General features: G+C 59.9%; 102 protein-coding genes, 3 tRNA genes, 1 pseudogene and 1 riboswitch (1 of these 107 running past the window's edge). Of the genes and pseudogenes, 57 read left to right on the forward strand and 49 right to left on the reverse strand.

The window, feature by feature from the left end; all coding sequences use genetic code 11:
* The first annotated feature begins 151 nt into the window (after positions 1 to 151).
* From infB to pnp, 5 genes are all read left to right on the forward strand, one after another.
* Complete coding sequence (gene infB / locus AC33YF_RS00005) at positions 152 to 2,665, forward strand: translation initiation factor IF-2 (RefSeq protein WP_491775135.1); 2,514 nt, start codon at positions 152 to 154, stop codon at positions 2,663 to 2,665.
* Positions 2,666 to 2,728: 63 nt separating this feature from the next.
* Positions 2,729 to 3,121, forward strand: coding sequence for a 30S ribosome-binding factor RbfA (gene rbfA, locus AC33YF_RS00010; protein ID WP_491775136.1), 393 nt, complete (start codon positions 2,729 to 2,731; stop codon positions 3,119 to 3,121).
* A gap of 24 nt (positions 3,122 to 3,145) precedes the next feature.
* The gene (truB, locus tag AC33YF_RS00015; protein WP_491775137.1) at positions 3,146 to 4,066 is read left to right on the forward strand and encodes a tRNA pseudouridine(55) synthase TruB; all 921 of its coding nucleotides are present in this window, start codon (positions 3,146 to 3,148) and stop codon (positions 4,064 to 4,066) included.
* A 160-nt stretch (positions 4,067 to 4,226) separates the two neighbouring features.
* Complete coding sequence (gene rpsO, locus AC33YF_RS00020) at positions 4,227 to 4,496, forward strand: 30S ribosomal protein S15 (RefSeq protein WP_045364565.1); 270 nt, start codon at positions 4,227 to 4,229, stop codon at positions 4,494 to 4,496.
* Between the two features lie 103 nt (positions 4,497 to 4,599).
* Positions 4,600 to 6,720: a polyribonucleotide nucleotidyltransferase gene (gene pnp, locus AC33YF_RS00025; RefSeq protein WP_491775138.1), complete on the forward strand. Its 2,121-nt coding sequence runs from the start codon at positions 4,600 to 4,602 to the stop codon at positions 6,718 to 6,720.
* Between the two features lie 103 nt (positions 6,721 to 6,823).
* Here the strand turns inward: pnp and AC33YF_RS00030 are convergent, their stop codons facing one another.
* The 4 genes from AC33YF_RS00030 to fabA are packed head-to-tail and all read right to left on the reverse strand — an operon-like array spanning position 6,824 to position 9,804.
* Positions 6,824 to 7,036, reverse strand: a complete 213-nt coding sequence (locus tag AC33YF_RS00030) for a hypothetical protein (protein ID WP_491775139.1) — start codon at positions 7,034 to 7,036, stop codon at positions 6,824 to 6,826.
* Between the two features lie 46 nt (positions 7,037 to 7,082).
* Complete coding sequence (gene fabI / locus AC33YF_RS00035) at positions 7,083 to 7,967, reverse strand: enoyl-ACP reductase FabI (protein ID WP_491775140.1); 885 nt, start codon at positions 7,965 to 7,967, stop codon at positions 7,083 to 7,085.
* Between the two features lie 46 nt (positions 7,968 to 8,013).
* Positions 8,014 to 9,234, reverse strand: a complete 1,221-nt coding sequence (fabB, locus tag AC33YF_RS00040; protein WP_491775141.1) for a beta-ketoacyl-ACP synthase I — start codon at positions 9,232 to 9,234, stop codon at positions 8,014 to 8,016.
* 39 nt (positions 9,235 to 9,273) lie between these two features.
* On the reverse strand, positions 9,274 to 9,804 hold the full coding sequence (gene fabA / locus AC33YF_RS00045) for a 3-hydroxyacyl-[acyl-carrier-protein] dehydratase FabA (protein ID WP_491775270.1): 531 nt from the start codon (positions 9,802 to 9,804) through the stop codon (positions 9,274 to 9,276).
* 269 nt (positions 9,805 to 10,073) lie between these two features.
* Here fabA and irrA point away from each other — a divergent pair, with 269 nt between their 5' ends.
* Positions 10,074 to 10,487 (forward strand): iron response transcriptional regulator IrrA, encoded by a 414-nt coding sequence (irrA, locus tag AC33YF_RS00050; protein ID WP_491775271.1) that lies wholly within the window; start codon positions 10,074 to 10,076, stop codon positions 10,485 to 10,487.
* A gap of 49 nt (positions 10,488 to 10,536) precedes the next feature.
* Here the strand turns inward: irrA and AC33YF_RS00055 are convergent, their stop codons facing one another.
* Positions 10,537 to 11,124: an SH3 domain-containing protein gene (locus AC33YF_RS00055; RefSeq protein WP_491775142.1), complete on the reverse strand. Its 588-nt coding sequence runs from the start codon at positions 11,122 to 11,124 to the stop codon at positions 10,537 to 10,539.
* A gap of 218 nt (positions 11,125 to 11,342) precedes the next feature.
* Here AC33YF_RS00055 and AC33YF_RS00060 point away from each other — a divergent pair, with 218 nt between their 5' ends.
* Positions 11,343 to 12,335 (forward strand): 2-hydroxyacid dehydrogenase, encoded by a 993-nt coding sequence (locus AC33YF_RS00060; RefSeq protein WP_491775143.1) that lies wholly within the window; start codon positions 11,343 to 11,345, stop codon positions 12,333 to 12,335.
* A 17-nt stretch (positions 12,336 to 12,352) separates the two neighbouring features.
* On the opposite strand, the gene AC33YF_RS00065 is transcribed toward AC33YF_RS00060, so the two are convergent.
* From AC33YF_RS00065 to ubiE, 6 genes are all read right to left on the reverse strand, one after another.
* Entirely contained in the window at positions 12,353 to 13,645 is a 1,293-nt protein-coding gene (locus tag AC33YF_RS00065) for an FAD-dependent oxidoreductase (protein WP_491775144.1), read from the reverse strand.
* 103 nt (positions 13,646 to 13,748) lie between these two features.
* A complete protein-coding gene (locus AC33YF_RS00070) occupies positions 13,749 to 14,594 on the reverse strand; it encodes a HesA/MoeB/ThiF family protein (protein ID WP_491775145.1) in 846 nt (281 codons plus the stop codon).
* A gap of 18 nt (positions 14,595 to 14,612) precedes the next feature.
* The gene (gene dut, locus AC33YF_RS00075; RefSeq protein ID WP_491775146.1) at positions 14,613 to 15,062 is read right to left on the reverse strand and encodes a dUTP diphosphatase; all 450 of its coding nucleotides are present in this window, start codon (positions 15,060 to 15,062) and stop codon (positions 14,613 to 14,615) included.
* 8 nt (positions 15,063 to 15,070) lie between these two features.
* Complete coding sequence (gene coaBC / locus AC33YF_RS00080) at positions 15,071 to 16,297, reverse strand: bifunctional phosphopantothenoylcysteine decarboxylase/phosphopantothenate--cysteine ligase CoaBC (protein WP_491775147.1); 1,227 nt, start codon at positions 16,295 to 16,297, stop codon at positions 15,071 to 15,073.
* A 61-nt stretch (positions 16,298 to 16,358) separates the two neighbouring features.
* Positions 16,359 to 17,915, reverse strand: coding sequence for a 2-polyprenylphenol 6-hydroxylase (gene ubiB / locus AC33YF_RS00085; RefSeq protein WP_491775148.1), 1,557 nt, complete (start codon positions 17,913 to 17,915; stop codon positions 16,359 to 16,361).
* A gap of 32 nt (positions 17,916 to 17,947) precedes the next feature.
* A complete protein-coding gene (ubiE, locus tag AC33YF_RS00090) occupies positions 17,948 to 18,721 on the reverse strand; it encodes a bifunctional demethylmenaquinone methyltransferase/2-methoxy-6-polyprenyl-1,4-benzoquinol methylase UbiE (protein WP_491775149.1) in 774 nt (257 codons plus the stop codon).
* A gap of 127 nt (positions 18,722 to 18,848) precedes the next feature.
* Between ubiE and mutM the strand changes: the two genes are divergently transcribed.
* From mutM to AC33YF_RS00140, 10 genes are all read left to right on the forward strand, one after another.
* The gene (mutM, locus tag AC33YF_RS00095) at positions 18,849 to 19,748 is read left to right on the forward strand and encodes a bifunctional DNA-formamidopyrimidine glycosylase/DNA-(apurinic or apyrimidinic site) lyase (protein WP_491775150.1); all 900 of its coding nucleotides are present in this window, start codon (positions 18,849 to 18,851) and stop codon (positions 19,746 to 19,748) included.
* A gap of 20 nt (positions 19,749 to 19,768) precedes the next feature.
* Positions 19,769 to 20,578 carry an enoyl-CoA hydratase gene (locus tag AC33YF_RS00100; protein WP_491775151.1) on the forward strand — a complete coding sequence of 270 codons (810 nt, stop codon included), beginning with the start codon at positions 19,769 to 19,771 and terminating at the stop codon, positions 20,576 to 20,578.
* A 101-nt stretch (positions 20,579 to 20,679) separates the two neighbouring features.
* Positions 20,680 to 20,979 carry a putative quinol monooxygenase gene (locus AC33YF_RS00105; protein ID WP_491775152.1) on the forward strand — a complete coding sequence of 100 codons (300 nt, stop codon included), beginning with the start codon at positions 20,680 to 20,682 and terminating at the stop codon, positions 20,977 to 20,979.
* Between the two features lie 138 nt (positions 20,980 to 21,117).
* On the forward strand, positions 21,118 to 21,384 hold the full coding sequence (rpsT, locus tag AC33YF_RS00110) for a 30S ribosomal protein S20 (protein ID WP_491775153.1): 267 nt from the start codon (positions 21,118 to 21,120) through the stop codon (positions 21,382 to 21,384).
* Between the two features lie 821 nt (positions 21,385 to 22,205).
* Complete coding sequence (locus AC33YF_RS00115) at positions 22,206 to 22,652, forward strand: rhodanese-like domain-containing protein (protein ID WP_491775154.1); 447 nt, start codon at positions 22,206 to 22,208, stop codon at positions 22,650 to 22,652.
* Between the two features lie 172 nt (positions 22,653 to 22,824).
* On the forward strand, positions 22,825 to 24,228 hold the full coding sequence (dnaA, locus tag AC33YF_RS00120; protein WP_491775272.1) for a chromosomal replication initiator protein DnaA: 1,404 nt from the start codon (positions 22,825 to 22,827) through the stop codon (positions 24,226 to 24,228).
* Between the two features lie 281 nt (positions 24,229 to 24,509).
* Entirely contained in the window at positions 24,510 to 25,625 is a 1,116-nt protein-coding gene (dnaN, locus tag AC33YF_RS00125; protein WP_491775155.1) for a DNA polymerase III subunit beta, read from the forward strand.
* Between the two features lie 56 nt (positions 25,626 to 25,681).
* Positions 25,682 to 26,821 carry a DNA replication/repair protein RecF gene (gene recF, locus AC33YF_RS00130; protein WP_491775273.1) on the forward strand — a complete coding sequence of 380 codons (1,140 nt, stop codon included), beginning with the start codon at positions 25,682 to 25,684 and terminating at the stop codon, positions 26,819 to 26,821.
* 76 nt (positions 26,822 to 26,897) lie between these two features.
* Complete coding sequence (gene gyrB, locus AC33YF_RS00135) at positions 26,898 to 29,330, forward strand: DNA topoisomerase (ATP-hydrolyzing) subunit B (RefSeq protein ID WP_491775156.1); 2,433 nt, start codon at positions 26,898 to 26,900, stop codon at positions 29,328 to 29,330.
* Between the two features lie 437 nt (positions 29,331 to 29,767).
* Complete coding sequence (locus AC33YF_RS00140; RefSeq protein ID WP_491775157.1) at positions 29,768 to 31,612, forward strand: transglycosylase domain-containing protein; 1,845 nt, start codon at positions 29,768 to 29,770, stop codon at positions 31,610 to 31,612.
* Here AC33YF_RS00140 and AC33YF_RS00145 read toward each other — a convergent pair.
* The 5 genes from AC33YF_RS00145 to AC33YF_RS00165 all read right to left on the reverse strand — a co-directional run bounded on the left by AC33YF_RS00145 (position 31,609) and on the right by AC33YF_RS00165 (position 36,146).
* Complete coding sequence (locus AC33YF_RS00145) at positions 31,609 to 32,460, reverse strand: M48 family metallopeptidase (RefSeq protein ID WP_491775158.1); 852 nt, start codon at positions 32,458 to 32,460, stop codon at positions 31,609 to 31,611. The genes AC33YF_RS00140 and AC33YF_RS00145 overlap by 4 nt on opposite strands.
* 85 nt (positions 32,461 to 32,545) lie before the next feature.
* Positions 32,546 to 33,817 (reverse strand): polyhydroxyalkanoate depolymerase, encoded by a 1,272-nt coding sequence (locus tag AC33YF_RS00150; RefSeq protein WP_491775159.1) that lies wholly within the window; start codon positions 33,815 to 33,817, stop codon positions 32,546 to 32,548.
* Between the two features lie 103 nt (positions 33,818 to 33,920).
* A complete protein-coding gene (locus tag AC33YF_RS00155; protein WP_491775160.1) occupies positions 33,921 to 34,526 on the reverse strand; it encodes an SCO family protein in 606 nt (201 codons plus the stop codon).
* Positions 34,527 to 34,530: 4 nt separating this feature from the next.
* Positions 34,531 to 35,385, reverse strand: coding sequence for an ABC transporter permease (locus AC33YF_RS00160; RefSeq protein WP_491775161.1), 855 nt, complete (start codon positions 35,383 to 35,385; stop codon positions 34,531 to 34,533).
* Positions 35,382 to 36,146, reverse strand: coding sequence for an ABC transporter ATP-binding protein (locus tag AC33YF_RS00165; RefSeq protein ID WP_491775274.1), 765 nt, complete (start codon positions 36,144 to 36,146; stop codon positions 35,382 to 35,384). The genes AC33YF_RS00160 and AC33YF_RS00165 overlap by 4 nt, the downstream gene beginning before the upstream one ends.
* 166 nt (positions 36,147 to 36,312) lie before the next feature.
* Between AC33YF_RS00165 and AC33YF_RS00170 the strand changes: the two genes are divergently transcribed.
* On the forward strand, positions 36,313 to 37,758 hold the full coding sequence (locus AC33YF_RS00170; RefSeq protein WP_491775162.1) for an ActS/PrrB/RegB family redox-sensitive histidine kinase: 1,446 nt from the start codon (positions 36,313 to 36,315) through the stop codon (positions 37,756 to 37,758).
* Positions 37,759 to 38,033: 275 nt separating this feature from the next.
* Positions 38,034 to 38,585, forward strand: coding sequence for an ActR/PrrA/RegA family redox response regulator transcription factor (locus AC33YF_RS00175; RefSeq protein ID WP_491775163.1), 552 nt, complete (start codon positions 38,034 to 38,036; stop codon positions 38,583 to 38,585).
* Between the two features lie 13 nt (positions 38,586 to 38,598).
* On the opposite strand, the gene AC33YF_RS00180 is transcribed toward AC33YF_RS00175, so the two are convergent.
* Positions 38,599 to 39,078, reverse strand: coding sequence for an MmcB family DNA repair protein (locus AC33YF_RS00180; RefSeq protein ID WP_491775164.1), 480 nt, complete (start codon positions 39,076 to 39,078; stop codon positions 38,599 to 38,601).
* A 67-nt stretch (positions 39,079 to 39,145) separates the two neighbouring features.
* On the opposite strand from AC33YF_RS00180, the gene AC33YF_RS00185 reads away from it, so the two are divergent.
* The 4 genes from AC33YF_RS00185 (at position 39,146) to AC33YF_RS00200 (ending at position 42,961) form a co-directional block, all read left to right on the forward strand.
* Entirely contained in the window at positions 39,146 to 39,295 is a 150-nt protein-coding gene (locus AC33YF_RS00185) for a hypothetical protein (RefSeq protein ID WP_491775165.1), read from the forward strand.
* Entirely contained in the window at positions 39,292 to 40,581 is a 1,290-nt protein-coding gene (gene egtB / locus AC33YF_RS00190; protein WP_491775166.1) for an ergothioneine biosynthesis protein EgtB, read from the forward strand. Before AC33YF_RS00185 ends, egtB begins: the two co-directional genes overlap by 4 nt.
* Positions 40,581 to 41,585, forward strand: a complete 1,005-nt coding sequence (egtD, locus tag AC33YF_RS00195) for an L-histidine N(alpha)-methyltransferase (protein WP_491775167.1) — start codon at positions 40,581 to 40,583, stop codon at positions 41,583 to 41,585. Before egtB ends, egtD begins: the two co-directional genes overlap by 1 nt.
* Positions 41,586 to 41,710: 125 nt before the next feature.
* Positions 41,711 to 42,961: a diphosphate--fructose-6-phosphate 1-phosphotransferase gene (locus AC33YF_RS00200; protein WP_491775168.1), complete on the forward strand. Its 1,251-nt coding sequence runs from the start codon at positions 41,711 to 41,713 to the stop codon at positions 42,959 to 42,961.
* Positions 42,962 to 42,968: 7 nt separating this feature from the next.
* On the opposite strand, the gene speE is transcribed toward AC33YF_RS00200, so the two are convergent.
* Together speE and speD are read right to left on the reverse strand one after the other, a co-directional pair.
* Entirely contained in the window at positions 42,969 to 43,823 is an 855-nt protein-coding gene (gene speE, locus AC33YF_RS00205) for a polyamine aminopropyltransferase (RefSeq protein ID WP_491775169.1), read from the reverse strand.
* A complete protein-coding gene (gene speD / locus AC33YF_RS00210) occupies positions 43,772 to 44,308 on the reverse strand; it encodes an adenosylmethionine decarboxylase (RefSeq protein ID WP_491775170.1) in 537 nt (178 codons plus the stop codon). Before speD ends, speE begins: the two co-directional genes overlap by 52 nt.
* Positions 44,309 to 44,518: 210 nt before the next feature.
* Here speD and AC33YF_RS00215 point away from each other — a divergent pair, with 210 nt between their 5' ends.
* Both AC33YF_RS00215 and AC33YF_RS00220 read left to right on the forward strand, forming a co-directional pair.
* Positions 44,519 to 45,610: an extracellular catalytic domain type 2 short-chain-length polyhydroxyalkanoate depolymerase gene (locus AC33YF_RS00215; RefSeq protein ID WP_491775171.1), complete on the forward strand. Its 1,092-nt coding sequence runs from the start codon at positions 44,519 to 44,521 to the stop codon at positions 45,608 to 45,610.
* A 5-nt stretch (positions 45,611 to 45,615) separates the two neighbouring features.
* Positions 45,616 to 46,065 (forward strand): GNAT family N-acetyltransferase, encoded by a 450-nt coding sequence (locus AC33YF_RS00220; protein ID WP_491775172.1) that lies wholly within the window; start codon positions 45,616 to 45,618, stop codon positions 46,063 to 46,065.
* Between the two features lie 9 nt (positions 46,066 to 46,074).
* Here AC33YF_RS00220 and AC33YF_RS00225 read toward each other — a convergent pair whose 3' ends face one another.
* On the reverse strand, positions 46,075 to 47,019 hold the full coding sequence (locus AC33YF_RS00225; RefSeq protein ID WP_491775173.1) for a DUF5996 family protein: 945 nt from the start codon (positions 47,017 to 47,019) through the stop codon (positions 46,075 to 46,077).
* A 56-nt stretch (positions 47,020 to 47,075) separates the two neighbouring features.
* On the opposite strand from AC33YF_RS00225, the gene bcp reads away from it, so the two are divergent.
* A complete protein-coding gene (gene bcp, locus AC33YF_RS00230; RefSeq protein ID WP_491775174.1) occupies positions 47,076 to 47,540 on the forward strand; it encodes a thioredoxin-dependent thiol peroxidase in 465 nt (154 codons plus the stop codon).
* Between the two features lie 16 nt (positions 47,541 to 47,556).
* On the forward strand, positions 47,557 to 49,041 hold the full coding sequence (locus tag AC33YF_RS00235; protein ID WP_491775175.1) for a serine hydrolase domain-containing protein: 1,485 nt from the start codon (positions 47,557 to 47,559) through the stop codon (positions 49,039 to 49,041).
* Positions 49,042 to 49,102: 61 nt separating this feature from the next.
* Here the strand turns inward: AC33YF_RS00235 and AC33YF_RS00240 are convergent, their stop codons facing one another.
* Positions 49,103 to 50,356, reverse strand: a complete 1,254-nt coding sequence (locus AC33YF_RS00240; protein WP_491775176.1) for a NupC/NupG family nucleoside CNT transporter — start codon at positions 50,354 to 50,356, stop codon at positions 49,103 to 49,105.
* Positions 50,357 to 50,759: 403 nt separating this feature from the next.
* Here AC33YF_RS00240 and AC33YF_RS00245 point away from each other — a divergent pair.
* Positions 50,760 to 52,037, forward strand: a pseudogene (locus AC33YF_RS00245) (carbohydrate porin).
* A gap of 113 nt (positions 52,038 to 52,150) precedes the next feature.
* Entirely contained in the window at positions 52,151 to 52,645 is a 495-nt protein-coding gene (locus tag AC33YF_RS00250) for a macro domain-containing protein (RefSeq protein ID WP_491775177.1), read from the forward strand.
* Positions 52,646 to 52,700: 55 nt separating this feature from the next.
* On the opposite strand, the gene AC33YF_RS00255 is transcribed toward AC33YF_RS00250, so the two are convergent.
* Positions 52,701 to 52,777 (reverse strand) — tRNA-Arg (locus AC33YF_RS00255).
* A 219-nt stretch (positions 52,778 to 52,996) separates the two neighbouring features.
* Here AC33YF_RS00255 and AC33YF_RS00260 point away from each other — a divergent pair.
* Both AC33YF_RS00260 and polA read left to right on the forward strand, forming a co-directional pair.
* A complete protein-coding gene (locus AC33YF_RS00260; RefSeq protein WP_491775178.1) occupies positions 52,997 to 54,667 on the forward strand; it encodes an FAD-dependent oxidoreductase in 1,671 nt (556 codons plus the stop codon).
* A gap of 74 nt (positions 54,668 to 54,741) precedes the next feature.
* Positions 54,742 to 57,711 carry a DNA polymerase I gene (gene polA, locus AC33YF_RS00265; RefSeq protein ID WP_491775179.1) on the forward strand — a complete coding sequence of 990 codons (2,970 nt, stop codon included), beginning with the start codon at positions 54,742 to 54,744 and terminating at the stop codon, positions 57,709 to 57,711.
* Between the two features lie 16 nt (positions 57,712 to 57,727).
* Here polA and AC33YF_RS00270 read toward each other — a convergent pair whose 3' ends face one another.
* The 3 genes from AC33YF_RS00270 to AC33YF_RS00280 form a co-directional block, all read right to left on the reverse strand.
* Positions 57,728 to 58,420, reverse strand: a complete 693-nt coding sequence (locus AC33YF_RS00270) for a glutamine amidotransferase (RefSeq protein ID WP_491775180.1) — start codon at positions 58,418 to 58,420, stop codon at positions 57,728 to 57,730.
* A 99-nt stretch (positions 58,421 to 58,519) separates the two neighbouring features.
* A complete protein-coding gene (locus AC33YF_RS00275; protein WP_491775181.1) occupies positions 58,520 to 60,043 on the reverse strand; it encodes a gamma-glutamyltransferase family protein in 1,524 nt (507 codons plus the stop codon).
* A 126-nt stretch (positions 60,044 to 60,169) separates the two neighbouring features.
* Positions 60,170 to 61,975 carry a phosphoenolpyruvate carboxykinase (GTP) gene (locus AC33YF_RS00280; protein ID WP_491775182.1) on the reverse strand — a complete coding sequence of 602 codons (1,806 nt, stop codon included), beginning with the start codon at positions 61,973 to 61,975 and terminating at the stop codon, positions 60,170 to 60,172.
* Positions 61,976 to 62,417: 442 nt separating this feature from the next.
* Here AC33YF_RS00280 and AC33YF_RS00285 point away from each other — a divergent pair, with 442 nt between their 5' ends.
* The 11 genes from AC33YF_RS00285 (at position 62,418) to AC33YF_RS00335 (ending at position 73,244) form a co-directional block, all read left to right on the forward strand.
* Positions 62,418 to 63,113: a response regulator transcription factor gene (locus AC33YF_RS00285; protein WP_491775183.1), complete on the forward strand. Its 696-nt coding sequence runs from the start codon at positions 62,418 to 62,420 to the stop codon at positions 63,111 to 63,113.
* Between the two features lie 12 nt (positions 63,114 to 63,125).
* Complete coding sequence (locus AC33YF_RS00290) at positions 63,126 to 64,946, forward strand: stimulus-sensing domain-containing protein (protein ID WP_491775184.1); 1,821 nt, start codon at positions 63,126 to 63,128, stop codon at positions 64,944 to 64,946.
* A 16-nt stretch (positions 64,947 to 64,962) separates the two neighbouring features.
* Positions 64,963 to 65,460, forward strand: coding sequence for an HPr kinase/phosphorylase (locus tag AC33YF_RS00295; RefSeq protein WP_491775185.1), 498 nt, complete (start codon positions 64,963 to 64,965; stop codon positions 65,458 to 65,460).
* An 85-nt stretch (positions 65,461 to 65,545) separates the two neighbouring features.
* Positions 65,546 to 65,947, forward strand: coding sequence for a PTS sugar transporter subunit IIA (locus tag AC33YF_RS00300; protein WP_491775186.1), 402 nt, complete (start codon positions 65,546 to 65,548; stop codon positions 65,945 to 65,947).
* Positions 65,948 to 66,265: an HPr family phosphocarrier protein gene (locus AC33YF_RS00305; RefSeq protein ID WP_491775187.1), complete on the forward strand. Its 318-nt coding sequence runs from the start codon at positions 65,948 to 65,950 to the stop codon at positions 66,263 to 66,265.
* Positions 66,266 to 66,378: 113 nt separating this feature from the next.
* Entirely contained in the window at positions 66,379 to 67,767 is a 1,389-nt protein-coding gene (gene ahcY, locus AC33YF_RS00310; RefSeq protein WP_491775188.1) for an adenosylhomocysteinase, read from the forward strand.
* A gap of 136 nt (positions 67,768 to 67,903) precedes the next feature.
* A riboswitch (cobalamin riboswitch) is annotated at positions 67,904 to 68,113 on the forward strand.
* A 161-nt stretch (positions 68,114 to 68,274) separates the two neighbouring features.
* Positions 68,275 to 69,075: a cobalamin-binding protein gene (locus AC33YF_RS00315; RefSeq protein WP_491775189.1), complete on the forward strand. Its 801-nt coding sequence runs from the start codon at positions 68,275 to 68,277 to the stop codon at positions 69,073 to 69,075.
* The gene (locus AC33YF_RS00320; RefSeq protein WP_491775190.1) at positions 69,072 to 69,953 is read left to right on the forward strand and encodes a DUF1289 domain-containing protein; all 882 of its coding nucleotides are present in this window, start codon (positions 69,072 to 69,074) and stop codon (positions 69,951 to 69,953) included. Before AC33YF_RS00315 ends, AC33YF_RS00320 begins: the two co-directional genes overlap by 4 nt.
* Positions 69,954 to 70,086: 133 nt before the next feature.
* Positions 70,087 to 71,145 (forward strand): linear amide C-N hydrolase, encoded by a 1,059-nt coding sequence (locus AC33YF_RS00325; protein ID WP_491775191.1) that lies wholly within the window; start codon positions 70,087 to 70,089, stop codon positions 71,143 to 71,145.
* 83 nt (positions 71,146 to 71,228) lie between these two features.
* Positions 71,229 to 72,848: an adenylate/guanylate cyclase domain-containing protein gene (locus AC33YF_RS00330; protein WP_491775192.1), complete on the forward strand. Its 1,620-nt coding sequence runs from the start codon at positions 71,229 to 71,231 to the stop codon at positions 72,846 to 72,848.
* Positions 72,849 to 72,998: 150 nt separating this feature from the next.
* A complete protein-coding gene (locus tag AC33YF_RS00335) occupies positions 72,999 to 73,244 on the forward strand; it encodes a hypothetical protein (protein WP_491775193.1) in 246 nt (81 codons plus the stop codon).
* 98 nt (positions 73,245 to 73,342) lie between these two features.
* Here AC33YF_RS00335 and AC33YF_RS00340 read toward each other — a convergent pair whose 3' ends face one another.
* Positions 73,343 to 75,124, reverse strand: a complete 1,782-nt coding sequence (locus AC33YF_RS00340) for a sulfatase-like hydrolase/transferase (protein ID WP_491775194.1) — start codon at positions 75,122 to 75,124, stop codon at positions 73,343 to 73,345.
* 338 nt (positions 75,125 to 75,462) lie between these two features.
* Between AC33YF_RS00340 and AC33YF_RS00345 the strand changes: the two genes are divergently transcribed.
* The 7 genes from AC33YF_RS00345 (at position 75,463) to trxA (ending at position 88,918) form a co-directional block, all read left to right on the forward strand.
* Positions 75,463 to 77,142 (forward strand): sulfatase-like hydrolase/transferase, encoded by a 1,680-nt coding sequence (locus AC33YF_RS00345; protein ID WP_491775195.1) that lies wholly within the window; start codon positions 75,463 to 75,465, stop codon positions 77,140 to 77,142.
* A gap of 271 nt (positions 77,143 to 77,413) precedes the next feature.
* A complete protein-coding gene (locus AC33YF_RS00350; RefSeq protein ID WP_491775196.1) occupies positions 77,414 to 79,654 on the forward strand; it encodes a sensor histidine kinase in 2,241 nt (746 codons plus the stop codon).
* On the forward strand, positions 79,651 to 81,177 hold the full coding sequence (gene tsaE / locus AC33YF_RS00355; protein WP_491775197.1) for a tRNA (adenosine(37)-N6)-threonylcarbamoyltransferase complex ATPase subunit type 1 TsaE: 1,527 nt from the start codon (positions 79,651 to 79,653) through the stop codon (positions 81,175 to 81,177). Before AC33YF_RS00350 ends, tsaE begins: the two co-directional genes overlap by 4 nt.
* A gap of 12 nt (positions 81,178 to 81,189) precedes the next feature.
* Entirely contained in the window at positions 81,190 to 81,915 is a 726-nt protein-coding gene (locus AC33YF_RS00360) for a nucleotidyltransferase family protein (protein ID WP_491775198.1), read from the forward strand.
* A 9-nt stretch (positions 81,916 to 81,924) separates the two neighbouring features.
* Positions 81,925 to 84,996, forward strand: coding sequence for a double-strand break repair protein AddB (gene addB, locus AC33YF_RS00365; protein ID WP_491775199.1), 3,072 nt, complete (start codon positions 81,925 to 81,927; stop codon positions 84,994 to 84,996).
* Positions 84,993 to 88,502 (forward strand): double-strand break repair helicase AddA, encoded by a 3,510-nt coding sequence (gene addA / locus AC33YF_RS00370; RefSeq protein WP_491775200.1) that lies wholly within the window; start codon positions 84,993 to 84,995, stop codon positions 88,500 to 88,502. The genes addB and addA overlap by 4 nt, the downstream gene beginning before the upstream one ends.
* Before the next feature lie 83 nt (positions 88,503 to 88,585).
* The gene (trxA, locus tag AC33YF_RS00375) at positions 88,586 to 88,918 is read left to right on the forward strand and encodes a thioredoxin (RefSeq protein WP_491775201.1); all 333 of its coding nucleotides are present in this window, start codon (positions 88,586 to 88,588) and stop codon (positions 88,916 to 88,918) included.
* Positions 88,919 to 88,935: 17 nt separating this feature from the next.
* Here the strand turns inward: trxA and AC33YF_RS00380 are convergent, their stop codons facing one another.
* The 12 genes from AC33YF_RS00380 to aroA all read right to left on the reverse strand — a co-directional run bounded on the left by AC33YF_RS00380 (position 88,936) and on the right by aroA (position 100,370).
* Entirely contained in the window at positions 88,936 to 90,291 is a 1,356-nt protein-coding gene (locus tag AC33YF_RS00380) for a bifunctional folylpolyglutamate synthase/dihydrofolate synthase (RefSeq protein ID WP_491775202.1), read from the reverse strand.
* An 83-nt stretch (positions 90,292 to 90,374) separates the two neighbouring features.
* Complete coding sequence (accD, locus tag AC33YF_RS00385; RefSeq protein ID WP_491775203.1) at positions 90,375 to 91,442, reverse strand: acetyl-CoA carboxylase, carboxyltransferase subunit beta; 1,068 nt, start codon at positions 91,440 to 91,442, stop codon at positions 90,375 to 90,377.
* Positions 91,443 to 91,470: 28 nt separating this feature from the next.
* The gene (gene trpA, locus AC33YF_RS00390; RefSeq protein WP_491775204.1) at positions 91,471 to 92,307 is read right to left on the reverse strand and encodes a tryptophan synthase subunit alpha; all 837 of its coding nucleotides are present in this window, start codon (positions 92,305 to 92,307) and stop codon (positions 91,471 to 91,473) included.
* A 2-nt stretch (positions 92,308 to 92,309) separates the two neighbouring features.
* Entirely contained in the window at positions 92,310 to 93,536 is a 1,227-nt protein-coding gene (trpB, locus tag AC33YF_RS00395) for a tryptophan synthase subunit beta (RefSeq protein ID WP_491775205.1), read from the reverse strand.
* Positions 93,533 to 94,192 carry a phosphoribosylanthranilate isomerase gene (locus tag AC33YF_RS00400; RefSeq protein ID WP_491775206.1) on the reverse strand — a complete coding sequence of 220 codons (660 nt, stop codon included), beginning with the start codon at positions 94,190 to 94,192 and terminating at the stop codon, positions 93,533 to 93,535. Before AC33YF_RS00400 ends, trpB begins: the two co-directional genes overlap by 4 nt.
* Before the next feature lie 111 nt (positions 94,193 to 94,303).
* Entirely contained in the window at positions 94,304 to 94,522 is a 219-nt protein-coding gene (locus tag AC33YF_RS00405; protein WP_491775207.1) for a hypothetical protein, read from the reverse strand.
* A gap of 10 nt (positions 94,523 to 94,532) precedes the next feature.
* Complete coding sequence (locus AC33YF_RS00410; protein WP_491775208.1) at positions 94,533 to 94,877, reverse strand: LapA family protein; 345 nt, start codon at positions 94,875 to 94,877, stop codon at positions 94,533 to 94,535.
* Between the two features lie 45 nt (positions 94,878 to 94,922).
* Positions 94,923 to 95,222: an integration host factor subunit beta gene (ihfB, locus tag AC33YF_RS00415; RefSeq protein ID WP_491775209.1), complete on the reverse strand. Its 300-nt coding sequence runs from the start codon at positions 95,220 to 95,222 to the stop codon at positions 94,923 to 94,925.
* Between the two features lie 51 nt (positions 95,223 to 95,273).
* Entirely contained in the window at positions 95,274 to 96,236 is a 963-nt protein-coding gene (sppA, locus tag AC33YF_RS00420; protein WP_491775210.1) for a signal peptide peptidase SppA, read from the reverse strand.
* A gap of 136 nt (positions 96,237 to 96,372) precedes the next feature.
* Complete coding sequence (gene rpsA, locus AC33YF_RS00425; protein ID WP_491775211.1) at positions 96,373 to 98,223, reverse strand: 30S ribosomal protein S1; 1,851 nt, start codon at positions 98,221 to 98,223, stop codon at positions 96,373 to 96,375.
* A gap of 195 nt (positions 98,224 to 98,418) precedes the next feature.
* A complete protein-coding gene (cmk, locus tag AC33YF_RS00430) occupies positions 98,419 to 99,060 on the reverse strand; it encodes a (d)CMP kinase (RefSeq protein ID WP_491775212.1) in 642 nt (213 codons plus the stop codon).
* Positions 99,057 to 100,370: a 3-phosphoshikimate 1-carboxyvinyltransferase gene (gene aroA / locus AC33YF_RS00435; RefSeq protein WP_491775213.1), complete on the reverse strand. Its 1,314-nt coding sequence runs from the start codon at positions 100,368 to 100,370 to the stop codon at positions 99,057 to 99,059. The genes cmk and aroA overlap by 4 nt, the downstream gene beginning before the upstream one ends.
* 99 nt (positions 100,371 to 100,469) lie before the next feature.
* On the opposite strand from aroA, the gene AC33YF_RS00440 reads away from it, so the two are divergent.
* Together AC33YF_RS00440 and AC33YF_RS00445 are read left to right on the forward strand one after the other, a co-directional pair.
* Positions 100,470 to 100,871: a TIGR02300 family protein gene (locus AC33YF_RS00440; protein WP_491775214.1), complete on the forward strand. Its 402-nt coding sequence runs from the start codon at positions 100,470 to 100,472 to the stop codon at positions 100,869 to 100,871.
* A gap of 161 nt (positions 100,872 to 101,032) precedes the next feature.
* Positions 101,033 to 101,108, forward strand: a tRNA-Ala gene (locus AC33YF_RS00445).
* A 155-nt stretch (positions 101,109 to 101,263) separates the two neighbouring features.
* Here AC33YF_RS00445 and AC33YF_RS00450 read toward each other — a convergent pair.
* The 3 genes from AC33YF_RS00450 to AC33YF_RS00460 are packed head-to-tail and all read right to left on the reverse strand — an operon-like array spanning position 101,264 to position 103,748.
* The gene (locus AC33YF_RS00450; RefSeq protein ID WP_491775215.1) at positions 101,264 to 101,842 is read right to left on the reverse strand and encodes a TetR/AcrR family transcriptional regulator; all 579 of its coding nucleotides are present in this window, start codon (positions 101,840 to 101,842) and stop codon (positions 101,264 to 101,266) included.
* Between the two features lie 33 nt (positions 101,843 to 101,875).
* Positions 101,876 to 102,703, reverse strand: coding sequence for a quinoprotein dehydrogenase-associated SoxYZ-like carrier (locus AC33YF_RS00455; protein WP_491775216.1), 828 nt, complete (start codon positions 102,701 to 102,703; stop codon positions 101,876 to 101,878).
* 34 nt (positions 102,704 to 102,737) lie between these two features.
* A complete protein-coding gene (locus AC33YF_RS00460; RefSeq protein WP_491775217.1) occupies positions 102,738 to 103,748 on the reverse strand; it encodes a quinoprotein relay system zinc metallohydrolase 2 in 1,011 nt (336 codons plus the stop codon).
* A gap of 219 nt (positions 103,749 to 103,967) precedes the next feature.
* On the opposite strand from AC33YF_RS00460, the gene AC33YF_RS00465 reads away from it, so the two are divergent.
* Both AC33YF_RS00465 and AC33YF_RS00470 read left to right on the forward strand, forming a co-directional pair.
* Complete coding sequence (locus tag AC33YF_RS00465) at positions 103,968 to 104,381, forward strand: Hsp20 family protein (RefSeq protein WP_491775218.1); 414 nt, start codon at positions 103,968 to 103,970, stop codon at positions 104,379 to 104,381.
* A 20-nt stretch (positions 104,382 to 104,401) separates the two neighbouring features.
* Positions 104,402 to 104,668: a BQ00720 family protein gene (locus tag AC33YF_RS00470; protein ID WP_491775219.1), complete on the forward strand. Its 267-nt coding sequence runs from the start codon at positions 104,402 to 104,404 to the stop codon at positions 104,666 to 104,668.
* Positions 104,669 to 104,734: 66 nt separating this feature from the next.
* Here AC33YF_RS00470 and AC33YF_RS00475 read toward each other — a convergent pair whose 3' ends face one another.
* The 7 genes from AC33YF_RS00475 to AC33YF_RS00505 all read right to left on the reverse strand — a co-directional run bounded on the left by AC33YF_RS00475 (position 104,735) and on the right by AC33YF_RS00505 (position 110,932).
* A complete protein-coding gene (locus AC33YF_RS00475) occupies positions 104,735 to 105,202 on the reverse strand; it encodes a PTS sugar transporter subunit IIA (RefSeq protein ID WP_491775220.1) in 468 nt (155 codons plus the stop codon).
* 409 nt (positions 105,203 to 105,611) lie between these two features.
* On the reverse strand, positions 105,612 to 107,153 hold the full coding sequence (rpoN, locus tag AC33YF_RS00480; protein ID WP_491775221.1) for an RNA polymerase factor sigma-54: 1,542 nt from the start codon (positions 107,151 to 107,153) through the stop codon (positions 105,612 to 105,614).
* 26 nt (positions 107,154 to 107,179) lie between these two features.
* A complete protein-coding gene (gene lptB, locus AC33YF_RS00485; protein WP_491775222.1) occupies positions 107,180 to 108,289 on the reverse strand; it encodes an LPS export ABC transporter ATP-binding protein in 1,110 nt (369 codons plus the stop codon).
* A 194-nt stretch (positions 108,290 to 108,483) separates the two neighbouring features.
* The gene (locus tag AC33YF_RS00490) at positions 108,484 to 109,245 is read right to left on the reverse strand and encodes an LptA/OstA family protein (RefSeq protein WP_491775223.1); all 762 of its coding nucleotides are present in this window, start codon (positions 109,243 to 109,245) and stop codon (positions 108,484 to 108,486) included.
* The gene (gene lptC / locus AC33YF_RS00495; protein WP_491775224.1) at positions 109,242 to 110,012 is read right to left on the reverse strand and encodes an LPS export ABC transporter periplasmic protein LptC; all 771 of its coding nucleotides are present in this window, start codon (positions 110,010 to 110,012) and stop codon (positions 109,242 to 109,244) included. Before lptC ends, AC33YF_RS00490 begins: the two co-directional genes overlap by 4 nt.
* A 131-nt stretch (positions 110,013 to 110,143) precedes the next feature.
* Complete coding sequence (locus tag AC33YF_RS00500; RefSeq protein ID WP_491775225.1) at positions 110,144 to 110,764, reverse strand: ribonuclease D; 621 nt, start codon at positions 110,762 to 110,764, stop codon at positions 110,144 to 110,146.
* Positions 110,765 to 110,845: 81 nt separating this feature from the next.
* A tRNA-Leu gene (locus tag AC33YF_RS00505) sits at positions 110,846 to 110,932 on the reverse strand.
* Between the two features lie 144 nt (positions 110,933 to 111,076).
* Between AC33YF_RS00505 and AC33YF_RS00510 the strand changes: the two genes are divergently transcribed.
* Positions 111,077 to 112,051: a complex I NDUFA9 subunit family protein gene (locus AC33YF_RS00510; RefSeq protein WP_491775226.1), complete on the forward strand. Its 975-nt coding sequence runs from the start codon at positions 111,077 to 111,079 to the stop codon at positions 112,049 to 112,051.
* A gap of 76 nt (positions 112,052 to 112,127) precedes the next feature.
* Here the strand turns inward: AC33YF_RS00510 and AC33YF_RS00515 are convergent, their stop codons facing one another.
* Positions 112,128 to 112,925, reverse strand: coding sequence for an undecaprenyl-diphosphate phosphatase (locus AC33YF_RS00515; RefSeq protein ID WP_491775227.1), 798 nt, complete (start codon positions 112,923 to 112,925; stop codon positions 112,128 to 112,130).
* Between the two features lie 136 nt (positions 112,926 to 113,061).
* On the opposite strand from AC33YF_RS00515, the gene AC33YF_RS00520 reads away from it, so the two are divergent.
* The 3 genes in view from AC33YF_RS00520 to AC33YF_RS00530 are tightly spaced (each overlapping or abutting the next) and all read left to right on the forward strand, a layout consistent with a single transcriptional unit that may run on beyond the window.
* Entirely contained in the window at positions 113,062 to 113,748 is a 687-nt protein-coding gene (locus AC33YF_RS00520) for a glutathione S-transferase family protein (RefSeq protein WP_491775228.1), read from the forward strand.
* On the forward strand, positions 113,729 to 114,937 hold the full coding sequence (gene queG, locus AC33YF_RS00525; RefSeq protein ID WP_491775229.1) for a tRNA epoxyqueuosine(34) reductase QueG: 1,209 nt from the start codon (positions 113,729 to 113,731) through the stop codon (positions 114,935 to 114,937). Before AC33YF_RS00520 ends, queG begins: the two co-directional genes overlap by 20 nt.
* Positions 114,934 to 115,007: the start of an SDR family oxidoreductase gene (locus tag AC33YF_RS00530; protein ID WP_491775230.1), read on the forward strand. Its footprint extends 802 nt past the window's final position; the window shows 74 of its 876 coding nt (coding positions 1-74); its start codon is at positions 114,934 to 114,936; the stop codon falls past the right edge of the window. Before queG ends, AC33YF_RS00530 begins: the two co-directional genes overlap by 4 nt.

Here is a 115,007-nt window from a genome sequence, read left to right on the forward strand (position 1 = left end):
GTTTGGCATCGGGCCGGACAAATGTGATACATGCTGCCCTCATCCAGGGCGGTGCGGCTCAAAAGTTCCTGGCGGCAGCCTCGCGTGTCGAGCGTTACCGGCAGGGCATTACTGCATTCGCAGACAGATACGGATTGGACACGGAACAAGAATGAGCGAGACCAACGAGACTGAAGGCAAGAGCGGCGGGCGCAAGATGACGCTCAATTTGCGCCGAACCGTGGAGTCGGGCCATGTGCGCCAGAGCTTCAGCCATGGGCGCTCCAAATCCGTTCTTGTCGAGAAGAAGAAGCGCCGTTCCATTGGTTCCGGCGGTGCAGCCGCGGCTGCCGAGGACGTCAAAGAAAAGCCGCGCGCTAAGGCCCCCGCCAAAGAGGAGGCGCCGAAGCCCGCAGCGAGCAAGCCGCGCCGATCTGGCGTCGTACTCAAACAGCTTTCCGAAGAGGAGAAGGGTGCGCGCGCAAAGGCGCTTGCCGATGCTCGTGTCCGCGAGGCAGAAGAACGAGAGCGCGCCAAGGAGGACGCCGCAAAGGAGGCCGCCCTTGCCGAACAGCGCGCAAAGGAGACTGCCGAGGAGGAAGCTCGGAGGCAAGAGGACGAGGCCAAGAAGGCCGCTGAGGCACAGTTAGAAGCTACTGCTAAGCCGAAGGCTAAGGCCGCGCCAAAGAGTTTAGAGTCCCCCCGCCGGCCCATGGAGCCCGAAAAGGAACAGCCGAGGCGGCAGGCGGACGCTCGTCACAAGAAAGGTACGGCCGCGCCACGCCGTGGCGAAGAGCGCCGTGTGCGCGGACGACTTACGATCACGAATGCGCTGGACGAAGAACAGCGGCAGCGGAGCCTTGCCTCGCTTAAGCGCCATCGTGAACGGCAAAAGAAGCAAGGTGCCGGACCTCAGGCGGGACAGAAGATCGCCCGGGAGGTGACCATTCCGGACGTCATCACGATTCAAGAGCTCGCGAACCGCATGGCCGAGCGCGGCGTTGACGTGATCAAGTATCTCATGAAGGACGGCGCGATGCATAAGATCACGGACGTGATCGATGCTGACACCGCCCAGATCATTGCCGAGGAATTCGGCCACACCGTACGCCGTGTGTCGGAAGCGGACGTGGAGGAAGGCTTCATCGGCGAGAAAGACAGCGACGAGGATCTAGAGCCGCGCGCGCCCGTCGTGACGATTATGGGTCATGTCGATCACGGCAAGACCTCACTTCTGGACGCGGTCCGTGCCGCCAATGTTGTCAGCCAAGAAGCCGGCGGCATCACCCAACATATCGGCGCCTACCAGGTGACCGTTCCGTCTGGTCAGAAAATCACATTCATCGATACGCCCGGCCACGCGGCATTTACTGCCATGCGCGCGCGCGGCGCCAAAGTCACGGACATTGTGATCCTTGTCGTGGCCGCCGATGACGGTGTGAAGCCACAAACGATCGAAGCGATCAACCACGCCAAGGCCGCGGACGTCCCGATCATCATCGCGATCAATAAGATCGATAAGCCGGGATCGGACCCGCAGCGGGTTCGCACAGAGCTTCTCAGCCACGAGATCGTGGTCGAGAGTATGGGCGGCGAGACGCTGGAGATCGAGGTCTCGGCAGTCAAGAGAACCAATCTTGATGCCCTGCTCGAAGCCGTCGTCCTACAGGCGGAAGTGTTGGAGCTCAAGGCCAACCCTGACCGAGCGGCAGAGGGCGTAATCGTCGAAGCCAAACTCGAGCGTGGACGCGGCCCTGTCGGCACGGCGTTGGTTCAACGCGGCACGTTGAAGCTTGGTGACATTATTGTTGCCGGTTCCGCCTGGGGTCGCGTGCGCGCTCTGATCAACGATCTTGGTGAGCATACGAAGGCCGCAGGCCCGTCCGTCCCGGTTGAGGTGCTGGGCTTCGACACGGCGCCCGAAGCCGGCGATCAGTTCGCCGTGGTCGAGAACGAAGCGCGCGCCCGCGAGATTACGGAGTACCGCGAGCGAGAGCGGCGCAAGACACTGGCGGTTGCAGGACAGCGCGGCAGCCTTGAGCAGATGATGAACCAGCTTAAGGAAGACGGGATCAAGGAATTCCCGCTGGTCGTCAAAGGCGACGTGCAAGGTTCTATTGAGGCGATTAACGCTGCTCTAGCCCAGCTAGGTTCCGACGAGGTTCGGGCCCGTTTGGTGCATGTGGGCGTCGGCGGCATCACCGAGTCTGATATCTCATTGGCCTCTACCTCCGGTGCCGTAGTGCTGGGCTTTAACGTGCGCGCCAACGCACAGGCGCGCGCGGCCGCGGAGCGGGATGGCATCGAAGTGCGGTACTACGCCGTCATATACGATCTCGTCGACGATATGCGTCAGGCCATGTCGGGACTTCTGGCGCCGACGCGACGCGAGACATTTCTTGGCAATGCGGAAATCTTGGAAGTGTTCAACATTTCCAAAGTTGGCAAGGTGGCCGGCTGCCGCGTAACCGAGGGCAAAGTCGAGCGCGGCGCACATGTCCGCTTGATCCGCGACAACGTCGTCATCCACGAAGGCGAGCTTTCAACGCTCAAGCGCTTCAAGGACGAAGTCAAAGAAGTGGTTGCCGGGCAAGAATGCGGCATGGCTTTTGAGGGCTATCAGGACATGCGCCAAGGCGATGTGATTGAGTGTTTCCAGGTGGAACATATTCAACGCTCGCTATAGTCAGAACGCTTTGCGTGCCCCTCGTTGGGGCGCGACCAAGAGACCGATCCACGAGAGCGACCAATGGTAACGCGAGACAAAGGCGCGCGGGCGCCAAGCCAACGCCAATTGAAGGTTGGCGAGTTGGTTCGCCACGCCCTCGCCGAGATCTTCTCTCGCGGAGAGGTTCTGGACGAGGTCATCGAACGCCACTCGCTGACCGTTCCGGAAGTCCGAATGTCACCCGACCTCAAGGTCGCCACATGCTACGTTATGCCCCTTGGCGGCGGGGAAGCGGTCGCTGTGGTGAAGCATCTGGAACAACACAAGAGGTTCCTGCGCGGCGAGGTCGCCAAGCGGGTCAGCCTAAGATACATGCCCGAACTCCGGTTCCGGGAGGATACCTCGTTCGAAGCCTCCTCTCGGATCGATGAACTGCTCGCCTCGCCCGAAGTGGCGCGCGATCTCGACGACTGATTGGAACGCGAAGAGGGCAATTGAATGGGACGGCAGCGGAAGGGCCAAGCAGTCAATGGCTGGCTTATTCTGGATAAGCCAGAGGGACTGACCTCTACCAAAGCAGTAGGCCGAACGCGCTGGCTCTTCGATGCCGCGAAGGCCGGGCATGCGGGCACACTCGACCCTCTCGCAACGGGCGTCCTGTCAATTGCTTTCGGGGAAGCGACAAAAACCGTTCCGTATGCGGTGGAGGGGTCGAAGGCCTACCGCTTTACGGTCCGTTTTGGAGCAGAGACCGACACCGACGACATTGAGGGCACGGCAACCGCCACCAGCCGGCTGCGCCCTGCCCGCGCCGATATCGAGGCAGCTCTGAAGCAGTTCGTTGGCGAAATAGAGCAGGTCCCGCCCCGCTTCTCTGCGCTCAAGGTCGATGGCGCGCGAGCCTATGATCTTGCGCGTGACAGGTGCGATTTCGACTTACCCGCCCGAACGGTATCGATTCAGCGGCTGACACTCATCGAGCACCCGAGTCCGGACACCTGCGTCTTTGAGACCGAATGCGGCAAGGGCACTTATGTTCGGGCGCTGGCTCGAGATCTGGGCCGTTCGCTTGGGTGCTTGGGCCACATCTCGGCCTTGCGCAGGACTCGTGTCGGCGGTTTCTCACTCGACCACGCCGTGACACTCGAAGCGGTTGAGCAGGCCGCCGAAAGCGGCCAGGAGGCGCTGCGGTCACTGCTCCAGCCCGTCCAGACAGCGCTTACGGAGCTGCCGGCGCTGTCGATTAGCCCATCTGATGCGGCCAATATCCGCCAAGGACGCGCGATTCTTCTGCGGGGGCGTGATGCTCCCATCCTGGCAGGCGCGGCGTATGCCGTCTCTCGGGGAGCGCCGGTGGCCATCGGCGAGGTCGCCCGGGGTGAATTCCACCCCTCCAGGGTCTTTATACTCCCGGATTAGCCCCCAAATAGCGCTGGTCTCGGGGACGATAATCCCTATAGTGCAGCGGTTGCCTGGGGCCCTTGCGACTTTCGCGATCCTGCCCCGCAACATATTCGACCGCGCTGGACGACATCCCGGCCCGGCCTTGTCAAACACCTCAAATCGTAAGGAGAACCCGATGTCGATTAGTGCTGAACGCAAACAAGAGCTTATCAAGGAATACGCGACCAAGGCAGACGATACCGGATCCCCGGAAGTTCAGGTCGCCATTCTCACCGAACGCATCAGCAACCTCACTGAGCACTTCAAAACGCACGGTAAGGACAATCATTCGCGTCGCGGGCTGCTGAAAATGGTCAGCCAGCGCCGCCGCCTGCTCGACTACGTGAAAGCGTCAGACGAAGAAAGGTACAAGAAGCTCATCGGCCGGCTCGGCATCCGTCGCTAGCATTTCTGGCGACGCTGGGAGCTTCCTCCACTATGCACGAACCAGTTCCATCGCCACCGGGCGGTGGGATATCCTCATCTTCCCTACCGAATGGGACACACACATGTTCGACAAACACACTGTAGAAATTGAATGGGCACGACGTCCGCTAAAGCTTGAAACGGGGCGTATTGCGCGTCAGGCAGACGGCGCAGTCCTCGCGACTTATGGCGAAACTTGCGTTCTTGCGACGGTCGTCGCCGCGAAAGAACCACGGCCTGGGATCGATTTCTTTCCCTTGACCGTCAACTACCAAGAAAAGACGTTTGCGGCCGGCAAGATTCCCGGTGGCTATTTCAAGCGCGAAGGGCGACCGACCGAGAAGGAAACGCTCACCTCGCGTCTTATTGACCGTCCGATCCGGCCGCTCTTTGCGAAGGGCTTCAAAAACGACACCCAGGTCATCACGACCGTGCTTTCCCACGACATGGAGAACGACCCCGATATCGTGGCGATGGTCGCCGCCTCAGCGGCACTGACGCTCTCCGGCGTACCGTTCCTCGGTCCTATTGGCGCTGCGCGGGTCGGCTACGTCGAAGGCAAATATATCTTGAACCCGATGGTCGACGAGATGCCGGAAACCTCGCTCGATCTCGTGGTTGCCGGAACCAAAGACGCGGTTCTCATGGTGGAATCGGAGGCCAACGAGCTTCCCGAGGCCGTGATGCTCGGCGCCGTGATGTACGGACACGAGCACTTCCAGCCCGTGATAGACGCCATCGTCAAGCTTGCGGAAGTTGCCGCCAAGGAACCGTGGGAACTGAAGACCGAAGACAATTCGGAGATGGTCGCCAAGGTTGGCGAACTCGCCGACGCTGGCTTACGCGACGCCTACGCCATCGTTTCGAAGCAGGAGCGCCGCGACAACATCGCTCAAGTTAAGGATACCGTTGTTTCCGAATTGGTCCCTGAGGACGATGATGGCTCGGTCGCCGGCAAAGTATCTCATGCATTCAAGGAAGCCGAGAAGGATGTCGTGCGCGGCAGCATTCTCGACACGCGGAAGCGCATTGATGGCCGCGACCTCGTAACCGTTCGCCCCATCGTTTGTGAGGTTGGTGTGCTGCCGCGAACACATGGCAGCGCGCTGTTCACCCGCGGCGAAACCCAAGCTCTAGTCGTGACGACACTGGGTACCGGTGACGATGAGCAGTTCGTCGATGCGCTGCAGGGCACCTACAAAGAGACGTTTCTGCTGCACTATAACTTCCCGCCCTTCTCGGTCGGCGAAACCGGACGCATGGGGTCGCCCGGACGCCGCGAAATCGGTCACGGCAAGCTTGCTTGGCGCGCGGTCCATCCGATTTTACCGGATCGCGAACAGTTCCCCTACACGCTGCGTGTCGTGTCTGAGGTTACTGAGTCCAACGGCTCTTCGTCCATGGCGACCGTCTGCGGCACTTCGCTGGCGCTGATGGATGCTGGTGTTCCGCTGAAGCGGCCAGTCGCCGGTATTGCCATGGGCCTCATCAAGGAAGGCGAAAAGTTCGCCGTCCTCTCGGACATCTTGGGCGATGAGGACCATCTCGGCGACATGGACTTTAAGGTCGCTGGCACATCCGAGGGCATCACGTCCCTGCAGATGGACATCAAGATCACCGGCATCACAGAAGAGATCATGAAGATCGCTCTGGATCAGGCTAAGGATGGGCGCTTGTACATCCTTGGTGAGATGGATAAGGCGCTCAACGAGGCGCGTCCGGAACTAGGCGAGTACGCCCCGCGCATCGAGACTATCCAAATCCCGACCGACAAGATCCGAGAAGTTATCGGCTCCGGTGGGTCTGTGATCCGCGAGATCGTCGCCGAGTCCGGCGCAAAGATCGACATCTCCGACGACGGAACGGTCAAGATCGCATCCGCAAACGCGGAGTCGATCCGTCAGGCCATCGCACGCATCAAGTCGATCGCAGCCGAGCCTGAAGTCGGTGAGATCTATCAAGGCAAGGTCGTCAAGTGCATGGAGTTTGGCGCGTTCGTGAACTTCTTCGGTCCGCGCGATGGCCTTGTGCATATCTCGCAGCTTGCGGAAGGACGTCCAAAGACTGTTGGCGATGTCGTCAAGGAAGGCGATCAGGTCTGGGTCAAGCTGCTTGGTTTCGACGAGCGCGGAAAGGTCCGCCTGTCGATGAAAGTCGTAGACCAAGAGACCGGAAAAGAAAAAGAGGTCGCGGAGGCCGGCTAGTCGAGAGACTCCTCCGAAATCCCGATGCAAGAAAGGGGCGCTGCGGCGCCCCTTTTTTTGCCCCGATCGCGGCCGGAAAGCTGTCGAGTCCCCGCCTACCCGTTCAGGTGTTCGGCGCCTTGGGAATTCGGGCGTCCTTGACGCAACGCGTTCCGATCAAGGTGAATTTGGTGTTTTCGCGCTGCCACGAATCGGCCTTACCGTGACTGTCTCGGATGCAAGCTGTGACACTCTCATACTGCTTGTCGGTTAGCTTATAGTCCCGGCAGTCCTCGCCTGTCGCGGCGAGGCAAACGGTCATGATAATCTCAAACATAAGTACTCCTGGGCTATCATTGCGCGGCTAAGAAACGCGTCGCACTCTACTGCGCGGCCTCCTGCTGTGCGGCCTTGGCCATCGCGTTGCCGAGTTCCTCGGCTCTCTCGATCTCCTTCAACGACTCCATGTCCGGCATGAATGTGGTTGCATAACCGCAATCGACGAAATGGATTTCGCCTGTAACTGCGCCAGAGAGATCCGAAAGGAGATACAGTGCGGAGCCGCCGACCTCATCGAGCGTGGGTGAGCGGCGCATAGGGGCGTGTTGCTGCTGATAGTGCAGCAGCGTCCGTGCATCGGAAATGCCGGCCCCAGCCAGCGTCCTCATGGGGCCCGCAGACAGGGCGTTCACGCGGATACCTAGCGGTCCGAGGTCCGAAGCCAGATAGCGAACCGAAGCTTCGAGGGCGGCTTTGGCAACGCCCATGACGTTGTAGCAGGGGACGACCCGTGTCGAGCCTCCATAGGTCAAGGTGAGCAGCGAACCGCCTTCGTTCATCATGTCCGAGGCGCGCTTGCATATCTCCGTAAACGAAAAACAAGAGATGACCATCGTGTGTTCGAAGTTTTTCCGTGTTGTGTCGCAGTAGCGGCCCTTCAGCTCGTTTCGGTCAGAGAACGCGAGCGCATGGACGACAAAGTCGAGCTTGCCCCACTTATCGCGAACCACGTCAAGCATGCGGTCGACGCTATCCAAATCCTCGACATCCACTTCCTCGATGATCTCTGCACCGATGGATTCGGCCAGTGGAACGGCGCGGCGGCCAAATGCGCCACCTTGATAGCTGAACGCCAGCTCCGCCCCTTGCCCGTGCAAGACGCGAGCGATTCCCCATGCTATCGACCGGTCGTTGGCGACGCCCATCACCAAGCCGCGCTTTCCCGCCATTATGGGTCCAGGTTCTGCAATATCCTTCGTCGGTGCCATCTTACGTACTCTGCTGAAAGTTGCCCTATGTCTCGCTCCGCCGGCCTCAGCCGTTCAACCGGCGGAATACGAGGGAGGCGTTTGTACCTCCGAAACCAAAACTATTTGACATTACAGTGTCCATCGTGACGCCGTCACGGCGCTCACGGACGATTGGAACGTCGGCAACATCTGGATCTAAATCCTCGATGTTCGCGGACTCACAGATGAAGCCATTCTTCATCATCAACAGGGAATAGATCGCCTCATGCACACCCGCTGCGCCAAGTGAGTGGCCGGTCAACGACTTGGTAGCGCTGATTGGAGGACAATCGCTGCCGAACACGTCGCGGACGGCTTGGATTTCTATAACGTCGCCCTGTGGCGTGGAAGTCGCATGGGGATTGATGTAGTCGATCGCGTCCTCGCCCACGCATTGCATGGCCATGCGCATGCAGCGTGCTGCGCCTTCACCGGACGGCAACACCATGTCGTAGCCGTCCGAGGTCGCGCCGTAACCGACGAGTTCGGCGTAAATCTTTGCCCCGCGAGCCCTCGCATGCTCCAACTCTTCCATCACAAGCACGCCCGCGCCGCCGGCAATCACGAAACCGTCGCGCGCGATATCATAGGCGCGGCTTGCTTTCTCAGGTTGATCGTTGAAGTCCGAGGACATCGCATTCATCGAGTCAAACAAAACCGAGAGCGTCCAGTCGAGTTCCTCCCCGCCGCCAGCGAAAACAACGTCCTGCTTGCCAAGCTGAATCAGTTCCGCGGCGTTGCCGATGCAATGGGCGCTCGTCGCGCACGCAGAGGAAATCGAATAGCTGACCCCCTTTATGTGATAGGGCGTCGAGAGCGTCGCAGAATTCGTCGAGCTCATGGACTTGGGGACTTCGAACGGCCCCACCTTCTTAGGGCCACGTTCTCGCGTCGTATCTGCCGCTCGAACAATCGCCCGGGTGGAGGGACCGCCGGAGCCCATAATCATCCCCGTCCGCTCGCCAGAGATATCGCTCTCCTCAAGACCGGAATCTTGAATAGCCTGCTCCATCGCCAGGTAGTTCCATCCAGCACCGGCCCCCATGAAGCGACGGATCTTCCTGTCCAGCACCCCCTCCCAGTCAAGGGACGGGGCACCATGAACTTGTGACCGGAAGCCCAATTCGGCGTATTTCTCGGCCTTCACGATGCCGGACTTCGCCTCTCGGAGAGAGGCCAGCACTTCTTGAGTGTTGTTTCCAATCGAGGAAACGATACCCATGCCGGTTACGACTACGCGTTTCATTCGCTTAGCGTCCTTGAAGTCTGTGCAGCAACGTCTCGCCTAGGCACTGTCGGGCTCGGCGTCACCTGCTTGGAACAGACCAACCCTGAGGTCCTTGGCCGTGTAAATGGTCTCGCCGTCGGCGTTAAGCCAGCCATCACCGCTCCCAAGCGTAAATTTACGGCTCACAACGCGGCGCACGTCGACGATATACTCAAGCCTCTTTACGGTCGGAACCACCATCCCCGAAAATTTCACCTCGCCCACGCCGAGCGCCCGGCCCCTGCCGGGGGCGCCGGTACAGCCCAAGAAGAAGCCTAGCATTTGCCACAGGGCGTCAAGCCCAAGGCAACCGGGCATGACAGGATCACCTTGGAAGTGGCAGGCGAAGAACCATAGATCGGGCTTCACATCCAACTCGGCAACGATCCGCCCCTTTCCGAACTGACCGCCGCTTGGCTCAAGAAGCGGGATCCGGTCGAACATAAGCATAGGCGGCAAAGGCAACTGAGCATTTCCTGGGCCAAATAGTTCTCCCCGGCCGCATGCGAGCAAGTCCTCATAGTCGAAGCTGGACTGCCTTTCCGCCAATGGTTCTTGCACTCTTGGTTGTCCTTTTTTGACATTATCGTCCATTTGGTGGGCAGGTTTCCTAGCACATGCCTCAGCGCACCAAAAGCCTGGCAGGGCACGTTCACGCCGCCAGATTTTCCTGGGCTCAGCAATCAAGCGGGGCTATGAGACAACTCGGGCGCCACGGCGCAGCATTGCGGTCGGCGCGGCTACGCACTATAGTCTTTGCATCAAGGACTTATTCGAATAGAGCTATGTCAGAGACAGTTTTAGAAGACGATCCAAAGATGGCACCTGCAGGCGACGCCGCGAAGCTTTTGCGCGGTGCGGGACTACGGCCCACGCGGCAACGGCTTGCGCTTGCGAGGCTTTTGTTCGCCGAAGGCGATCGGCACGTGACGGCCGAGCGGCTGCATGAAGAAGCGGTGGCATCGAAAGTCCCAGTATCGCTTGCGACCGTCTACAACACATTGCACCAGTTCTCAGAGGTGGGCCTATTGCGCGCGGTCGCGGTAGAAGGCGCCAAAACCTACTTCGACACCAATACGTCGAACCACTTCCATTTCTTCTGCGAAGAGAGCGCGAAGCTGTTGGACATCGACACAAGCGCGATCCGTATTGAGGGTTTACCTGATGCCCCAGACGGCAAGGTGATCTCGCGCGTGGACGTCCTGGTCCGTCTGGTCGACAAGGAAAGCTAAACCGCCGACCGAACGCGCTGCGGGTGCCCAAGCATCGCCGCACTGGCAGCTACTCAATCTTCTCATTTCGGTATACGCCCCACAGCTTCTCCTGCTGGACGTAGCCGGCATGATCTTGCACGTATAATTCGCACCACGAGCCGTCACAGGCCACCAAGTTGCCGAGCACACCCGGCTGAAGCTGTGCGACAACACCCGAGCTCGTCGAACGACGTCGATGGAGTGGAATCTGAACCGAGCCGCTTTGGGACTTGCTCCAAGGACTGACGAGCACGGTCCGCCGGCCGCTGAGGAGGCTATGGAAGACCCAGCCGTCAGCGCCCTCGCTGTCACGAACACGCCGCCAGTTCTCGAACTCGGCAATCACCTCAACCGGAAGACCGGCGCGGGAGAAGACCCAAAGGATCGATTGATCTGTGCTTGGCCCGCGGCGGACATTGACCTTGTCCGATTTCAAGCTCACGAAACGAGGGACAGGAAGGCCCGAGCTCTTACCTTTCTCGGGAACCTGGACAACGACCTCGGTAGCCGCAAGTAGGCTTGGAAAAGCCGCTGGAACCGATCCCAAGACCAATCCTGCGAGAAGGAGACCGAAAGTCAGCGTCCCTCTCTGCCGCTTGGTCCTGCGCTTGCCCATCGACTCACCCCCAATAAACCCCGAATCATACCTTCTGAATGGCGGAGAAAAGTGAACGGATCGTGGCTTTTGGGTCCCTCGGCGCCTCGCCAAGGGTCATAGGGCACAGTTGAGCCAAGTTGACGCTTTATCTCCCGAAGTCCCTTCTGTTAGACAGGGCGCAGAATTGAACAAAAACTTGGGCTCGGGACCGCCCAGCTCTTTGACGGGAAATAATAATGGCTTCTGACCGACCGCTCGTAATCGTCACGCGTAAGCTGCCGGACGTCGTGGAGACACGACTTAGGGAACTGTTCGATGCGCGGCTGAACCTTGAGGACAAGCCTTTCTCGCGCGACGAACTCATCGCTGCGATGAAAGAGGCTACCGTACTCGTGCCGACCGTCACCGACCGGATCGACCGGGCGGTGCTGAGCCAAGCTGGACCCGACTTGAAGCTCATTGCGCAGTTTGGCACCGGCGTCGACAATATCGACCTCGATACGGCGCGCAATCGAGCGATCTTGGTCACGAATACGCCAGGGGTGCTGACCGAGGATACGGCCGACATGACGATGGCGCTGATCCTCGCCGTGCCGCGCCGTCTAACAGAGGGCGCCGCACTGCTGAAATCAGGCAGCGACGCATGGCAGGGTTGGTCACCGACCTGGATGCTGGGTCAGCGCATATATGGCAAGCGTCTCGGTATTGTGGGCATGGGACGGATTGGACAGGCCGTGGCGCGGCGCGCCAAGGCATTTGGTCTTCAGATCCACTACCACAACCGGCGGCGGGTCCCCTCCGATGTCGAGAAGGAACTCGAAGCCACGTATTGGGATAGCCTCGATCAAATGCTGGTACGGATGGACATCATCTCCATCAACTGCCCGCACACACCCGCGACGTATCACCTGCTGTCCGCGCGCCGCCTCGCGCTCTTGAAGCCGACGGCCTATATCGTCAACACGGCGCGCGGTGAGGTAATCGACGAGAACGCGCTGGCCCGTATGATCGACAACAACGAACTCGCCGGTGCGGGGCTCGACGTTTTCGAGCACGAACCCGCCGTGAATCCGAAGCTGCTGCGGAACGACAGGGTGGTGGTGCTACCGCATATGGGTTCGGCGACGCTCGAGGGTCGTATCGACATGGGCGAGAAAGTGATCGTCAATATCAAGACGTTCCTCGATGGCCATGCACCGCCGGATCGCGTGCACCCGGCCATGTTCTAATTCGGAAACGCCGCACCTCACGCGCGCGGTACTTTCGGCAGAGCAACGTGCTCGGGCCGAAATCCGAGGCCGACGAACCGGCCAGGTATTCGCCGAAGCAGCGGAAAGTCGTTCAGGATCTTCAGAGCAAACGGGACATCCGGGATTTTGGTCGCGGATAGGATGCCGGTGATCACACGGTCTTGCAGGAACACCTGAAGGCCTTGCGTGAGTCTCACAGGCAACGTCCTGCGCTTTTGCACCCGCGCGAGATCGGCGTCGGACACATTCTTCTCGAGCAATGGCAACGCCAGAATATTGGCGGCCGCCACAGCGTCCTGAACGGCGAGATTGACGCCCACACCGCCGATCGGAGACATCGCGTGGGCCGCATCGCCGATACAGAGGAGCCCGGGTCGGTGCCATTTTTTGAGCCTATCGACGCGCACCGAAAGCAATTTGACATCGTCCCAGGTTTCGAGTTCCCGGACCCGAGCGCCTAGGGAGGGATTGAGGGCCATGATGGTCTGGCGGAAGGATTCCAGTCCGTTGCGCCGCAGCTGGTTGAAACCGCCTTTGGGTATGACGTAGGCGCATTGCCAGTAGTCGCCCCGGTTGATCATGATAAAGAACCGCCCCGGCTCAACCCGACCAAAGGTTTCCGCGCCATCTTCCGGCTTGCGTGATAGGCGCATCCAAAGCACGTCCATCGGCGCGCCTATGTCTTCGACTTCCAGCCGCGCAAGCGATCGCACCGTGGAGTGCCGGCCGTCCGTGCCGACCACGAGATCTGCATGGACCTCTAAGTCGCCATCGCGCGTTGCGGCTTTGACGCCAACGACCTTCCCATTGTCGGTCATGAGTTCGTCCACATCCGCGCCCATGCGCAAATGGAAGTTTGGGTAACGCTTGCCCTGGCCAGCCAGAAAGTCGAGAAAATCCCACTGGGGCATCATTGCGACGAATTTCGCGGCCGTCGGCAGGTGCGAAAAGTCGGCCACCTGAATCGTACGATCGCCGATCTCCACGCCGACCTGCTCCATCTTTTCGTATGGCAGCTTCAGAAACGCATCTAGGAATCCAAGCTCATGCATCACCTCAAGCGTCGAAGGGTGGATGGTGTCTCCGCGGAAATCCCGAAAAAAGTCTGCATGCTTCTCAAGTACAGCGACATTGACGCCCGCCCGGGCAAGCAAGAAGCCCAGCATCACACCCGCAGGCCCGCCGCCTGCGATAGCACAGTGGGCCGTGATCGTTTCTTGCCCGTGTTCGTCGGACATTGGCTGGTTGGTCATTGCGAAGCCTCGCTCAAGACCGCCCCGCTCGGACATCAAGCGGTCCCATGACCAACTTATAAAACCAATTCAGAGTTTCATCGCCGAAATATGCATTCAAAAGATTGAGAAACCTGGGGCCAATGGCCAGCCGTCCTCGTCAAACAAGGTGATGCGACAAATCGTGGATACTCGGGTTTTTGCCGTTTAGAGGGTTCTCTGGATCCCAGGCATAGCGGATCTGCGAGACGCGCGCCTGTAGCGCGTCGTAGATGAGGAGCCGCCCCACCAAGCCCTCGCCGATCCCAAGAAGCTCCTTGACGACTTCGACCGCTTGTAAGCATCCGAGCACCCCCACCACTGCCCCCAGAATGCCAGCCTCTGAACAGGCCGGGACGGTTCCGTCCGGCGGCGGGGTAGGAAACAAACAACGGTAGCTCGGATTGGGCTGCCCGTTTGGGTCCATCTCAAAGGCACGGATAGTCGTCAACTGGCCATCGAATGGCCCTACGGCCGCGGTCACCAAGGGCCGTCTCGCGAAGTAGCAGGCATCGTTGACCAGGTAACGCGTCGCAAAGTTATCAGAACCATCAGCGACAAGATCAAACGCACCGACAATGCTGGAGGCATTCTCTGCCACGAGCCGCGTTGTGAAGAGCTTTACGTCCACATGGGGGTTGAGGGCCTGGACGCCCTTGGCTGCGCTCTGCGTCTTTTTGTGGCCAATCGACTGGGTTCCATGCAGCACCTGGCGCTGAAGATTGTCGACGCTTACAGAATCATCGTCGATGACGCCGATTTGGCCAACGCCAGCCGCCGCCAGATAGAGTATCAACGGCGAGCCTAGTCCACCCGCACCCACCACCAGCACGCGGGCCGACTTCAAGCGCTTTTGTCCTTCGCCACCGATCTCCTTTAGGACCAGATGACGACGGTAGCGGGCGATTTCGTCGTCTGTCAGCATGGTGTTGATCGAAACGTCTCCATCCTCCGAGACTAGCGGCATCGCCCTCAGGCGGCCCGCTCAATCGGTTGAGCCGAACCCGCCCTCCCCACGGCGTGTCTCGGTTACTTCTGATACTTCGGTGATCTCAACGGCAGTTACCGGGGCGATGACGACCTGGGCGATGCGGTCGCCACGTGCGATGCGGAAGGCGTGGTCGCTGAGATTGATCAGCACAACCTTGACCTCGCCGCGGTAGTCTGCATCGACCGTTCCGGGGCTGTTGAGCACCGTCACACCGTGCTTCAGCGCAAGTCCTGAGCGCGGCCGCACCTGCGCCTCATAGCCTTGCGGTAATTCGAACACGAGTCCTGTAGGGACAGCCCCACGCGTACCGGCGCTTAGAACGACCGGTTCGCTTTCACGCACTGCCGCAACAAGATCGAACCCAGCGGCGTGCTCCGTCTGATATTCCGGCAGCGGGAGCCCCTCCCCATGCGGCAGCCGCAGGATTCGCAAACGTGGCTTCATCGACGTTCCTACTCTGCCGCAAGCTGCATGGCGTGCAGCGCCTCAGCCGCGCGAGCAAGGAGCTTCGTCGCCATCTCGTCCTTCCCCATGGCCGGCCAATCTTCGACCCCGGTGCCGGAAACGAGATGAACTTCCGTATGGCCCCCTCCCATGATGCCGGTACCAGGCGAGACGTCGTTGGCGACAATCCAGTCGGCCCCCTTGCGGCTCAGCTTTGCCTGGGCATGGGTGATGATCGTTTCGGTCTCTGCGGCGAAACCAATCACCAGTGTCGGCCGACTGGCGCTAGGGGCCGCTAGCGTCGCAAGAATATCCGGATTTCTGGAAAGGGCGAGATTGAGCGCCGTTTGGCCCTCCGCCTTTTTCAGCTTCTCCTCCGCCTGGTGAGCGACCCGCCAATCGGCGACGGCTGCTGCGCATATCGCGACATCGGCCGGGAGTGCGGCAAGCGCCGCGTCCAGCATGTCTGCCGCGGTTTCGACTTTCACTGTTGTCACACCAGGAATATCGGGCAGGTGCGTTGGACCGGAAATCAAGGTGACCCGTGCCCCCAGGTCTTTCGCAGCGAGCGCCAATGCGTGTCCCTGCTTCCCTGACGAGCGGTTGGCGATGTAGCGCACGGGATCGATCGGCTCATGGGTTGGCCCGGAGGTGATCAGGACATGGCGCCCCTTCAGCGATACGCCATGTGCGCTCGGGAGAACGCGCTCGATGGCGTCGATAATCTCAGAAGGTTCGGACATGCGCCCAGGTCCGAACTCGCCACAGGCCATATCGCCCTCTTCTGGCCCCACAAAGCGCACACCATCCGCTCGCAAGACCGCGATATTTCGCGACGTCGCAGGGTGTTCCCACATGCGCACGTTCATGGCAGGCGCGACGAGCACGCTTTTGTCCGTCGCCATTAGAACGGTCGAGGCGAGATCGTTTGCCAAACCGTTGGCCATCTTGGCGAGAAGGTTGGCCGTTGCTGGGGCCACAACAACGAGGTCGGCCTCGCGGCTGAGCTGGATATGGCCAATCTCTGCCTCGTCCTTGAGATCAAACAGGTCGGTAAACGCCTTCTCGCCCGACAGCACGGCGAACGAGAGCGGCGTTACGAAATGCGACCCCCCTTCAGTCAAGACCACTCGGACGGCAGCGCCCCGCTCGCGCAGCTGGCGAACGAGCTCCAACGCCTTGTAGGCGGCAATTCCGCCACCGACGATTAGAAGAATGCGTTTGCCATCCAGCATGAGATCTGTCCTGTGTTTCGACGGTGGTAGTCTACCACACCAACGCTATCCGCTTCGCACCTCAGAAGATCTGAGCTACTGCGATAGCAAGGAGCGCCAGCGCCCCAACCCAGATACCAAGCCGCGTCCAGCGGTCTTGCGAGCTTTGCGCGTGCGCGATCCGGGCGACGCTCTCCTCGTCCAGGCGGAGCCCATCTTCAGCCATAGCGCCAAAAGAATCTGCGGTCCGCTCGGCCTGCCGCAGCAGCTTTGGTAGATCGCCGACGAAGCGGCCAACAGATGCTGCGCCTTCCGCCGCCTGCTCGATGCGTGCGCCGGCCCCCAGTTGGGTCTCGAGCCAACTCTTCACAACAGGTTCGGACACAACCCACATGTTTAGCTCGGGATCGAGCGTCCGTCCCACGCCCTCGACAACGACCATTGTTTTTTGGAGCATGATCAATTCGGGCCGGGTCTTCATATCAAAGACCTCTGTGTACTGAAGAAGCTGCCCCAAGAGCTGAGCCATCGAGATTTCGTTGGCGGGACGATCCATGATCGGCTCGCCGATTGCGCGAAGCGCTTGAGCGAACTGCGCCACCGAATGTTTGCGAGGCACGTAGCCCGCCTCGAAATGCACTTCGGCAACGCGCCGGTAATCTCGCGTAATAAACCCATAGAGGATCTCGGCGAGAAAGCGGCGTTCCTTCATGCCGAGGCGTCCCATGATTCCAAAGTCGACCGCAACGATGCGCCCCCGATCGTCGACGAAGAGGTTTCCTTGATGCATGTCGGCATGGAAGAAGCCATCGCGCATCGCGTGGCGCAGGAAGCTCTGCATCAGTGTTGCGCCCAGAGCCTTAAGGTCGTGGCCCTTCGCCTTGAGCGCTTTAAGGTCGCCCATGGGCGTGCCATCGATCCATTCAAGCGTGAGCACGCGCCGGGCGCTGCGCTGCCAATCGACAACGGGCACCCGGAAACCTGCGTCGCCGGCAATATTGTCGCCCATCTCCGCGATGGCGGCCGCCTCCATACGCAGGTCCATCTCAATAGCTACGGACTTCGCCAGCGTGTCGACGACAGCGACAGGGCGTAGGCGTCGCGAGGGCGCGTGAAAGCGCTCAATCATCCGAGCCGCGAAGAAATAGGAATCGAGGTCTTTTTTGAAGCGATGCTCGATACCAGGCCGCAGGACCTTAACGGCGACGTCCTTCAGAGCGCCATCCTTCGTGCGGACCTTGGCCTTATGGACCTGAGCAATGGAAGCCGCGGCTACGGGCGGTCCGAAATCGGTGAAGAGTTCGGCTATAGGCGCGTCTAGCTCCGCCTCGACCAGCTTGACTGCTTCACTCTGCGAGAACGGTGGCAGACGGTCTTGCAAGGTCGAAAGGTCGCGCGCGAGTTCGCGACCGACAATGTCATCCCGCGTGGCGAGGAACTGGCCAAGCTTGATGTAGGAGGGACCGAGGGAGGTGAGTGCCGAGGACAGCCGTTCCTCGTTCTGCGATCCGTTCTTCTTGCGCAGAGGAGCGGTAACCCGCCCGAAGACGGCAAGCGGCCCGGAAACACGCGCTTCGTCGGGCAGAACACGGGCGCCCCTCCAAGCCAAGGTCGCGCCGGCCTTCGTTAACCGTGCCATGTTTGCAATGGCGTTCACTTCCAAAGCCTCGCTTAAAGGCGCCAGCCCGAATGAATGGCGGCGATGCCGCCCGTCAGATTCCGGTAGCGCACGCGTTCGAAACCGGCCTCTTGTATCATGCCGGCGAAGCGATCCTGATCGGGAAAGCGTCTTATGCTTTCCACGAGATAGCGATAGGACTCTGCGTCTCCGGCTACGAGGCGCCCCAGCGCGGGAATCGCGTTGAAAGAGTAGGCGTCGTAAAGCCGGTCGAGCACCGGCATTTCGACGTTTGAGAACTCCAAACATAAGAAGCGGCCACCCGGTTTCAGAACCCGATAGGCCTCGGCCAGAGCTGTCTCGATATGGGTCACATTGCGGATCCCAAAGGCGATCGAATAGGCGTGAAACCGGCCAGACTGAAAGGGCAGGCTTTCCGCGTTGCCCTGGACGAACGACAAACGCCCACGTCCTGCGGCGCGTTTCACGCCTTCATTCATCATCTCCTTTGAGATGTCGCAAATAACTGCCGAGCTGCCGCCGCCCGCGATATCCAAGAACCGCGTGGCGATATCGCCCGTCCCGCCCGCGACATCGATGAGGGCGAAGTCTGTGTCGGTTTTGGGCGGTGCCAGCGCCGTCACAAGATCGGTCTTCCAAAGCCGATGGAGGCCACCCGACATAAGATCGTTCATCAAATCGTACCGGCTGGCAACCCTAGAGAAGACCTCGTTGACGAGGCCCTGGCGGGCGCCCTCCGAGACGCGGGCGAAGCCAAAACTGGTCTCAACCCCGGATTTGTCGCGATTTTTGATGTCATCTGGCATGGCACCGGACAATAGCCTAAGGCCTTAGTTCAGGCTATTGTTGCAGCGCAACGATGGTAATCTTGCACTGCAATGAACCTGGATATTCCCTCTGAGCGCTGTTTCGAACGCCATTACGCCGAGGCCCATGCCTGAATTGCCTGAAGTCGAGACCGTTCGCCGCGGTTTGGAGCCCGTTCTCGTGGGCAACACCTTTGCGCGGGTAGAGCAACGTCGGCCGGATCTGCGGTTTCCGCTCCCGGGGCAATTCGCTGAACGCCTGACGGGGCGCGTCATTGAGCGGTTGGACCGCCGCGCCAAATACCTGCTGGCCCGACTGGACGACGGACAGGTACTGATCATGCATCTGGGCATGACGGGGCGGTTTGTCATCGAAAGGGCCGACGGCGACAGAACAGAGCCGGGCGACTTCGTCCACGATGCGACCGCGTCATCCCAATGCGGCTTCCCGAAACACGAACATATCGTCTTCCACTTGGAAGACGGGTCGACGATCCGCTATTCCGATGTCCGCCGTTTCGGGATCATGGACATTGCCGACCCTGGCCAACTCGAATCCCACGCCCTGTTTGCAAGCCTTGGCATCGAGCCACTCGGAGATGAGCTAGCACCGGCCTGGCTTGCCGCGCGATTGAAGGGCAAGACAACCTCAATAAAGGCCGCCCTGCTCGACCAGAGGCTGATTGCGGGGCTCGGCAATATTTATGTGTGCGAGGCACTTCATCGAGCTCAGCTCTCTCCGAAACGGCGCGCCGGTACGCTTGCCACGAAGACAGGTCGACCGACTGAGAAAACGTCTGCGCTCGTGCAAGCCATCACGTCCGTGTTGCGCGATGCCATACGCGCAGGCGGCTCCTCCTTGCGCGACTATCGCCACACCGACGGACGGCTAGGGCGATTCCAGCATCGCTTCCGCGTTTACGGCCGAGCAGGCAAGCCCTGTATGCGGCGCGGCTGCAACGGCACGATCCGCCGCATCACTCAAGGCGGCCGTTCAACCTTTTATTGTCCAATCTGCCAGAGATAGGGAAAACAACGCACATGTACATGGACCAAGCCACGATCGGCGGAGAGCCAGCCGCCAAAGAATACGCAACGCTGATTGTGACGCGAGAGGGCAAGGTTGGCGTGATCACGCTGAACCGGCCAAAGGCTCTCAATGCGCTCAATTCTCAGCTGGTCGGTGAGCTTTGCGAAGTGCTCAACGTCTTCGACAAGGACCCGGAGATCGGATGCATCGTGATTACCGGCGGTGAGAAGGCGTTTGCGGCCGGCGCCGACATTAAGGAGATGCAGAGCAAGACATCCGTCGAGGCCTACAGCACCGCTTTCTTGGCGCCGTACGATACGATTGCCGCCACACGAAAACCCATCATCGCGGCGGTTGCCGGTTATGCTCTCGGCGGCGGTTGCGAACTGGCGATGTCTTGCGACATCATTCTGGCGGCGGAAAACGCCGTGTTTGGTCAGCCAGAGATCAATCTCGGTATCATGCCCGGGGCCGGCGGCACCCAGCGCCTGACCCGCGCCGTCGGCAAAGCCAAGGCCATGGAGCTGTGCCTGACGGGCCGGCAAATGCGGGCCGACGAGGCCGAACGTTCCAACCTCGTGAGCCGCATCGTCCCAGTCGAGTCCCTGCGCGATGAAGCCTTGAAGGATGCTTCCAAGATCGCTGGCTTCCCGACTCACGTGGTCATGATGATCAAGGAGTCAATCAATCGTGGGTTTGTCACAACGCTATCGGAAGGCGTGCGCTTTGAACGCAATCAGTTTTACTCGCTCTTCGCCACTGAAGATCAAAAGGAGGGCATGGCAGCGTTCATTGAAAAGAGGAAGCCCGACTTCAAGAACCGCTAGCGTTCGCCGCTGGGCAGCGCGCCCGGCTTCTAGGGGCGCCGATCTCATCGCTTGCCAAGGCTGTGCCTGACCTCCAAGCTCTTGGGCGGGAGGATCTTCACATGCTTGGGAAAGTTACGGTGATCGCATTCCATCGCGCCCGGCCGGGGAAGGAAGACGTGCTGCGGGAAGCACTGCTCTCGCTTTGCGGCCCCACCCGCCAGGAACAGGGTTGCATCAACTACGACCTGCACATCTCGGCGGATGACCCAGGTCTGCTGGTGTTTCATGAAAACTGGAACACTAAGGCTGATCTCGACAGGCATCTTTCGTCGCCGCATATCGATGCCTTCCGCCAAACGGCGGATGAGCTCCTCGCCGAACCACCCAACATCACGCTGTGGACCGAGGCCAAGGTCTGACGGCCAGCCCTTGGGAAGTGTGGCCTGCTGGTTGACGCCTTGCGGGCCGCTCGCTATAGACCATGCAAATTCCGTATATTTCGCATTTTCGGAGAGCCGTATCACGCGGACCGTGAGCTGCGCGTAAGGATCCTAGACATGGCCAATACCAAGTCGGCGAAGAAAGCCGTTCGCCAAATCAGCCGTCGCACCGCCGTAAACAAGAACCGGCGGAGCAACATGCGTAGCTACCTGCGCAAGGTGGAAGAAGCTATCGCTTCGGGCGACAAGGACGCAGCTCAGGCGGCGCTGCGGGTCGCCGAACCGGTTGTCGCCCGTACGGCCCAGCTTGGGATCCTTCACCGCCGCGCGGCGTCTCGGAAGGTCTCGCGCCTCGCAAAGCGCGTCGGCGCCATGGGTGCCTAGCAGATCTCTCTGCAAACCCCCTCAGCAACTCAACACGGCTGACCTGCGCGCGCCGGGCGCTCGCGGCTTCGCGCTGCCTCGCTTTTGCTGTGATCGGCACGTGTCTACGGGCGCATGTCTGAGCGTTCCGTTGAGCCGTTGCGCACCGGCCTAACGTTTTCTTGTCGGGACTCGGTCTCTGGGGAGCTGAGCTGTGACAGCGACGACGCGGCCTTAGAGTCCAGGTCAGGGGCACCCGGCACCGACGCTAATGGCGTGCCGTCGACGTCCGAAGCGTCACCCCTGTGAACGATTGTCTCAATTGCTTGACACTGAGATATCAATTGCTTGACGGCGTTGTGATGTAACTGACGCCTGCTTGTTGTGTCTCTGAAGCCGCAGTTTTCCACCGAATGCCAAAAAAAGAAAAAATTTTGCCGCGGATGACCTCCAAATGCCTTTGTCCGCTCCGCTTTGCGGGGATAGCCGGCCGATTCACGCTTTTTGCACAGGGGCTTGGCAGGTCGACAAAAACGATGAGTCTACTGACGAATACTGAATCATCTACTCCTCTCGTTTGCTTGATCGCCGCCTTGAGCGTGTGTATAGTCTAATGATCCGAACGGGGACGTCCCCTCCTTACAATTGAGTATCTTGATCTTGGCCTTTGCCGGGACAGATTTTCTTTGTCTAAAGTTTGGGACACTATGTAAATCTTGTGGAATGCTTATGCGTAAGTTGTGAATATTAGGTGCGCAAGTCGCACAAGATCGACACGGATTGTGGGTGGCACGAATTCTGTTCTTGTACCGTGCTCATTAATTTGAGGAGGAGGCTCGATTTTGGGCGCGCACACGGGCGATTACACGGTCGATGAGATTGATGTGGCGTCGACCTGGAGCGCTCTCCAGGGGAATCCTCGATCGCAGTTGGTCGATGTGCGCACACGCGCGGAGTGGACTTACGTAGGGATCCCCGATTTGGGGCCCCTGGGAAAAAGAGCTGTACTTGTAGAGTGGCAGACATTTCCCGACCAGTCCGTCGATCCGCGCTTTGCCGAGCGGCTTGCAAACGAACTGCAGGCGCTCGGTGTCCAAGCCGATGATGATCTCTTCTTCATATGTCGTTCGGGTAGCCGAAGCTTGGCCGCGGCCGAGCTGATGGCGTCGGCAGGGTATCGCGCTTGCCATAACGTCTCAGAGGGGTTCGAAGGACCGCTTGACGACAAACGGCATCGAGGAACCCTATCTGGTTGGAAGGCGATCGGGCTTCCTTGGCTACAAGGCTAGGGAGCCGGTCAAGAGGACTATTAGGATGGTCTGCGTCCAAATTTGTTGGCCGCTTTAGTTGCTGCGTGCGGTGCGTGTTGGCGCGACAGGAAATGAATAAGGAAAGACAAAAATCGTGGCAGAGGCACAGGCAAGGGCTCATGACCATGGGGCCCCGAAAGAGGAGCAATGCGTGCCAAGTGAGGCTTGGACGCGAATCAAATCCCGACTGCGCGGCGAGCTCGGAGAGGATGTTTACGCAAGTTGGTTTCGCGGCGTCGAAGTCGACGATATCGCCGGAGGCGTTATCCATCTGACAGTGGCGACGCGTTTTTTGCGGAATTGGCTGAGGACTCACTACTACGACACTGTGCTGCGCCAGGTTCAGGGCGAGTGGCCAGACGCCGAGCGGCTGGAATTTTCCGTGCGGCAGCCGCACTTCACGGTGGAACCGCCCAAGGAAGTTTCGATGCCCCGTCCGGCTTCACCGCAGGTCGTGGCGAACCGTTCGGCACTGCCGATGCCGCTTCGAACAGGTTACGACGGTTTTGAGGGTTCGCCCTTGGATCCGCGCCTGAGCTTCAGCAGCTTCGTTGTCGGCAACACAAATAAGCTTGCTCATGCGGCTGCGCATCAGGTGGCGCTGTCGTCGTCGAGCCCACAATCGCCGTTCAACCCGCTGTTTCTTCATGGGAACGTAGGTCTAGGCAAGACGCACCTGCTCCACGCGATAGCTTGGGAAGTCAAGCGGCAAAAGCCTGAAGCAGAGGTTCTCTACCTTACAGCCGAGCGCTTCATGTCTGGGTTCGTCCAGGCCTTGCGGGCCCGAGACGCCCTCGCATTCAAGGAAAAGCTCCGCAATATCGACATTCTACTGATCGACGATATGGAGTTCTTGCAAGGGCCGACGATCCAGCAGGAGTTTTGTCATACGCTGAACTCGCTGATCGATGGCGGACGTCAAGTGGTCGTTGCTGCGGACCGGGCGCCAACACAACTCGATAAGCTCGATATGCGCATGCGTTCCCGGCTCGGGGGTGGGCTTGTGGCCGAGATGAAGACCATGGACTACGACCTGCGCCACAAGATTCTCGAGAAGCGGGCCTCGGAGGCTTGCACAGAGACAAACGGACTTGAGGTGTCCGAGACGGTTCTCGCCTTTCTGGCGGAGCGGCTGACCGAAAGCGGGCGAGAGCTGGAAGGTGCCGTTCACCGCTTGCGCGCGAGCTACCAGCTAACGGATGAACCGGTCACGATCGCGGTGGCTGAGCAAATCGTTCGGGACCTTATGCGTGGCGCGGAGCCTCGGCGGGTTCGTATCGACGACATTCTGCGGACGGTGTCAAAGCACTACGGGGTCAATCGCAGCGACCTTCTGTCCGGGCGCCGGAACCGCTCTATCGTGCGGCCTCGGCAGATTGGGATGTACTTGGCAAAGCTGCTGACATCTCGCTCACTGCCCGAGATCGGCCGCCGTTTCGGTAACCGCGATCACACCACGGTGCTGCACGCAATTCGCAAAATAGAGCAGTTGATGAGTGACGACACGCAGCTACGGGAAGAGATAGAACTGCTGAAGCGGCTTCTTCGCGACTAAGGTATCTCGGCTGGAGGCGCCCAGGGCTCCAAACTCTGGGCCTGCCTCCGGCGGCGAGAGCCGGCAGCCGCTACAGAGCCCATCGACCTCCGCGCTCTTGCAAATTTCGCCTCGGCGCTGCAAGTTCGTGTGGCTTTGCATAGCGGGTTTTTCGCCCGACTCGCCAAGACTTTACCCGCATCGCGGCGGTTTCGACGGAGCCCAGGGTCCGTGGAAACAAGTACCTTGGACCGAGGATCATTCAGCGAGAAAGACGCACGATTTCAGGATACGCTCCAACCATGCGCATTACGATCGAAAAGCCGAAGCTCGCCAAAGCCCTTGCGCATACCGCAAGCGTGGTCGAGCGTAGGAACACGATACCGATCTTGTCTAACGTGCTCCTGACCGCAGACGATGACGCACTCACGCTAACCGCCACCGACCTCGACATGGAAGTCGTCGAGACTGTCGACAGCACGATCTCGGCCAAGGGGGCCGTTACGGTGCCCGCACATATGTTCAACGATATCGTTCGCAAGCTGCCGGACGGCGACGTCTCCATTGAGCGCGACGCCGAGCAGGAGCGCCTAACCATTACGTCGGGGCCCTCGCAGTTCTCGCTTCAGACATTGCCTGCAGACGATTTCCCGACACTCTCGGTCGAGGACCTTGACCACACATTCGAAATCTCCGCAGCAGACCTCAAACGACTCATCGAGAAAACACGCTTTGCGATCTCTACCGAGGAGACCCGGTACTACCTCAATGGGATTTATCTCCATGCTGCGGAAAGCGATGGCAGGGAGACCTTGCGCGCCGTTGCCACCGACGGCCATCGGCTGGCGCAAGTCGAGATGCCTTTGCCGGACGGCGCGAAAGGAATGCCGGGGGTAATCGTTCCACGTAAAACCGTTTCCGATCTGCTGCGCCTCAGCGAGGCGGGTGACGACAGTATTCGTATTGAACTTTCGCCCTCTAAGATCCGTGTATCCGCAGGCCAAGTCGTTCTGACGTCGAAGCTGATCGACGGCACCTTCCCGGACTATGAGCGCGTGATACCGCAAGACAACGACAAGCGCCTCGAACTGGACAACGGGACATTCGAACAAGCTGTCGATCGCGTTTCGACACTATCGAGTGACAAGGGCCGGGCCGTGAAACTTGCTCTGTCCGGCGACACGCTGACACTGTCGGTCAACAATCCAGATTCGGGCAGCGCCACCGAAGAAATACCGGTCAGCTACGACGCCGACGCGCTTGAGATCGGTTTCAATTCGCGGTACCTGCTCGACATTGCACAGCAGCTAGAGAGCGAGACGGCCGAGTTCTTGTTCGCCGACCCGGGCTCGCCGACGATGGTGCGGGACGTCAAGGATACGTCGACGCTCTATGTGCTGATGCCGATGCGGGTATGACGGCGGACCCAACCGAGCACAACAACGAGATCGATCACGCCGCACGGGCTGCGCCAGTGGCTACGCCCCTTTCCGTCGGCACGCTAAAGCTGACGGACTTCCGAAATTACGACTCCGCGCGGTTAGATCTCGATGCCCGCTCCGTCGTCCTTGTCGGTGAGAACGGGTCTGGCAAGACCAATCTACTTGAAGCCGTATCTCTCCTCGGTCCAGGCCATGGGCTGCGCGGACGGCCTTATGCCGAGCTCGCGAAGAATGACGGACAGGGTGGCTTTGCGATCGCGGCGACCATTCGTACGCGCCATGGCGAACTCGATATCGGGACTGGCTACACGGCACGGGCTGGGGAAGAGGGTCAAGGCCGCACCATCCGCATCGCCGGGAAAGACTGCAGCGCCGCGGCCCTCGGTGAATATGTCAAACAGGTCTTCCTGATCCCGGCGATGGATGGGTTGTTTACCGGAGGCGGTTCCGACAGGCGACGTTTTCTGGATCGCCTTGTCGTCGCTATCGCACCGGGCCTTCGGACATCTCTCAGCCGCTACGAACGCGCCATGCGTCAGCGTAACCGTCTCTTTCAGATGCGGGAGCATGGGCGCAGCCTCTTTGAGGGTTTGGAGGAACAGATGGCCGAAGCCGGCGTCGCCATCGCGGCCGCGCGGCTCGATGCGGTTGAGCGGCTGTCCGCGCTCATTGACGAGCGGCGGGCAACGCAGGACCAAACGCCTTTTCCTCATGCCGTTCTGTCGTTGCATGGGACGGTCGAGGCCGACCTAGCGGAACGTTCGGCCACTGAGGCAGAGGATGCCTTTCGGATTCTTCTTGAGGAGGGCCGCGAGCGCGATCGGGCGGCTTTGCGTTGTCTCGAAGGCCCCCATCGGAGCGACCTCCTTGTGGTGCACGGGCCGAAAAATGCCCCTGCCGCCATCTGCTCTTCCGGCGAGCAAAAGGCCTTATTGCTGGGCCTTGTTCTAGCCAAGGCCGAGCTCATCAAAACCATGGAAGAGATCGCCCCGCTCGTGCTATTGGACGAGGTCGCGGCCCACCTGGATGGCGTTCGGCGGAAGGCCCTTTTTGGGGAAATCCTGCGCCTAGGGGTCCAGGCCTGGATGACCGGAACGGACAAGGAACTTTTTTCGCCTTTAGAAGAAGATGCTCAGATTCTCGAGGTGAATCGGGGTATAATACTTTTATGATTCTCGCTTTCGCCGGCTCTCAAAGCCAGGCGCCCAAGAACGCTCTAAACCGTCTCTAAAAGTACTCTCTTAGCTCATGACACCTGCTGCCAAACGCAAGGCTGAAGCCGCGGCCGATTACGGTGCCGAGTCCATCAAGGTTCTGAAAGGACTCGATGCCGTCCGCAAACGACCGGGCATGTATATCGGCGATACCGACGATGGTTCGGGCCTCCACCACATGGTGTACGAGGTGGTCGACAACGCAATCGACGAGTCGCTGGCCGGGTACTGCGACCTGATCAATGTCGTTCTGAACGCTGACGGCTCGGTCACGGTCAACGACAACGGGCGAGGCATTCCGATTGAGGTCCACCAAGGAGAAGGGGTCTCGGCGGCAGAGGTCATCATGACTCAGCTCCACGCTGGTGGAAAGTTCGACCAGAACTCCTACAAGGTGTCTGGTGGGTTGCACGGCGTGGGCGTCTCGGTTGTCAACGCGCTCTCCAGCCGACTCGATCTCACCATTTGGCGGAATGGCAAAGAACACGCGATGCGATTTGCCAATGGCGAACGCGAAGGACCTCTCGAAGTCGTCGGCGATTCCGGTGGCAAGACGGGTACCCAAATCACCTTCGTACCGTCGACTGAAACATTCACGATGACCGACTTCGATTATGCGACGCTTGAGCATCGCTTGCGCGAGTTGGCCTTCCTGAATTCCGGCGTACGCATCAACCTCACAGACCTGAGGGGCGTCGAGCCGAAGTCGGAGGAGATGCACTACGAAGGGGGACTGCGCGCCTTCGTGAAGTTCTTGGATCGGACGAAGCACGCGCTGATCTCCGAGCCTGTCGTCGTGGAGAAGACGCAGGACGGCATCACGGTGGAAGCTGCGCTGTGGTGGAACGACAGCTACCACGAGAACGTAATGTGCTTCACCAACAACATTCCTCAGCGCGACGGGGGCACACATCTGGCTGGATTCCGCGCTGCCCTCACCCGCACCGTCAACACCTATGCCGCTGAGTCCGGCATCGCTAAGAAGGAGAAGGTGTCGCTGACGGGCGATGATGCGCGCGAAGGTCTTACTTGCGTTTTGTCGGTGAAGGTGCCGGATCCAAAGTTCTCGAGCCAAACGAAAGACAAGCTTGTCTCATCAGAAGTCCGCCCGGTCGTCGAGAGCATCATGTCCGAGCGGCTCTCGCAGTGGTTCGAGGAGAACCCCAACGAAGCGCGCAACATTGTGCAGAAAATCGTGGAAGCCGCCGCCGCCCGGGAAGCGGCTCGCAAGGCTCGTGAGCTTACACGCCGCAAAGGCGCACTCGACGTTGCATCTCTGCCTGGCAAGCTTGCCGATTGCCAGGAGAGAGATCCGACGAAATCGGAGCTGTTCCTTGTCGAGGGCGACTCGGCCGGCGGCAGCGCAAAGCAGGCACGGGATCGGGCTTTTCAAGCGGTGCTCCCCTTACGCGGCAAGATCCTGAACGTGGAGCGGGCGCGCATCGATAAGATGCTTTCCAGCGCCGAGATTGGCACGCTCATCACAGCGCTCGGCACGGGGATCGGCGACGAATTCGATCTCTCGAAACTGCGCTACCACAAGATCATCATCATGACAGACGCCGATGTGGACGGTTCGCATATCCGTACGCTTCTGCTGACGTTCTTTTATCGGCAGATGCCTGAGATCATCGAGGCCGGCCACCTGTTTATCGCGCAGCCGCCGCTGTACAAGGTGAAGCGGGGCCAGCAAGAGCGCTACCTCAAGGACGAAGCGAGCCTTCAAGACTACCTAATCGATGAGGGTCTAGTAGACGCCGTGCTCATAACGGGCGACGATGCGGCCAGAGGTGGCGCCGATTTGCGCGACATCGTGGAGAAGGCCCGTAAAATCACGTCGATCCTCAGTGGGCTTCATAGCCGCTATCCGCGCTTCATCGTCGAGCAAGCAGCCATCGCCGGCGTTCTCAACCCGGAGATGCTCAGGAATGCTGCCCAAGCCCAGGAGGCTGCGAACTACATCGCGCGGCGGCTCGATGCACTTGCGGATGAGACCGAGCAGGGCTGGCACGGCGAGGCGCTTGCGGAGGGTGGACTTCGTTTTTGGCGCGAACTTCGCGGTGTTATGGAGTCCCATCTGATCGACGGACCGTTTATTGCATCCGCCGACGCTCTCAAGCTCGATCAGTTTGCAGAACATCTTCAAGAAGTCTACGCGAAGCCCGCTGTCCTCAAACGGAAAGACGCGAGTCACACTGTCCACGGCCCCTCGGACTTGCTCGGCGCGGTTATGGAGACGGGTCAGAAAGGTCTCTCGCTCCAGCGCTATAAAGGCCTCGGCGAAATGAACCCCGAGCAGCTCTGGGAAACCACGCTCGATCGGGAAACGCGCACCATCCTGCAGGTGAAGATCAAGGAAGGCGAAGACGCCGACGATATATTCTCCCGGCTGATGGGGGACGTGGTGGAGCCTCGGCGCGAGTTCATCCAAGAAAACGCGCTTCAAGTGGCCAATCTGGACGTCTGACCGCCCAGACAGACCCTATTCCTTAACGGGATGGCAACGTGGCTGCCCTAGGGTCGTCGCCATGCACGGCCCGTGCCTCTTCGTTGTGGCAGCGGCGGGTCCCAAGTCCAAAATTCGTTGGCCCCAGGTCGCATGGAGTTTAGTTGCGTATGAGCGGCGCGAAGCGCAGGCCCAAACCTAAAGGCACAGGGCAACGACGCGTGCGACCGCGCTCGTCAGCTGCGAAGGCTTCCCCGACAAAAGCTTCTAGAGCAAATACGCCTCGTTCGAAGCCCGCGCCGCGCCGACGCAGACCGCCGGCACGCCGGACACGCGGGAGACGCTCCGGCCTCTGGTCGCGCTTCGAGGGTCTCTCGCAGCGCCATCCCATTCTCTCCGGGGCAGCACGCGTCAGTCTGATAGCCTCTCTTGCCGGTTTCGTTCTTATGGCGGGTGCGGTGTTGTTCTTCATTGCGCGCGTCCCCGACCCGGTTCTCGCAACACTCGACGACCGGCCTCCCAATGTTACTGTTCTTGCCGCCGACGGCTCCATTCTTGCCGAGCGTGGTCTGCGGCGCGGCCATATTCGGGTTGACGTCCTACCCGACCATCTTATCAAGGCGGTTCTCGCAACCGAAGACCGGCGCTTCTACGATCACTGGGGCGTCGATCTTGGGGGTTTGATCCGAGCCAGCTATCGCAACTTCCGGGCCGGCAAGGTTGTGCAGGGCGGATCGACAATCACACAACAGCTCGCAAAGAACTTGTTCCTAAAGCCGGAGCGCACCCTGACCCGCAAGCTCGAGGAACTGATCTATACGGTCTGGCTGGAGAAGCGCTTCGCCAAGAACGAAATCCTCGAGCTGTACCTCAATCGTGTCTATCTCGGTGGCGGAACATATGGCGTCGAAGCGGCCGCGCGCCGCTATTTCGGCCGGTCGGCGCGCGACGTGACACTGGCTCAGTCGGCAGTGCTCGCCGGACTTCTTAAGGCCCCATCACGCTATGCACCAACGCGGAGCATTAGGGCGGCGAGTGCTCGTGCCCAAGTCGTGCTCGACAACATGGTCGATGCAGGCTTTATTTCGGCGATGGAAGCGAAGAAAGCCGGACAGCAGCCCTTACGACTCCAGGCCAAAGGCGATGCGACAGGTTATCCGTATGCTGTCGACTGGGTTGCCGCCATGCTTCCTGAATATGTCGGCCAACATGACGATGCGCTCGTGGTGCAAACGACGATCGATGCAAAGCTGCAGCGATCGTCGCAGGAACGCTTGCGCAAACTCCTTGATAGCAAGGGGCGCAAGCTCAGTGCCGGCGAGGGCGCCATCGTCGTGCTCGATCCAAAGTCCGGCGCGGTGCGTGCGCTCGTTGGCGGCCGTTCCTATAAGAACAGTCCTTACGACCGCGCGCTGCATGCGCGACGGCAGCCAGGCTCGGCCTTCAAACCTTTCGTCTATCTCGCGGCGATCGAATCGGGATACGGCCCCAGCTCGGTCGCGATCGACGGCCCGGTCAATATCCGCGGCTGGACCCCCTCCAACTACACGAAGACTTACAGGGGGCGTGTCTCGCTCCGCTCCGCCCTCGCCCATTCGATCAACACGGTGGCTGTGAAACTCACCGCCAATATTGGACCGGACCGCGTCGCTCAGACGGCACAGCGACTTGGGATTAGTTCAGAACTCAATGCACAGCCCTCGCTTGCGCTCGGCACATCCGAAGTCACGTTGATTGAGCTCACCGGCGCGTACGCTCCGTTTGCAAACGGAGGTGCACGCGTTCTTCCCCATGTCATCACCCATATCCGCACCGAGGACGGCAGAACGCTGTATGCGCGTCAGCGCTCTGCCGTGGGGCGCGTCGTTGCTCAAGGCCATGTCGCGGCGATGAACGACATGATGAGCGCGGTGGTTCGCGGCGGCACGGGACGACGAGCTGCAATTCCGCGACATCCAGCAGGCGGCAAAACGGGAACGACACAGAACTCACGTGATGCATGGTTCGTCGGGTACACAGCGCACTACGTTGCAGGCATTTGGATTGGAAACGACGACAATACGCCTATGAAGAAGGTCACGGGCGGGTCGCTACCCGCGGAGCTTTGGCACGACATCATGCTCCCGGCCCATGAAGGCAAGCGCCCCACGGCGCTGCCGAATCAACGCGGCCCCGCCGGGCCATGGCACGGCAGCGGCGCGGTCGCTTCGCGTTTCCCCTTCTTGGGTAGCGACGCCAAGAATGCAATGGCGCGGCCACGACAGCTGTTCCAACGCGTCATAGGATTCTTTGGCGGCGGCTAGTCTTGCGTCCCTACCCTTAACTCGGCGCTTTCGCGTCGATCCGACGTGGCCACTCCGTCCGCTCCAAATGCGTGCAGTTCTGACCCATAGGTATGGAGCCAATCCTGGGCCTCTGCCTGTCGTGGCATTGTGCGTGCGACCAGAGCCCAGAACGCGGGCCCATGGTTCATCTCTTCAAGGTGGGCAACTTCGTGCGCAGCGAGGTAGTCCAGCACAAAGGGTGGCGCAAGAATGAGTCGCCAGGAGAAGGACAACGTTCCCGTTGATGAACACGAACCCCACCGCGTCGTCTGGTCCCGAACGCTAATCCGCTTCGGCGCAAGACCGAGCCTGTGGGCGTGAATCTTCACACGCAGCCGCAGATCCGCCTGCGCTTGTCTCTTCAGCCAATCCAAGAGGCGGCGTGGCGCATGATGCGCTTCGCCGGCAACGTTCAATCGCGGCACGTCCTCAGACGCCCCGGCGAGCCCTTCAGGCCACACCGGAGCAAGTCGCGCGTCGTCCGTATCCTCTATCCAGACCACGCCGCGGCGGCGCACAGGCCCCACAAAACTCAGTTGGTGGGCGAGGCCACGCAACGGGATGACAGCGCCGTGCGCGAAGGGCACGGGATCGCACAAACCATCGAGGCGCTCCTTGAGCCAGTTCATGTGCCGCGCCAGGAAGTGCTCCGCATCGGCAAGCGTCGAATAAGTGGGAACTGTTAGCACCGCGCTGCGGCGCGCCTCGCTGACCTGAAGACTGTATCGCCGCGCGCGCGGGCTGCGACGCAAGACCAATGGCACGTCCAGCCCTTCCATGGGGACTTCCGTGGTCCCGGATCGTCCAAGCTTAAGGCGTTTCAGCATTAGTCTCCCAGAGATACAGCCCCGATCCGGCCCGAATCATTCGCTGGCTAGCCTAACACAGAGTCCAATGTAAGCGCCCCAAGGGCTAAGCGACCCGCTGCAGTACCCGCTCAAGAAAACTCTTCTTTCGCTGATGTGTCCGCATGAACGCACGAACCTTCGGCAGTATTTCAGTCCTAAAGCGCGATCCGTTGAACACGCCATAGTGGCCGACACCGGCCTGGAGATGATGCGCGCGCTTCGAACTAGGCAACTTCGGACATAATTGGTGTGCGGCCTCGGTCTGCCCGATACCGGTGATGTCATCCTTGTGCCCCTCCACCGTCATCAGGGGTACACGCGCAATCTCGGAGGGATCCACAGGGGTCCCGCGATGGTGCATCTCGCCTTTGGGCAGCCGGTGTTCCATGAAAACGGTTTCGATGGTTTGCAGGTAGTACTCGGCGGAAAGGTCCATGACGGCTAGAAACTCGTCGTAGAACTCCCGGTGCTTATCCGCCGAGTCGCCGTCGCCCTGTATTAGTTTGTGAAAAAGATCATGATGCGCGGTGACATGCCGCTCCAGGTTCATGCCCATGAAGCCCGAAAGCTGTAGAAATCCGGGGTAGACGAGCCGCATATGGCCAGGATAGGGCCAGGGCACCTGGGTAATCACGTTCTGGCGAAACCAGCTGATCGGCTTGCCGGTAGCATATTTGTTGACGGCCGTTGGGCTCTTGCGGGCATCGATAGGACCGGCCATCAACACCAGCGACCTTGGCACATTTCGGTCGCGCCGCGCTTCCATAAGTGAAACAGCGGCAAAGACGGGTACCGTTGGCTGGCACACAGCCATCACATGAACATCCCCGCCAAACCTCTGAATGAATTCAATGACGTAGTCGATATATGTATCGAGATCGAACGGTCCTGCCGCGCGCGGCACGAACCGCGCATCGATCCATTCTGTTACGTAGACATCGTGATCTGGCAGGAGATCTCGAACGGTCCCGCGCAAGAGTGTGGCGAAGTGCCCCGCCATTGGCGATATCAGCAGGACTTTCGGATCCTGTTTCTGGGCCTCCTCTGGAAGATTGCGCCGGAAATGCACCAAGTTGCAGAAGGGCTTGGTCAGAATCGTGACAGGTTTGACGGATGCGGTCTCGCCGTGCGCGGTGACCTCCTCAATCTCCCAATCGGGCTTGCGATACCGCCGCGTCGAGCGCTCGAATAGCTCGAGCGCGGCCGCTGCGCCCCGACCCATTACCGTGTGGGACGCCGGATTCAGCGGATTCCGCCACATCATTCGGTAGGCTTCCGCAGCAGCCCGGGCTGGGTGCAACGCAGCCTGATTCAACTCATAGAGGTGGTACAGCATGAGTCCCTCCGACTCACATCATTGTAATGCTGCATTGCACAATGGGGTGGCGCTTTTTTGCTGTCGCGCAACGACAGATAGCCGCAGGGGGACTGTCGCGTGATCAGAGATAGCGACGCAACGTTTCGGCCATTTTTTCTGGGGATGTTCCGTAGGGAAAATGCGTGACGAACTTCCCGTCAGGGCCCATGAGGTAGACAAGCGCTGAGTGATCGACGCTGTAGTTGTCGCTGGCAGTTTCATCTTCGAACTTTTGGTATGTCACGCGGTAGGCCTTGGCGGCCTTTGCAATGGCCTCTGGCGATCCCGTCAGCCCCACAAAGCTCGGACCGAAGTTCTCGACATAAGCGGTGATGAGTTCAGGCGTGTCTCGTTCCGGATCGACTGTAATGAACACCGGAACAACGCGATCGGCCTTGCTCCCTAGATCATCGAGTGCCGCGGACATGATCTGCAATTCGGCCGGACAAATATCGGGACAATGCGTGAACCCGAAGAACACAAGCATGTGGCGACCAAGAAAATCTTTGTCCGTGACTGTATCGCCGTCCTTGCCAACGAGCTCGAAGGGGCCACCAATCAAAGCCTGGCCGCTTGTGATGACACGGTTCTTGTTCGGTCCGCCTTGATCAAGGGTTAGCGCAGCGACACCGATCAAGGAGCCGAGGAGAAAGCTTCCCAAGATCACAACAAGCAACCGACGTTTCATCTTTTCACTCACCAATCTGTAACAGCGAGCCGTTGTCGCGCGCGCGGCTCAATAACCAACTGAACACGGCGTACCCAACGGCGAGGTAGAACATGTTCAATCCAAACGCCCACCAGAGATCGCCGGGATCAAAGCGATGCTCCAACAGGATCGAGCGCATGCCTTCGAACACATGGGTGGGAGGCAGCGCGAGCGCCACATATTGCAGCCAGCCGGGAAGCGCTGCCAGCGGGTAATAGACGCAGGTGAGCGGCAAAAGTAAGAAAGCCAGCGACCAGGCAAGCTCCTCGGCGCCGAGTCCGTAACGCAGCATGACGCCCGCCGCAATCAGTCCCAAGGACCAACTTGTCAGCACAAGCATGGCGAAGAAGACCGCGAGCCAAAGACCGAGATCCAGCAAGTTGAACTCGAAAATAACAAAGGCGGCCAGTGCTACGGGGATCATGCCGACCGAGAGTCGCAGGACGCTCCAGATGCATAGCGCCATGACAAGTTCATGGGGCCGCAATGGGCTGATCAGAAGATTCCCCAAATTGCGGGACCACATTTCTTCGATGAAAGTTGTGAAGAATCCGAGATTGGAGCGGAATAGGATGTCCCAAAGCAGCACTGCGCCGATGAGCACGCCAGCACCCACCGCATAGGGATTGTTCGTGCTCGCTAGGAACTTCTGCAGAAAGCCCCAAGTCAGCATTTGCAGGAATGGCCAGTAGATCAGCTCGACAATGCGCACACTTGAACTACGCAGAAGATAGACGTAGCGCCGCAGGAGCGCACCGATCCTGCGGAGCGATGCCCCCGCGCCGGTCGGCTGCAGTAGAACGGGGTTCACAATGGCGTTCGGTTCTCGCAAGCTCACGGTGCCTCGCTCAAGAGTTGGGCAGAGGCATTAGGCGCGGCACGGCCACGCACCACATCTAAAAACACATCCTCAAGCGTTTCCCGACCGTAGGCGGCGACCAGGGCAGCCGGCGTTTCGTCCTCGACGATCCGGCCAGCGTGCAACAAGATCACGCGATCGGCGAGCCGTTCCACCTCGGACATGTTGTGCGAGGCGATCAACAGGGTCGCGCCTCGAGACGATGCGTAATCCTTTATGGTTTGGCGCACCCAGTCTGCCGTATCGGGATCAAGCGAGGCAGTTGGCTCATCGAGGAGCAGAAGTTCAGGCGCGTTCAGCAGCGCCTTCGCAAGTCCGACGCGGGTTTTCTGTCCGGCAGAGAGTTTGCCCGTCGGCCTACTAAGTAGTGACTCGATCTGCAATTGAGCGGCAACGCTTGCTATCCGGTCGGACGCATTTGCGATGCCATAAAGCCCCGCATAGACCATGAGATTCTGACGGACCGTTAGCCGTTGGGGCAAGTCAACGTAAGGACTCTGGAAATTCATACGCTGCGCGACGGCATAGCGACACTCGGCAATGTCGGTTCCGAATATTCGAACAACGCCCGCGCTGGGCCGGATCAGACCAAGGAGCATTGCGATGGTTGTTGTCTTGCCGGCCCCGTTTCCTCCGAGCAGAGCCACCGTGGACCCGGCCTCAAGAGTGAAGTCGAGATGATCGACGGCCGTGACAGAACCAAAGCGCTTCGTCAAACCGCGCACGATAACAGGGGCCATGCCCTCTGCCGTGAAGGCACCTTCGTCCTGTACACTATCTCTCGCCACGCTTCGATTGTCCTTGCAGTATCCCACGCATTGAAGTGGTCTTGCCGTGCGGGGGGGCCCTGCGATACGGAACATCTTTGTCCGAATTATAGCCTTTAGCCCATGATAGGCTTGGTCAATGAGCCTGACTGAAACGAGCTCGGTGCCGGTCGAGACAGCGCCTCCCGAATGGTTACGGGCCGGCGACTCTCGCCTACGTCTACATACGATCGTTCGGCTGCGCTGGCTTGCCGTTATCGGGCAAAGCTTGACGGTGCTTGCAGTCCATTGGGTTCTCGGCATGTCAGTGCCGCTTGGCTGGTGCTTTGCCGTGATCGCCCTGTCGGCCTGGCTCAACGTCGCCTTGCGCATCCGTTTCCCAGAGAGTCAACGGCTAACGAGCCGGTCAGCCTTTCTCATGCTGGGCTTCGACATTCTTCAACTTGCTGCGCTACTATTTTTAACTGGTGGCCTAGAAAACCCCTTCGCGTTCCTCCTGGTCGCACCGGTCGCGGTATCCGCATCGGCGCTACCACTACGCACCACGATTGCGCTTGGCGCCCTTGCTGTGGCCGCGGCAAGCCTCCTTGCCTATGTCTATTACCCACTGCCATGGTGTCACCGCAACGAAGCGGTGCTGGAAGTCTTCAGCGTGCCCGTTTCCTGGTGCCGCTCCCAAGAAATAGCAATTCCGCAACTTTATCTCCTCGGCGTTTGGACCGCTGTGACGCTCGGTATAGCTTTTATTGGCTTCTACACTTGGCGCACAGCACAAGAAAATCGGCGCATGGCCGAGGCGCTCGCTGCAACCGAGCTGGTGCTTGCGCGCGAGCAGAGACTCTCAGCGCTAGATGGTATGGCCGCTGCTGCTGCGCACGGGCTAGGCACACCACTGGCGACGATCGCCGTCGCAACTAAGGAACTCTTGCGCGAGACGAAGCAAGACGACCCGATTTATGAGGACCTCTTGCTTGTTCGTCATCAGGCTGAGCGCTGCCGCGATATCCTGAAGGAGCTTAGCGCGCGGGCGGAGGAGCTCGACACAATCATGTCGCGACTCCCCGTGACTCACTTGATCGATGAGGTGGTCGATCCGTACCGCCCGCTGGCCGTGCCCATTGTGGTGACATCGGGTCCCCAGTCAGGCGTCTTTGCGAAGAGCAACGCTGCACGCGAGCCAGTAACCGACCGCAATCCCGGCGTCCTCTATGGTTTGGGTAATCTCATCGAGAATGCGCTCGACTTTGCAAAGGAAAAGGTCACCGTCCACGCGAGTTGGTCGCGCGATGAAGTCCGGATTGTCGTGACCGATGACGGAGACGGGTTTCCTCCCGACGTTCGCGATCAGCTCGGCGAACCTTTCGTGACGACGCGGCCAGCCGTAACCATCGACCACAGCGAACCCGCTTATGCTGGTATGGGGTTGGGCTTCTTTATTGCAAAGACGCTGCTGGAACGGTCCTGCGCACGTCTAGAACTTGCGAATCGACCGGAGCCCGAAACCGGCGCCGTCGTGACCGTCATCTGGCCGAGAAAGGCGTTCGAAACCCCGCAGTGCTGCGATAGCGAAGAATTGATCGCGTGAGAAAGAGCCATCATCGCGGGCGGGTCGTTACCCGCATAGATTTGCCACAACCAGCCTGTATCGTTGTCATTGTGCTCAGATCAAGCGTTTTTCTGTTGCTTAGGCGCTGGTCTTGGTGAGGTCGACGAGACTTGTTATCGCTCTTTCAAGACCTTACCTCTAGAAAAAGAAGCCAGTTAAGGCACATAGTACCATTGTCCGGGAAGACACGTCCCTTGGTTGAGTTGTACGACCGTAAAGGGATCAGACCTATGGATATGCATCCAGCAACGAGAATGTCAGAGGAATTCGGCGCGCCTGCGCAGGACAACACGCTCTTGATCGTCGACGATGACCGGGCTTTTCTGCAACGCTTGGCTCGTGCCATGGAAACGCGCGGGTTCGCCGTCGAGGCTGCTGGCTCTGTGGACGAGGGGTTGGCAAGGCTCCGACAACGCCCGCCGGCCTTTGCTGTGGTGGATATGCGCCTCGACGACGGCAACGGCATCGATGTCGTCGCGGCCTTGAAAGAGGTTCGCCCGGATTCTCGCGCCGTCATTCTTACTGGCTACGGCAACATCGCAACTGCCGTGTCGGCGGTTAAAATTGGCGCGGTGGATTACCTCGCGAAGCCCGCGGACGCCGACGACGTTTACAATGCACTGGTCGCAGCGCCCGACGACAAAGCGCGCCCTCCTGAGAACCCGATGTCCGCAGACCGCGTCCGTTGGGAGCATATTCAGCGGGTCTACGAGCTCTGCAATCGCAACGTTTCCGAAACGGCACGCCGACTGAACATGCATCGGCGCACGCTTCAGCGAATTCTAGCTAAACGCGCGCCAAAGTAGCGATGCAAACGAACTAACTGTCCAAGCCACAACCGGGATCCAAGAAATGTTGCAGCCTGAGCGCAGCCGCACGCGCGAAGCACAACATCATTGCTTTGCGCCGAGCCGCACTCAGCCGAGCGACCTCCGGCTCGCGGATGAGTTCGGCGCCGTACCGGTCAGCGAGAATAAGGCCGGCGTGCGCGGGGATAACGTCGCTTGGAAAGTCTGCAGCAACGGCAAAATAAAGCCTGTCGCAATAGTCGAGGTACTCATGCCATTTTCCGTCCGTACGGTAATCGGTGAGACTGGACTTGATCTCGACGATCATAATCTCGCCAGCGGTCGAGAGCCCCACAACGTCGGCGCGCCGACCGTTCCCAAGTGGAAGTTCAGTGATCACGGAGTTCCCATGAGCCCGCAATGTTCGGCAGACACCGCGCTGAAGAGCAGCGGCTGCCTCTGATTGACGTCCGTCAACAACAAGCAATGGGTCCTCGTCTAAATTCGGCAATGAATTATTTTCCCTTGAATGGGCGCAGCATCGTCACGCAATTGTGCATGGTGGCGCTTTTCGAGATATGGAACAAGCAGCGTCACGCTACCCTTGGGAGGCGTTCGAGATTCGCCGTGAAGTCCAGCCATATGCCGCGACCGAGAGCGTTCGATCGGATATTGTCGATACGAGTATCCGCGATCCGCTGACACACGATCGATGGGAGGAACAATGAGCCTCACCCAGCTTGACCGCGCAGCGTCAGCCCACGACGCCCCTTCTCACCATGACGACCTTCGACGCCGATTGATGGAGACGCGTGCGTTATCCAATGACCTCGCCCAGCCATTGAGCGATGAAGATCAGGTCGTTCAAGCAATGGACGATGCCAGCCCCACAAAATGGCACCTCGCGCACACGACGTGGTTTTTCGAGGCGTTTGTCCTGTCCCGGTTTCTTCCCGGCTACTCCCGCTTCGATGACAACTTCGAATATTGTTTCAACTCGTATTACGAGAGCGTTGGCCCGCGCCACCCGAGGCCGTTTCGCGGCCTACTGACTCGGCCGTCTGGCGATGCCGTACGTGACTATCGCGCCCATGTGGACGAGGCCCTTGAGACGCTCTTTACGCACGATGTCCCGCAAGAGGCTTCGACGCTGATCGAACTCGGAATCAATCACGAGCAGCAGCATCAAGAGCTACTGCTCACGGACATCTTGAGTTTGTTCGCCTCACAACCACTCAAGCCGGCTTATCGCGATGTCGTCGACGGCGAGACGCCCCGAGACGCCGACCCCACGGCATTTGTCAGCTTCGATGGCGGGGTCTTCAAAGTCGGGCATGACGGCACAGGGTTTTCGTACGACAACGAAGGACCGCGCCACGAACAGCTCATTCGCCCCTTCAAGCTCGCCAATCGCTGCGTAACCAACGCAGAGTGGATCGCCTTCATCGAGGACGGGGGATACGAGACGGCGGGACTGTGGCTGGCGGACGGCTGGACACTCATCAATGATGAGGGCTGGCGTGCACCGCTGTATCTCGAGCGGTCGGATGGCGGCTACCGTCAAATGGGCCTTCGCGGCTTTAGACCCGCGAACCCTGCTGCCCCCGTAGCGCATGTCAGCTATTTCGAGGCGGATGCCTTTGCAAGGTGGGCGGGCTACCGACTTCCGAGTGAGTTCGAATGGGAACACGCCTCGGCCAGCATCCCGCAAAAAGGGCGGACGCTTGGAAACGGCTTTCTCAGCCCGCAGCCCGCGTCTGACCAAGCGCGGCTTACGCAAATGTTCGGTGATGTCTGGGAGTGGACGGCAAGCGCCTACTTGCCCTACCCAGGCTACAAGCCCGCTCCCGGCGCGGTCGGCGAGTACAATGGGAAGTTCATGTGCAATCAATTTGTGCTCAAGGGCGGCTCATGCGTGACGCCTGAGGGCCACATCCGCCGGACATACCGGAATTTCTTTTACCCTCATCAGCGCTGGCAGTTCACGGGGCTGCGGCTTGCGGCAGACGCCTGATGACACGCTCAGCATCGATACTATTGGCGCCTGGCGAGAGCGCCGACGACGTCATTGAAGCCGCTTGTCGCGGTCTCGACGCGCAAACCACCGAGTTTGCCGAAGCCGTGTTGAGCGGTCTTGCACATACGCCGCGAAGCATCCCGTCGCGCTTCCTCTATGACGAGGCAGGATCAGCGCTTTTCGAGGAGATCACCAAACTCGACGAGTACTACCCTACCCGAACCGAGATCGCGCTCCTTCGCGCAAACGGCCACGAAATCGCTCGCTGCCTCGGCGCCACAGAGACGTTGGTCGAATTCGGATCTGGCTCTAGCCGAAAGACACGTCTGCTGATCGATGCGCTGGACAGTTTGCAAACCTATGTGCCGATCGACGTTTCTGAGACCTTCCTTGTAGAAGCAGCGAGAGGTCTGGACGCGGACTTTGACAACCTGAGAGTCCGTCCTGTTGTTGACGACTTCACAAAACTGCGCGATCTCGGCGACCCTGAAGTTAGCAGCCCCCTCGGATTCTTTTCTGGTTCGACCATCGGCAACTTGACGCATGAAGAGTCCGTGGAATTTCTGAGGAATGCCGCGCAGCTCTTGGGCCCGGGAAGCGCGTTCCTGATCGGCGTCGACCTTCAGAAGAGCCTCGACATTCTGATCCCGGCCTACGACGACGCGAGTGGCGTCACCGCGTCCTTCAGCCTCAACCTTCTGACCCGGATAAACCGGGAGCTCGAGGCCAATTTCGACGTCGCCTGCTTCGCGCACCGCGCGCTCTACAATTCCCGGCAGGGCCGCATAGAGATCTACCTTGAGAGCCTGGCCGATCAGACCGTTGACCTGCTAGGGCAGCATCTCTCGTTCTCGGCGGGCGAACGCATCCACACGGAAAACTCCCACAAATACACCGTCGAGGGCTTTCAGACCCTGGCCAAACGGGGAGGCTGGGAGCCGGTTCAGGTTTGGACCGACGCGGATGAGCTCTTCAGCCTGCATCTTCTGAAGCTTATCTAGACCCTCATCGTCAGTTCCAAGACAGCCTTTGTCCCTGTTCGGAGGGAGCCTGATTTGGCACGCCTTGCCAGTTGGCAAGCCGTTGGGCATTGTGCCGCCTCAACGAGAACTAGGAGGGGTAGCGCGTGTCCGATCTTCCAACCGGTAATGCCGCCATTGGCCAGTCCGGCGGCCCGACCGCCGTCATCAACCAGTCGCTTGCCGGGGTCGTTGAGGGCCTGCAGGGTGGTCTTGTTGCCTCGGGTACGGTGAAACAGATCTTGGGTATGCGCCACGGCGTGAGGGGCATCGCCAAGGATGGTGGCGATCTGGTCGATCTCACCGGTATGCCCGCAGCGGATCTTGACGTCATCGCGCAGACCCCATCGGCAGCCCTCGGATCTACTCGCGACAAGCCCGACGACGCTTATTGCGCGCAGATCCTAGAAGGATGCCGCCAGAATAACATTCGCTACTTCTTTTATATCGGTGGCAACGATTCCGCCGACACGTGCCGCATCGTGAACGAAAAGGCCGCCGAGGCTGGGTATGAGATGCGCTGTTTCCACGTGCCCAAGACCATCGACAACGACCTTAGAGAGAACGATCACACGCCAGGTTTTGCCTCCGCAGCCCGGTTCGTGACGCTCGCTCATATGGGCGATGCGCTCGACAATGCCAGTCTTGGCGGCATCAAGATCAACGTCGTCATGGGCCGCAATGCCGGTTTCCTCACCGCAGCGGCATCGCTAGCACGTGGAGCCCGCGAGACGGACAAGGACGCGTCAAAGCGGCCGGCGCCGCATCTCATCTATGTGCCGGAGGTTCCATTCGTCATGGACCACTTCCTGCATGACGTGGACAAGGTATATACGGCGCTCGGACGTTGCCAAGTCGCCGTGAGCGAGGGCATCCAAGATGCCGATGGCAACGAGATCGGCCCCCAGCTCATGCGCACCGGCGAAGTCGATGCGCACGGGAATGTCCAGCTTTCGGGTTCCGGGGCTCTGGGCGACGGACTTGCCGACGCCGTGAAGAAAGCACTGACGCCAGCTGGCGGGAAGCCGCCGCGCGTCCGTGCCGATACGTTTGGCTACTTGCAGCGCTGCTGGCCAGTGACCTCCCCTATCGATGCAATGGAGGCGCGCGGCGTTGGACGCCATGCAGCGACGCTTGCGGCTGAGGGTCACCAAGGAGCCTCGATCACGATCATGCGGACTTCTAACGTGCCCGGCGACTACCGAAGCGAATTCGGCCGCGCAGACCTCTCAGCCGTCGCACGTCACGCGCGTCACATGCCCGAGGACTTCTCAGACGACGGCAACAATATCGGCACTGCTTTCTATGACTATTGCTTGCCGCTCGTGGGCGAGTTGCCCGTCTTCGGTAGAATTTGACGAGGCCCTAGGGCTCCACCAAGTCTCGAACATAGTTGGGTAGCGCGAACGCCGCGACGTGAACGCAGGGGTTCCAGTACCGCGTGGAAAACGCACCTGCTTCTTCGTAGCGCCGTTCAATCGCGACTTGGGTCGAGTCCCTCAGACTCCGCTCGTTGGTCGCCCAGCCAAAGGCCATCGCGTCGCCGAAATAGCTCGGCGTGGTGGCCATGTAAGCAGACGCGTCGTTGAACAATGCGCGAAAGTGACCAACCGACTCCCTAAGCTCGGACGCCTGCAAGAATGGCAGCCCGTTCTGTGTGACGAGCACGCCACCTGGCGTGAGCGCTCGTTTGCAGTCTGTATAGAAAGCTTGGGTGAACAGCACCGCGCCGGGCCCGATGGGATCCGTCGAATCCACCAGGATTACGTCGAAGCGATCTTCCACACCGGCAACAAACTGCGTCCCGTCGGCAATCACGACCTTTGTCCGCTCATCGTCAAACGCGCCGTCTGAGATATTGGGAAAGTGCTCGCGGCAGAGGTCGATGACGCTTTGGTCGATTTCGCACAGCGTGGCGCTTTCAATTTCCGGATGCCGAAGCACCTCGCGCAGAACTCCGCCGTCACCGCCGCCGACAACGAGCACGTTCTTCGCCTTGCCATGGGCGAAGAGTGGCACATGCGCCATCATCTCGTGATAGATGAACTCGTCTTTTGTCGACACCTGCACGACGCCGTCCAGCATCATTACCCGACCAAAATCCCCATTCTCGAAGATGATTAGGTGCTGATGGTCGGTCTGGCTGTCGAATAGAACCTCGTCTGCCTTTAGGCGGACGCGGAAGCCGTCATGGAGGGTTTCTTCGACCCAGCGTTCCATTGTTCAAGTTCCCTGCCCCGAAGCTCGGTCTTCACGACCACCTTGTCTGGCGAAAATGCGTCGCGTATCACATCGATCGATGCCTCTGGATGTGTCGCACCGCACATGAAGACGTCCAACGCGGCATAGCTGTGCTCCGGCCAGCTATGGATCGATATGTGCGATTCTGCCAGCACAGCAACGCCCGAGACGCCGCCGCTGGGCTCAAAGCGGTGCACGTGAATGTGCAGCAGCGTAGCACCCGCCGCCTTCACGCAACGTCTTAGGGTGTCCTCGATATGCGCTATGTCGTAGAGCCGCTTGGCACCAATAAGGTCGATCAAAAGGTGCGTGCCGGCGTAGCGGACACCGTCTCTTTCGCAAAAGAAATCGTTGTGCTCTTCTCCCTGCTGGGGATCGATGCACGTCGACGGCGCTTCTTCCGTTTGGGTGGTTGAATCGTGATCCAAGTCGATACCCACTTGGAAGAGGACGTCACGGGTCATGGCGTCCTCCCCAACCATCAAATTCAAGCGAACAAGGGGCAGTGTCTTGCACTGGGGGAGTCCCCCTTGCAAGTGGTTTTTGGCGCCAAGGTTCGCCGTGGGACGCCGTGACACGTGTTGTAGGTGTCATGGACACGCTTTAACTTCTGCCATTGTAGCAAGGCTTTACACCTCGCCGACACCGCGTTTTTCGAAAGAGGCATAGCGACGATGACCTTCCTAGCGCGAAGCTTGGCCGCGACGACGCGCGCTGCACTGTTTTCCCTACTATGCGGCACTTTCGTCGCGCCTATCCATGCTATTGCAGAGCCGCTTCCAGCGCTGGGCGCGGCGCTCTCGCAGACATCCGTATCGGGCCTGTCGTCGGGCGCATTCATGGCGGGACAGTTGGAAGTCGCGCACGCCGAGAACATTGTTGGCGCTGGGATCGTCGCGGGCGGCCCATTCGCCTGCGCGGAGTCGCCGATGACACGGCTCTTTCCTTATTGGGCGACTGGAGTTGCGCAAAATGCACTTCAGGCAGCTCAAAGCTGCATGCAAACGACACTCGGCGAGCCCGACCCCGAAAAGTTGATCGCGCGGGCGCGTTCTCTTGCGGACGATGAGAAGATTGACCCGCTCTCCGCACTCGCCCGGCACAACATTTATCTTTACACCGGCGACAAGGATTCCACAGTCAGCCGTCCCGTGGTCGAAGCCGCCAAGCGCTTCTACGACCTCGCCGGCGTGCCCAAGACCAATATCTCCTATATCGAGGGCGACGGCGGTCATGCCTTTATCACCGAGCAGGGTGGTGCTGCCTGCGGTCTCTCGGAAACGCCTTACGTAAGCGACTGTGATTACCAACAGGCTCGCGCCATCCTGGGCTGGATCTATGGTCCCCTAGAGCCTGCAACTTCGTCGCCAACCGGCGAGTTCGTTGTATTCCAGCAGGCAGAGTTCACCGAAGACGGCGAGGGCTTTGCAGACGAGGGCGTGGTCTATATCCCCTCGTCATGTCGCAATGCGCCCGGGTGCCGCGTCCATGTCGCGTTGCACGGCTGCCAACAATCGCGGGCGCGGGTTGGCGGCGCCTTCATAAAAGAAACGGGATTTGCAGAACTTGCCGACACCAACAGGCTTATTGTCTTATTTCCACAAGTCGCTTCGAGCGCTGTGAACCCCCAAGGCTGCTGGGACTGGTGGGGCTATACCGGTCTTGATTATCTCGGGAAAGATGCACCGCAGATCAGCGCGCTTTGGGGAATGGTCGAACGGCTCGCGAAGACTCCAGCAGCGGAGGCTTCGCCCCACCAGGAGTAACCGTCATGGATCGCGGCACAACCGTCCTCGTCTTCGAAGCGCCGCTCGGCTCCTACCTCTATCGGAACGCACTTCAACTGCGAGAGCGAATCCTGCGCGAGCCGCTTGGCTTGAACGTCAGTGCCGAGGAACTAGCGGACGACACCATGCGCCAACACTTTTGTGCGGTCGACTGCGGCTCCGTGGTTGGAACCGTGTCGTTGCGTCCCCTGGACGAAACCACGCTCCACCTGAAACAGATGGCGGTTACGGCGCAACGGCGCGCCACGCGCATTGGCTCACACCTCGTCGCTCATGTGGAGCACTGGGGCGCGTCCGCTGGCTTTCGGCTGATGATTGCTAGCGCCAGGGTCGAGGCTGAGGGCTTTTACATTAAGCATGGCTACGTGCGGGAGGGCGGCACCTTTACGGAGCAGACCATCCCTCACGTGCGCCTCACCAAACGCCTGGCGTAGCGGCCCAGCTCAGATCGCGCGCGGCTTGCCCGGAATACCGATGGGACACTCGAGCGCTTCTCGGTCCCACCTCGCGCCATTGGCCGCGGCTTCATACGTGCTGGTCAAAAAGTCCAGAAGCGCCTGATCGGGATTATCGGCAGTACGCACCGCCTCATAGGGCAGCACAAACTCCTTCAGATTGTCGTCATAGTTCGCTTCCGCCGGCTTGACCGGGGCCTTCGCGTAGCCGTCGGGCTCGGGGTACGCATAGGCGTAAAACGCAGGGTACTCGACGCCAGGGCTTCCCGGCCAGAATCCCGCGCTGCTTACTTCATGGCTATAAGCCTCCTGGGCAACGCTGTCCGGGAGATTGGGGACGCCTCCTGGATGGCGCGGCGCGGTTCGTCCCGAAAATCGCGTCACGGCCATGTCGAAGCTCCCCCAAAAGAAATGCACAGGACTCGACTTGCCGAGAAATGATGTCCGGAAAAGCTTGAAAATCCGATCAATCTGAACGAGCGCGCGCCAATGGCGTTCCGCATACACAGGGTCGTAGGCCGTGTGAGTCTCGTCCTTGCTGAAGAGGACGGCATCGGGGATTTCGTTCGGCATCTCATGGATGCGGACGGGCACTCCAAGCTCCGACAGAGCGGCCATAACCGCTGCATAGAAGTCCGCAACACTGCGAGGACGCAGCTCTACCTCTCTGCTAGCACCGTTGTCCGAAGCGATAACGAGAACGTGCCGGATGAAATCAAAGGTCAGTTCAAATGTTCGATCGCCGTATGGAATCGACGAGGTCGTGAGGCCGTTCGGCGTGACATAGAGCGTGCAGTGCCATGAATGGTTGAGCCACGGCGTCTGGACCAGCCGGATTTTTCCGACAATCTGGGTCCACAAATGCAAGGTGGCTGCGGTGTCACGCCAGGCGGAGTATGGTAGGTCTGGCCAAGTTTCGTTGGCGTTCGCCATGCTAGATGCCTCTTATGCGGACTGCTATGTAGAAAGAAAATTAGAAGGAGTGGATCATGAGCTTAGAGGTCGGCGACAAGGCGCCAAGTTTCAACCTCCCGACAGACGGCGGCGATAACATCTCGTTGAAGGATCTCAAGGGCGAGACTGTGGTCCTCTATTTTTATCCCAAAGATGACACGCCGGGCTGCACGAAGGAGGCCTGTGCCTTTCGCGACGCGCTTCCGGATTTCTCCAAGGTCAAGGCCAAGGTCATTGGCGTTTCCAAGGACCCTGTCAAGAAGCACGACAAATTCAAGGAAAAATACGATCTCACTTTTCCGCTCGCCTCGGATGAGGACGGAGCAGTTTGCGAGGCCTATGGCGCTTGGGTTGAGAAGAGCATGTACGGCCGCAAATACATGGGAATCGATCGCTCGACATTTCTGATCGACGGCAAAGGCGTCATTCGCGCGATTTGGCGCAAGGTGAAGGTGCCGGGCCATGTCGACGAAGTGCTGAAGGCAGCTCAAGAACTCTAGCGCGCGGAGCACTGCTGTGCCCAACGCCGCCGAACCCAAGCCCACTTTGACTTCAGGAAAATTCTGGTTGGCAGGGCTTGCTATTGTCATTGCCGCGGTTGCGCTTTTGGCCGGACCACCACTCTACCGTGTCGCCTTGCTCGGCTCCGGCTACATGGCTCAGCAGCTCTGCGCGGGTCTGTTTGTTTCCGGCCGCACTTTCGAACACGTCATGGCCGAGGATTTGACGGGTCCAGGCTTTGGCGCCTTGAGCCTGTTCTCGCCGCGGGTGGACGAGGCAGCCAAAACGGTCAGCGCCTCAGCCTACGGCATTGCCGGGCAGACCGCGGAATTCCAGGAAGGGCTCGGCTGCACGCTCGTTCGCCATCGGTCAGCGCAGGCAGTTCACGCGAAGGCCAGGGACCTTTTTGATGCCGAACCCGCGCCATATGCGCGCGTTGAGTGGCCCAGCGGGTCGCACGTAGCAGCAGGGTCCTGGTCTGCAGATTTTAGGTGGCCTGACGAGGTCGACGGCCCGGCTGCAACCGACGCGGTGGACGCAATTTTCGCAGAACCGGTGCCGGAAAGACCCCGGCGAACACGCGCGCTCGTGGTGGTCCACAAAGGCCGTATCGTCGCCGAGCGCTATGCCCGGGGCTTCGACGCGCAGATGCCGCTTGTGGGCTGGTCCATGAGCAAGACGGGCATGAATGCTCTTATTGGCTTAAGGGTCAAAGATGGCACGCTCGCCCGTGACGAAAGGCACCTGATGCCCGAATGGCTCAGCCGGGATGACATGCGCGGCGCCATCACGCTCGATGCATTGCTGCGGATGACGTCGGGATTGGCTTTTGATGAGGACCCAGGCGACAAGCTGAGCGACGTCTCTCAAATGATGTTCGTTCAAGGCAACACGGCTGCGTACGCAGCGTCGAAGCCGCTTACCTTCGCGCCCGGGACCCATTGGTCTTACTCGACGGGAAGCACAGCGATCCTGTCCGGCGTCCTGCGGGAGTCATTCGACGATGAGCGCGAGTATCTGCGGTACCCCAGAGAACGACTCTTCGGGCCGCTCGGTATGCGGACGGCTCAGCTTGCGCCCGATGCTTCCGGCAATTTGATGGGCGGTGCGTTTCTCTACGCGTCGGCACGCGACTGGGCGAGGTTCGGACTTCTCTACTTGCGAGACGGCGTCTGGGACGGTGAGCAGATTCTCCCCCAAGGCTGGGTGAGCTACTCGACGACGCCAACGATCCAGTCGCCGCAGGACGAGTACGGGGCTCAGATTTGGCTCAAGCTGACCAAGTCCCGCAATCTCGGCGAACCGCCAATGCCCCAGGATGCTTTCTACATGCTTGGCCACAACGGCCAGGTCGTCGCTATGATTCCCTCCAAGGATCTCGTCGTCGTTCGGCTTGGCCAGACACTGAGCGGTGGAGACTGGGATACCGCGCGCGATTTGGGGCCACTTGTGAACGCCTTTCCAGACGTAGCGGCAGTTGCGGGCCAGCCAGCGCCATGAGTCGAGCTTGGACCACGGCGCGGCGCTTTACACACTTTGGAGCGCCGTTGTCAGCAGCCGCTCAGGCAAAGATTCCCGCCATAGCGCCAGTCATGAAGCATGCAATCGTGCCCGCGATAAGCGCCTTCGGTCCCGGCGCTACGATCTCTGCGCGGCGTTCCGGGACCATGGTCGCAAGCCCTCCCAACATGATGCCAAGGCTGCCAAGATTGGCGAAACCACACAGCGCATAGGTGAGGATCAAATCGCTACGCGGCGACAAGGCGCCTTCCGGAAGCTCGGCCATTGACAAGTAGGCGACCAACTCGTTGAGCACGATCTTGGTCCCCATTAACTCGCCCGCCAGCCCCGCCTCGTTCCAAGGAATACCGATGAGCCAGGCAACCGGCGCAAGTAGCCAACCAAGCATGCGCTGGAGGCTCAAAGCCGACCCATCGACATCCGGCAATATGCCTAGAAATTGGTTCACGAGATGAACGAGGGCAATTGCCACGATCAACAAGGCCGCGACGGCAACAACGAGTCGAAGACCATTGAGTGTGCCGTTGACGATCGCCTCAGCCGCGCTCGTTGCGTCTTCGTCCGGACCGCGCTGCTCAACAGCTGCACCTTTGTAGTCCCCCGGCACCATCAAAGCGGCGATCGCAACGGAGGCCGGCGCGCTTATCACCGACGCAACCATCAAAGTCCCGGCTGGATCCACCAAGACCGGCAACAAGATCGCCGCGTAAAGCACAAACATATTGCCAGCGATTGTCGCCATGCCGACCGTCATCACCAAGAATAGTGCAGCGCGGCTCATGTCGCGCAAATAGGGTCGGATAAGAAGTGGCGCTTCGATCATGCCGATAAACACATTGGCGGACGATGCGACACCCACGGCGCCCCCCAATCCCATGCTGCGCTCGAGCAGCCAGGCAAAGCCCTGGACGAGCTTCGGGAGGATTCGCCAGTAGAACAGCAGCGCGCTGATCGCGCTCACGATCAAAATGAGCGGCAACCCCTGGGTTGCGAGAATGAATACATTTTGGGGTGCGGTGGGTTCGAAGGGGATGGGACCGCCGCCGAGATAGCCAAAGACGAACGAGGTGCCGGCTAGCGTCGCCTGGCGCAGGGCCTCCACAGCCTTGTTGAGCCACGAGAGCGCGGTCGTGACGGGCGGAACGCGCAATAGCAGGATAGCGAGAGCGCCCTGGAGCGCCAAGGCGCTGGTAACTAAGCGCGCGGAAACCCCGCGCCTATTCTCGCTGACGGCCCACGCAAAGCCTAACAGCACCACCAGTCCAAGCGCCGATTGGAAAACACCCTGCCACATCCCTCCCGAACTATCCCCGCTCCCCAGTTCGATAGTCTTCGGCCTACGCGCTCGCGGTCCCTTTCGTCAAGCGCTCCGAAGGACACCATCGGAGTGCAATCCACGCATCAAAGCCTAGGCGGCCTACACATTTGAGATTGCTTGAGGCAGAATCCAAACCAAACGCGGACGCGCGCAAAGCTACGAGATGATGGGGAGAGGCTTGTCAACGCGGCCCATAGAGGTGGACGTCCTGCTGTAAGCAGAACCCCGGCGATGATTGGGAACGAACCGCATGTTTTGCCATAGGCAAGACTGTCATTCGAAATGCCGGGCGCAGCCGCATGCGGCCGTGGCTTGTCTATGGCTTTGCTTTGTTTCAATACCCGCTTACGCCGACGATAGCCATTTCTCCCCACGCAGCATGCTTGCGGGCGACGTGGATCGGGTGCGGGTGAGAGAACTCGTGCCGGGACTTGATTGGAGTTTGCTCTATGCAGGCGAGGTCTTTGAGGTCGCGTCTGGCGGCGTAGAGTCGGGAGCCGTCTATGAGGATCTCATTGACTTGGAGGTCCATGCCGACCTGGAAGAGCTCCTCGGCTGGACCGGTGGCGGCGCTCACGTCTCGCTGTATCAGATCAACAATGGCGGCCGGAATGCGGCCGACCTAGTAGCGACCCTTTCCGACCCGAGCAACATCGATGCGCGACCGACATTTCGTCTGTTTACGGCCTATATTCAACAGAAGTTCAGCGGCGGAGGCTCGCTTCGCATTGGCCAGATCGCGGCCGATGACGAGTTCTTCATAAGCACCACAGCGTCCCGACTCATCAACAGCACGTTCGGCTGGCCAGATATTGCTGAAGCCGACTTGCCAAGTGGCGGCCCGGCCTACCCGCTGGCAACTCCTGGTGTCCGGCTGAAACTCAACCCACGAGACGACGTCAGACTTCTGGGTGCAGTCTTTAGTGGCGACCCTGCAGGTGACTGTCCTGCCGAGAGAGACCCATAGGACTGTAACGACCATGGCACGACGTTTAGCTTCACTGGCGGCACGCTCTTGATGGGCGAAACACGGTACCGGCCAAAGCCGTCTGCTCGAGGAACCATAGGCAGCGCTTATCGAGTTGGCGGTTGGTATCACACCGGCACTTTTGCCGGCCAGGAGTTCGGCAATGGCGAAGACGGCTCGTTTATCTCCCTCGTAGACGAGCCGGATCGCCCTATCGCCCGGGAAGGAAATTGGGGACTCTACGCCATTGTGGACCAAGCGCTCTGGCAAGGTGACACAACGAAGATCACCGCGTTTTGGCGCGGTGGTATCGCGCCACCCGACCGGAACTTTATCTCGTGGTATGTGGACGCTGGCCTCGGCGTTCGGGGCGTTGTGGCGAACCGGCCGGACGATGTCCTCACCGTCGGCTTTGCACAGTCCAATGTGAGCCGCGACGACGCCGTCTTGGACCGGACCGCCCGCCGTCTCTTCGGCTTTCCGAACAAAGTACGCCGCGGCAGCACCGTGCTTGAGCTCACCTACTCAGCGGCATTGACGCAATACTGGACCCTCCAGCCGGACCTTCAATACATCGTCTACTCTGGAGTACGCGCCGGTCGTCTCCGAAGCTTCAGGTCAAGCGGACGGCGAGGCACTTCTCTTAGGCTTGCGGACTGTCGTCTCGTTTTGAGCGGGGCGTTTAGTTGAACGAGCATTCGGATTGAGGCTGCGCTCCGATTTGATCCCGCGCAAGGTTCGACCGACCAGCCGGAGCATATCCTGGGGGCTCGGGCATTTCGCCCTACTTTCCCAACCAAGAGGTGCAGATTTTGATCACGAAAGTTCGCGGCGATATCCTACTCAGTGATGCCAAGGCGATCGCCCATGGCGTTGCCCCCCACGACCACTTCAACCAGGGCCTTGCCCTCGCGCTCCGCGAGCGCCACCCGGCGATGGCAAAGGACTTCCGCCACTATTGCCATCAGGACAATCCCAAGCCGGGCCATGCCTGGCTTTGGGCGGGCCCCGAGCGCGTGATCATCAACCTGATGACGCAGGAGCCAGCGCCGGACAACAAAGCCCACCCCGGGAAAGCCACCGCGCACAATGTCAATCACGCGCTGAAGGAACTTCGTGCCATTCTGGAGAAGGAGAATATTTCTTCCGTGGCGTTACCTCGGCTTGCGACCGGCGTGGGCGATCTGGACTGGGACGAAGTCGAGCCGATGATTGAGAAGCACCTCGGCGATCTCGGCATCCCCGTCATGGTCTACGTGTCCTATGAGAAGGACAAGAAAGCGGCCGAGCCGGTCTAACGCGTCCTCACACGCTTTTGGCCCATTAGGGATCGTTCTTGATTGAAAAAACGAATGGCGCACCCGAGAGGATTCGAACCTCTGACCTCTGCCTTCGGAGGGCAGCGCTCTATCCAGCTGAGCTACGGGTGCTATGGCAGAATCTGAGCGCAAACCTAGCTAAACCACCCCGCTGAGGCAACGGCGTAGAAACCCTGAATAACCGGGGCATGCGCCATTTGGGTATGGCCGAGACGCGGCACATCGGCCTTGCGCGGGGGTCCGACCCGCCCTTGACGGGTGCCGCGCAAGGCTTCACCTATGCGGCTGGGCGCGAAAGAATGGCTGGGGCAGCTGGGGATAAGCAAAAAGATGGCAGACAAGAAAAAGGTCATCGTGATCGGTGGCGGTTTTGGCGGAGTTTTCGCGGCAAAATCTTTGGAGAAGCTCGGACGCGGCTTGGTCGATGTCGAGCTGATCAACAACAACAACTACTTCGTCTTTCAGCCGCTCCTGCCTGAGGTTGCGTCCTCGAATCTGAATTCCTCGGACGCGGTAGTCCCGCTACGACAGCTCCTGACACGCGTCCAGGTGAGACAGGCCCGCGTCATGGGCATCGATTTCGAGCGGAAGATCGTGATCGTCATGCAAGGCGCCCGCATGACACCTGTGGAATTGCCCTATGACGAGCTCGTCATCGCGCTGGGAACGGGCGTCGATCTAGCCCGTATTCCTGGTATGGCCGATCATTCGCTAACGATGAAGGATCTGACGGATGCACACTTGTTGCGCACGCACGTTATTGGCTGCCTCGAAACCGCGGACGTTACCACCGATACAGTGGTCAAGGACCAGCTGCTGACCTTTGTCGTCGTGGGCGCCGGCTTTTCCGGCGTCGAAACGGCCGCGGAAACGAACGAGCTGATCAGCCGCGCGCTCCGCTACTATCACAACATCAAGTCTGAAGAGATCCGTATGTATCTCATCGAGTATGCGCCGCGGATCCTTCCCACTTTTCCGGCGGACCTCGCCGACTATGCAACAAAGAACCTGCGAGCCAACGGTGTGGAGGTCCTCACGGGCATCGGCACGAAGTCTGCAACATCCACTGGCGTCGAACTCACCAATGGACGGGTCATCAACTCATCGACCGTTGTAGCAACAATTGGCAACGGCCCGCACCCGCTCGTGGATGCGCTCGGCCTCGATATGCATTGGGGCCGCATCAGAACAGACCGCTTTATGCGGGTGCCTGGGCACAAGCATGTTTGGGCTCTTGGAGATGCGGCACTCATCCCGCTGAACGACGATCCAAAAGAAGACCCGGCGGACTACGCCACGCAAACCGCTCAGTTCGCCGTGCGGGAGGGCTATCAGCTCGCCCAGAATATGGTGGCTAAACTCAAGGGCGAGCCCCTTGAGCCCTTCGCTTACAAGTCAAAGGGGTCTCTCGCGTCGCTCGGTATGAGCAAGGCTGTTGCTGATGTCTACGGCGTCAAGATGCATGGAATCATCGCCTGGCTTCTGTGGCGCGGCTTCTATCTCTCCTTCTTGCCCGGCCTCGTCGCAAAGTTTCGCGTGGGACTCAACTGGATGATCAATGCGGTGATGCCGCCCAATATCGTGCAGCTCCGAATGCCGGCGCCGGCAACGCGGTATATCCACTTCTGGAAGGGCGACAAGGTCTTCGAGCCGGGCATGCTGATCGACGGCTTCTATACGGTGATCAAAGGCCGCTTCAAGCTGACGATCGACAACCCAGAGACGGGCGAGCATTTCGAGAAACAGTTCGGCCCAGGCGAGCATTTCGGCGAGCGCGTCTTGCTCAAATCGCACCTGCGAACGGGCCTGGTTCAAGCGCTTGAGGATGGCTTGCTGCTGTTCACCGCTCAGAAGGATTTTCGGCGGTTTGCGCGCGCCTTCCCGCCTTTGGATAAGTACTTCAAGAGCTACATCGACGAGACGTTTGGCGGCCCCGACAAGGCGCTGGCGCCAGGGAACGTCGAGGAGGACAATGTCGACGGGCACAAGCCACAGACTTAGGCGCGCCCCTTCGGTGGACGGAGCGGCATTGCCCCTCCCGCCCGCGCCACACAGTCCTTATAGTCGCTCGGATCATGACCAAGAAGAGTACCGCGAAGGCCGGCGCCAATGTGCCGGCAGCCCCTAGCAAGCCCGCCGGGCCCGGCGATCATGTCTATCTAATCGACGGCTCGGGCTATATTTTTCGCGCCTACCACGCGCTGCCCCCGCTAACCCGCCCCTCCGATGGACTGCCGGTTGGAGCCGTTCACGGCTTTTGCGGTATGTTGTGGAAGCTCCTGCGCGAATCGAACGAGCTCGCCCCGCCGAGCCATATGGCCGTGATCTTCGACTACTCGTCCAAGAACTTCCGTTCGGATCTCTATAGCGGCTACAAGGCAAACCGGCCCGAGCCTCCGGAAGATCTCATTCCTCAGTTCCCTTTGGTGAGAGATGCTGTGCGTGCTTTCAATGTGGCGTGCATTGAAAAGGAGGGCTTCGAGGCGGACGACCTCATCGCGACCTACGCGCTTCAGGCCAAGGACGCCGGTGCGGACGTCACCGTGATCTCATCAGACAAGGACCTCATGCAGATCGTCCAACCTGGCGTTGTCATGTACGACACCATGAAGAACAAGGTGATCGGCGAAGAGGGCGTGATCGAGAAATTCGGCGTACCGCCCAACAAAGTCATCGAGGTGCAGGCGCTCATCGGAGATACGTCCGACAACGTGCCCGGCGTGCCGGGCATTGGCGTCAAAACAGCGGCGCTGTTGATCAACGACTTTGGCGATCTGGATACGCTTCTTTCGCGCGCCGGGGAGATCAAACAGCAAAAGCGCCGCGAGAACCTGATCGAGTTTGCGGACCAAGCACGGCTATCGCGCACGCTTGTCACGCTGGATACAGAGACGCCACTGGACATTCCGCTTTCCGATACGGCTGTACGGGCGCCGCTCGCGGACACTCTTCTCGGCTTCATGCGCGACATGGAATTTACCACGCTCACGAAGCGCGTGGCTGAGGGGCTCGGCGCACCTCTCCCCGAAGGCGTCGGCAAGACAAAGAAAGCAGCCGCCAGGAAAAAGGACGACTACGACCATCCTTTGCGGCAAAGCGCGCGCGGCGCCACAGGACCGGCCCGCGATATCGTCGTTCAGGGCGGCTCGCCCCGCGAGCTGGCCGCGGAGCGTCAGGATCGTATCGAGTACATCCCATTCGACCGCAGCGCCTACGAGACCGTCACGGACACGGCGCGGCTGACCGAATTGGTACACGCGGCGACTGATCAAGGCTTCGCAGCGCTATCAGTCAAACGCGATAGCGCCGATCCTATGGTGGGCGACATTGCCGGGATTGCGATTTCTCTCGCACCTGGCCAAGCCGCCTATGTTCCCATGACGCATCGCGCCAGCGACGGGCTCGACCTCGGGGGCGACACTCAGATCGCGCAAATCGCGCCAGGAGAGGCTCTCCCACTGCTGAAACCGCTGCTCGAAGACGACGCTGTCCTCAAGATCATTGCGGAAGCCAAGCCAGCCATGGTGGCGCTCGCCCGCCATGGCATCGCGTTGGACACTGTCGACGACCCGTCACTGATCTCTTACGCGCTGGATGCCGGGCGCGCCGATCACAGCCTCGCAAAGCGCACGAGCGCCTTGTTCGGCCACACTTGCCTCACCGAGAAAGAGGTACTGGGCACAGGCAAATCGGCAATTACGTTCGACCGGGCCGAGGTCGCGCGCGCCACCGAAGCCGCGGGCGAAGAAGCAGATGCGGCCATGCGTCTATGGACCGTGCAAAAACCACGCCTTCCGTCCGAACACGTGACAACCGTATACGAAACACTCGAGAGGCCTTTGCAGCCTGTGCTTGCGGACATGGAACGCGCTGGCATCAAGGTCGACCGGGCGATGCTTGCGCGCCTGTCCGGCTCCTTCGCGCAGACGATTGCCCGTCTTGAAGATGAGATACGTGAATTGGCGGGCGAAGACTTCAATATCGGCTCGCCGAAGCAGCTTGGCGAAATCCTGTTCGACAAGATGAGCCTGCCCGGTGGGCGCAAGACGAAAACCGGTGCCTGGAGTACGGACGCGGCCGTTCTTGAAGACCTTGCCGCCGAGGGCCACGTTTTGCCGCAAAAGATCCTCGAGTGGCGACAGCTCTCGAAGCTAAAAAGTACGTATACAGACGCTCTGCCTGCCTATATCAACGCTGATACAGGGCGCGTGCATACCCGCTATGTCCTGGCATCGACCACGACGGGCCGCCTCGCCAGCCAAGAGCCGAACCTGCAGAATATTCCTGTGCGTACGGCGGAGGGACGCGAAATCCGCAAGGCCTTCGTGGCCGAATCCGGCAAGACGCTGATCAGCGCGGACTACAGCCAGATCGAACTGCGCGTTCTGGCTCATATGGCCGATACGCCAACCTTGCGTCAGGCCTTCGCGGATGGGCTCGACATTCACGCCATGACCGCGTCGGAAATGTTCGATGTACCCATCGAAGACATGGACCCGAGCATTAGGCGGCGCGCGAAGGCCATTAATTTCGGAATCATTTACGGCATCTCCGCCGTGGGTCTTGGCGCGCAGCTCGGCATCCCGCGCGGGGAAGCCGCGGCCTATATAAAGACCTATTTCGAGCGCTTCCCCGGCATCAAAGACTACATGGAGGCCACGAAGGCCGAGGCAAAGCACTCCGGCTACGTATCGACGCTCTTCGGACGAAAAGTGCACTACCCCGAGATCAACACAAAGAATCCGAGCTTGCGGGGTAACTACGAGCGCGCGGCCATCAATGCACCAATTCAAGGCTCGGCAGCGGACATTATCCGCCGAGCCATGATTCGCATGCCCGATGCCTTGCGCGAGGCAGGCCTGCAAGCGCGCATGTTGCTGCAAGTCCATGACGAGCTGATCTTCGAAGCGCCGTCAGGCGAAGCGGAGAAGACCATGGAAGTCGCGCGGCAGATTATGGAGGCCGCGCCTCAGCCAGCTCTGGAACTCAAAGTACCGCTGAAGGTGGACGCCCGCGCCGCAGAGAATTGGGAGGCGGCGCATTAGGGCCGCACACGCCTCGCTATCTGGACACCCCATCCAGCCACTGATTGAACAGGGTGCGGCTTGCTTCGTTGGTCGGCGGGGCGTGGCGGGCCGTGGCGGCGCGCATCTCGCCCAGGTCGACGTTTGAATTGGCCAGTTCCAACGTGTGGCCGATCAGCCAGCGCTCCATGTCTTGTTCGGGCAGTTCGACATGGAACTGCAGCGCCAGCACATTCGGGCCGCAGGAGAACGCCTGGTTGGGCGTGATTGGGGTAGAGGCGAGGCGTGTAGCGCCCGTGGGCAGATCGAACGTATCGCCGTGCCAATTCAGAATATGCAGGCCCTCGAGCACACCCAGCGGCGAGTCCTTGCCTTCGTCCGTCAGAATCAGCCGGTCCCAGCCAAGTTCCTTTTCCTTGCCCGGATAGACGCGCGCGCCGAACACAGCGGCTAACGCTTGGGCCCCGAGGCAGATGCCGACCGCCGGCGTACTCTCCTTCACAACCTCTTCGATGAGTTTCAATTCGTCCTTCAAAAAAGGATATCGATCGAACTCATAGATGCCGATGGGGCCACCAAGAATGAGCACAAGGTCTGCGTGGAGCGCGGGGCTGAGATCGTCGCGGCCGGCCTGAAGATAGGTGAGATCGATGCCGCGCTCGTCAAGCACGGGGCCGAGCGTGCCCGCGTCCTCAAAGGCCACGTGATAGATCGCGACGGCATTCTTCATGACGGTCTCTCCTTTTGTGCGCGTTGTGTCAGCATCGCACCGGCATACGGGGCTATTGTTCTTCTGCGGCACCAGATTGTTCGTTTGCGACATCAGGCCCTAATCGACAATCGCAACACCTTGGCGGCGGGAATCGCCCGCGCCTTCTGCGCCCCTTCGTTCGTGCCAGCGCGCCACATGGACGCCGCCGAAGAAGAGATTCCGCTCGGGCCACGCTTTGGTCTTCTCGCTGAGCGCACGCAAGCGTGCTTGGTCTTCTTCCGAAAAGCCCGGTTCGAAACTAACCGTACCGTCGCGCTCGACATGGAGGCGCGGCGCATCCACCGCATCGGGCACATCTTTGCCGTGTTCCAAAAGATTGACCGCAACCTGCAGCACCGCCGTGCGAATACGGTTGGAGCCGCCCGACCCAAGCGCGGTGACCGTACCGTCGTCCTCAACAATAATCGTCGGCGCCATCATGGACGACATGCGGACATTCTCACGCCAGCTGCCCGAATTGCCCTCCACCAGATCTTCCTCGCCGAGCATATTGTTCAGCATGAAGCCGTGGGGCTCGATTACAAACCCATTGCCTTCCCCGTTCGATAGCGTCACGGCGGCCGTGTTGCCCTCGCCGTCGATAACGCTGAGATGAGTGGTGCCTCGATAGGCAGGTGGTGCGCACGCGGCAGCCTCGATTTCCTTATTGAGGAAACCTCGTTCGAGCAGCGTGCCGAGTTCAAGTCCATGGGAAGAACGTGCTGCATTGGTGGCCATCATCGCCGCGCCAAGTGCGGCGGTGTCGATGGGCTTCCCGAGTGCCTTGTAGGCCCTGAGAAAAGCGAGGCCATAGGCGATGAGCGCGCCGCCCGCGCTCGGCGGTGGGTTCAGGGCGACAGAGGCTTCGCCGATGCGCCATGTAAGCGGATCGCGAACGAGCACCGCGTATCGGCGCAGATCGTCGGGGGTCAGATGTCCTCCGCCATTCCGGCATTGGGCAGCGATGGCCTGCCCGATATCTCCTTCGGTGAATAGCCGTGGGCCATCCTCCGCCAGCCACTCGAGCGTTTCGGCAAGTGCAGGATTACGGAAGACCTCTCCCTCTTTGAGAAGGTCGCCATCGGGCGCGAAAATGGCGCGTGTGCCGGCGCTGTTTTTCAGGATCGGCGCGATGACTGTGAACAGATAGGCTTGGAACGCCGTGACGGGAAAGCCGCGTTTCGCTTCGCGCGCTGCCGGTTCTACTAGCCTCTTCATCGGCAGACGGCCGAAAGCCTCGTGGATCGCGAAGAGCCCTTGCGCCACTCCTGGCGTCGCGCTGGACCCAAAACCAATATGGAATTCTTGGCGCGCGGGTCCGAAGTCGGCTTCGATGGGAAAGAACGAAACCTCATCGTCGGCGCGTCGACGCAAGGGCGTCTCGACAAAGAAGTCGAACAACTGCGCATCCGTCCGGCTAGCCTGCCGCGCCATGAGAAACCCGCCGCCACCAAGCGAGGAGAAGACCGGTTCAGCCACAAACGTCATGCACATGCCCGCGATAGCCGCGTCGAAGGCGTTGCCGCCGTCGCCAAGAATCTCCGCGGCAGCTTCGGCAGTCAGGGCATGGCCCGCCGCGACAACGGTGTGTTGCTTGGTCATTCGGGAGTGCCTAAGGCGCGTTGCCGTCGGGAGCAAGGGTGCGATGCGCGAAACACTCATTGTAGGGGCCGCCAGCCGGGACAAGGCCCACCCGGATGCGCGCCTCTTCGCGGGATGGGTACAGCGCTAGCCTAGGCGCTTCTCAAGATCGCTGAGCTCTTCGGTCAATCCGGACGGCAGCTTGTCGCCGAACGACTGATAGTGCTCCTTGATCGAGGGAATCTCTGCCTTCCAGCCTTCGACATCGACACGGAGCAGCTCTTTCATATCCGCCGCATCCACATTGAGACCGTGCGTGTCGAGCCCATCTTCGGTTGGCATCTTGCCAAGCGGCGTATCCACCGCATCGGCCGCGCCGTCGCATCTCTCGAAGATCCACTTCAGCACCCGGGCGTTCTCGGCGAACCCTGGCCACAGAAACTTGCCGTCGGCGCTTTTGCGGAACCAGTTCACGTAGAAGACTTTCGGCATCTTGTCGCCGCCCTTCTCGCCGACGTCCAGCCAATGGGCAAAGTAATCGCCCATGTGGTAGCCGCAAAAAGGGAGCATCGCCATGGGATCCCGACGCAAGCTCCCAAGTCCGCCCGTAGCGGCGGCCGTCTTCTCCGAAGCCATAATGGAACCGTAGAAAGTCCCTTGCCGCCAAGTCTCGGCCTCAGTGACAAGCGGGACGACCGAAGCACGCCGCCCGCCAAACAAAATCGCATCGATCGGAACACCCTTCGGATCCTCCCATTCCTCTGCGATGACTGGGCATTGGCTTGCGGGCGCGGTGAAACGTGAGTTGGGATGCGCGGCGGGTCGTCCTGCAGCCGGAGTCCAAGGCCGACGCAGCCAATCAGTGGTGTGCGTCGGTGGCTCTGGCGTCATTTCCTCCCACCACACATCGCCATCGTCCGTGAGGGCAACATTTGAGTAGATGCAGTTCGCATGCATTGTCCGCATCGCGAAGTAGTTCGATTTGTAGGACGTTCCAGGCGCAACACCGAAAAATCCTGTCTCCGGGTTGATGGCATAGAGCCGGCCATCCTCGCCGAACTTCATCCAACAAATATCGTCACCAATCGTCTCGGCTTTCCATCCGGGAATCGTCGGACTCAACATCGCGAGATTGGTTTTGCCGCAGGCGCTCGGGAAGGCAGCGGCAATGTACTTCGACTGGCCCTCAGGATTGGTGAGCTTGAGAATGAGCATGTGCTCCGCCAACCAACCTTCGTCGCGCGCCTTCACTGATGCGATGCGCAATGCATGACACTTCTTCCCCAGCAACGCGTTGCCACCATATCCGGACCCATAAGACCAGACCTCCCGAGTCTCGGGAAAGTGCGAAATGTACTTAGTCTCGTTGCAGGGCCAGGGGACGTCGGCCTGATTCTGCGTCACCAGCGGCGAGCCCACTGTATGCAGACCACGGACGAAATCTTCGCTCGTGCCAAGTGCGCCCCAAACCGCGTCACCAACACGAGTCATGATGTGCATATTCGCAACTGCATAGGCCGAATCTGTGACCATCACACCGATGCCAGCGATCGGGGAACCGATTGGCCCCATGGAATAGGGAACCACATACATCGTGCGGCCCTGCATGGCGCCGTCAAATAGCTCGGACAGCGTCTCTTTCATCTTGGCCGGATCGAACCAATTGTTGGTTGGGCCGGCATCCTCTTGTCTTAAGGAGCAGATGTAGGTCTGGTCTTCGACGCGAGCGACATCCTTGGGATCGGAACGAACAAGAATTGAGTTCGGGCGCTTCTCCTGGTCGAGCCAGGTTGCTGAGCCGCTGTCGACGAGCGCCTTCAGCAACGTCTGATACTCCTCTTTGGAACCGTCACACCAATGAACCCGTTCTGGCCGGAACAACGCTTCAGCACCATCCACGAAATCCAGCACCTTCGGATTGTTGGTCGGTGCAAATCTTGACTGAAAATTCATACGGTTCCGTCCCTGCCTTTCGGATATCTGTAGCTCACGTGCGTGATGGCCACCTCCCCTTTTTATGCGGAGGTATGAGAGACCGCCTATCGGCAAAAAGGCCAATAGTGGCTATTTGACGAAACCTATCGTGGCTCGCGCCTCGTCTACAAGCGGGACCAGCTCCTCGCACGTCTTTTTGTGCTGAAATCCGTCCATCAGGCGCATGTGAGCCGCCTGGCGGTGTGATACGAGATCGCTCCCCAGCCGAGAGACGCCGCTGCCATGTCACGCGCCCCTAGGCAGTTATTTACTTGCAATATAACGGTTTTTGTTGCATCCCCGTGGCGATGGGTCGGGCGCGGAACGCCCCAGGCTCTGCCCCGATGCTGCCACGGTTTTCACGCAGCCCTATGAGCACCACATCCAGTTAATCGCGCGAGGCGCGCAAAAAGGCCCCCCTATGCCAACTATTGCTCTTGTCGACGACGACAGAAACATTCTCACCTCCTTGCGCATGGTGCTGGAGGCAGAAGGTTATAAGACCCAGACCTACAACGACGGCGCAAGCGCCCTGGACGGCCTCTTCGATAGTCCGCCCGATCTTGCCATTCTCGACATCAAGATGCCGCGTATGGACGGCATGGAGCTGCTGCGGCGCTTACGGCAGCGCACTGAATTGCCCGTGATCTTCCTAACGTCGAAGGACGAAGAGATCGACGAGCTATTCGGCCTCAAGATGGGGGCAGACGATTACATTCGGAAGCCTTTTCCTCAGCGCTTGCTGATCGAACGCGTGAAGGCGGTCCTGCGGCGCGCCCAGCCTCGCGACAAAGCCCAAGTGGCCGACGACCAATCCAAGGTCCTTGAGCGCGGAAAGCTAAAAATGGACTCTGAGCGCCATACCTGCGTCTGGGACGGGCTGCCGGTGACGCTGACCGTGACCGAATTCTTGATTCTACAGGCTCTCGCTCAGCGCCCAGGCGTGGTAAAAAGCCGGGACGCGCTGATGGATGCGGCGTATGATGACCAAGTCTATGTCGACGACCGCACTATCGACAGCCACATCAAGCGGTTGCGGAAAAAGTTCAAGGCCGTCGACCAAAGCTTCGATGTGATCGAGACACTCTATGGTGTGGGCTATCGCTTCAAAGAATAATGGGCAGGCGCAATGACTGCCGACGCTGAAAGGTCCTGGCAACAGGGTCCAGCGTCCTTGCGCGCCCGCGCTATGCGCGTTGGACGCGGGGGAATCTATTGGCTTCGCCGCGCCTCGCGCTGGCTCGGACAGCACCGCCCCTTCCGACACGGCTTCTCGAGCCTCACCCGCCGGATCGTCGTCCTCAACCTTATCGGACTGGCGATTCTCGTCTCAGGCATTCTCTACCTCAACGACTTGCGGGCAGCATTGATCGGCGCTCAGGTGCAGAGCCTGCAGACGCAGGGTGAGATTATTGCACGTGCAATCGCCGCATCCGCAGGCGTCGACGCCAGCGAGTCCGAAGTTGATCCCGAGACAATCCTCGAAAGAGAGATCGGACCGGCCGGATTTCAGGCGAGCGATGCTATGCCCAACGCCCTTGGCTTTACCATCGACCCTGAACGCGCTGCGCCCATCCTGCGTCCGCTGGTGAAGCCGACAGGGAGCCGCGCACGCATCTACGATCGCGACGGCGCGCTCATTCTCGATTCAGACACGTTTTACTCGCGCGGCGAAGTACTGCGCTACGACCTGCCGCCGCCAGAGACCAGCGAGCCCGATGCCCTCACCACGTTCTGGAACGCGGTTGCGAACCAGTTCCAGCCGGTGGATTTACCTGTCTACAAAGAAATCGGAACCGTAAACGGCATGGCTTACCCGGAAGTCGAGGCCGCTCTTACGGGCACATCCGTCCCAATCGTCCGCAAGAACGAGAAGGGAGAGATCGTCGTCTCGGTCGCCGTTCCGGTGGAGAGAATGCGATCCGTGCTCGGTGTGCTTCTCTTGTCGACCCGCGGCGGCGCTATCGACGAGGTTGTAGCGGCCGAACGTTGGCGCATCTTTCGCGTAGCAATCTTCGCAGCAGCCGTGACGGTCGTCCTCTCGCTCATTCTCGCCAACACGATTGCAGGGCCCATGCAACGCTTGGCCGTTGCAGCGGAACGAGTTCGGCACAGCGTAAAGGCGCGCGCGGAGATTCCCGACTTTACAGAAAGGTCTGACGAAATTGGCCACCTTTCTCACGCACTGCGCGATATGACATCCGCCTTGTACAACCGGATCGATGCGATTGAGAGCTTCGCAGCCGATGTGGCGCACGAGCTCAAGAATCCACTGACGTCACTACGCAGCGCAACCGAGACATTGCCGCTTGTGAGAGACAAGGAATCTCGCGAACGGTTGATGGACATCATCCAGCATGATGTGAAACGCCTGGACCGCCTAATCAGCGACATCTCCGATGCCTCGCGGCTCGACGCCGAACTCGCCCGCGAAGACGCACGGCCTGTCGATCTCGACGATCTGCTTCGAGCGACGGTTTCGCTCTACAGAGACATTCATCGTGACGACCTGCCCGAATTGTCGTTGGACATTGATCGTGCGCCGGGCACCTATCCCTATCGTGTCATAGGCCATGACAGCCGGCTCCATCAGGTGATGGTGAACCTGATTGAGAATGCGATCTCCTTCTCGCCACCGCGCGGCCTTGTGAAAGTCACGGCGCGGCGGCGCGGGCCGGAGGTCGAAGTGACGATCGAAGACGAGGGGCCGGGGATCGCGCGGGAGAACCTCGAGCGCATCTTCGAGCGGTTCTACACAGATCGCCCGCACGAGACGTTTGGCCAAAACTCAGGACTTGGTCTGAACATTTCTCGCCAGATCATCGCGGCACATGGCGGACGCCTCTACGCGGAGAATCGGCCGCTGTCCGACGACAAGGCCAGCACCGCGGACGGACACGTGCGGAGCAGCGGCGGTGCGCGATTCGTTATTCGTCTCAAGGCCGCGTAGCGCCCCCACAGATGCCATGACGCCCGAACCTGGCGGCCCCAACTCCGAAATGATCGTTCATGGCACGTGCGTCGCGCTTGGCACGAATGCTGCGCTGATTCGCGGAAGCTCAGGGGACGGTAAGTCCGACCTCGCTTTGCGCTTTCTTTCTCTGCCGCAGGACGATGCAGGCGAAGCCAAGCTCGTGGCGGACGATCAGGTTTGCCTCTTTGCAAAAAACGACAGCCTTACTGCCGCGCCACCGGCGAATCTCGCAGGGCTTCTCGAGGTGCGCGGGCTCGGCGTTCGGCAGGTCCCTTTCATATCCTCGGCGCGTGTCGTCGTGGTGTGCGATCTCGTTGACCGTCGGGATGTTCCACGCATGCGGCCCGATCCTTGGGATCAGGCTACGCTTGCCGGTATCGCGGTACCCGTGCTCAAGTTGGCGGCTTTCGAGGCTTCCACGCCCCTGAAACTAAAGTTGGCGATCTTGGACGCTATGGCGCACTTGCGCGCCGCGAACAATAAGGTTTAGGAAGGCGCGGATCAGATATGTACAGTCCCTTTCCGCCCGAGGAACAAAGCGGCCATAGCCGGGCGGCCTTCATCTTAGAGGTAGCATGATCGGCGTCGTTATCGTGACCCACGGCAATCTGGCTTGCGAGTTCCGCGCAGCGCTTGAGCACGTTGTGGGCCCGCAGGAGCAGGTCGAAACGATTTCGATAGCCCCAGACGATGACCTCGATGCGCGGCGCGCGGACATGCTCGCCGCACTCGCCAAGGTCGACTCCGGCGACGGCGTCGTGGTGCTTACCGATATGTTCGGCGGCTCGCCGTCGAACCTTGCGATCTCGGCCATGGAAAGTCCCGATGTCGAGGTGGTCGCTGGCGTCAATCTTCCCATGCTTGTGAAGCTGGCGAGCGTGCGCGGCGAATGCGGCTTGGAAGACGCCATCACTCAAGCGCAAGAAGCTGGGCGCAAATATATTAGCGTTGCGAGCCAGATCTTGGCCGCGCACTAAATGAGCAGCACCAAGGCCCGTATCAAACTCTCAGATCCCGCAAATGGGACCTACGCGGCTGATGTGCTGATCCCCAACAAAAAAGGTCTTCACGCGCGCGCCTCGGCGCAGTTCGTGCGCGTTGCCGGCGACTTCCCGGCCAATGTGCAGGTGAGCCGGGATGAGCAGACCGTCGGCGGCACCTCAATCATGGGGCTGATGATGCTCGCGGCGGGGCAAGGGGACTTCATACATATCGAGACGAGCGGCGACAGCGCGAAATTGGCCATCCAGGCCCTCGTCACGCTGGTCGAAGACGGTTTCGGCGAGGAAGACTGAGGCGCGAAAAAAGCCGAAAGCGCCAGCGCCAACCGCGTCTTGACTCCCCCAGCCGCCTATAACATATAAGGACTTCTTTATATCTTTATGCAGCCAGAGGCAGAAAGAACGGCATGAACTACCACGTTAAGGATATCGGGCTCGCGGATTGGGGCCGTAAAGAGATCGCCATCGCTGAGACCGAAATGCCGGGCCTGATGGCCGTGCGCGAAGAGTACGGCGCCGAACAGCCCCTTAAAGGCGCCCGCATCGCGGGCTGCCTGCATATGACGATCCAGACCGCCGTCCTCATCGAGGCGCTGCAAGCCCTTGGCGCCGAGGTCCGCTGGGCGTCCTGCAACATCTTCTCCACGCAAGACCATGCCGCCGCGGCCATTGCCGCCACGGGCACGCCGGTGTTCGCCGTCAAGGGCGAAACGCTGGAGGAATATTGGGACTATGTGGACCGTATCCTGGAATGGCCGGAGGGCGAGACCGCCAATCTGATCCTCGACGACGGGGGCGACGCCACCATGATGGTCATCCTCGGCGCCCAGGCCGCGGAAGACCCGAGCGTGCTCGACAACCCGTCCAACGAGGAAGAAGAAGCCTTCTTCGCCACGATCAAGAAGCGCCTCGCCCGCGACCCGGGCTTCTACACGAAGGTCCGGCACACTCTCAAAGGCGTGTCCGAAGAGACCACGACCGGCGTACACCGGCTCTACGAGATGCAGAAGAAGGGCACGCTCCCCTTCCCCGCCATCAACGTGAACGACAGCGTGACCAAGTCGAAATTCGACAATCTCTATGGCTGCCGCGAGAGCCTGCCCGACGGCATCAAGCGCGCCACGGACGTGATGCTGGCCGGCAAATACGCCGTGGTCTGCGGCTATGGCGATGTGGGCAAAGGCTGCGCCGAGAGCCTGAAGAGCCAGGGCGCGCGCGTGGCCGTCACCGAGATCGATCCCATCTGCGCGCTGCAGGCCGCAATGGAAGGCTACGAAGTCACCACGATGGAAGACGCCGCCTCAAAGGGCGACATCTTCGTCACCACCACGGGCAATAAGGACGTCATCACCGTCGACCATATGCGCGCGATGCACGACCGGGCCATTGTCTGCAATATCGGTCACTTCGACTCGGAGATTCAGGTCGCCGCGCTCAAGAACTTCGTCTGGCACAATGTGAAGCCGCAAGTGGACGAGGTGGAGTTTCCCGACGGCAAGCGCATCATCTTGCTGGCCGAAGGGCGCCTCGTGAATCTCGGCTGCGCCACCGGCCATCCGAGCTTCGTGATGAGCGCGTCCTTCACCAACCAAGTGCTGGCCCAGATCGAACTTTGGCAGTACTCGGACAAATACGAGAACAGGGTCTATGTGCTGCCGAAGCATCTCGACGAAAAGGTCGCGCAGCTGCACCTTACCAAGCTCGGCGCGCAGCTCACCACACTGACGGACGACCAGGCGTCCTATATCGGTGTGAAACCCGAAGGCCCCTTCAAGCCGGAGCATTATCGCTACTAGCAACTTCGTTGCTTTTCAGATGAGATCAAGAAGGCCGGGCCGCACCAGGGTAACGAGCCAGTCGGCGTTCTTGTCGACCGCGACAGCGCCGTTGCGGGGGATTGTGCCGCAATTGACAATGCGCCCCGTCTGCCGCAGCGTGGCTATCGTTGGAGGTTCCCTGAGGCGTTGTTCGATGGGATGAAAGGGAACACGGTGTGCGCCTCGCTTGGCGCGGATGCCGTGGCTGCCCCCGCAACTGTGAGCGGCGAGCTTACTGCCAACTCTGACCACTGGGAAACCGGGAAGGTCGGGCAGCCGGCGCAGACCCGCGAGCCAGGAGACCTGCCTTCGACCGTGCCAGGGCTGATGGGCGAGCGGGGTTGTTCGCGCATTGTCGGGATGTTCCATCGGGCTTCTCCGAAAGCACTGACGCGTTTTGTTTGGTCGCTCGGCTTCGGAGGGAAGAATGTCCCATATACAGGCTACGCAGGTTGCCGCGCGAGAAGCGAGGCGGCGCGCGAAACGATGAAGCGATTTCCCCCCGAACGCATTGTTTGCCTGACGGAAGAGACCGTCGAGACGCTCTACCTACTTGGCGAACAGCACCGGATCGTCGGCGTGTCGGGCTATGCGGTGAGGCCCCGACGGGTGCGCCAGGAAAAGCCGCGTGTCTCCGCGTTTACGTCGGCGGACATCCCGAAGATTCTTAGCCTCGCGCCCGATCTCGTGCTGACCTTTTCCGATCTACAGGCGGAGATCGCGGCAGAGCTCATCAAGACCGGCGTGACCGTCATTGCCTACAACCAGCGCGACGTCGCCGGCATTTTCGCCATGATCCGGCACCTCGGCGCGACCGTCGGCCAAGGCCCCCGCGCCGAACAGCTGGCGGGCGCCTACGAGCAACGCCTGGAGCGTATCGCCGCACATGCCGAGCGCGGGAGCCGCCCGCTTGTCTATTTCGAGGAATGGGACGATCCGATGATCTCCGGCATCGCCTGGGTGTCGGAGCTGATCGGGATCGCCGGTGGCCGCGATGCGTTTCCGGAGCTCGCCGCTGAGGCGGCAGCGCGCGACCGTGTCGTTACATCCGAACAGGTCATCACCGCGGCGCCGGATGTGATCCTCGCCTCGTGGTGCGGCAGGAAGGTCCGCCCCGAGAAGATCGCCGCGCGGCCCGGCTGGGATGCGATGCCGGCGGTACGCGACGATCGGATCTTTGAAATTAAATCCCCGCTGATCCTACAGCCCGGCCCCGCAGCGCTCACGGACGGGCTCGACGCCATCGTGGCCGCGCTCGGCGACAATCCCAACGAGGTGACCCAATGACGACCGCCAGTCCCTGTGTCGGTATTTGCAAGCTCGACGATGCGACGGGTTGGTGCCTTGGCTGCGGACGCAGCGGCACCGAAATTGCCGATTGGCGCGAAAGCCCTGCAGACTGGCGCAGCGCCATCTGGCTGGAGATACCCGAGCGTCTGAAGCAACTCGGGGTCGCCTGCCGCAGGCTGCCCTGGACCAAGACGGATATGCAGAATTTTGTGGTCCAGTCACTCGAGCAAGGCAGTGGCACCTTTGTCATGGGGGTGGTCGGCGCCGTTGCAGAATTTGCGCCGGCGACGGGGCAGTCCGTCGCGGTCGAGGTGCGCGACGATAAAATCACAGCGCACACAGATGGCGGCGCGCTTCATATGTGGATCGACGATGATGTCCGCGCTTTGACCTTCGATCCACCGTCAACCCCCATCGAAGGCACGCACGTCGTGCTTGCTGTCAAACGTGAACGCGGACGGCTCCCTGCCGTTGGCAGCATCGCCGACCTCGGTGAGGACGCGGCGCCGTTGATTGATGAAAGCGCGAAGCAGTTGTTCGATCTGGGCCTCAATCGAAAGGAGGCTCGATTTTGCGTGCGCGTTGCCGACGGTTCGGCACGCAGTGTGCTGCACAGTGCGGCCGGCCAGACGCTGATCTCAAGTCTGCCCATGCTTGGACCCGTGCTCGCTGCAGAAAGCCCAACCCGCGTCATCGAGACAGCACTTGGCCGGATCGAGGTGCAAGGCCAAATCCCGAGACCGGGCGAGCGATCGCCTGACCGCCCTCACACCCATCTGCTGCCGGACCAACTTGCGTTGAGTCGCGCGATGCCGGTGGGCATGGACTTGCCCCGCGCCTACCTTCCAGGTGCCTTGTGCTATCCACGTGCATGAGACACAACTGATGCCCGACCTTGGCGCTTCCCTGTCATGCCCGCGGAAGCCATTCCGCCGTCAACTTCTTGATTCAATTCGGTTCTAGGGTTCGCGGCTGAGGTTGGGACCATCACTCTTTAGGAGCGCCCCCATGCGTTTTGGAAAACTGCCCGCCCTATATCTTGCAACCACCCTTGCAGGAGCCACGGCCTTTGACGCGGCCACGGTCGCCGACGCGTGCTCGCGGTTGCTCTACGAGACGGGGGACGGCTCCTACATCATCGCGCGTAGCATGGACTGGAATGACCCGATGGCCGCGACGAGCCTCTGGGTGTTTCCGCAAGGGATGCAACGTGACGGCGGGATCGGGGACAATCCGCTCACCTGGACATCGAAGCATGGCTCCGTGATCACCTCGTTCTACGATGCAGCGTCCGTTGACGGCATCAACGACAAGGGCCTGATGGGCAACGTTCTGTATCTCGCCGAGTCCGACTATGGTGATGCCGTGAAGATCGGAAAGCCCACCACATCAATTGGCGCTTGTCTTCAGTACTTCCTCGACAACTATGCGACCGTCAAAGAGGCCGTGGCGGCCATGCAAGACTCTCCGTTCACGGTCGTGGCGCCCGTGCTGCCCAACGGGAGGCCCGCCTCCGGGCATCTTTCGCTTGCGGACTCCTCAGGCGACTCGGCGATCTTCGAATATCTCGATGGCAAGCTCGTGATCCATCACGGTCCTGAGTATCGCGTCATGACCAACTCTCCGACCTTCGATCAACAGCTCGCGCTCGACTCCTATTGGCAGTTGATCGGCGGCGACAAATTTCTGCCCGGCACGATCAGCGCCGCCGACCGGTTCGCGCGCCTCAGCTACAACTTACAAGCCTCGCCCAAGTTCAAAGATCCTCAGCTCGCGCTCGCATCGGCCTTCTCCCAGATTAGGGCGATGAGCGTGCCCATCGGCATGAGCGATCCGGACCACCCTAATATCTCTTCCACACTGTGGCGGACCGTGGCCGATGATGAGGCAAAGCGGTATTTCTTCGAGTCCGCCGTGTTCCCTGCCGTGTTTTGGGTCGATCTTGAGAACGTCGATCTTGGTCCAGGCGCAAGCCCGATGAGGCTCGAGGTAGATCCCGAAAAGCCGATGGCTGGGGAAGTCTCCGCGAACTTTCAGAAGACGGAGCCCTTTGCCTGGCTCAAATAGCCGCTAGGCGGTAGCGCAAAAAATTTCTTCGCCTACCAAACTCACGTATAAGGAGGCAGCGGCCGGCGGAGGGCCGTTCCCCTATGAAGATCGCGCGACTGCTGTACATCTTCCTGCTCGGCGCCTTCTTGTTGGCAGCCGCGATCGTGGTGCAGGCCATCCTGCTGCGGCATATCCAAGACGATGTTGAGGCGGCGCAGGAGCGGCGCCATATCTCCAATGCGCTCGCCCGTGAGCTTCATCAGTCGTCCGACGATCTGACGCGGTTCGCCCGCACCTTCGCGGTCGCGGGCGATAAGCGCTACCGCGACTACTTTCACCAAGTCCTCGACATTCGAAACGGGAAGATAGCGCGTCCCGAGGGCCACGAAGGCGTCTATTGGGACCTCGTCATCGCCGGTGCGCTGCCGGAGCCGTCGGGCGAGAGCGTAGGCGCCCAGTCGCTTGAGGACCGGATGCGCGAAGCCGGCATCACCGTCGACGAATTCAGCAAGCTGAAGGAAGCGCAGAACCGTTCGGACCGTCTCGTTCGCCGAGAGGAAGTGGCCATGAATGCGCTAGAGGGCCGCTTTGACGACGGCACCGGCGCCTTTTCCCGGGAAGGGCCGCCGGACCGCGAGATGGCCATGCGGATCTTGCACGACAAGACCTATCACGAAGACAAGGCGGCTATCATGGAACCGATCGATACGTTCCTGATGATGGTCAACACCCGCACGCGCGGCGAGCTGCGCGAGCTTAACCAATATGCGAGCCGCGTCCTTGCGAGCCTCATTGCAACCAGCGTCGCGCTCTTAGGCTTGATTGCCGGTCTTGTGTGGATCCTGCATCGGCGGATCTTGCGCCCAACGGCAAGTTTACTCGCCACCGTCGGTGAGATCGGCGAAGGCGATCTGGACGCACGCACGCAGATTGCGGGGTCGGACGAGATCGGGACGCTGGCAGGCGCGATCGACTCAATGGCCGGGCGCCTCAAAACGGCGCTTGGCGAAGTCGAGGAACGAGCCGAGGAGGCCAGGAGCCAGGCCAAAGAACTGGCTACGGAACGAGATCACTCCGAGAAGCTGCTTCACAATATTCTGCCCGCGCTCATCGCCGAACGGCTGAAGGGCGGCGAGAGACCGATCGCGGAGACCTATCCTGAGGTCACCGTTCTCTTCGCCGATATTGTCGGCTTCACGCAACTTGCAGAAAAGATCGGGCCGCGTGAGATCGTCACTATGCTAAATGATATCTTCGGCCGTTTCGACGATCTTGCGCTTGAGCACGATTTAGAGAAGATCAAGACGATCGGTGACTGCTACATGGTGGTTGGCGGCGTTCCCGTTCGCAGTGCGACGCATTGCCAACAAGTGGCGCGCTTTGCGCTCGACGCCTTGAAGAGCTTTGACGACTATGCGGCGAGCTTCCCGCATCCCCTGCGCATTCGTATTGGCATGCATACCGGTACGGTCGTCGCCGGCATCGTGGGAACTCAAAAATTCTCCTACGACCTCTGGGGTGATGTTGTGAATGTCGCGGCGCGCTATGAGAGCACGGCGACACCAAACCGCATTCATGTGTCAGAGGCGGTTCATGTCCGCGTGGCGGACGACTTCGAATTCGAAGACGCCGGCGAGGTGGAGCTCAAGGGCAAAGGTAAGATGCGCTCGTGGTTCTTGATCGGCCCCAAGAGCGACATGGGAACAGTGATTCCTTTATAAGATCAGCAGGCCGGCTAGGCCACACCCTCTTCCCAGCCTCTTCTGTGAAGGTCACGCCTATCGAGCGGGACCGTACTTTCCTATTGGAAAACCCTGTCGGGGCGACCCATTTCGGCGGTATCGGGAAAATCTCTGCTAGGAGGAATTGCCATGAAGGCTCTGATTGCCAGTGCTTTTGCGTTTGCCGTCGTTGTCGGCGCAAGCTCGGTCCAAGCCGCACCCATGTTCTACGTCACCGTTGATACGGTCGGAAACTGCTCCGTCTCCGAGGGCAAGCCAAGCGCTGGACAAAAGGCGCTCGGTGAGACCGGCGGATACGCCAACAAGGCGGATGCTGACGCCAAGCTCGCTTCAATCCGCGGCGACGATTCCATCTGTAAGGGCGTCGTCGAGTAAGGAGGGTTCAAGAGAACGATCGGGGCAAGGCGCGCCCGCCCGCCCCCCAATAGTGGCGAGCCGGTTCCGATCGTTCCACCCCGGCCCTTCTCGGGCGCCTAACGGCCCCAATCTCCCACGGCGTCACTGCCGGGGACATCGAACTTCAGGTACTGCTCTACATCGAACGGCATGCTGTCCACCGTCGCTCTCACGCGGTCGGCGATCGCCTTCGTCTCGGGTCGCGCATTCGACAGCCCCGTGTACGGAATACCTTTTCCGTTGGGTACGTCCGGATACTTCCTTTTGAACAGTTCATGCCGCGCACGCATCCGGTTGAATTGTCCTTGCGTGTGAATGAGCGGTACCAGCTGTGGGTTCTCTTCCCGAGGATCCATATAGAGGTCAAAATAGGCCTCCGGCATACCTGAGGCGGCAACGTCGCCAGCACCAATCCAATGACGCTTGTAGCGGCCCTTAACCGTAGCGCCGAGTTCGTGGCCCGCATAGATAAACACATAGTCGCGTCGGCCGTTGGTATCGCCCTCCAACAAGATGGCCGTCTGGTCGAGCCCATCAACGACACGATCGGTTGGGACATTGCCCAACGCGCCGCCCAAACGCGCGAACGTCGTGTAGAGGTCCGTGACATGGACGATATCAGCGACGACTTGACCCTCCTCGATCATACCGGGCCACCAGGCGAAGGCCGGCACGCGCACACCCCCTTCGGTGAAGTCGCCCTTACCGCCGCGATACAGCATTGGCAGCATGCCCCATCCGGCTGGCGGGCTGTGCACCATTGGGCCGTTATCCGCCATCGCGATGACGAGCGTGTTCTCGACGATACCGAGCTTCTTGAGCTCAGCCATCAGCACGCCAACGAAGTTGTCGAGCTTGGGGAAAGAGTCAGCCACCATCAGTCCGGCCACTGACTTCTTCGGCATCTGGAACTCCATGAAGTTGAGAAAGTTCGGCCAGTAGGAAACGAAGAAGGGCTTCTTCGCTTCGGCATTTTTTCGTATGAAAGCAAGCGTTCGCTTCTCAGCTTCTTCATCTAACTTCGAGAAGCACTCATTGGAGGTGCCGCACCACTCGCGTCCCTGCTCTCCCTTTTCGCCTTCGATGTTCATGACCCAGCCCTCGGGGACCAGGCCGGGGTTATCGAGCCTATAGGGGTCGGGTGGATAGATTTCGGGAAATAAGCCGAGCACTGCATTCGCTGCATTGCCCTGAGGATTGTAGAGCGACGTGATCTGATTCATCGGTGTAAACAAAGCTTCGTCAAAACCTTGGTTATGAAGATAGCTATCTTCGATATCGCCAAGATGCCCCTTACCAAAGAAGCCTGTCGCGTAACCTGCGTCGGATAGAACCTCGGCGATGGTGACTTCTTCTTCTCTTAAGCCCGAAAACTCATGTGGCATGCCGACCACGCCCATGCCGTGACGCACCGGATGACGGCCGGTGAGCACTGCCGCCCGTGTGGGCGTGCAAGACGGCTCGGTGTACATGCGCGTGAAATTGATACCTTCCGCAGCCATCCTGTTCAGGTTGGGCGTGTCGTAGCCGAAGTTCTTCTGTAGGGCGGGGAAGCCAACGGCGCCGAATGCCGTATCGTCCCAGAGGATGTAAACGATGTTGGGCGGCTGCCCGAACTTTTCCGCGAGCGCCGCGAGCTTTGCGTCGAGCTCCTTATCTTGCTCCGCCCACCTCGCACCGTTCTGAGCCTTCAGAATATAGAACTCGGCATCGTGGACGATTTCGCCGTCTTCCGCATGAGCAGATCCAAGAGCCCCGAGCCCTAAGACAAGAAGCAGCGCCCCCAATAAAGCGCTCAAAGAAGGTCCGAACTCGCGTTTGTGGAAGCGGCCTCGGCTGACTTCACTTTTTGCAGTCATTCTCTACTCCATGGTCTCCGGTCTTGCGGAATTGCGCCGAGCGTCTATGGCCGGCCACGCTAGTACTTGCGATATTTCGATCACGCTGCGCCCCAACAAGCGCTACATTAGCCTCGACATATCACGGGGAGTTTCACTCGGAACTCGCCTGTTTGAGCATCTCGTACCGAGTCTAGCAGATGTAGGATCCGTAAGCGTCCACCGGAGAAAACATGCCCCCCAAAAAAGCAGAAACAAAAGTCTTCACGCAGAGCTCTTCTCGGCCGTGGCTGGCGCCGGTGCAGTCAGCCAGTCGAGCCGTACTCGGTGCAGTTGCAGCCGCTCTCACTCTCGCTTCCATGTTTAGCCCAGCGCTGGCTGAGGAAGAGATCGTCCATGACGCCGAGTACTACGTTCTAAAGGCGCAGCACGGCGACGAATGGGCAGCCGAGGACACCGCGCTGCGAGCGAAGCTCGACGAACTAAAGGCAAAACACGGGCGCCCGCCGAATATCATTCACATCATGTGGGACGATACGGCATTCGGCGACGTCGGCATTCCTGCCATTCAGAAGGTTCGTGGTCTGACGACGCCGAACATCAACCGACTCGCGGAAGAAGGGATATTATTCACGCGCATGTACACGGAGGTTGGCTGCACCCCGAGCCGTGCAGCCCTTGTTACTGGGCGTCACCCAATTCGCAACGGCATGTACAACATTGGTATGTTGTTAGAGAGCCACGGAATGCGTGGCGAAGAAGTGACGATGGCGGAGGTGCTCTCGAAAGCCGGATACAACACGGCCTTTTACGGTAAGTGGCATCTTGGCGATATCGAGGAGAGTTATCCTCACAACCAGGGTTTCGATGAAGCGTTCTTCACGGGTTACAATCAGATTCTGTCGCTCAACACCAAGCTTGCCGAAGGCGCAAACGCTTCGATCGGTTTGCACGAGGACATGCTGCCACCCGACCCTTACAAGCTCGACGATAGCTTTGTAACCAAAGGCTGGGTGATGATCGCCGAAGGGAAGAAAGGCGAAAAAGCAAAGCAGTGGGGCGATAACTCTCACGACACTTATCTAAAGATCGATCCGGAAGCGCAAAAGCGTACGCTCGAATTTATCGAGAAGAGCGTGCAGGAGGAAAAGCCCTTCTACATCGCCAATTGGCCGAACCTCGCAAGCTTCTTGCCCAATCCAAAGAAATGCGCCGTGGCTCGGAGTCTCTTACAAGACGGCCTTCAATGTAACATCGACCCCTTCATCGCGAAGCTGATCGCGAAGCTCGAAGAGTTGAACATTGCGGACAATACGCTGGTCGTGGCGATGGCCGACAACGGACCCATGTCGCACAACCCGCCCCCGGGCATCGGCATGGCCGAGACAATATTCCGCGGCGGTAAGGGAGATTTTTTGGAGGGTGGCGTGCGTGTGCCGGCCATGGCGTGGTGGCCGGGCGTCATTAGACCCGGTCAGCAGGTCGGTGATATCATTCACGAAGTGGACTTATTCACGACGTTTGCCAACCTTGCGGGCGCGACGCAGTACATCCCAACAGACCGCGTTATCGATGGCGTGGACCAAACTGCGCTGTTGTTTGAGGGCGATACCAATAGCCGCCGCGACTACGTATTCATTTACGCCGGACCCAAGCTCGGTGCGACCGTCAAGGGTAACTACAAGCGTCACTGGATTTCGCCCGACCCCGTCGGCGAGGCGAGCGGCATACCAGCAGCCTTCTACTTCCTCCCAGCCGATCCACGCGAGAAGACACCGATGCTCACCAATCTCATTCACCTGAAGAGCCCGTTCAACCGTATGCGGCTGCGCCATAAGCTCTGGATGAAGAAGTACCCTAACAACAAAGAGAAGTTTGGCGTACCTTGGACAGGCATCGCGAACGCGACACCTGAAATCGAAGCGCTCGGGAAGCCCAAAATGGATCTTTCCAAGCTTCCGTTCGATCCGCTCGAATACGTGGAGCATCTCGACGAGCTCCCGTTCGATCCAAGTATGGACCCCAGTCTCGGGCAGTAAATTGCGATGGGTCCGTCATAAAGGGGCGAAGGAAGGCGAGACGCGGGCCAATCAAAGTGCGTTGGACTGTGGGCAAGAGTCCGCGAAGCAGGTAGTCTCGAAGTGATTCGCCTTTGCGGCAGTCGTCCGCTGTAGCGGTTGTGCGTCCAATATGCGGCACATTTTTCGACGCATCCGTTTACAGTACCGCAAAGGCACCATCACACGCGGCGTAGATTGCGCTGCCGCCGGACGTTCGGCATCACAAGGGCGGCACGAAGCGAGGGGGATGATGCGGATCAGCACGGGGGAGGCAACGCCTGGATCAAGGTGGCCAACGACGCTCGCGCGCGTTCTAGCCTGTTGGTCCCTTTCGTGGCTACTCGGCATCAACACCGCCGCAGCTGCCGAAAGCGGTTTTCTCGACCCCGTAACGCTCCTGAAGCTCGGCATCGATCTCGGCATTATCGCCTTCGCAGTCGGCATGGCCATCGTGTGCCTTCGCGCCATCAAAAAAGCGCGCGTGCGTGAAGCCGCCGCAGCTGCAGAGGCCGAACGGCTATCCTTAAGTGAAAACACACTTGAGACCGTTCTTGCTGCTGAACCGCAAGCGCTTCTCACTTTGGGCGAAAACGCCGTCCCCGAACTCTTGGTCTCCAATCTACCCGGCAGCTTTGGTGTGCCACGCGAGGCCTCTCGTCTCATAGCTTTCGAGCAATGGCTTGAGGGTGTGTCGGCCGGGGATCTCGAGGCCGCCATGAAGGAGCTTGCCGAACACGGCGAACCATTCAATCTCATGCTGCGGACCAAGCGCGGGCAGTACATCGAGGCGGACGGCCGTACGGCCGGACATACGTTGGTTCTGAAGGTCCGTGACATTGCTGGTCAAAGGTCTGAACTGGCCGAACTTTCGACGAAGCACAAGGAGCTCGAAGAGCAAGTCGAAGCGCTGCGCTCTCTTCTCGCCGAAGCCAGAAAGAACCAACGCGATCATGCCGCCGCGCAGGCTCAGCTGGAGACGCCTTTAAGGACCTTCGACCGCCTTGCAACCGCGTTTGCCGTCTTCGATTCCACCCAGCGACTTGCTCACTACAACCAAGCCTATGTCGATCTCTGGCAACTAGATTCAACGTGGCTCGAGACGCGCCCGCGGGACGGTGAGATTCTCGATCGACTTCGCCAAGCCCGTCGGCTCGAAGAGCGCGCAGAGTACCGGGTATGGAAACAGGAGTGGCTCTCCTCGTATGGAACGGGCAAGCAGGTTGAAGACCGCTGGCACTTGCCGGACGGACGAATGCTTCATGTGATTGCAGATGCGAACAGCGATGGTGGCGTGACATACCTCTACGAGAATGTCACCGAACACATCGAACTGGAGAGCCGGTTCAATGCTCTGACCCAAGTACAACGTGAGACATTGGATACGTTGCGCGAGGGCGTTGCAGTGTTCGGATCAAACGGACGCCTGTGTCTCTACAATAGCGCCTTCGCTGCCATTTGGTGCCTTACGCCGAAACTACTCGACGATGAACCTCATGTGGACGAAGTCACGGCGTGGTGCAGCCTTCTCTATAACGAACCAGACCAGTGGGAGCTGACCCGAACGATCGTGACATCTATCGTGGCTGAACGGCGCCCGTATGAGGGTCAGCTAGACCGGCCCGACGGCAGTGTACTGGCGTTTGCCGCTTTGCCACTGCCTGATGGTGGGACGCTCCTTACGTACTCTGACATTACTGATTCAAAACGCGCCGAACGCGCCTTGATCGAAAAGAACGAGGCGCTCAAAACGACTGATCGTTTGAAGAGCGACTTCGTCTCGCACGTTTCATACGAACTGCGGACACCCCTCAACAGCATGCTGGGATTCGCACAGATGCTCGTCGAACCGGCCTTCGGGACCCTAACAGACAAGCAACGCGAATATGTGGATGACATTCTGTCTTCTGGAACGACGCTTCGCACCATCGTCGACGATATTCTGGATCTCGCTACGATCGACGCTGGGTCCCTGCAGCTTCAACTCGCACCGGTACGTGTGTGGTCCATTATCGAGGCCGCAAGGCAAGGCGTTGAAGAACGGCTGAAACAGAACGAGGTCACGTTAGAGATCGAGATCGAAGACGGCGTCGAAGAGGTCGTCGCGGACGCTAGCCGCGTAACGCAGATCCTCTATAATCTGCTATCTAACGCGATCGGATTCTCAGAGCCGAATTCCATAGCCCGCCTAACCTGTCGGAACGACGGTGCTATGCTCGCCTTCTCGGTGCAGGATGAGGGTCCAGGGATACCAGAGGACTTGCAAGACACCGTGTTCGACCGTTTCGAAAGCCGGACCCAAGGTTCGCGTCACCGTGGCGCGGGTCTCGGTCTATCCATCGTCAAGAGCCTCGCGGAACTACACGGAGGTACGGTTTCGCTTGAGAGCGAACCTGGGCATGGCTCCCGATTCACGGTCCTGCTACCCCTGACGCAGGACTTGGACACGCCTGAGATGGATGCAGGACCCGAACGAACCAAACGCGCCGGATGACTGAAATTTGGCGGCTCGACGGCGTCGATCTGGACCGTCTTGACCGACTTGCAAGCCGGATCGCGCTAAGCCTCAAGACGGGAGACGTTGTGACCTTGTCGGGCCCTCTGGGCGCCGGCAAAACGACGTTGGCGCGGACGCTAGTCGGCCACTTCGACCAAGGAAGCGAAGTGCCCAGCCCCACTTTCGCGTTGATCCAGCGCTATGAGACACCGAGGCTCGCGCTGAGCCACTGCGACTTCTATCGCCTCGACGACGGCGAGCTTGAAGAGCTGGGTCTAGATGATGCACTGGCAGAAGGCGCGCTGCTCATCGAATGGCCGGAGCGGGCTGCAGGCTGGCTCCCCAAGGACAGGCTCGATATCGTCTTCAACGAAACAGAGCAGTCTGAGACGCGAACGCTCGTCCTGACCGGTCATGGGGACTGGGCTGGAAGGCTGCACCGGCTCCGGGCGCTGGCCGGCTTTCTCGACCGCACCGATTTCGCCGCGGCTGACGCGCGCTATCTACAGGGGGACGCTTCAGCGCGCGGTTATGCGCGGCTTGTTCTTCCCGACAAGCAGGCGGTACTGATGAACGCGCCCCGACAACCGGACGGCCCCCCCATGCGTGACGGAAAGCCCTATAGCGCGCTCGTGCACCTTGCTGAGGATGTAAAACCCTTCGTCGCTGTCGCAGAGGCTTTGCGGGCGCTCGGCTTCGCCGCACCGGAAATCGAAGCCTTCGATCTGGAAAAAGGCTTCATCGTGCTCGAGGACTTCGGCGACTGCGTCTTCAAAACAGCCATGGCGCGCGGACGAAGCCAAGCCGAACTTTGGACTCGCGCCGTTGACGTTCTGCTGGCTCTGAGCGACGCGCCCCCCAGTGCCGCGCTGCCTGTCCCTGGGACTAGCCCATACATCCTCCCTGAGTTCGATGCCGAAGCGATGCTGATCGAGGCTTCCCTGATCGTGGAGTGGCTCTGGCCAGCCAGCCATGGAAAGGAGCTGCCGCAGGACGTGCGGGCGGAGTTTGAGTCCCTGTGGCGCCCGCACCTGGAAGCCGCGGCGCAAGCCGATCCTGGCTGGGTCCTCAGGGACTTTCATTCACCGAATTTGATGGATTTGGCAGACCGCGAAGGGATCCAGAGCGTCGGTCTCCTAGACTTTCAGGACGCACTCCGTGGCCCTGTCGCCTATGACCTTGTGTCTCTCCTTCAAGACGCACGGCTGGACGTTCCCGAAGCGCTTGAACGGGTCGAACTCGACCGGTACTGTGCGGCCCGTGCGGCACGGGGTGGGACATTCTCAAGCGATGATTTTCGGACGCTTTACGCCACGCTCGGCGCACAACGGAACTCAAAGGTGCTCGGCATCTTCACCCGCTTGGCCAAGCGCGACGGAAAGCGCGCTTACCTTGCACACATGCCGCGCGTGGCCCGTTATTTGGAGCGGAACCTGGCTCACGCGGCACTCGCTGATTTGCGAGACTTCTATGCACGGGCCTTCCCAACCGCGGAGCAGCTCCCGCCACCGTCGCTCTAGGAGGAAGCTACAATGACCCCGGTTCGAAAAGCGATGGTGCTTGCCGCGGGCTTCGGCGAACGTATGCGCCCACTCACCAATACAATGCCAAAACCACTCGTTCCTTTGATGGGACGCACACTGATCGATCATGTGCTCGACCGCCTCAGTGACGCAGGAGTCGAGTCGGCTGTGGTCAATGTGCACTATCTCCCCGAGCAGATCGAAGCACACATGGCCGCTCGCGCGGACCGCGGGCCAAAGACGGTTATCTCTGACGAGCGAGAGGAATTACTGGATACGGGAGGCGGCGTCGCCAAGGCACTGCCTTTGCTCGGGGAGGGCCCATTCTTCGTCCACAACTCGGACTCGGTCTGGAGCGAGGGCGTGACACCCGCATTACCTCATATGTCACGCCATTGGAATCCGCAGCTGATGGACTGTCTCTTGCTGCTGGCTCCTCTCTCGACGAGCATCGGTTATAGCGGGCGCGGCGATTTTGACATCAGCCCCGAGGGACACATCTCGAGACGCGGCGAACGGCAAGTTGTCCCCTTTGCATTTGCCGGCGTATCAGTTTGCTCGGCCGAAATCTTCAAAGATATCCCTGAAGGCCCCTTCTCGCTGAACCTGCTATGGGACCGTGCGCTCGCAGAACAGCGGCTCTACGGTGTGCGATTGGACGGCCGCTGGATGCATGTGGGTACGCCCGAAGCCCTCACAGAAGCTGAAGCATTGTACGAGCACGAGGGTGCGTGAGGGAGACGCGTGCCCGAGCCCCGCGTACAGCCGCGCCTCTATACAATCCCGCCTTCGGCGCCCTTCCTGACGACCCTGGCAAGAGCAGTCCTTGCCGGTGATCTACCGCAACCGGGCGGCACCAAGCCTCGTCAGTTCGACCTGCCGAATACCACAATCTATCTGCCGACGCGGCGGGCGGCGCGCACCCTGCGCGAGGCGTTCCTCGAGGAGTCCGGCGGCAAGGCCCTGCTGCTGCCCCGCATCCTAGCCTTGGGGCACACTGACGAAGACGAGGCGTCAATTCTCGCCGCCGATCAGCTGGCAGGTCCCGATAGCGATCCGGGCACGGCTGCAATTGAGCCGATGGCTCGGCTGATCGCATTGACCCGCATGATCCAGGCGTGGGCGCGAGGCGCGGCCGAGGCGGGCCCAGTCGGGCTTGCAGGGCCGCTTCCCGTGACGCCCGCCCAAGCTACGAGCCTCGCCTCTAACCTCGCGGCACTCATGGATCGCGCGCAGTCCGAGGAGGTCGATCTCAGCTCGCTTGAAAGACTTGTCCCTGAGGAACTCGCAGCGCATTGGGCGGAGACGGTCGCCTTCTTGTCTATCGTCACCGAGCAGTGGCCGGCCTACCTCAAAGATATCGGCCTTGTCTCGCCGGTCGAGCGGCGCAGCCGGCTGATGGCACAGGAAACTGAGCGGCTTGCGGGTGGTTCGCCGCATCCTGTTATTGCCGCGGGCTCCACAGGCACGGTACCCGCGACGGCGCGGCTTCTGGAAGCAATTGCCAATCTCCCGAACGGGGCAGTGGTCCTGCCTGGCCTGGATCTCCTCCTTGATGCAGAAAGCTGGGAGATGCTCCGGCACCACCCCGAACACCCGCAAGCGGGTATGGCTGAGCTTCTAAGGAAGTTGGGCGCAACGCGCGAAGAAGTGACCTTCGTACCCAGGAGCAGTCCAGGACCCGCCGAGAAGGCGCGCTTGCAACTTACCAGTGAGGCGCTGCGGCCTGCCGAGACGACGGATCGTTGGCCCGCTGTCTTCGCCGTCTCGCCCGCTGAAGCTCAGTCCCTTTACACTCAGGGATTAGCCGGCGTTAGCCTCATCGAAGCTCCCACGGCTCATGACGAGGCGGAGGTCATTGCTTTGATCTTGCGATCGTGTGTCGAGCATCCTTCACGGACGGCAGCGCTCGTAACCCCCGACCGAGAGCTCGCCCGCCGTGTGGCGGCACGTCTGAAGGATTTTGACATCTTCATCGACGACTCCGCAGGGACACCAGTCCGGCGCACGCCACCCGGGGCATTTCTCGACCTGGTCCTCGCAGCCATAGAGCGCAATTTCGCGCCACCCGACCTGATGGCGCTGCTCAAACACCCGCTGACACGCCTATCCCGTCCTGCGGGCGAGATACGGCGCCTTGGACGCGTTCTCGAACGAGCAGTCTATCGGGAAGACCATCTCGGTCGTGGTCTTGCGGACGCCGCCAAGACGCTCGAGAGGCTTGGCTCGGGTGGGCCCATCACGCAAGCCGAGGCCGCAGCGGCACGAACTCTTGTCGCTTCCCTTCAGGCGGCTTTCGCGCCAATGGCGACGCTGTTTCAGGACAATGCGCTCCACAGCATAGCGACGCTGGTGACGGCGCACGTGGCGGCAGCGGAGGCCCTTGGGGCCCATGAGACAGAAGCCTTGCCGCTGTGGAGCGGCGATGCGGGCGAGGCGCTAACCGTATCCCTCTCCCGATTGATTGAAGACGGTAGCGGTTTCGAGATGACCGCGCGCGACTATCCGGCTGTCTACCGAACCCTTCTCGCAGGGCAAACCGTCCGACCTTCGCGCCCTGCCCACCCCCGGCTATCTATCTGGGGCCAGTTGGAGGCGCGACTGCAGCAGCCCGATCTGATGGTCTTGGGAGGGCTGAATGAAGGCACTTGGCCGAAGCCGCAAGAGGCAGATCCTTGGCTCAGTCGGCCCATGCGTGAAGAGCTCGGGCTGTCGCCGCCGGAGCGGCGCATCGGTCTTGCGGCCCACGACTTTGCCCAGGCGCTGGGTGCGAAGTCCGTCGTTTTGAGCCGCGCGCTGAAAGTCGAAGGCGTACCAACTGTCCCCTCGCGCTGGCTGCAGCGGCTTCAGGCCCTCACTGAGGCTACGGGGCTGACCGATTCTCTCGCCCCTAGCCAGGATTGGATCGCCTGGGCGCGCGAGCGCGACGCCGTTGAAACGTTCGAGCCCGCAAGTCCGCCTCGGCCGTGCCCGCCCGTCTCTGCGCGGCCGCGCAGCTTGAGCGTCACCCAGGTGGAGCGCTGGATTGCAAACCCCTATGAGATCTATGCGCGACACATCCTCAACCTTGTTCCGCTGGCCCCGCTTGGAGCCGAACCGGACATAGCGATGCGCGGTTCCGTCTTTCACGCGATCCTTTGCCGGTTCACTGCGGCATATCCCGACTCGCTGCCAGACGACATTGAGGCCGTACTCACGGAGATCGGCGAGCGCATCTTCGACACCCTAGGCGACAACGCCAGCCTGCGTGCGTTCTGGCGATCCAGCTTCCATCGTTTCGCCGCATGGTTCGCAGCATCGGAACCGGGTCGCCGCGCGCATGTCACGGAGTCGCTTGCGGAAGTGCCCGGGGCACTGGTGTTGCCTTCAGGCTTTCGATTGACCGCCCGCGCCGACCGCATCGACACAACGGACAGCGGGTCCCTAGTCATCTACGACTACAAGACCGGCAGCCCGCCAAACCAAGGTCACGTCGCGGAACTCTATCGGCCACAGCTGCCGCTCGAGGCAGCGATTGCGCAAGGCGGCGGCTTTGGCGAACTGGGTCGCCGCGATGTCGGCGGACTCGCCTACATCCATATTTCGGGCCGCGGTGACGGCGGCGCCGAGCAAGCTGCCAGCAAAGTTGGTCCGGAAGTCCTCGCCGCAGTTGCGCTCGAACAGCTCGAAGCGTTGATCGCTCGATTCAACAAGGCCGATACGCCATACGAGGTTAAGCGCCGCGCAAATGCCGCCTTCGCACCGGCTTACCGATTTGACGCGTATGCGCAACTGGCACGCGTGGCTGAATGGCTAGCCGAGGGCGAAGGAACATGAGCGGTCGGTCGGAACTCGTTCAAACCGCGGACGCTAACCAAGCGCGTGCCGCCGAGCCCAACGCGTCCGTCTGGGTTTCTGCTAACGCTGGGACCGGCAAAACGGCCGTACTCGTAAGACGCTTCCTGCGACTCTTGCTGGCGGGCGTCTCACCTGAATCCATCTTGTGCCTCACGTACACAAAGACCGCCGCCGCCGAAATGCAGAACCGCCTGCTCAAGACGTTGTCGGGCTGGGCGCTGATGCCAGAGCCTACGATGCGCGAACAACTCGGCAAGGTTCTCCGTCAACCCTTTGGCGACGAGGACATAAGGACGGCGCGGCGCCTATTTGCGCGAGTGCTTGAGGCACGTGGCGGGCTGAAGATCTACACGATCCATGGCTTCTGTGAACGGCTGCTGCAGCGCTTCCCCTTGGAGGCAAGCGTCACCCCAAATTTTGCGGTGCTCGATGAGACAGACGCCGCACGCCTACGCGACGAAGCTTTCGATTCTGTTGCGATAGAGGCGGCGTCTGCGCCGGATGGCCCGCTCCCGCGCGCGCTGACCGAGGTCGTCGCCTTGACGAGTGAAGACCAGTTTCGCGCCGTCGTCGGCGAAATTCTCGCAAAGCGTGCGGAGCTCGCGCGAATTGTGCGGCAGCACACTGGACGATCGCCGGTACCGAACTGGCCTTCCGCAGAAACCGAGGCGCTGAAGTCCTTCTTTGGTGTTGCCGATGCGAACGAAGATTCGCTCGTTGCTGCACAGAGCGCCGTTCTTTCAGATCAACACATTGACGCGATGCTCGCCGCTATCGGTGAGTTCGGCAGCACGAACGACGATCAGCGAACTAAGGTCGCGTTGCGGAACGCACGGCAACTTGCCGGACAGAACCGCGCGGCGGCGTTCGAACCAATGTTCTTGACGAAGGACGGCAAGCCACGCTCACGCCTTTGCAGTGCTGGCATGAAGAAGCACGCCGCCGATATCGTGACGAAGCTTCAAGAAGCAAAGACTGACTGGCTAGACATTCGCAACGACCTTGCTGAATTGCGCGTGGTTGAAGCAACCGGTGCTGTGCTGACATTCGCCGACGCTGTGCTGAGCAGGTATGAGACTGCAAAGCGGCGCGAAGCCGCCCTCGATTATGACGATCTCATCGTCAAGACACTCGACCTTCTGTCTCGGAGCAACGCGGCCGCTTGGGTTCTCTACAAGATTGACGGTGGCATCGACCACGTCCTTGTTGACGAAGCCCAGGATACGAACCCAGAGCAATGGTCAATTGTCCAGGCGCTGGCTGAGGAGTTCTTCGCAGGCGTGAGTGCGCGACCGCAGCCCCGCACCCTGTTTGCCGTGGGCGATGAAAAACAATCGATCTATAGCTTCCAAGGCGCCAACCCTGTGCGCTTCGGCGAAACTGGGCGTCATTTCCGTTCCGTGGCGAAAGCGGCGGAGATGCCCTGGTACGATGTCCCGCTCAATGTATCTTTCCGGTCCACGGTTCCCGTGCTGGATGCTGTCGATCGTGTCTTCGCTCAGGATGACGCGGCGCGCGGGCTTACGTTCCTCAACGGAACGGTGATCGAGCACTATGCGGCGCGGCAGGGGCAGGCTGGGCTGGTCGAAGTCTGGGACGTCGAAAAAACGGCACCACCCGCAGACAGCGCGCCTTTCGAACCTTGGAACGAGGACGAGAGTGGCACAGACGCGCTGGAGACCCTGTGTCAGCGGCTCGCCGCACAGATCCGGCACTGGCTCGATACGGGAGAGAAACTAGAGTCCCGGGATCGTCCGATCCGCGCAGGCGACATCCTCATTCTCGTACGCCGGCGAGAGCCATTCACCGCTCCAATGATCCGCGCACTCAAGCGAGCCGGCATCCCCGTTGCCGGGGCAGACCGTATGCGCCTACTGGAGCAGCTTGCGGTGCAAGACCTTATGGCTCTTGCGGATGTTCTACTAATGCCCGAAGACGACTTGTCGTTGGCAGTTGTACTGCGGAGTCCGCTTTTCGGTCTCGATGAGGCCGCTCTGTTCGATTTGGCCTACGGGCGCAGGGGCTCGCTCTGGTCCGCCCTACTCGCCAAAGCGGAAGACGACACGCGGTTCACGAAAGCGGCCACCGAGTTGCGTCGACTTCTGGGCCGGGCCGATACGATGCCGCCCTTCGAATTCTACACCTCGCTCTTAGGCAGTCAGTCCATGCGCAAGCGCATGCTGACCCGGCTCGGGCCCGAAGCTGCCGAAGCTATCGATGAGTTCTTAGATGCGGCACTGGCCTACGAACGCGAGGCCGCGCCTTCACTTCAAGGATTCATAGCGACCCTGCGTGAGGGCGATATCGACGTCAAACGCGATATGGACCAAGACCGCGATGAAGTGCGCATCATGACAGTGCACGGAGCAAAAGGTCTGCAAGCCCCGATCGTCATCATGCCCGACACATGCTCGGTCCCGCGTCGTCAGAGACTGCAGATCTACCTCGTACCTCGTGGAGGCGCTACTGGAGGTGCCCCGAATCATCTGATTTGGCCACCCGCAGGGCATTCTGGCGTGCCCGGTCTCGCCAACGCAAAGACGGCCGTGGCGCAAGCGGAGCAGGAAGAGTACAGGCGGCTGCTCTATGTCTGTATGACACGCGCAGAGGATCGGCTCTATGTGTGCGGCTGGCAAGGCGTGCAGCGGCGCAGCGAGGGCTGCTGGTACGATCTGATAGACCGGGGCCTGAGTCCTTATCTAGCGGCCGCGGAAGATTGGCAGGGGCGCGTCGTCCATCGCATGTCGTGTTCGCAGGAAGGAGCGCCGCAAAAGGATGGGGTCGCGCCCATCCGAGGCGCGCCGGTCCCCCTACCCGACTGGGCGCGAACACCTGCGCCACAGGAACGGCATGGCGCCAAGCTCTCTCCCTCGCGACTTGCCCTGGATGCCACGGGCGAGAGCCCGTTCGGTGCCGAACTGCCGCCGCTTGGGCCCACGGCGCTGGCCCAAGACATGCGCTTCGTGCGCGGCCGGCTGATCCATTCCCTGCTGCAGTATTTGCCGCAGGTTGCGCCGGACAAGCGCGCACAAGCAGCGGAACGCTTTGTGACGTCGCGTGGCGAGATGCTCTCCGAGGAGGCGCGAGAAGCCATTGTTTCAGAGTCCCTCACCATTGTTGGGGATCCGCGCTTCGCACCGGTCTTTGCGCCTACGAGCCTTGCTGAGGTGCCCGTGGTGGCGCGAATTGGAGTGGGAGACAGCGCAGTCGAGCTGGAGGGGCAGATCGACCGTCTCGCCATATTGGAGAGCGGGTTGCTGATATTGGACTACAAGACGAACCGGCCGCCGCCCGAGAGGGAGGAGGACGTGGCGCCTGCCTATATTGGGCAGTTGGCCGCTTACAGGCTCGCTCTCCGGGGCATGTTTCCCGGTCAACCCATCCGGGCTGCACTTCTATGGACCGACGGGCCTCACCTCATGGAGATCTCTTCAACTTTGCTTGACGCGTCCGAAAACGAAATCTTGCAAGCGCGGCGGCCTTGACGCCTCTGAGGGCCGCACCTAGGTTCCGGGAGCAACAGACGAGCTGGCCGGATGCGCTGGCTGGCGATGAGGAGAGACGATCGATGGCGACCGACAAGGTTTCAGACGACACGTTCGAGGCAGAAGTTCTTAAGTCTTCCACGCCAGTTGTAGTGGATTTTTGGGCCGAGTGGTGTGGCCCCTGCCGTCAGATCGCGCCTGCGCTGGAAGAGATTGCTCAGGACCTCGGTGACAAGGTGAAGATCACAAAGCTCAACATCGACGAGAACCCCGACGCGCCCGCGAAGTACAATGTTCGGGCTATTCCCACGCTGATCATCTTCAAGGATGGCGAGGTCGTCGATACGCTCCGCGGCGCCTATCCCAAGAACCAACTCGCGGCTTGGATCGGTGGCGCTGTGGACGGGTTCGCATAAAGCCACTCTACGTAAGTTTAGCGGCCCGAATGGAGCCTGAGAACGTGACCCGCAAGATACAGCGATCCGCATAAGAGGACGCGCACGGGCTCTTCTCCCGACGCCGAGCGCCGCAAGGCCTCCTGAACGCTGTGCGCGGGCACAGCATCGAACCCTGCACTCTTCGCAACCTCTGCCAATTCGGCCGCATCGAAGGCATTTGCCTCCCCCGGGATTGGCACCGTGTAGATGCGTTCTGCAAGCCCGTTGAACGGGGCAATGAAGCGATGCGCGTCCTTCGTATCCATCATGCCCCAGATCACATGCACGGGCCGTGGGACGCGCTCATCGAGTGCGGCTAGCGTGTCTGCAACCGCCTGCCCTCCAGCCTCATTGTGACCGCCGTCCAGCCAGATTTCCGTGCCTTCGCTCGCGTAGGCATGAAGGGTGCCAACAGACAAGCGTTCAAGCCGCGCAGGCCAGTATGCGTTCGTCACACCGGCCTCGATCGCCTGTTGGGCGAGCGTATCGCCGAACACCACGCTAGCGGCAGCAATCGCAACGCCCGCGTTGTCAATTTGATGTCGGCCGGCTAGGCGCGGCAGCGGCAAGTCTAGCAATCGCGATGCTGTCTGAAAGATCAATCGTGCTTGCTGCTCGTGGGCATCGAAATCGCGCCCAGCGACATGCAACGGCGCGCCAACCTCTGCCGCGCGGGCCTCGATGACTTCGAGGGCTTCGGGTTCCTGGCGACCGACAATGCATGGCACCTCAGGCTTTAGGATGCCCGCCTTTTCGGCAGCGATTTTGGGAAGCGTATCACCAAGAAACGACACATGGTCGATAGCGATAGGGGTGATGATCGTGAGCGCCGGTTTCTTGACCACGTTCGTCGCATCGAGACGCCCGCCCAAGCCTGTCTCAAGCAAGAGCAAGTCGGCCGGCGCCTCAGAAAATGCCAAGAATGCCGCTGCCGTCGTGATCTCGAAAAGCGTGATCAGCGCACCGCCATTGGCTGCCTCGGTGCGTTCCAGACAATCGACGAGGCGTTCCTCGCTGATCGGCGATGCGCCACCCGGCCCTGCCAGCACGATGCGTTCGTGGAAGTCCACTAAATGGGGCGAAGTGTATACGTGCACCTGCTTCGAGAGCGCCTCAGAGATCGCACGCACGAAGGCCAGTGTTGAGCCTTTGCCGTTGGTGCCGGCGATGTGTACGACGGGCGGCAGCTTGTCCTGCGGATTTCCAAGCCGATCCAGAAGCCTCTCGATGCGTCCGAGAGACAAATCGATCGACTGCGGATGGAGCGATTTCAGCCGCTCCAGAAGCGTCGAGCTCACAACCTCGGATGGGTCGGGCATCGCGCCGCGAGCACTATCGGGGAGAGTGGTCAATCCTCTATCGGCCTTATCGAAGGTACCTTGTTTCAGGTGCCTAGCATGGCCCGTCTTGATCGAAGGGGCCAGCCCGACGCAACTTATGCATTATGAGATGTTTGTTGATTAGCGCCAGTGGTTGGAGCTTGGGCCACGACTTTTCCAGCCTCCGGCTCCTCGCGATCGCTTCTATCAAGCCCGTTCCCGCTTGGCCTTGCAGGATCACTTTCCGCATCCGCCGTAGACTGCTCGATCGCTGAACCGTTGTCAGCGGGTCGATGCGTGATCGCTTCTGCCTCATCGTCGACCGCAACATCCTGGCGGCGATGAAGAAGCAGATTGCACAGGCGCGCCAACGTGGCGCGCAGATCATGGCGGTGGATCACCATATCAACCATGCCGTGTTCCAATAGATACTCCGAACGCTGGAATCCGGCGGGAAGTTGCTCTCGGATTGTTTGCTCGATCACGCGCGGCCCTGCGAAGCCGATTAGCGCGCCCGGTTCGGCAATATGAATATCGCCGAGCATGGCGTAGGAAGCGGTCACCCCGCCCGTGGTCGGGTTGGTGAGAACCACGATATAGGGAAGCGCGGCCTCCCGCAGCTCCTGCACGGCGACTGTCGTGCGTGGCATCTGCATGAGCGAGAGGATTCCTTCTTGCATGCGCGCGCCCCCTGACGCCGCAAAAAGAATAAAGGGGGCGTTTCGCACCAGCGCCGCACGCATTGAGGAAATGACCGCCTCCCCGGCGGCTGTACCCAAGGAGCCACCCATGAAGTCGAAATCTTGAACGGCCGCAACGACGGTATCACCGTGTAGCTTGCCAAGCCCTGAGTGAAGAGCGTCATTCAGCCCTGTCTTGCTTCGGGCATCTTTCAGGCGATCCGTATAGCGGCGCTCGTCGCGAAACTTGAGGGGATCGTAAGGTACGTCCGGCAAATGCAGCGGGGCATACTTCCCATCGTCGAATAGCGCCTTGAGACGAGCGGGCCCGGTCATGCGCATGTGGAAATTAGACCCGGGCACGACGAACTGATTGGCCTCGAGATCCTTGTAATAGATCATCTGCCCAGTCTCGGGACATTTGACCCACAGATTATCCGGTATTTCCTTCTTCCGAAGGAAACTGCGGATTTTGGGTCTGACGACGCTATTGATCCAGTTCACTGGTCCAACTCTCTACGCTGCTACCGTTCTAGATCGCCGGGGCTTCCGCGCGCCGGCGGAGCGGCTCTGAAAGATACTCGACAAGCCCCAGGAGTTTAGGTTTCGTCTCCGCTGTCGCTCGCTCGTTCTCGTCAAGTGTGCTCCCAATCGTCGCAACCAGGGCCGACCCGACAACCACACCCTCTGCAAGTGCCGCCAGATCGCGGACTTGCTCGGGGGTCTTGACCCCAAAACCGATCGCGATGGGCAGGTCGGTATGGGCCTTGATACGGGCCACATGCGCACCAACCGACGAGACATCAGGCGCGGCGGTACCGGTGATCCCGGCGATTGAGACATAGTAGACAAAACCGGAGGTGTTCGCGAGCACGGCGGGAAGACGCCGCTCGTCGGTCGTCGGAGTTGCTAACCTAATGAAGTTTAAAGCTCTTTCGGCAGTAACAGGACGGAGTTCCTCGTCTTCCTCAGGCGGCATATCCACGATAATCAGCCCATCGACACCCGCCTCGCTCGCATCAGTCACGAAGCGGTCGACGCCATAGACATAGATCGGATTGTAGTAGCCCATGAGCACGATCGGGGTGGAAGTATTCTCGGTCCTGAAGTCGCGAACCATGGCCAGGGTCTTCTTCATCGTCTGACCAGCCTTCAAGGCCCGAAGCGACGAAGCTTGAATGGCCGGGCCGTCAGCCATCGGGTCGGAGAACGGCATGCCGAGCTCGACAATATCTGCGCCGGCCCCTGGAAGACCCTTCAAGAGCGACAACGACGTGTCGTAGTCCGGATCGCCCGCCGTAATGAATGTAACGAGCCCGCCTCGCCCCTCCGCTTTGAGCTTTGCGAACGTTTGGTCTATCCGCGTCATACCTACATTTCCATCGAGAGGTGCTCGGCAACCGCAAAGATGTCTTTGTCGCCGCGACCACACATGTTCATGACCAACAAATTGTCTTTCGAAAGCTGGGGCGCAATCTTCTGCACATGAGCTAGCGCGTGAGACGGTTCAAGCGCTGGGATGATCCCTTCGAGTTTGGTGCAGAGTTGGAAAGCCGCAAGCGCTTCCTTGTCGGTTACGGCCACGTATGTGACGCGACCGCTATCCTTAAGCCATGAGTGTTCAGGCCCAACGCCCGGGTAGTCGAGCCCGGCCGAAATAGAGTGACCTTCAAGGATTTGGCCATCATCGTCCTGGAGCAAATACGTTCTGTTGCCGTGCAGAACTCCTGGCTCACCGCCCGTCATAGACGCTGCGTGACCATTGGGTACATCGAGCCCATGACCTCCTGCCTCGACGCCATATATCTTCACAGAGCGGTCATCCAGAAATGCATGAAACAAACCCATCGCATTGGACCCGCCGCCGATGCAGGCCACGAGCGTGTCAGGTAAACGCCCTTCGCGCTCCATCATCTGCTCGCGCGTTTCCTTTCCGATCACCGACTGGAAGTCTCTGACCATCGCCGGATAGGGGTGCGGCCCCGCCACAGTGCCGATAATGTAGAAAGTGTCGTGCACATTCGCGACCCAATCGCGCAACGCATCGTTCATGGCATCCTTTAGCGTGCCGGAACCGGACGTGACCGGATTGACCTTTGCCCCAAGTAGCCGCATCCGGAAGACATTTGGCTTCTGACGCTCAATGTCCGTGGCGCCCATGTAAATTTCGCATGGGAGCCCAAAACGAGCGGCCACCGTCGCCACAGCGACGCCATGCTGCCCGGCGCCCGTCTCGGCAATGATGCGAGTCTTGCCCATGCGCTTCGCGAGTTGGATCTGCCCCAGACAATTATTGATCTTGTGGGAACCGGTATGGTTGAGCTCGTCACGTTTGAAGTAGATCTTGGCGCCGGCAAAGTGCTCGGTAAGCCGCTCAGCGAAATATAGCGGGCTCGGACGCCCCGAATAATGGGTATTTAGAGAATCGAGTTCTGCTTGAAAGGCCGGGTCGGACTTGGCCTCGTTATAGGCCTGTTCCAGGTCCAAGATCAGTGGCATGAGCGTCTCGGCCACATAGCGTCCGCCGAACAGGCCGAAATGGCCGTGGTCGTCCGGCCCACTGCGATAGGTATTCAATGCATCGGTCATTGTGCTCATGATGCTTTCTTCTGTTTTGGCGCGGCCTCGCGGACCGCGTGAACGAACTGATTGATAAGAACTGAATCCTTCTCGCCAGGCGCCGTCTCAACGCCAGACGAAACGTCGACGAGCGCCGCACCCGACTGGCGAATGGCCTCGGCAACATTGTCAGCATCCAGACCGCCTGAGAGCGCGAACGGCGCCGCTGCCGCCTCCAGAATTGCCCAGTCGAAAGACAAGCCGTTCCCACCGGGTAGCTCTGAGCCCGGGGGCGCCTTTGTATCGAAGAGGATTCGATCCGCCACGGCACTATAACGTTCCGCAGCCGCTACCTCCCAGGCATCAGAGACGGGGACAGCCTTGAAAACGGTCAAACCGGCTCGCGTCTTGATTGCGCCCACGCGTTCTGGCGTCTCAGCGCCGTGCAGTTGGAGAACGTCCGGCCGAACGTTGGCAACAATTCGGTCGACCAGATCATCGTCCGGGTCGACCACGACCGCGACTGTTCTGGCACGCCTACCTACGGCGCCGGCTAAATCGACCGCATCCGGAACTGTGAGATTACGCGGACTCTTGGGGAAGAAGACGAATCCCACAAACTCGGCGCCAGCGCTGATGGCGGCTTCGAGGATGGCAGGCGTCCGCACGCCGCAGATTTTAACTTCGACAGTCACGTGGGCTCTTCATAAGGGTTGTGACACGAGGGGCACCCGATAGCGGGGTCCAAGGCGGCGTTCACCCTATGAAATCCAAGCGCCTAAGTCCATCGCACCGCAATATAGGGCTTACCGATCAACGCGCTGGCGCCAGCGATAGCCTGCGACACCCGCCCAGATCGCTTCCAGCACCCCAAAAGGCCAAGCGCCCTGCAAGAACCCATACGCCGACCCGAGGAGACAGGCAAACGCGAATGCGAGGATAAACCAGGGGCTGCGGTCTTCTAGGGCGTAGGTGACCAGCATCGCCGTCACAGCAAAGAGACCAAAGCCAGTCAAAAAGTCCATTGAGGCACGCCTATTCGGCGGGGATCTGAGGCCGCTGCTGAGACGCGTTGACCGATTCCAGCTCGCGCTCCAAGCGATCCGCCTGGCGACGCCAGTCTCGTGCCTCGCGGGCTTCGGCGCGAGCTGTACGACGCCATTTTCCCTGACTTAGCCAGGAGGCGAATCCGCCGATTAGCAGGCCCAGAGCAAAGGCGCAAAGCAGAAATAGAAACAGAGGCGCCTCGACTATGTAACCCTGCTCACCGCCAAATGGATCGAGAATGAGTTCGGCTGGGCTACGATTGACAACGGCAAGGGCGATCAACGCCAGGCCGAGCGGGATAACGACAAGTCCCAAAACGAGCTTCCGGGTCACGTCTCGATCCTCGAGAGGCCCGTCAAGAGCCACACGCAGTTCGCGCTAAGCGCTCCCCTGATTGGTTTCGGGGTTGAGGCGTTCGCGCAATTCCTTGCCTGTCTTGAAGAAAGGCACATACTTGTCCTCAACGAAGACCGTATCGCCTGTACGCGGGTTACGACCCTGACGTGCCGCGCGATGCTTCACGGTGAAGGCCCCAAAGCCGCGCAGTTCAACACGGTCCCCGCGCGCCAAGGCGCCCGTTATCTCGTCGAGAATGATATTGATGATGCGCTCAACATCACGATGAAACAAATGCGGATTGGCGGCGGCCACCCGCTGAATCAGTTCAGACTTTATCATTGGCACGCCCCGAACGAACCGCAGACCAGTCTTGCTGCGATCCATGCCCCACTAATTTGAAACAGGGTGCCAAACCGAGACAAGACCGTCAAGTTCAAGTACTGCGGTCGCCTCGTCCAGCCATGCGGAAACACTGCTGCCAGAAAGACCAAATGCGGTCGCTACAGTATCAGCAGCAAGACCAAGAAAGCCCGTATCCTCGGTAGCCGGCTTCCATTGTCGAACTCTCAAGCCCGTCTGGACGCCGCGTTCCTTTACAAGCCAAGCGCGAGCAGCACGCTCATCCCCGATCTGATCCGCAAGAAGGTATTCGACCGCCTGACGTCCCGAATAGATGCGTCCCTTGGTTAGTCCTGGAACCGCATCTGGCCGAATCTCGCGACGCGTCTTCACCAGGCCTACGAACCAATCCATGGCGTCGTTGACCATCTCTTCGGTGACCTCGCGGGCCTCCTCGGTCGTCGGCTCGAAAGGACTGGGCACGGCTTTCAGGGAACCGCTCTTCACATCCTCGAACTGAATACCCAGGGTCTTCATCAGCTCAGTCACATTGGCCCATTGGAAGACCACGCCAACGGAGCCCGTGATTGTGTTGCCGTAGACGAAAATCCTGTCAGTCGCGAGGGCGACGATGTAGGCAGCAGAGGTCGCGAGAGTCCCGCAGGTTGCAACCACGGGTTTCTTCTCAGACAGGCGGCGGATCGCGTCGTAGAGCGCTTCTCCCCCGGTGGTCGTCCCGCCAGGACTATTGACCTCGACAATCACCGCCTTGACTTGGCTGGCCTTGCCGACCCGATCGATGAGGTCGATCATCTTTCGGTCGTTTGTGATCACACCATTGATGCTAATCCGCGCCACGTGCGGCAAAATCCCGCCCGAGCCGCCCGTTTGTGAGGTCCCCATGAGAAGCGACCCCAGAAACAGCACCGCGAGTAGCACGGCGGCGATGCGCCACACGGAAACACGGCGCTTGAGGCGGCGTCGTTCGACTACGCGTTCTACGTCAAGGCTCATATGTTGCGACTCGAGTATTGCCGCTTAGGGCACATCTACGCGGATTGCGACTTGTGTTCAAAAAGGGGTGGGCCGCAGTTTAATCGACTACGGCCCGAGAGACATCGAAAATCTGGCGCCTGTGAGGCGCGCGAACTCACGAGTCCGCCGAGGGCTCGTCCGTGTCCTCGCTGCTCGCCGCTGACTTGGCTGCGCGCTTGGACTTGGGCTTTGGCGCCGCCTCAGCTTCCGCGTCGGCTGCTGTCTCTGCTGCTTCTTCTTCAGGTCCCTCGTCGCCATCCTTGGCCTTGTTGAGGGCTGCGCCGAGAATATCGCCGAGTGAGGCGCCGGAATCGGTCGAGCCGTATTGGGCCACCGCTTCCTTCTCCTCGGCAATCTCCAACGCCTTGATGGACGCAGAGATCTTTCGGGCCTTCTGATCGACTTGCGTCACCACGGCATCGAACTTCTCGCCGACACCGAAGCGATCGGGACGTTGTTCCGAGCGATCGCGAGACAGGTCGGAACGGCGGATGAACGTCGTCAAATCGTGATCGAGGAGCTTGGCCTCAATACCATTGTCCTTCACAGCCGTGACCTCGCAAGTCACACGTGCGCCCTTGCCAAGCTTCTCGGAAGAAGCTGCGCCTTCGAATGGATCGGCGCTGAGTTGCTTGATGCCTAGGCTAATGCGTTCCTTGTCTGAGTCGGCCTCCAAAACGACCGCCTTCACAGTGTCACCCTTCTTGTAGTCCTTGAGGGCTTCCTCCCCGGACTTGGACCAGTCCAAATCCGATAGATGGACCATGCCGTCGATCCCGCCATCCAGGCCTACGAATAGACCGAACTCGGTGATGTTGCGGATCTGACCCTCGATCTCGGTGCCCGGCTGGTGCGCTGCCGCAAAGGCAACCCAAGGGTTTTCCTGGGTCTGCTTTAGACCGAGCGAGATCCGACGCTTGTCGGGATCGACCTCCAGAACTTGGACTTCAACCTCCTGGCTCGTGGAAATGATTTTGCCAGGATGAATGTTCTTCTTTGTCCAACTCATCTCGGAGACGTGGATCAGACCCTCGACCCCAGGCTCTAACTCAACGAATGCACCGTAGTCGGTGATGTTGGTGACCGTGCCGGTGAAGCGCGCCTCAATTGGGTACTTGGCGGCGATGCCTTCCCATGGATCTGCCTCAAGCTGCTTGATTCCGAGGCTGATGCGCTGCGTGTCCGGGTTTATACGGATGATTTGTACCTTCACCGTATCGCCAACGTTGACGATCTCGCTCGGGTGGTTGACACGCCGCCACGCCATATCGGTGACGTGGAGCAAGCCGTCGATGCCGCCGAGATCGATGAAGGCGCCGTAGTCGGTGATGTTCTTCACAACGCCGTCGACGACCTGACCTTCCTGAAGGCGCGAAACAATCTCGCCGCGCTTCTCAGCGCGAGACTCTTCCAGAACAGAGCGTCGTGACACAACAATATTGCCGCGGCGCCGGTCCATTTTGAGGATCTGGAAAGGCTGCGGAGTGTTCATTAGAGGGCCGACATCGCGGATCGGGCGAATATCAACCTGGCTGCCAGGGAGGAAAGCCACAGCACCGTCGAGGTCGACAGTGAAGCCGCCCTTGACGCGATTAAAGATAACGCCTTCGACCTTCTCATTCGCCTTGTACTTCTCCTCAAGACGGACCCAGCTTTCTTCGCGGCGGGCCTTCTCGCGTGACAACACTGCCTCGCCGGCTGCGTTCTCGACACGCTCGAGATAGACGTCGACTTCGTCGCCTTCCGAGAGCGTGGAGGGGGCGCCGGCGACGCCAAATTCTTTCAGGGGGACACGGCCCTCTGTCTTCAGGCCTACGTCGATAATCGCGACATCTTTCTCGATGCTGACGACAGTTCCTTTGACCACACTGCCTTCCACAAGCGCTGCGCCGGTCAGAGATTCCTCGAGAAGCGCTGCGAACTCGTCGTGGCTGGGCTGGCTGATGCTGGTCTGCGGTTCGCTCATTTGTACTCCTACTCGGCGTTCGTCATTTACACGGAGCCATATGCGGCCGAACCCGAGGTTTGATATTGATGTAATGCGGGGAAGACGATTCGAGCCGTTGCCACTTGCCGTGACCCGGACCGCCTCGCTCAACCGCGCGAAAAAGTCATTCTTGCTTGCTCAAATACGACGGGCCAACGCCGATTGGGCATGACCTCAACCGGCCCGGCCCGCGCGGCTCGTCGCAGCCTCGATCAGATCGAGCGCTGCCCTGAACGCCGCGTCTATACTCAAATTTGTTGTATCGAGCAAGGCCGCGTCTGGAGCCTGTAGCAGCGGCGCGACCCCTCTGGTCGAGTCGCGCTCGTCCCGCACCCGGATGTCCGCGAGAACGGCCTCCTCGGTAACCGCTATTCCTCGGGCACTAAGCTCCAAGAAGCGGCGTGCGGCCCTCACCTCAGGAGTTGCGGTCACGAAGAGCTTCACATCCGCTTCAGGGCACACCACTGTGCCGATATCTCGACCGTCCAGCACCGCGCCGCGATCGCCCTTCGCAAAGTCACGCTGATACTGGAGAAGCACCGCCCGCACCTGGGGATGCCGAGCAACCCGGGACGCGGCCTCGCCCGCGCCAGCAGTCCGCAGTTCGGGATCCTCTAGCATTGCGAACGCAAGCTTCGCAGCCACCTCGGCCGTCGCTTCCGCATCGTCCAAATCGACGCCGCGCACCAACGCATCCCGCCCCACAGCGCGGTAGAGCAGGCCCGTGTCGAGATGTGGCAGCCCATGATGCGAAGCAACCCGCTCGGCCAATGTTCCCTTGCCGGAGGCAGCCGGCCCGTCCATCGCGATAATCATCCGAAGCGCGCTCCCAAGCTGCCCATGAGCGGGACGAAATTCGGAAAGCTCGTAGCAATCATGCGGATGTCGTCCACCACGACGGGCTCCTCTGAGGCGAAGCCCAGGGTCAAAAACGACATCGCGATCCGGTGGTCCATATGGGTCTCCACGGACCCGCCGCCGCGGACGGTTTGCGCGCCCGTTACAATGAGGTCGTCCCCCTCAATGCGCGCCGCAACACCGCAGGCCGCAAGACCAGCGGCAGCGGCGGCCAGGCGATCGCTTTCTTTGACCTTTAGTTCGCCAAGACCTTCCATCCGGGTCTCGCCCTCCGCGAAAGCGGCAAGCACGGCGAGTATAGGGTACTCGTCAATCATGGACGGGGCGCGCTCCGGCGCTACGCGAATGCCCTTCAACGCGCTTGACCGGACACGCAGATCGCCGACCGGTTCGCCCGCGGCGTCGTGCTCGTTCAAGATCTCGACGTCCGCACCCATCTCCTTCAACGTTCTCAGAAAACCGGTACGTGTGGGATTGAGCAGTATATTCGCTATCATGAGGTCTGAACCCGGGCAGACCAAAGCGGCCGCAACAAGAAATGCCGCGGAGCTTGGATCACCCGGAACGACCACATGCGCTCCGCGAAGCTCCGCATCGCCGGTCACCGTGATGGCGCGCGAGTCATCTTCGCCAATCGCGACATTCACCTCGGCGCCGAAGTATCGAAGCATGCGCTCCGTGTGGTCGCGCGTCGGAAGCGGTTCAATAACGGTCGTTTTCCCCGGCGCATGCAATCCAGCCAATAGCACTGCCGACTTCACTTGCGCGGAAGGTACGGGCAGCTCGTAGATAATCGGCAACAAGTCGTCTGTACCAACAACCGTGAGCGGCAAAGTATCCTTGTCGTCCTCCACGACCAGGCCCATTTCCGACAACGGCCTCAAGACGCGCTTCATGGGACGCCGGCAAAGAGACTCATCTCCCGTAAGAGAGACGCGCCACGGGTACCCGGCCAGCACGCCAAGCATGAGGCGACTGGCAGTGCCTGAGTTGCCAAAATCAAGAACAGTCTCTGGCGGACAGAGCCCGCCGACCCCCCGGCCCAGGATCTGAAGAGCATCTCCCTCTCGTTTCACAGAAGCACCAAGCGTTTCCATGGCGCGCGCTGTTGCCAGAACGTCCTCGGCCTCTAGCAGGCCGTCAATGCGCGTTGTCCCGGTTGCAAGACTCGCCAAGATGAGCGCGCGGTGCGAGATCGACTTATCCCCCGGAACGGTCACGTGGCCGGAAATGGCAGAGGATCGGCGAGCTGTGAGTGGCTGCTGCATAGGGGTCAGATTGCTGTTTGAGGATGTTTGATAGCTTTTGACACTACGGATGAGGCGTGGCAATGGGGAGTCACGCTTTGACTATGTTTGAGGAGAGTCATGTCGAAACCCGCACGGGGAACCAAGCGCGTCTGCGCGAGCTGTGACGCGCGGTTTTACGATCTGGGTCGTTCACCGATTATCTGCCCTGTCTGCGGCGCTGTTTACCAAGTCGCGACAACGACGCGGCGCGGCGCGGCTGCCGCGACCGTGAAGCCGGCACCCGAGACTCAGACTGAAGAAGACGACAAGCCAGCAGTGGCCGATGCCGAGGTGATCAGCCTCGATGAGGCCGAGGAAGCTGAGGAGTCTGCTGTCGGAGATGACGACATCGTCGATATCGGAGACGACGACGAAGACATTCCCGACAGCGATGATCAGGATGCGTTTCTCGAGGACGACGAAGAGGAAGACACCGACGTTACTGGTATTGTGAAGAACGAACGGGAAGACGAAAGCTAGGGTCGCCCAATGTGATCGGCCGGCGACCCCTCGATTGGTACCTGCCCAACCGCTACCGCACGTCGCATTTCGCTTGAACGAACTGGCTGCACGGAATAAACGATGCGGTCTGAAATCAGCGGCATCGCGGCATAGCCGGAGGTTCCGCCAGTTTCCGCTTAGGGGCCATAGCTCAGTTGGGAGAGCGCGTGAATGGCATTCACGAGGTCGGCGGTTCAATCCCGCCTGGCTCCACCAAGTCCCCGCATTGCCGCCTGTTGATGTCCTATCGGATATGCCCCAAGCGCTCCCAGGCAACCGCCAGTGCCTTAGACGATAACGTCTGCCTTCTCATCAATGATCTGCTGAGAGGTCGGCTTGATTGTGTTGTCGTCGATGCAGTCGAAGCGGCCCTAGCTCGAGGCCGTCTCGGAAAGACACGCGACAGCCTGCGCGAATGTCGCTTCGATATGCGTCGTGTCCTTAAGCGCCCAAGCAACAAGGCTAGCCCCTTCCAAGAGGCTAAGAAGCATTGTCGCCGTCTGACGAACGTCGAGGTCTGCGCGAAACGCCCCATCGGCAATACCGTCGCGCACCACACCGGACAGCCAGTCGAGATGCAGCTCGAAAAATGTCGAGACTTGTAGGCGCATCGACTCCGGCAAAGCTGCAGCTTCCGCCGACAATGCCGCGCATAGAGGCATCAACCCACCGCGGAGGCTGTCCACAAAGAAGCCGCTGTATATCGCGAGCCGGGCTTTCGCAGATGACTCCTCCTCAAGGACCTTAGCCAGCGCGACCTTGAAGTCGGCCAAATAGCCGTCAATCAGCGCAACGCCCAGACCTTCCTTTCTCGGGAAGTGGTGATGGATGCTTGCCTTGCGAATACCGACTCTCTTCGCCAAGTCTGCATAGCTAAAAGCTGCATACCCGCGTGTTCGGGCAAGCGTCTCCGCCTCCTTCAGCAAGAGGTCGCGTGTTCCAATCGACATTATCTGCACCCCAACTGCGCGTTCACCCTCGGCCTAAGATCCGCTCTCGCGCTTGGTCGTTCCGTCGAACGCAACGCCGTCCGTGTCGACCACGGAGACATCAAGTTCATTGTTGTCACCTTTGGCGAAGGTGAAGCGGAAGTTTGGATTGGTCGAAATCGAGAACGTGCTGTCCAGCTTAAACACAAGCTCTCCGTCCCGCTCGACGGTCACCTCTCTAACGTAGCGTTCGGGAATGAACGTCGCCGTGTTGATGTCGAGCTGCATACCGTTGTGGTTGGGATGCTTGATCATAACTTGGCCCGACCAGATCGGATTGCTACTGAGGGCCGGTGAGAAAGTCCGAACAACGGTCTTTCCAATTCCAGCCATATCGGCATCAGGGTCCTTTGCCTGCATCGCTGCACATCCGCCGGCCGCAGACAAAAACTTGGTCGCCATGTGCAGGCTACCGTCTTCTAGTTCGAGAACTGCGCGCGCGTGAGAGAAGTTGTCGACGCGAACGCGGGTTGCGAAGCTGCGCTCACCGCCGACCCCGGCCGCCGGACCGAAATTCAAGGTTGCAACCTTCGGATCCGGATTATTGTCGATAAAGATCGACAGGGATTTGAGTTTGTCCTTCACGTGAGGAGGGATACGAACTGTGAGAGGAACGATGGCTGCGTCCTCCACCTTTTTAGGAGTCTCCAAAACGACATAGCCATTCTCTTCTGCGATCGGCCGGTCTCCGAATGCCTCCGCACGCAACGTCGGCCACAGATCCTCTTCGGCAAACGCCGACGTGTCCGCCAGAACACCGATGCTGGCTGCGAGCACTACCCCGCACACTGTCCGGCTGAGCTTCTTGAGAGCGTGAGTCATGGCCTTGGAGTTCCTCTTGTCGCGTTGTTCAGCGTTATTCCCATTCAAGTTCCGCATAGGCGGCTGTCACATTGCGAACATGATACTGGTCGAACAGCTCCCATGCATCTTTTTCCGAGAAGCCGGCCGACTTGGTCGCCTCCTCCAGCGTCTTTCCTTTTGCAATCTGACGGCGGACATCATCCGCGATGGCGGAGAGATAGCGCTTCTGTGGCGCCAGCGCCTCCGGTAGTTCCATGGTTTTTGGCCCATGGCCGGGAACGACCCGCGCCACGTTGCGCTGCTCCAGGTCGTCGAGAACCGAAAGCCACCCTGCTATCGAGCCGTCGATGGTCGGCACATGCACCGAAAACAGAAGATCGCCAAGAAAAAGCGTCTCGGTCTTCAGGTCCGTCACAATCAGGTCGTTGTCCGTGTGAGCCGTTGGCTGGGGTTCTAGCAGCAGCTCGCGGTCGCCAAGGTCCAGCTTTGTCGGCTCTTTGATGCTAACCGTTGGAAGGATGACCTCGCTACCTGCGAACGCATCTGAACCGACCATCTGTTCATTCGCAGCCAGGTAGCCTTCCTTACGCGTGCCTAGTGCTCGCGCAAGTTTGTAGTGCCCGACGAATTCTGGGTTGTCCTGCTTAAAAGCGGCGTTCCCGAAAACGTGGTCAGGATGCATATGGGTGTTGATCACGTACCTGATGGGCTTGTCGGTCACGGCCCGAATTGCATCTCTCAGCTGCACCCCAAGCTTGGCACTACCCGAAGTGTCAATTACGGCAACGGCCTCGGATCCCACGACAAAACTCGCATTGGCGATGTCGCCACCGTTGGCCGCAGACTGAACCTCGTAGAGCCCCTGATGCACGAAGACGCCGGGTGCAACCTCGGTCACATCGTCAATGGCCGCATAGGCCGGCAGATGGCGCAAGAGAGGTAACGAGGCTGAAGCAAGGGCTGCCAACACCACCCCCCTGCGCGTCAGCGTAGAGACCACACGGCCATCGCACGGATGCATCGTCCGACCGGCTGACGGCATATCGCATGGTTGCTTCGACATGGCTCGCATCCTACCTATCACTAGGTAGGCGCGTCAAGTTGTCCTTTGGCAACCCGGTGAACTCGAGAATGTGGAGCGCGGCGGCCCGCAAGCGGCAGGTGCGAGACCTTATAGGCGAACTTGATTTCGAGAGGAAAGGACCCGTCAGCCACTTGGTTTATCAGTGTTCTCTACCTACATGTTCGGGTGTGAAAGCAAAGGCTCAATGTCAGATCGCCCATGACACGTCTTGACGGCAGCCTTCGGATTAGTGTTCGAACCGCCAGCGGCAATGCTGCGGCGAAGCCGGCTGCGGGCAGTTATCCGCCCTACAACCTTGAGATCCTGCCGGCTGACAACACACTTCCAGAGCGGCTTCGGATTACATTGGCATTCGCCGGTTTTTCACGAAAGGACTTGGACGTAACTGTCGAAGACGGCGCGCTCCATGTTCACGGTGACAGACCGAACGACGACCCTAGGGACTATTTGCATCGCGGCCTCGCCAGCCGTCGCTTCAGAAAGACATTTGCACTTGTCAACGGCGTGGAAGTGCGCGAAGCCGTTTTGCACAACGGCCTTCTAGCTATCGAACTTGAGCGGCTGCCTCAGGAACGACGCTCCGTAAAGGTCAGCATCAAATCCTCCTGCTGAGAGGTTTGGGAACCAGGGTAATGTACGAACAACAAGACGACGACCCCGAGACCACAATTAGTCCGAAAGAGCTCGCGCTGCTTGGGGACGGCGAAGTCGCGTATATCAAGCAAGTCGATCTCGACGATGTGGAGCGGCTCTTTCCTACGCTCGACGATACGCCGGAAGGGATCGACCTTTTTGCTGTTCTTGGCGCAGATGGAACGCCGATCGCCCTCACCGACAGCCGCAACGCTGCTATTGCTAATGCGATAGAGAACGACCTCGTTCCGCTGAGCGTCCACTAGTTTCCAAAAGTCGTCTGCGCTGCGAACGCGGCAGCAACGTCCGCGTACTAATCTTTTAGGGACGCACTACGCAGCATGCGAGGCGGTTTCGTCCTGCGTCAGAACGGCGTAAAGCGCCGCGGCGTCGCCGCTTGACTTCAGCTGGTGCACGGATTGCCGATCACGCAGCAAACGCGACGTACGTGCCAGGGCCTTAAGATGGTCGGCCCCCGCGCCCTCCGGCACCAAAAGCAGAACAACAATGCTTACGGGCTCCGAATCGATAGCATCGAAGTCAATCGGGTCCGCAAGACGCGCAAACAGTCCTACTATCCGATTCAAACCAGGAATCTTGCCGTGGGGGATAGCAACGCCCTGACCGAGTCCGGTTGACCCGAGCCGTTCTCGCTGGAGAAGAACGTCGAAGATATCCCTTTCTTGCAAGCCGCAGAGCTCAGCTGCCCGCCCCGACAACACGGCGAGAAGTTCTTTTTTATTCTCGGCACTGAGTGACGGGAGCACGGCTTCTGGCGCAATAAAGTCAGCTAATGTCATTTTCAGTTACCTCTGCGCCTCCGTTACGACACGCCGGATCAACAAACGGCTGACACTGTGCATCTGTTCCAACTGGCATGCGCTGCCAATCGCTTCTCTCCCACGCCATACTCAGGCCTGAGAAGACCAAAGGACATCATGGAACGCAAATAGGGACGAAAACGCAGAACGTATGTGACGAGTCTAGTGTTTAGTCGGCATCTTGTTGCGCTATTGGTCTTTGCTAGTCCTCCGCTCGCCGCTCAAAATCATACGCCTCCCTGCGCATTTTTTTTGAGAGACCAGGCCAAAATCGTCGATGCGAGATAACGGCCTAAACAACACTGGTCGTTGTCGCGGAGGCCGGAAGCTAGCTCTCAGCTTGAAGGGTGTCAAATCCAACCTCCCAGAATGTCGACACCCCTTTCGCCTAAATACTTGTGGCCAATTCCATCCGCTTCTGCCTACGGCGCTGGACCGAAGATGGGATGCCTAGCGCCTCACGGTATTTGGCCACGGTTCGCCGGGCGATATCGATACCGTCCGCTCTAAGCCGCTCCACGATCTTATCGTCGGACAACACATCGTCCGCAGACTCCGCATCGATCATCTCACTAATGCGATGTCGCACGGCCTCCGAAGAGTGCAAGTCGCCTTCGCCCGTGGCTGCGATCGCCGATGTGAAGAAATACTTCAGTTCGAATAGTCCGCGATTTGTCGCCATATACTTGTTGGCCGTTACACGACTAACGGTCGACTCATGCATCGAAATCGCATCGGCGACCGTCTTCAGATTGAGAGGCCGCAAGTGTCGGACACCGAAGGTGAAGAACGCGTCCTGTTGGCGAATGATTTCCTGAGCCACTTTGAGGATTGTCCGTGCCCGTTGATCGAGACTTTTAACCAGCCAATTGGCGCTCTGCAGACAGTCAACGAGATAGCTCTTGTCCTGCTTCGCTAGAGGCGATTTGGATACCCGCGCATAGTACGTCTGGTTGACCAGGACGCGCGGCAGCGTGTCCGAATTTAGCTCCACATGATAGCTGCCGTCCGGCAACGTCCGTAAGAGCACGTCGGGCACAACAGGTTGCGCAGGCATCGCGCCGAACTCCAAGCCGGGCTTCGGGTTGAGCCGCTTCAGTTCGGCGACCATGTCCGCCAGGTCCTCGTCGGTGACGCCTGTCGCTCGCTTAAGCGCAACTAAGTCGTGGGCCGCCAGCAGATGCAGATGATCGAGCAACGCAGCCATAGCAGGATCACATCGATTCTGTTCATTCAGCTGAAGTGCAAGGCACTCCCGCAGATCGCGCGCAAAGACCCCACATGGCTCGAACTTTTGCATCTCTCGAAGGGTATCCTCGACCAGATCAATCGGCGCACTCAGCTGATCTGCAAGCGCCGCCAAATCGCCTGGCATGTAACCGGCTTCATCGGTCAAATCGATAATATGCTGGCCGATCATGCGTTGGGCGGGATCGGCAAAGGCCAAGACAAGCTGCTCGGCCAAGTATGCCCTTAGCGTTTTCTCCTCTGCGACATAGGCTTCGAGATCTGTTCCGTCCTCCGAGCCGCCTCCGGCTGACGGCGTCAAGCCGGACCAACCGCTGTCCAACACGGCGCCCGGCACAAAGTCCCCTAAGTCGGGGAACATGTCGCGGGGATCCGCATCAAGATCGTCGGTGCGGCTGTTGTCACCGCCCGATTCGAGGTCGACGAAGCTGTCGGTGTCATCAGCATCCGCGGCGCTACTGTTTTCATCGAGCGGCTTCTCGGCCGCAGAACCATCTGCAGGCGGACTGACCAGATCATCGCCCTCGGCGCGCTCAAGCAGCGGATTCCTCTCAAGCTCTCCTTCAACGAACGTGCTCAACTCCATGTTCGAAAGTTGTAGAAGCTTGATCGCCTGCTGCAACTGAGGCGTCATCACCAAACTCTGGGTTTGGCGCAGTTCAAGCTTTGCGTTGATCGCCATCTACAAACTCACTCGCGATCAGGGACCTATATTCTGAAATCGTCGCCCAGGTAGACGCGTCGTACGTCATCGTTGTTAACGATCTCGTGGGTGGTTCCATGGGTCAAGACCGACCCGTCGTGAATGATATAGGCCCGGCCCACGAGGTCGAGTGTCTCGCGAACATTGTGATCGGTGATCAAAACGCCAATGCCGCGCTGTGTGAGATGCCGAACGAGCGCGCGAATGTCATTGACCGCAATCGGATCAATGCCAGCGAAAGGCTCGTCGAGCAGCATGTAAGATGGTCTAGTAGCCAGTGCGCGTGCAATCTCGACGCGACGACGCTCGCCACCCGACAAGCGCATGGACGGCGAGTCTCGCAGCCGCGTTATGCGAAATTCTTCAAGCAAGGCATCGAGCTGTTCGTGTCGCGCCTTCTTGTTGGGCTCCACTGTTTCCAGAACCGCAAGAATGTTCTCCTGGACGGTCAGGCCGCGAAAAATGGATGCCTCCTGCGGCAAATAACCAATCCCAAGCCGGGCGCGGCGATACATGGGCAGCCGCGTCACGTCCTGTCCATCGATCTTGATGGACCCCTCGTCAGCCGGAATGAGCCCAGTAATCATATAGAACGTCGTTGTCTTGCCCGCCCCGTTTGGCCCCAGAAGACCGACGGCCTCCCCGCGCCGGACATCCAGGCTCACGCCTCGAACAACCGTGCGCTTCTTGAAGCTCTTGACGATCGCGCGGATGGTCAACCACCCCTCGCCGGGCTCATGCAACGCCTGCGACGAGGCGGTATGGGACGGCTTCGGGGCAGGCTGCTGCGCATTCGGCTGTGCTGATGGCAGTGGGGGTGGCGTTGGCTGTCCCTCCGGTGCGGCGCGGGGCTGCGGATCGGCTGGAGCGACTGGTTGCCACTGCGGCGCCGCATGGCCTGGTGGAGATGTCTTTTCGGTACGCTGTGCTTGGCCAGGTTGCGCAGGAGGGGCTGGCTGAGGAGTTTGCCCCGGATGGGTCTGTCGATCCTGCTGCGCGCGCGGGGCCGGATTGGCCGGGGTCACGCGCGGAGCTCGGGCAGACTGCGCCTCAACGGACGCGCCTTGCGTCGCGGAGACCGCCCCTTGGCCTGGTATCGAGAGCACTTTGCTCACTAATCCTGTAACCCTTGAGTTGGAGCGTACTGCAGCACAAACCGGCTAAAGTATATGCGCAATCCTATCACAATCCCTGAAATCCAATTCTGTGACATTCGTGATCGTGGCACCGCGCGGCACAGGGACGCGCAGAGGCACCTTCTGCATACCCGCGCGTCGTAAGACCGCCCGGCAAGACTAAGAATACACGACTACTGCGCAGCAGCCCCGCCTGGGTTATTCGTCCCCTCGGCAGGCTTTTTCTCGACTTCCCTCGGGAGAAGCAGGGCGCGTATGCGGCGACTGCCATCCTCTGTTGTGCCGGTATTCGCAAACCGGCTTTCTCCAGTCGCCAGATTGATGTTAAGCCGGTCACCCTTTAGCACGTTCTGCCCCTGGGATAACACCACATTGCCGCCGACCACGGCTTTCCGCCCTACGACGTCATAAATGGCCCAATCGCCTGTCGTCGTCTGATCTTCTTCGTTGTTGATGACCACATTCCCGCGCACCGTCACCTGCTGTTTGGGCACATCGTAAACGAGCTGATCAGCCTTCGTCGTTTGGTTGTCCTCACTGTTGAGCAAGACGTTACCGCTGGCCACAATCTTCTTGATCTGCGAGTCGTCGGCCTGGCCGGCAGCGGGCTGAGCCGGACTTTGGGCCGTTCCCTGGTTCGGATCGCCCTGACCAGTGAATGCCTTCGCCCCGCCCGTGTAATGCACGTCGAGCTGAGCCGCCTGCAAAGTTGATGAACCCTGGCTGGCCCGCACATTGCCCTGGAACACGGCGAGTTTCCGGTTGTCGTAGATAGTGAGCAGATCGGCGAGAATATCGATTGGCTTATTCGAGTTCTTCGAAAGGCTCCCGAACGCGCTTTTTTTGGCGGCCTGCCCTGACGCGGGCTGCGGCACAAGTGCTCCGACCCCAATCGAAACCGCAGCAAAGATCCAAACTACAGATCGGACGGTCATGGCGCGGCCCCAATGGTTTCCACTTGGGCCGAAGCCGGATCACCCACCGTCTCAGACACCGTTGTTGACGCCGGCGTCTCCGTTGGAGCAGCAGCGGAGCCCTTACGAGGCTGGAGATGGACCGCCACGCTCCCACGGAAGACAATCTCGTTCCGCTCGGAGTAAAGCGTCATCGCATTTGCCCGAACGGTCCCATTCGGCAAGTCGAGCGCGACCGGGTTATGCGATCGCAAGATCTGTTTCTTCATGTCGATTGTCGCGTAGGAAAGCTCTCCCGTCAGACCTGCACTTGTGGCCAATGTGATCTGGTCTTTGAGAATTAGCCGTTCCTTCTTCGAGTCGAATTTGCCTCGCACAGCCCGCATGCGCGACCAGCTCCCATTCGATTTGTTCGCCACGTCGGCCTTGATCGCAGTGAGTTTTACGAGGTTCGGGCTCTCGACATCCTGGTCCGCGTAGTCGGCCTTGATGACATAGTCGCCGTTCTTCTTGTCGGTCCCGCGCATCGTTGGATTTAGCATCCGCAAGGCACCGTCGGTGACCTCAAGACCATCAATGCTTGCAGTGATGCCGCCCACATGAACGTTCATCCGTGTGGAGAAGAAATAGGCGCCAAGAACGAGAACGGCGAGCACCGGTAGCACCTTGCGCAGAATACGGACGAGCATGCTGTGGCGCTTCGCACTCCGCATCGCTTTAGCGCGCTCGTTGGCCGTACGAACCTTATGACGCCCGCGGGCGCCTGCGGCGTTCGCCTCGTATGCCATTACGTTCGTCAATTTATGTACACCTGGCTCCACTAATGCCTGGGCGTGGTTCTCAATGCCAGTTAACTAGCCGCAGGACTTTGATCAGATTGCGACCGCGAACTTCGGTTTCAGGCGGATTTTCGCAAATCTCAATGGGCGAAAACATCAATCTCGGACCAGCCCTTGAGGTCCAACTCGGCCCGAACCGGGAGAAATGCGAAACAGGCGCTGGCCAAATGGGTCCGTCCCTCGCGATCCAGCATGGCATCGAGCCGTTCCTTTAGGGCGTGCAAATATAACACGTCGCTGGCTGCGTAGCTGAGCTGTTCGGGGCTGAGCATCTCCGCACCCCAGTCCGACGACTGCTGCTGCTTGGAGACTTCGATTCCAAGCAGTTCCCGGCACAAATCCTTCAAGCCGTGACGATCTGTATAGGTCCGTGCCAGTTTCGAGGCGATCTTGGTGCAATAGATCGGCGCCGTGTCGACACCGAGGGCGTGCTTCAACACAGCGACATCGAATCGAGCGTAGTGAAATATCTTCAGGACGCTCTCATCTGCGAGCAGCCGCTTCAACTCCGTTGCATCGTCGTCTGGCGAAACTTGAACGAGGGCCGCTGTACCATCGCCATCGGACAGCTGCACGAGGCACAGCCGGTCGCGATGTGGGTTGAGGCCGAGCGTTTCTGTGTCGACCGCAATCGCCTTGGCCGCAAACCGCCCCGGCGGCAGGTCTCCCTTGAAAAGCTCGATGTTCGAAGACTGGCTCACGTTCGCCTTTCCGGAAGGATGCCTTCACACCCCTCATGCGGCCCGTTTTACCCACCGCTCGGTCGTGGACGAGACGATAGGTGGTGCCCAGGAGAAGACTCGAACTTCCACGCCCATACGGGCACTAGCACCTGAAGCTAGCGCGTCTACCAATTCCGCCACCTGGGCTTGAGTTCGTTGAGGTACGATTGGCGCTGGGCAATGTCAATTCTTTCACCCGCGGAGTTGAGACGAATAACCGCCTTCAAGGTAGCGCGTCTTCGTGGCATGTTGCATGCGCGAAACGGAGCGACGAGAGAACGAGGCTTTGCCGTGGGCGTAACACTTAACAATCGAACGCTGGTAACCGTTTACGGTGGCTCCGGATTTCTTGGACGCCATCTCGTCCGCGCCATTGCACGCACGGGGGCGCGGATCCGGGTCGCATGCCGCCGTCCCGATCTCGCCGGCCACCTTCAGCCGCTGGGGGGCGTCGGCCAGATTATGCCTGTGCAAGCGAACGTGCGGTTCCCGGAGTCGCTCGTAACGGCAGCTGAGGACGCGGATGCGGTCGTGAACCTCGTTGGAATTCTGTTCGCCTCCGGCAAACAGACATTTAAGTCAGTCCAAGACGAGGGTGCACATAACGTGGCCAAGGCCGCAAGGCTGGCCGGAGCCCAGACGTTTGTCCACGTATCGGCGATCGGCGCCGACGCGGACTCATACTCAATCTACGCCCGGAGCAAAGCCGCAGGCGAGGCAGGCGTTCGCAAAGTCTACCCCAATGCGACCATCGTCCGACCCTCGGTCGTGTTCGGCCCCGAGGACGAGTTCTTCAACCGGTTTGGCGCGATGGCGCAAGTTTTTCCCGCCTTGCCCCTGATTGGTGGCGGCCAAACGAAGTTCCAGCCGGTCTTTGTCGGCGACGTGGCACAGACCTTAGTTGCGGCCATTGAAGGTCGTTGCAAGACGGACGCGCCCTATGAGATTGGTGGCCCCGAAATCCTGACCATGAAGGATGTGATGGAGCGGGTGCTCGCTTATACAATGCGTTCGCGCCCGCTCATCCCGCTGCCGTTTTGGCTCGCCAAACTGCAGGGCGCGCTGCTGCAGTGGCTCCCTAACCCGCCGCTCACCATCGACCAGGTCCGCCTCCTAGAGAAAGACAATGTTGTTAGTGCGGAAGCGGAGAAAGACGGACGCACGCTCAAAGGGCTTGGGATCGAACCCGTCGCCGTAGCCGACGTTGTGCCAGACTATCTGGAGCAGTTCCGTCCGCGTGGACAGTTTTCAGTCTACAAGGCCTGAGGACACGGCACAGTCAGGCGTGGCTCGGCACACCTCGATGCCGGCGCCACCACTATGGGTCTCGGACACGGGGCCCCTACGAATAGATCATGAAAAGAAGGAACCCGCCGAGCACCATGCGGTACAGCACGAACGGCAAGAAGCTGATGCGCCGCACCAAGGCCATCAAGAACGCAATCGCCGCTAGCCCCGCGAAAAAGGTCAAGATCGCGCAGTAGATCGAATCCATCGTAATTGTATCGCCCGCCGCTAGCGCCTCTCCCACGGTCAGGACGCCAGCGCCCGCGATTGCGGGGATACCGAGGAGGAAGGAAAACCGTGCCGCGTCGGGGCGCGTGTAGTTCAAGAAGCGCGCGGCAGTCATGGTGACACCAGAGCGGCTTGTGCCGGGAATAAGGGCTAGGGCCTGCGCCACACCGATGAACAATGCGCTCTTCAGCGTCATGTTCTCCATTGTGTTCTCCTGCTTGCCGACCATATCTGCAACAAGCATCAGAACGCCGTAGATCACGGTGTTCCATGCGACGATGGTGACGCTTCGCTCGAGATCGCCGAAGCCGAACTTCTTGAGAAACAACCCGAAGGCAACCGCCGGAATCGTTGCCAACACGATGTAGATGGCGAGTTTGCCATCTTGGGTGACCTTGCCGCGGAAAAGCTCCAACGCGCCGCGAATCAGCTTCCATACATCGCGCCAGAAGTAGATCAGAATGGCAAACAGGGTTCCCACGTGCACCATGACATCGACGAAGTGGCCCTGGTCCGGCCAGTGAAGCAGGTACGGCACGAGAACCAGGTGGCCAGACGAGGAAATCGGCAGAAACTCAGTGATTCCCTGAACCACCGCGATGACAATGATTTGCTCTACAGTCATGGTCCCCATCCCCTCACGCGGCTCACCCCGTGCCGCTTGTCCGTATCACCCGCAAGTTCTATACGGGGCTCTCGCGGTTCGCGCGATACATTTTCCAGCCGGCCCCGTTCCGAAGCATTAGTCCGCAAAGGCCACCATGGCGAGTCTTCTCCACCATCCGCTGTGCGCCTTCTCCAGGTCAATTCGCCTGGCCCTTGCAGAATGCGGGGTCGAGGCTGAGTTGAACGAGGAGAAGCCCTGGGAATGGCGGCCGGAGTTCTTGGCACTGAACCCGGCGGGCACGTTGCCCGTTTTAATTCCGGACGACGGTCCGCCGATCGCCGGGTGGTACGCTATCTCTGAGTGGTTGTCCGATACGCTCGATGACCGTCGGATAACTGCGTTTCAACCCTTCCCCGGCGAAGCCGATGCCCGAGCTGAGGCACGGCGTCTTGTCGAGTGGTTTCATCACAAATTCCATTCGGAGGTCACCGACTACCTCGTCATCGAGAAGGTCTTTCGCCGGTTTGGGCCCAACAGCACCTCGCCGGATATGGACGCGATGCGGGCGGGTCGCGATAATTTGCGCTATCATATGGCCTATATCGGCCATTTGACGGAGACACGCAGCTGGCTGGCTGGCGATGCACTGAGCTTTGCAGACTTGGCGGCGGCAGCACATCTGTCCGCACTAGACTACATTGGCGAGGTGCCGTGGGAGCAGTTCGAAGCGGCGAAGAATTGGTATGCTCTAGTGAAATCTCGGCCCTCGTTCCGCCCGCTCTTGCTGGACAGGGTCGCGGGCTTCGTCCCGGCGGGGACTTATGCCGACCTCGATTTCTGAGAAGGGGGCATCGTCGCAGGCGCCTGGTCACGATGCTGCCTGCGGGCGGGCACCTGTGATGGGGCAGTCTCTCAAGCAGTACATCACCAAGCAGGGAGAGGCGATTGGATTCGACGTCATACGGGTCACCAGCGCGGATGCACCTGAAGAAATGGGCGCCGCGCTCGATGCCTTTGTCGCCGAGGGCAGGCAGGGCGACATGCGCTGGCTACAGGACACGGCCGAGCGCCGGAGGAGTCCCAAGGCGCTGTGGCCAGATGTTCGCAGCATCGTCTTCGTAGGAATGAACTATGGCAGCTCTGCCGATCCGCTCGCATCATTGCGACGCACATCGCGGGGGGCGGTATCGATCTACGCGAAGCGCGCCGACTATCATGACGTCATCAAAGGCAAGCTCAAACAGCTTGCCGGGCAGATCCAAGCCTTGGCGGGCGGCGATGTGAAGGTTTTTGTCGACACGGCGCCTGTGATGGAAAAACCGCTGGCGGCGAAGGCCGGACTTGGCTGGCAGGGCAAGCACACGAATTTGGTTTCACGGCGTTTCGGCTCTTGGCTGTTCTTAGGTTCGATCTTCGCTACCGCCGCGATTGAGGCGGACTCGCCGGAAGTGGACCATTGCGGTTCCTGCCGCCTGTGTCTTGATGCGTGCCCGACAAACGCATTCACGGCACCCTACGAGATCGATGCGCGTCGGTGCATTTCGTATCTGACCATCGAGCACAAAGGGCATATTGCGGATGAATTCCGCGTTGCGATGGGGAATCGCATTTATGGATGCGACGATTGTCTTGCCGTTTGCCCTTGGAACAAATTTGCGAACGCGGGCAACGAAGCACGACTTGCCATCCGGCCTCAGGCCGACGATCCGCCCCTCGCCGAAATTCTAATGCTAGACGACGCGGCATTCCGAGAGCGCTTCCGCGCTACACCGATTAAGCGCACCGGACGCGACCGCTTTGTGCGCAACGCGCTCATCGCAGCGGGGAATTCGAAGGACCCATCGCTTGTCCCTTGTATCAAACGGCTCATCGGGGATGCATCTCCTCTCGTACGGGCTATGGCGGTGTGGGCACTCCGGCGTCTAGACCCAAGTCTGTTTGACGCCCTTCGTCCGCAGAGACTTGCGGAGGAGGCGGATCGCCACGTCCAGGCGGAATGGCTCGCGGACGACGGAGTGCAAGCTCAATGAGCCGTTTGTTCGCTTTCGGCTTCGGGTACTCCGCGCAAACGCTCGCGCCGCGCTTGGCCGGACGTGGCTG

Source organism: Methyloceanibacter sp., from assembly GCF_058506495.1.

What these genes read in the sequence shown, in the direction of transcription:
- infB (WP_491775135.1), top strand. Translation starts at nt 152, where the DNA reads ATGAGCGAGACCAACGAGACTGAAGGCAAGAGCGGCGGGCGCAAGATG.
- rbfA (WP_491775136.1), top strand. Translation starts at nt 2,729, where the DNA reads ATGGTAACGCGAGACAAAGGCGCGCGGGCGCCAAGCCAACGCCAATTG.
- truB (WP_491775137.1), top strand. Translation starts at nt 3,146, where the DNA reads ATGGGACGGCAGCGGAAGGGCCAAGCAGTCAATGGCTGGCTTATTCTG.
- rpsO (WP_045364565.1), top strand. Translation starts at nt 4,227, where the DNA reads ATGTCGATTAGTGCTGAACGCAAACAAGAGCTTATCAAGGAATACGCG.
- pnp (WP_491775138.1), top strand. Translation starts at nt 4,600, where the DNA reads ATGTTCGACAAACACACTGTAGAAATTGAATGGGCACGACGTCCGCTA.
- AC33YF_RS00030 (WP_491775139.1), bottom strand. Translation starts at nt 7,036, where the DNA reads ATGTTTGAGATTATCATGACCGTTTGCCTCGCCGCGACAGGCGAGGAC.
- fabI (WP_491775140.1), bottom strand. Translation starts at nt 7,967, where the DNA reads ATGGCACCGACGAAGGATATTGCAGAACCTGGACCCATAATGGCGGGA.
- fabB (WP_491775141.1), bottom strand. Translation starts at nt 9,234, where the DNA reads ATGAAACGCGTAGTCGTAACCGGCATGGGTATCGTTTCCTCGATTGGA.
- irrA (WP_491775271.1), top strand. Translation starts at nt 10,074, where the DNA reads ATGGCACCTGCAGGCGACGCCGCGAAGCTTTTGCGCGGTGCGGGACTA.
- AC33YF_RS00055 (WP_491775142.1), bottom strand. Translation starts at nt 11,124, where the DNA reads ATGGGCAAGCGCAGGACCAAGCGGCAGAGAGGGACGCTGACTTTCGGT.
- AC33YF_RS00060 (WP_491775143.1), top strand. Translation starts at nt 11,343, where the DNA reads ATGGCTTCTGACCGACCGCTCGTAATCGTCACGCGTAAGCTGCCGGAC.
- AC33YF_RS00065 (WP_491775144.1), bottom strand. Translation starts at nt 13,645, where the DNA reads ATGTCCGAGCGGGGCGGTCTTGAGCGAGGCTTCGCAATGACCAACCAG.
- AC33YF_RS00070 (WP_491775145.1), bottom strand. Translation starts at nt 14,594, where the DNA reads ATGCCGCTAGTCTCGGAGGATGGAGACGTTTCGATCAACACCATGCTG.
- dut (WP_491775146.1), bottom strand. Translation starts at nt 15,062, where the DNA reads ATGAAGCCACGTTTGCGAATCCTGCGGCTGCCGCATGGGGAGGGGCTC.
- coaBC (WP_491775147.1), bottom strand. Translation starts at nt 16,297, where the DNA reads ATGCTGGATGGCAAACGCATTCTTCTAATCGTCGGTGGCGGAATTGCC.
- ubiB (WP_491775148.1), bottom strand. Translation starts at nt 17,915, where the DNA reads ATGGCACGGTTAACGAAGGCCGGCGCGACCTTGGCTTGGAGGGGCGCC.
- ubiE (WP_491775149.1), bottom strand. Translation starts at nt 18,721, where the DNA reads ATGCCAGATGACATCAAAAATCGCGACAAATCCGGGGTTGAGACCAGT.
- mutM (WP_491775150.1), top strand. Translation starts at nt 18,849, where the DNA reads ATGCCTGAATTGCCTGAAGTCGAGACCGTTCGCCGCGGTTTGGAGCCC.
- AC33YF_RS00100 (WP_491775151.1), top strand. Translation starts at nt 19,769, where the DNA reads ATGGACCAAGCCACGATCGGCGGAGAGCCAGCCGCCAAAGAATACGCA.
- AC33YF_RS00105 (WP_491775152.1), top strand. Translation starts at nt 20,680, where the DNA reads ATGCTTGGGAAAGTTACGGTGATCGCATTCCATCGCGCCCGGCCGGGG.
- rpsT (WP_491775153.1), top strand. Translation starts at nt 21,118, where the DNA reads ATGGCCAATACCAAGTCGGCGAAGAAAGCCGTTCGCCAAATCAGCCGT.
- dnaN (WP_491775155.1), top strand. Translation starts at nt 24,510, where the DNA reads ATGCGCATTACGATCGAAAAGCCGAAGCTCGCCAAAGCCCTTGCGCAT.
- gyrB (WP_491775156.1), top strand. Translation starts at nt 26,898, where the DNA reads ATGACACCTGCTGCCAAACGCAAGGCTGAAGCCGCGGCCGATTACGGT.
- AC33YF_RS00145 (WP_491775158.1), bottom strand. Translation starts at nt 32,460, where the DNA reads ATGCTGAAACGCCTTAAGCTTGGACGATCCGGGACCACGGAAGTCCCC.
- AC33YF_RS00150 (WP_491775159.1), bottom strand. Translation starts at nt 33,817, where the DNA reads ATGCTGTACCACCTCTATGAGTTGAATCAGGCTGCGTTGCACCCAGCC.
- AC33YF_RS00155 (WP_491775160.1), bottom strand. Translation starts at nt 34,526, where the DNA reads ATGAAACGTCGGTTGCTTGTTGTGATCTTGGGAAGCTTTCTCCTCGGC.
- AC33YF_RS00165 (WP_491775274.1), bottom strand. Translation starts at nt 36,146, where the DNA reads ATGGCCCCTGTTATCGTGCGCGGTTTGACGAAGCGCTTTGGTTCTGTC.
- AC33YF_RS00170 (WP_491775162.1), top strand. Translation starts at nt 36,313, where the DNA reads ATGAGCCTGACTGAAACGAGCTCGGTGCCGGTCGAGACAGCGCCTCCC.
- AC33YF_RS00175 (WP_491775163.1), top strand. Translation starts at nt 38,034, where the DNA reads ATGTCAGAGGAATTCGGCGCGCCTGCGCAGGACAACACGCTCTTGATC.
- AC33YF_RS00185 (WP_491775165.1), top strand. Translation starts at nt 39,146, where the DNA reads ATGGAACAAGCAGCGTCACGCTACCCTTGGGAGGCGTTCGAGATTCGC.
- egtB (WP_491775166.1), top strand. Translation starts at nt 39,292, where the DNA reads ATGAGCCTCACCCAGCTTGACCGCGCAGCGTCAGCCCACGACGCCCCT.
- egtD (WP_491775167.1), top strand. Translation starts at nt 40,581, where the DNA reads ATGACACGCTCAGCATCGATACTATTGGCGCCTGGCGAGAGCGCCGAC.
- speE (WP_491775169.1), bottom strand. Translation starts at nt 43,823, where the DNA reads ATGGAACGCTGGGTCGAAGAAACCCTCCATGACGGCTTCCGCGTCCGC.
- speD (WP_491775170.1), bottom strand. Translation starts at nt 44,308, where the DNA reads ATGACCCGTGACGTCCTCTTCCAAGTGGGTATCGACTTGGATCACGAT.
- AC33YF_RS00215 (WP_491775171.1), top strand. Translation starts at nt 44,519, where the DNA reads ATGACCTTCCTAGCGCGAAGCTTGGCCGCGACGACGCGCGCTGCACTG.
- AC33YF_RS00220 (WP_491775172.1), top strand. Translation starts at nt 45,616, where the DNA reads ATGGATCGCGGCACAACCGTCCTCGTCTTCGAAGCGCCGCTCGGCTCC.
- AC33YF_RS00225 (WP_491775173.1), bottom strand. Translation starts at nt 47,019, where the DNA reads ATGGCGAACGCCAACGAAACTTGGCCAGACCTACCATACTCCGCCTGG.
- bcp (WP_491775174.1), top strand. Translation starts at nt 47,076, where the DNA reads ATGAGCTTAGAGGTCGGCGACAAGGCGCCAAGTTTCAACCTCCCGACA.
- AC33YF_RS00240 (WP_491775176.1), bottom strand. Translation starts at nt 50,356, where the DNA reads ATGTGGCAGGGTGTTTTCCAATCGGCGCTTGGACTGGTGGTGCTGTTA.
- AC33YF_RS00260 (WP_491775178.1), top strand. Translation starts at nt 52,997, where the DNA reads ATGGCAGACAAGAAAAAGGTCATCGTGATCGGTGGCGGTTTTGGCGGA.
- polA (WP_491775179.1), top strand. Translation starts at nt 54,742, where the DNA reads ATGACCAAGAAGAGTACCGCGAAGGCCGGCGCCAATGTGCCGGCAGCC.
- AC33YF_RS00270 (WP_491775180.1), bottom strand. Translation starts at nt 58,420, where the DNA reads ATGAAGAATGCCGTCGCGATCTATCACGTGGCCTTTGAGGACGCGGGC.
- AC33YF_RS00275 (WP_491775181.1), bottom strand. Translation starts at nt 60,043, where the DNA reads ATGACCAAGCAACACACCGTTGTCGCGGCGGGCCATGCCCTGACTGCC.
- AC33YF_RS00280 (WP_491775182.1), bottom strand. Translation starts at nt 61,975, where the DNA reads ATGAATTTTCAGTCAAGATTTGCACCGACCAACAATCCGAAGGTGCTG.
- AC33YF_RS00285 (WP_491775183.1), top strand. Translation starts at nt 62,418, where the DNA reads ATGCCAACTATTGCTCTTGTCGACGACGACAGAAACATTCTCACCTCC.
- AC33YF_RS00290 (WP_491775184.1), top strand. Translation starts at nt 63,126, where the DNA reads ATGACTGCCGACGCTGAAAGGTCCTGGCAACAGGGTCCAGCGTCCTTG.
- AC33YF_RS00295 (WP_491775185.1), top strand. Translation starts at nt 64,963, where the DNA reads ATGACGCCCGAACCTGGCGGCCCCAACTCCGAAATGATCGTTCATGGC.
- AC33YF_RS00300 (WP_491775186.1), top strand. Translation starts at nt 65,546, where the DNA reads ATGATCGGCGTCGTTATCGTGACCCACGGCAATCTGGCTTGCGAGTTC.
- AC33YF_RS00305 (WP_491775187.1), top strand. Translation starts at nt 65,948, where the DNA reads ATGAGCAGCACCAAGGCCCGTATCAAACTCTCAGATCCCGCAAATGGG.
- ahcY (WP_491775188.1), top strand. Translation starts at nt 66,379, where the DNA reads ATGAACTACCACGTTAAGGATATCGGGCTCGCGGATTGGGGCCGTAAA.
- AC33YF_RS00315 (WP_491775189.1), top strand. Translation starts at nt 68,275, where the DNA reads ATGAAGCGATTTCCCCCCGAACGCATTGTTTGCCTGACGGAAGAGACC.
- AC33YF_RS00320 (WP_491775190.1), top strand. Translation starts at nt 69,072, where the DNA reads ATGACGACCGCCAGTCCCTGTGTCGGTATTTGCAAGCTCGACGATGCG.
- AC33YF_RS00325 (WP_491775191.1), top strand. Translation starts at nt 70,087, where the DNA reads ATGCGTTTTGGAAAACTGCCCGCCCTATATCTTGCAACCACCCTTGCA.
- AC33YF_RS00330 (WP_491775192.1), top strand. Translation starts at nt 71,229, where the DNA reads ATGAAGATCGCGCGACTGCTGTACATCTTCCTGCTCGGCGCCTTCTTG.
- AC33YF_RS00335 (WP_491775193.1), top strand. Translation starts at nt 72,999, where the DNA reads ATGAAGGCTCTGATTGCCAGTGCTTTTGCGTTTGCCGTCGTTGTCGGC.
- AC33YF_RS00340 (WP_491775194.1), bottom strand. Translation starts at nt 75,124, where the DNA reads ATGACTGCAAAAAGTGAAGTCAGCCGAGGCCGCTTCCACAAACGCGAG.
- AC33YF_RS00345 (WP_491775195.1), top strand. Translation starts at nt 75,463, where the DNA reads ATGTTTAGCCCAGCGCTGGCTGAGGAAGAGATCGTCCATGACGCCGAG.
- AC33YF_RS00350 (WP_491775196.1), top strand. Translation starts at nt 77,414, where the DNA reads ATGCGGATCAGCACGGGGGAGGCAACGCCTGGATCAAGGTGGCCAACG.
- tsaE (WP_491775197.1), top strand. Translation starts at nt 79,651, where the DNA reads ATGACTGAAATTTGGCGGCTCGACGGCGTCGATCTGGACCGTCTTGAC.
- AC33YF_RS00360 (WP_491775198.1), top strand. Translation starts at nt 81,190, where the DNA reads ATGACCCCGGTTCGAAAAGCGATGGTGCTTGCCGCGGGCTTCGGCGAA.
- addA (WP_491775200.1), top strand. Translation starts at nt 84,993, where the DNA reads ATGAGCGGTCGGTCGGAACTCGTTCAAACCGCGGACGCTAACCAAGCG.
- trxA (WP_491775201.1), top strand. Translation starts at nt 88,586, where the DNA reads ATGGCGACCGACAAGGTTTCAGACGACACGTTCGAGGCAGAAGTTCTT.
- trpA (WP_491775204.1), bottom strand. Translation starts at nt 92,307, where the DNA reads ATGACGCGGATAGACCAAACGTTCGCAAAGCTCAAAGCGGAGGGGCGA.
- trpB (WP_491775205.1), bottom strand. Translation starts at nt 93,536, where the DNA reads ATGAGCACAATGACCGATGCATTGAATACCTATCGCAGTGGGCCGGAC.
- AC33YF_RS00405 (WP_491775207.1), bottom strand. Translation starts at nt 94,522, where the DNA reads ATGGACTTTTTGACTGGCTTTGGTCTCTTTGCTGTGACGGCGATGCTG.
- ihfB (WP_491775209.1), bottom strand. Translation starts at nt 95,222, where the DNA reads ATGATAAAGTCTGAACTGATTCAGCGGGTGGCCGCCGCCAATCCGCAT.
- sppA (WP_491775210.1), bottom strand. Translation starts at nt 96,236, where the DNA reads ATGAGCCTTGACGTAGAACGCGTAGTCGAACGACGCCGCCTCAAGCGC.
- rpsA (WP_491775211.1), bottom strand. Translation starts at nt 98,223, where the DNA reads ATGAGCGAACCGCAGACCAGCATCAGCCAGCCCAGCCACGACGAGTTC.
- cmk (WP_491775212.1), bottom strand. Translation starts at nt 99,060, where the DNA reads ATGATTATCGCGATGGACGGGCCGGCTGCCTCCGGCAAGGGAACATTG.
- aroA (WP_491775213.1), bottom strand. Translation starts at nt 100,370, where the DNA reads ATGCAGCAGCCACTCACAGCTCGCCGATCCTCTGCCATTTCCGGCCAC.
- AC33YF_RS00440 (WP_491775214.1), top strand. Translation starts at nt 100,470, where the DNA reads ATGTCGAAACCCGCACGGGGAACCAAGCGCGTCTGCGCGAGCTGTGAC.
- AC33YF_RS00450 (WP_491775215.1), bottom strand. Translation starts at nt 101,842, where the DNA reads ATGTCGATTGGAACACGCGACCTCTTGCTGAAGGAGGCGGAGACGCTT.
- AC33YF_RS00455 (WP_491775216.1), bottom strand. Translation starts at nt 102,703, where the DNA reads ATGACTCACGCTCTCAAGAAGCTCAGCCGGACAGTGTGCGGGGTAGTG.
- AC33YF_RS00460 (WP_491775217.1), bottom strand. Translation starts at nt 103,748, where the DNA reads ATGTCGAAGCAACCATGCGATATGCCGTCAGCCGGTCGGACGATGCAT.
- AC33YF_RS00465 (WP_491775218.1), top strand. Translation starts at nt 103,968, where the DNA reads ATGACACGTCTTGACGGCAGCCTTCGGATTAGTGTTCGAACCGCCAGC.
- AC33YF_RS00470 (WP_491775219.1), top strand. Translation starts at nt 104,402, where the DNA reads ATGTACGAACAACAAGACGACGACCCCGAGACCACAATTAGTCCGAAA.
- AC33YF_RS00475 (WP_491775220.1), bottom strand. Translation starts at nt 105,202, where the DNA reads ATGACATTAGCTGACTTTATTGCGCCAGAAGCCGTGCTCCCGTCACTC.
- rpoN (WP_491775221.1), bottom strand. Translation starts at nt 107,153, where the DNA reads ATGGCGATCAACGCAAAGCTTGAACTGCGCCAAACCCAGAGTTTGGTG.
- AC33YF_RS00490 (WP_491775223.1), bottom strand. Translation starts at nt 109,245, where the DNA reads ATGACCGTCCGATCTGTAGTTTGGATCTTTGCTGCGGTTTCGATTGGG.
- lptC (WP_491775224.1), bottom strand. Translation starts at nt 110,012, where the DNA reads ATGGCATACGAGGCGAACGCCGCAGGCGCCCGCGGGCGTCATAAGGTT.
- AC33YF_RS00515 (WP_491775227.1), bottom strand. Translation starts at nt 112,925, where the DNA reads ATGACTGTAGAGCAAATCATTGTCATCGCGGTGGTTCAGGGAATCACT.
- AC33YF_RS00520 (WP_491775228.1), top strand. Translation starts at nt 113,062, where the DNA reads ATGGCGAGTCTTCTCCACCATCCGCTGTGCGCCTTCTCCAGGTCAATT.
- queG (WP_491775229.1), top strand. Translation starts at nt 113,729, where the DNA reads ATGCCGACCTCGATTTCTGAGAAGGGGGCATCGTCGCAGGCGCCTGGT.